We start from the raw sequence: 115,343 nt of genomic DNA on the forward strand, positions 1-115,343 counted from the left end.
GATTCTTTTTGTAAAACAGGTGATCGGAAGGCTGGGAAGGCCGGATCCGGCACAGAATAGGGACGGGAACCGGGACTCGATACAGGCTCCGCAGCGGAAACATGGATGAACATTGTATTGCTCGATCTGCTTAAGCTCGGGATCACTTTGGTAGCCCGCTCGGCTCAACGCTCAATCGAAGACGATGCGCATAGGCGCAGCCTATAAACGGGTGGATATTGATAAGACCGGAAAATTGTCCCATCGGAAAGATCACAGCGGAAAGACACCGCAATGCAGGATATAACAGGGGATAGGCGGATATCGGTAGGTCGGAAAAATGGCAGAACACAGGGCTCCGGAATACCTTCATTTGCAGTTATACTTTCCTGCCTGTTTACTTAGGGTTAGTTTAGGGTTTAGTTAGGTTTAGTTTAGGTATAGTATAGGTTATAGCTAAGCAAACCCTAACTTATTACTAAGCTAACGGTAAACAAAAGCTAAACTAAGAAATAAAGCATCCTTAACTCTCCCTTATCTAGGGAAAGGTGGTTCCGCTTGGGGACAACGCTCCGGCTGCTGACAAAGGTCTGCGGAAACCTCCGACTGCCCTCCCAGCCTCCTTCGTACCATGGTCGGGGCTGGTTTAGCCCCTGAACGTCCTGCGTCCGTGGTGAGGCCGTGTTGTCTCCGACTCTAAGCCCGCACTCACCCCGCTGCCAGCACGGACAAATGACGCTCCGAACGCCACCATGTCCCCCGGATGCCCCTAAAAAAGGACAATACCAGACTGAACCGTAGCCGAACAGCTCCGTAGCAACGCAGCAAACACGAAAACAACTCGGAAAAACATACTATCAAAGGCGCAAAAAGAATTTGGGAGCAGAGCAGCGTAGGGGAATGCCCCAATTTAACGATGGAGCGGAGCAACCCTTGCTATCTTATCTCCCTTGGTTTAAGGCAACACATAAGCTGTGTTTATTTATCAGTGATACACCGTGAATACGTGCTAAACCCGAGGTGAGTCTGCGTTGAGTCCGAGTCAGGCACGCAGTAAGCCCTGTCACGCTATGCTCCCCCCTTTAGCTGTCCTTAGAGTGGCTTTCGGGGCGGAATGAAAACTGGATAAACCCTGAATAATGACTAAAAAGCGCTATATGCTCGGAGTAACACAGCATAAAAAGGGCTAAAAAAGCATTTCACCCTACTAATTTCCCGCATCGGCCTCAACATAGGACTGAATCAGGATCCAGTTTAGAATCCAATTTCGAATTCTGGACGCCCTATTTTATCGTTTTTACCTATCGACGGTATTAATCTGAGACATGCTCAATGACCGCCTTAGTAAATGTTTGCTCGAGTACTTTACCTAGGTTTCCTTGATTAGCATTAGTCTGGGTACTCTTTTTTATTAAAAGCTAAATATTTCATCCGATTAGCGGTCTGTTTTAAGAACAATTCATCTACTTATATAACAGTCAATTTTACAACTACTGGAATAACGCTTTTTTCAGTAAATTTGATCTAGGTTAATAAATAACAAAAAAGAAGACCTTATTTTTAAGAAATTAAAGATATTAAATACTTTTATTGCAAATAAAACCATATTGGTCCATGATAGATTATGCTCAGCTTTTAAAACAGGTAGAAGAATATGCTGAAACTTATATTACAGAAAATATTTCAGTTTGCCATTGTTTTCACAATACGATACACACACGTTCTGTTGTACGTGCCGCGGAGGAGATTTCATCGTACTATAAACTAGGAGAGGAGGATCACTTTATTGTTATTAGTGCCGCCTACTTTCATGATCTCGGCTACGTAAAATCTGACAATGCTATTGGTCATGAAAAAAGAAGTGTCGAAATTGCTTTAAATTTCCTCCAGGACAAAGGCATACCGGAAGCCATACAGGAAAAAATCAAAGGTTGTATTTTAGCAACGAGAATGCCTCAGGATCCTACAAATCTGCTGGAGCAAATTCTCTGCGACGCAGACCTATTTCATTTTGGGAATGAGGATTTCGTCAACAGAAACAAACTGATGAAAGCCGAAGCTGAAGCAGTACTAGGGAAGGAGATCGATAAAGACGTATGGCGGGCCGGCACAATCAAACTACTAATGAGCCATCATTACCATACTGAATATGCGCAACAAAAGCTTAATGCCAAAAAGGAGATGAATCTAAAAGAACTGGAGAAAAAACAGGAGAAATCTATCTCAAAAAATAAAGAAAGTAAAAAGGAAGACAAAAAGGAAAAAGAGAAAGGCAGTAAGCCAGAACGTGGGATAGAAACAATGTTCCGGATTACGTCCTCAAACAATCAGCGACTAAGCGACATGGCAGACAATAAGGCCAACATCCTCTTAACGGTCAATTCTATTATCCTTTCTGTCGTGATTGCTGTCTTATTTCGGAAACTAGATGCCAACGAGCACCTGATTATCCCAACAATTATCTTAACTACAGCCGTGGTAGCAACCATGGTCATGGCCATACTGTCAACGATACCCAAAATTCCGTCGGGTAAATTCTCAAAGGAGGAAATCGAACAGAAATCAGTCAATCTTCTCTTTTTTGGAAATTTTTACAAAATGAAACTCGACGATTATAACGAGGGTATGCAGAAGGTAATGGTCGACTCGGAATTTCTATATGGCATGCTCACCAAGGATGTTTATTCGCAAGGTGTGGTATTAGGACGAAAATATAAGCTTCTACGATACGCCTATGGAATTTTTATGTTTGGACTTGTTATATCGGTTGTTTCTTTTGTCGCCGCAACCATATTTTAATGCAATACTATAAAAACAGTGAAATATTTCAGCATCATGTTTTCCAAACTTTCTTTTTTATTTAAAAAGATGCCGCCTTTAGATCAATCATTAGCTACCAATAGATAGCATCATTATTAATGTTGTTGTAAGCACGTTGCCATAACCATAAATTTATACGGATGAAGAAGAAAGATCTTTATATCAACAGAGACATCAGCTGGTTATCGTTCAATGACCGGGTACTTGACCAAGCCGCTCGTGAGGAGGTACCTTTACTGGAAAAACTACAGTTTCTCGCTATTTTCTCGTCCAATCTGGATGAATTTTATCGTGTTAGAATGCCTGTACTAATGGCTTGGAAAAAAATAATGAAGCAAAATCCGGGACAGCTCATTCCGAACATCGATATTGGCACATATAAAAAAGCGTCAAAAACCATCAACAAACAACAGGAAAAATTTGGCTTAATACTAGCTGATATTATCCAAGAATTAGCAAAAGAAAATATATCCTTTATCTACAACCAAGCTATTCCAGCAGAAATAAAAGACCTCGCAGCTCAATATTTCTTTAGTACAATTGCCTCCTACCTCCAAATTATACCAATTGATGATACTTCTTTTTTTCCGATCAACAATCAGCTCTACTTCGTCGTTACAGACGACAATACTGGAGTGGTATTCTTTCTAAATGTCCCTTCAAATCATATTGGCCGCTTTTTCACCTGTGAGATCAATGGGAATAAATATGTCGTACTCATCGATGATATTATCAAAGCATTTTTTCCTGAAGCCATAAGAAATACATCATTAAATTTCTATTCCTTTAAAATCACAAGGGATGCGGAATTAAATCTCCAAGATGAATTTGAGGGTGATATTGCCCAAAAAATTGAGACGGAAGTCAATAAACGTGATCTTGGCTATGCGACACGCTTTCTATTCCAGCCAAATCTGCCAAAACAGCTGATTGAAACATTGGCAACACTATTTGATCTGCGAAAAAGTAGCATTGTCGAAGGCGGAAACTATCACAATCTGAAAGATCTATTTTCATTTCCGATTAAAACAGCAGAACTTTCTTATCCAAAACAGCTGCAAATCAATAAGAATCAGAATTTCAGGGAATCTATCTTTGACCAAATAGACCGAGAGGATCTGTTGGTCTGCACGCCCTATGAATCGTTCGATCCCATACTACGTTTTTTTAATGAGGCCGCAATAGATCCAACCGTAGATGAGATTTACACGACCTTATACCGTATCGCCGGTGATTCGCATATTGCACAAGCGCTGGCTACCGCAGCAAAAAATGGGAAAAGAGTCAATGTATTTGTCGAATTGAAAGCGCGCTTTGATGAAGCGAATAATATACATTGGGCTCGATTAATGAAAGAACAGGGCGTCAAAATCACGTATAGCATCCCCAATTTAAAAGTACATGCCAAAATAGCGCTCGTCAAACGCAAAGAGGGTCGAGAAAGTGCTTTATTAGGCACAGGAAATCTAAATGAAAAAACGGCGAAGGTCTACACGGACTACTTCCTTATGACCTCAAATAAACTATTGACCAACGAATTAGACATGCTATTCGAGTTTTTACCAGCTCGGAGAAAACCCCATCATCCAAATGAGCTGTCTTTTAACCATCTATTAATTGCACAGTTCAATCTCAAACATACATTTTTATCCCTGATAGACAAGACCATCCAAGCAGCTAAAGACGGAGACAGCGCTACAATAAAAATTAAATTAAACAATCTGGAAGAAGAATCGTTAATCAATAAATTGTATGAGGCGAGCCGGGCAGGGGTAAAACTGCAATTATTGGTCAGAGGAATCTGTAGACTAAAACCACAAGTACCCGGATTGAGCGACAACATTGTCGTGAAACGGATTGTAGGACGATATTTAGAACATGGCAGAATATTTATTTTTCAATATCAAGCACAAACGAGCGCGTATCTGGGCTCTGCAGACTGGATGAACCGTAACATCTACCGACGTATAGAAACTTGCTTTCCATTGCTGAATCTAACATTAGCACATCAAATACAAGAGCTATTCGATATTCAGTTTGCAGACGACACCGAAGCAACTTTACTGGATGAACACGGACAAAATCAGGCAATAGAAACACAGCAGAAAAATGTTTCTCAGCAACAAATCCTTCATTATTTGAAAGGCAACATGAGACAATAGGGCTATTCAACAAGGCAGCTCATTACAACAAGAACAGCCTAAAAGCCCAACAATATAATCATTGAACGTAAGCTCATTCAGAAACCGGATGGCTTCCTCAATTTAAAATTTAATCATATAATGATGAAAAATCCCACGATATTGACAACTATGGCATTAGGTTTTGCTTCTGTTATTTTTCTCGCCTGCAATCCGAATAATACAACCAAGGAAAATAACAACAAGCTCGCTCATGTTCAAGCTGAAAAACAGCAACAAATACCCTATACATTATCTTCGGGCATAAAGATGAGTTTGCCCGACGAATTGTTAGAAATATCCGGAATAGCTTTTCTCGCGGGACAGGATGACGATATTTATGCCATTCAAGATGAGCAGGGCTTTCTTTATAAATTTAACAAACCGACACAAAAAGTTACGTTCAACCCTTTTGGAAAAGATGGCGACTATGAGGACATCTCGATAAGCAATACACATTTCTTTATTTTAAAGAGCAATGGTAGCATCTATTCCTTTCCCATTGCCGAAAAGGACGATATAAAAAACGTGGTCGAACAGAAAAATTTACTTCCAAAAGGAGAGTATGAAGGGCTTTTTGTTGACCGCGAAAGCAACCAGGCATACGTATTATGTAAAGAATGTAAGGTCGACAGAAAACAATCGCAAACCTCGGGTTATGTCTTTTCAATTGACGAGCGTGGTCAATTTCAGCCGAAGGGAGAATTTGCCATCCAGCTTGATGAACTTCATGCATTTGATGCTAAAATTAAGAAAACGTTCAAACCCTCGGCGTTAGCTAAAAAAGCAGACAGCAAGGAATGGTATATCTTATCTTCTGTAGACAAAGCTCTTGTTGTAACCGATGAGAATTTTCATGTGAAATCACTCTCTCCATTAGACCCGAAGATCTTCCCTCAACCTGAAGGCATTAACTTTGATTCAAAATTTAATCTTTACATCAGCAGCGAAGCCGGTAATCAGGATAAAGGGATCATTTATAAATTTGAACAAAAATAGGCATGCAAAAGGTAGTACCATTCTTTCTTATTTTTCTTGCTAGTCATGCTTATTCACAACAAAAGCATACACAGTCCCCTGCACATCAGGGCAAATCCTTTGCTCAAACCGTTATCAAGGACAGTTTAAGCATCGTTGCAAATGCAAAATATGGTAAAGCCAGTAAATTCAAGAAGTTCTTCCTTGGCGAAAATTACCGCAAAGAATGGGCCGCGGAAACCACCTTGCCTTTGCTTCAGCTTTCAACCTTGTTCGGGGGACTGCATCCTGTCAAACAGGGCGGCGGGATGCAATCGGTTTCCCTACGACTTACGGATTCAATCGGTCGGGAATGGGCACTACGTTCGGTCAATAAAAGGACTGAATCCCTCATACCTGAAGAGCTCCATGGGACCTTTGTACAGGATGTCTTAGACGATGCCACCAGCGCCCAGCATCCCTATTCCGCACTTATGATCCCTGCTTTGGCAAATGCCGTGAACGTCCCCCATGCCCATCCCATCATCGGCGTTGTTGCACAAGACAGCATATTGGGGGAATACGCACCGCTTTTTGAGCATACGGTGGCTTTACTAGAAGAACGCGAACCACTTGGTGATTCAGACAACAGCCCCAAAGCTGTCCGAAAACTACAGGAAGATAACGATGATAACTTTAAGGCTAAGGCATATCTGCGCGCAAGAATGCTGGATGTACTGGTAAGCGATTGGGATCGACACGAGGATCAATGGCGTTGGTATAATGAAAATCAGGATAGCACAGATCACGATAAAGACTACATTCCTATTCCCCGCGATCGGGATCAGGCGCTGCGTGTCACACAAGGTTTTCTGATGAAAGATATCTATCAGCAATTTGTCAACCCAGTCATGCAAGGTTTTACGACGGGTATTCCCAATATTCGCTATTCTTTATTTAAATCGCGTTTTTTAAATGCCCATCCGAGCAACCAGCTTTCTCACAAGGAATGGACCAAAGAGGTCAAGCAATTTGTAGCACGTCTCACAGATTCGGTATTATGGGAGTCGGTACGTAGCCTGCCACAGTCGTCCATTGCTATTCGTGGGGAACAAATTTTTAAAACACTTCAAAGCCGTCGTGATGCTCTACCCTCAGCGATGGAAGAGTATTATAATTTCATCAATAACATTGTCGATATTCACCTCAGCGACAAAAACGAAAAAGTAGAAATACAGAGCACGGAAAATAAAAACCTGAAAGTCAAAGTTTCGAAGATCAATAAAGATGGTAAGGTCACCAAAGCATTGATGTACAAAACCTATAAAAACCGCCTAACAAAAGAAATTCGTCTCTATTTAGGTGAGGGAAAAGACTCTGTTGTCATCGATAACGCAAATTCTCCGATTAAACTCCGAATTATTGGAGATAGCACGCCAAAGACTTATGTTATCAACGAAAGCAAATCGAAAATACAGCTTTACGAGAATACCAAAAACTCCACTTTACTGGGTGAGAAGAACAAAATAAAGCGTCATTATGCACAAGATAGTACCAACACGCAATTTGTTCCTGTAAACCTATATAACACCTGGCTTCCTCTGGTGACTGCGGGTTATAATGTTGATGACGGTTTTTCGCTCGGGCTGGGGGCTGCTTATACACATCAGCGTGGATTTAGAAAAAATCCTTTTACGTATAAGCAACAACTGACTGTAGCAACAGCCTTCCGGACCGGAGCTTATAAAATTCACTATAGAGGCGAATGGATAGCTGTTGTCGGAGATGCAGATCTTGTTGTCGATGCGCTAGCAAAAGCTCCTGACAACACTCAAAACTTCTTCGGTGTAGGTAATAACTCGCTCTTCTTAAAGGAACAGTATGGTGCAAAATATTACAGAAGCAGATTCAATATTTTCAATATCAATCCGCAGTTAAGATGGAAACCTTCATCTACATTAAGCTTTGCCGTAGGTCCGCATATCCAATTTTACCACTTAGATCCAATTGAGAATGAAGATCGATTTATTTTAAATCCCCAAGCTTTACATTCTTACGATAGTTTATCGATTACAAAAGACAAAGCTTTTGCAGGTATCAATGCCTTTTTAACGCAAGATTCCCGTAATCGAAAGATTAACCCAAGTAAAGGGCTATATATTGAAGCCGCTTTGAATTCTTATTTTGGACTCAATCCGTACTCAAAAAATTCAGCGCAGTTAAGTGCCGCAATAACCGGCTATTTCAGTGCATTCAATGAAGGCATTATATTCGCCAATAGAACGGGAGGGGGGATCGTTGTCGGGAACCCTACATTTTATCAATATCTATTTCTAGGCGGCCATGAAAATCTCAGAGGATTTCGCCAGTACCGATTTGCAGGGCAACAGATGCTTTACAATAACCTAGAGGCTCGTATCAAAGTAATTGATGTCAAAAGCTATGTTCTTCCAGGTGAATTCGGACTAATGGGTATGTATGATCTTGGAAAAGTGTGGGCAAAGGGCTATAACAGCGATAAGTTTCATCAAGGTGTGGGTGGTGGCATTTATTACATCGTCGCCAATGCGCTTCCTTTGCATTTTGTCATGACGAAATCCAATGAAGGCTGGTATCCCTATTTCAGCACAGGTTTCCGCTTTTAAAATTTTCGATCTATGGAGATAAAGAAAGTACAACTCACAACGGCGAAAACGGCCAATACGTATGATGGCAGGCTAGACTTTGAACCATTTTTCAAATACCTGGAGTCTTTTATTGAAAATGGCACTTCATCGGATGACATGATTCCTTTGTTTGCGCTGGAACGCATCAAAGAAATAGAGCATCTCAACGGTAAACTCTGCAAGCATAACCTCAATGCCTATAAAGATATTCTGCAATTGATTTATAGCCTCTCCGTATCGTTGCTTGACACTGCTCCAAAAAGATATTGGGCACTCACAACAGCCCTAGCAGAAGAAGCCTTCTATGGCACGGAAGCCTTTTTCGACCTAGCTAGTCATCAGCTTGTGGAGCAAGAAATTCAAGGGAAGATGCCTACCGGCAGCCTTCTTACTAATCAAGAAAAGCTCTTTTATACTCTCATCTTCGAACGGCTCTATGGCTTTTCTTCCAATGAGAACAGCAGTATTGTTTACCATCAACTCAATGATAAGGGGGAGATCGTCGATTATTACGATTTGGACATCGATTTCAAATTTGTGGAGATCAAGGCAAAAAAAACATTGCCTGCCCTTGATATAGGACGATTATCGGAAAATCCGAGTGATTCGCTTTTTGATTGGAACACCGTTATCAATACTGTTAAACTGGAAGATTTTGAATTATCGGGCTTTAGTATTGTAACCTTCAGAAAGACCAGTACGGAACATATTTTACGCCGTATTCAGTCCATTCTTTTGGACTTGCCGACATACAATTATCATCTCTTTTTAGCTGATTTAGAGAAAATCATTACACCGCTATTAAAAGGGGCTGATACCGTGTTTAGTTTATTTCCGTTATTCCAATTAAATGGGGTACCATTTTTCGATTATTCAATCAACAATAAGAGCGTCTTGATTGCCGAAGCGTATTCCGCAAATAAACCCTTCAAGATCAATCCTGAACTTGCGGGCTACCTAAAACATCCGCATGTGATCTTTTATACCAATAATGAAACGAATGGCCTCCGAAATACCACATCCATTTTTGACGAGCGGATTGGCCACTCGGGCGTAACGACCTATCTGTGTATTCCACTTATCCATAATCATTCCCTCTCAGGCATATTGGAAATATACAGCCGTGAACAAGATCAGCTCGACAATGAGACAATGCAAGCCTTAAGTTCTTTGGTCCCGCTTTTATCACAATTATCTCAGGATATTACGCTAGAATTTAAAAAACGTATCGACGATATCATCATCAACCGATTTACGACCATACAGCCTTCGGTTCAGTGGAAATTTAACCATATAGCGGCCCAGTATATCCAGGAACTGGAAAACGACAGCCCGGATGCACATATCAAAGCGGTTGTATTTGAAGAAGTCTATCCGCTCTATGGTGCTGTCGATGTCAAAGACTCTACGATCATAAGAAACGCCTCCATTCTGAAAGACTTTAGCTTCAAGGTCAAACAGCTCGCCATGCTTATTGATGAACTCTCTTTAGATGGAAAACACAAGTTGATCATGACTTTTTCAGCACGTGTTGATCAAATTACAGAATCTCTTGACCGTATTTCGTTTGATGAGTCTATGGTCAAGATTATTGAGTTTTTTAGAAAAGATGTACAGCCATTTTTAGAAGAAGCCAGAAAGCAATTTCCATCAAAAATAGCGGTGATTGAACATTACGCGAAGCATTTTTTCACCAATCGAGAAACCGGTGAATTTTATAGGAATGAATTTGAAACTTCTTTACGCCAGATCAATCAATTGATCGGTAAGGAACTAGACCATTTCAATAGCTTCATTCAGGGGAATTACCCATCGTATTTTCAAAAATTCAGGACAGACGGTATTGAATATGACATTTATATCGGCGAATCCATTACGCCACAACAGCCATTCAGCTACGAATTTATCAATGTATTTAGGCGTCAGCAAATTATTTCTATGGCAAGAATTGCGCTGAAAGCTTACCATGCGAAAAATATTCTGCCTTTGGCTTTAGAAACAACACAGTTGATTTTTATCAATCCACATAGCATTGATATCAGCTTCCGGGAAGATGAACGGAGGTTTGATGTCGAGGGATCACTCAATATCCGTTATGAAATAATCAAAAAAAGGATAGACAAAATTCGGATAAAGCGAACCAAAGAACGACTTACCCAGGTCAATAAAATTGCTATTGTCTATTTGTCGGATGAAATCCTGGAGGACCTCATGTTGAGTATAAAGGCAATCTACGACATGGGCATCATTGAGCATGCCATCGAACATTTAAAATTGGAGGATGTACAGGGAATCGCGGGTTTGAAAGCTATTCGCCTTTCGGTGAATCTAAACTATCAAGATTTCTCCTAAATTTGTCCAATAAAGGGAAGTTTATCCCCGTTGATATAGGCTAAATGGGACAATGTCAGATGGAGGATTTAACATATTGATTTAAAAAGGATTACCATGATTACTGATGCCAACTATTTTTATCTAAGCGATTTGCTTGGCACTTTATTTTTTGCAATATCGGGTACCCTGTCGGCAAAACGTAAAGATATTGATATTTTTGGGGCAGCCTTTTTAGGGTTTGTGACAGCCATTGGCGGTGGGTCGATGCGGGATGTATTTTTGAATCTACGCCCAGTATGGGTCAATGATAGCAATTATCTCATCGCTATTTTCCTCGGAATTTTAATTGCCATTATCTTCAATAAACAGTTGTATGGTTATTATCGTACGTTGACACTTTTTGATGCCATCGGAATTAGCTTTTTTACCATCCTTGGGGTACAAAAATCACTCAACTACGAAAGCAATACCTATGCTGCCATTATCTTTGGAATGTTCACCGCGGTATGTGGGGGGATGACACGCGATGTGCTACTCAACGAAACCCCACTAATCTTTAAAAAAGAAGTATATGCTACGGCCTGTTTAGGTGGAGGGCTCACATATATCTTGCTGGTGCACCTTGATCTCGACCTCTCCTGGGCGGCATTTATTGGGGCTGCTGTTGTCTTTTTAATACGAATGACAGCCGTTAAATATCGTTTGTATTTACCCCGCTTGGATTGAGGAAAGTCCCTCTTAGCACGTAAACTTTCTAGAACACGTCACACTGGATGACCGAATCCATATTAAAAATGGATTAAAAGACGGACTAGAAGGAAGCGACAAAGAAAAAGCGTTAGTATGAACTAACGCTTTTTCTTTTGCTGTGGGAATTTCATTTTATAACCAACACGAATATTTCCTTTCACGATAGCATCCAATCGACCTTTTAGCATCGTCTTCTTCAAGGCACTCAATTTGTCGGTAAATAGTTTACCTTCAATATGATCATATTCGTGCTGTACCACTCGGGCAGCCAAACCTGTTAAGTCTACTTCATGCTCTTCAAAGTTCTCATCTAAGTAATTGATGCGAATATTCCGGTGACGCAATACGTCCTCATTAATATCTGGGATACTTAGACAGCCTTCACCGAAAGCCCATTTTTCACCAGACTCCTCAACCATGATGGGATTGATGAAAACTTTTTTGAACGATTGGAGCATTTCTTTGTTTTCTTCATCATCTTCTGCGAAAGGAGTTGCATCGATAACGAACATACGTATAGGCAAACCTACCTGTGGAGCTGCCAAGCCAACACCATGCGCTGCATACATGGTATCGAACATATCATCAATCAATTTCTTTAAATCTGGATAGTCTTCATCTATTTCTTCAGCGACCTTTCTTAATACAGGATCGCCATACGCCACTATCGGAAGTTTCATATGTATTATAATTATTTATAAGTGCCGATACTCATTTCTACCTGAGCTCGTTACACGCTGTTTGCTTTTAAAGTCACTTGGCGCCTGTTGTAATTTTAGCACGTTTTTATTTTAGATCATGTCAGGCTAATTGCTCATCCTGAGTCATTGTACTTTTTTAACAAGGATACGCTGTCGCTCCATTATATTCTTGGGTACAAAGGTACGGATAATTATTAAAAGTGAATATTTCGTCAAAACTTCCATAAAAGTTACTTTTGTTTTATGGATCCTTCGTTTATAAATTTGTCGACACAGTTCAAGCTTAGGCTAGAGCAAGCTCTTGAAGTTTCATTAGCGCTTTGTCATGTTGATGGATTTATACAAATATCATCTCCGGAATTAACAATTAACATTTTACTATACCCTCACGAGAAATCCGTGAGACGTGATACTTCCGATCCTTGTATTCATATCGATGAAGACCAATTAATAACAAAGTTTGATTTGATCGTCAGGCGCATTGTTTCTAGAACAAAAAATGACAAACGCATTTACGCCCGTAATACTGTAGTTGCCCGGATCGACAAAGGAACGAGTTTACAGTTCCTCGTGGAACATCATTTACAAACCGCTCTTCCCGGCAAGTATCGTTATGGCCTTTATGAACAGGGAGAGCTTGTTGCGGTCGCGGTATTCTCTGGAGGGCGCCGAATGTTGGATAAAGATGAAGATTATCGCTCATTTGAACTATTACGCTTTTGTAATAAAACAGGTATTAATGTCATAGGGGGCCTTAGCAAATTAATTAAAGCCTTTTGTAGCGATTTCTCGCCAGGAGACATTATGACTTTCACCGACCGTGATTGGAGCCAACATTCTTCGCTCGAAAAAATTGGGTTTGTTGCGAAGGAAATAACTGCACCTATCAACTTTTGGATAGCAGAGACAAAAAGATATGTTTATCGCAATACAGAAGAGCTAAAGGTATTAATGGAACAATATCCGAATGGCTTTCCAAAGGAAAATATGGGCAGCATCAAGATGATTTTATATGTAAAATAAGCTAAATTGTGTATATTGTACACTGTAAGGGTTTGAAAAATAAATAATCAAAAATAATAACGTTATGAAGAGAAAACTTCGCATGGGTATGGTCGGAGGCGGAAACGATGCCTTTATTGGCGCTGTACACCGTATTGCTGCTTTTATGGATGGCAAGATTGAACTGGTTTGTGGTGCATTTAGTATTGATCCACAGATTTCAAAACAATCTGGAGAAGACTTATTTGTAGCTCCTGAGCGTGTCTATCTAAACTATGAAGAGATGATCGAAAAAGAATCTTTGCTTCCTGAAGGCGAGCGTATGGATTTTGTAACGATCGTAACCCCCAATTTTCTACACTTTGCTCCAGCTAAATTAGCGCTAGAAAAAGGTTTTGATGTTGTTGTTGAAAAACCAATGACAGTATCTGTTGAAGAAGCAAAAGAATTACAGGAAACAGTAGAGCGCACAGGCCGCACACTGTGTCTTACGCATACGTATTCCGGCTACCCGATGGTTAAACAAGCCAAAGCGATGGTCAAAGAAGGCCACTTCGGTAAGATCAGAAAGATTGTGGTTGAGTATCCACAGGGTTGGTTAAGCCGACTAACAGAACGCGAAGGTAATGCCGGGGCCGCTTGGCGTGCAGATCCGAAACGCTCAGGTAAATCGTTGGTTATGGGTGATATCGGTACCCATGCTGCGCATTTAGCGGAATATGTATCGGGGTTAAAAATCCAAGAACTATGTGCAGACCTCACAACATTTGTTGAAGGTCGTCTATTGGATGACGATGGCTCGGTGCTTTTGCGTTTCGAAAATGGTGCTAAAGGTGTATTAATGGCTTCGCAAATTTCAGCCGGAGAAGAAAATGCCGTTCGTATCCGTATCTACGGTGAAAAAGGTGGATTGGAATGGGCAAATGAGGATCCGAACAATTTAATCATCAAGATGCTTGATCAGCCTCGTCAGCTTTATCGCACAGGAAATGCTTACGCAGCGCCTTATACGTTGAGTTCTTTTGCAACACATAATACCCGCGTACCAGCAGGTCACCCAGAGGGCTTATTGGAATCATTTGCGAATATCTACCGTAATTTTGCGGCAACAGTTACGGCAAAACGTGAAGGACAAATTCCGACAGCTGAACAACAAGATTTTCCAACAGTTTACGATGGCGTAAGAGGCATGGCTTTTATCGATACTGTCGTAAAAAATAACGAAGGAACAGAAAAATGGACTAAATTTGTTCTGTGATAGACAGATTAAAATATACACTTTCTCTTTTGGAACAGCAAACCGTTCCGAAAGAGAAAGTTATCGTTATCTTAGGACCTACAGCTTCAGGAAAGACGAAACTAGCCGTTCAACTGGCGCAACGCATCGATGCTGAAATCATCAGTGGAGATTCCCGCCAAATCTATAAAAGAATGGACATCGGTACGGGAAAAGATCTATCGGAATATCAAGATATTCCCTATCATCTTATCGACACCCATGAACCGGGAGAACGCTATCATCTCGGAAACTTTATCGCTGACTTCCATCAAGCCCGACAATCCATTCTAGAAAGGGGAAAACATACTATCCTTTGTGGTGGTACAGGCTTATATATCCAAAGTGTAATCCAACAAAATCCATATGCGCTGATCCCATCTATCGAAGGCCTCAAGGAGTCATTACTTCCCCTCCCAGAGACAGAGTTGTTAAAACGCCTTCAGGAATATACACTACCCGCGAATTTCCAAATCGATCTTTCGACCAAAAAACGTATCATCCGCGCAATAGAAATATTAGCATTTTTAGATACTCACCCCGATCACATCGCTCAGCAACAAACGGTAGATAGCATCGTTATCGGATTAAATCCGTCAGTGGAAATCCGACGCGAACACATTAGCCAAAGATTAAAACAACGATTAAATGATGGCTTATTAGCAGAAGTGGCAAAACTCCTGACCGAAGGGATTACACACGATCAGCTTCAATACTATGGCCTGGAGTATAAATATGCGTCATTCCATCTCCTTGGACAGCTCGATTATCCGGCCTTTACCAAAAAATTGGAGACAGAAATACATCGCTATGCCAAAAGGCAAATGACTTACTTCCGAAAAATGGAAAAAGACGGTATAATTATCCATTGGGTTTAAAAAAAATAACAATTGTTCTCTATCATAAAAAAAATTTCATATTTTTAAAAGAACCTTATAACAATTGTGATGAGAACATTATCGCTTATTTTTGCACTGCTTGTCTGTGCCCTATTTTCATTGAAAGCACAAGAAAAAGTTATCGCCGAAGTTCATTATCAATTTAAACATAACAACGATACGACCAAAAATGCGGTACAGCTAACGGATGAAACAGTCACCTATCTCGGTAAAGAAAGTAGTCTCTATAGAACCTACTCAGATATTCTCGTCAAACAACAGTTAGATGCCAAAACTGCAGCTCAAGATTTTGACGGCAATTTAACGTTAAAAATGCCTGCCAGTCCCCCGGTTCTGGATGGATACATTATTTATCCTTCTTTAAAAAAGACCATTCATATAGCGGGAATATCGTCTCCGGCAGATGCTTATTCATGCGAAGCTCCCTACGAAAGCCAGGACTGGGAAATAACAGATAAAACTAAAACTATCGGTGGATACCTTTGTCAAAAGGCCACATGTCGATTTAAAGGAAGGGATTACACGGCTTGGTTTACGACAGAACTGCCATTTTCTTTTGGACCATGGAAGCTACATGGACTACCGGGGCTTATTCTTTCGGTACAAGATTCCAAAAACGACGTCAGCTGGGAATATGCCGGCTTTCAAAAACAACCTTCGGACCAATCACTTCGAATTGAGCCTTCAAAAAGTGTTATACCCGCAAAAAAAGAGGAAATTCAAAGACTAAAAACGGCATTTAAAGAGAATCCCAGCGCCTATTATGAAACACTTGGGGCAACTGGTCGCGCAAACCCTTTTCAGATCGATTATTCTAAAGTCCAAATCAGCTTCGATGTTCAAGGTCAAGCCCCTTCAACACAAACAAACAATCCTATCGAATTAGCGCCATAGTTTATGCCCAAAAATTTTGTGCTGTTTGTCTGTTTTTGGCTATGCGGCTATTTCTGTTATGGGCAACATCAGATCTCCGGGGTTTTATTAGATAACACGAGTAAGCAAGGTATTCGCGCAGCAAGCGTTAATCTAAAATCTAGTGATGGAAAAGTAATTTCCTTTAAAATAACGGATGCTCTTGGGCATTTTGAAATGATAACATCCAAGGATCTAACAAATGCCTACATAGAGATCAACCATATCGGGTACAAACGTTTCAGCCAAACACTTGGGAGCCAACTACGCAACCTTCAAATCATACTCGAACAAACCACTATTTTATTGGAGGAAGTCAAGATCAAAAGTGCGCCTAAAATAGCACGCAGCGGGGACACACTCACCTACAACGTGGCTGGATTTGCTGACTCCAATGATCGAACTATCGGCGATGTATTGAAGCGAATGCCTGGGCTGGAAGTCCTTGAAAATGGTGAAGTGAAATACCAGGGCAAATCCATTTCAAACTTTTATATCGATGGGGATGATTTGCTGGCTGAAAAATACGGTTTGGGGACAAAATCAATATCCCAAGATTTAGTTAAAGACATACAAGTCATATCTCATCATGAGCATATTAAATTGCTCAAAAATAAAAGGTATAGTGATGATGTTGCGCTAAACCTGGTAATAAAAGAAGAAGCTAAACTAAAGCCGTCCGGTAGCATAATGCTCGGATTGGGAACTCCCAAACATTTCGATGGAGATCTAAACACGATGATGTTTAACAAAAAAGTGAAATTTCTCAATGCCCTGAAAGCAAATAACATCGGTCAGGATCTTGCTATTTACATGGAAGAAACGAGATCACAGGCAAAAATTGACAATCTACTTTCTTTAGGAACAATCGGCAGCCCTCCTTTAGAGAAAAGAGATTACCTCCAGAATAAGACCGGCCTTTTCGATTTCAATTTTTCAAAACCGATTAAAAAAGACTGGTCGCTACGTACGAATATCCAGGGATTATATGACAGAAACAACATTCATTATGAAGGGAAAAACACCTATTATACTGAAAAGGGGGATATTTCATTCCATGAGATTCAGATTGCACAAATTAACACTAAGGCCGCGACCGGGCAAGTGACAGTTGAGCGCAATACCGATCATTTTTACTTTAAAAATTCCTTAACAATGGGGCTAAATAGTGAGGATTCCGAATCGAGTATCTCATCAGATACAATACCGATCGACAACAATATTCATCATAGGTCCAAAACGATCAACAATCAACTGATTTATATGCCGGAGCTTAAAAATGGAAATATTATCCAACTTCAATGGTCTAGTAAATATTATACAAAGCCCCAGAGACTACGCAGTTCTACCGAAGTATTCAATGACCTGTTTTATCCAGTCATATTTGATAAGATAATCCAACATGTAAATGTACCGACCTTCAATACTGTCGCTTCGCTGGGATATCGCCTCCCCAGCGGTAAAATAAACCAATACTACGGTATAAAGCTCGAATTAGAAAATCAACGCCTTGAATCTAACATCGAACTCCTACAGGGAGAAAAAATTTTCAATCCGTTGCTAGATTCAACAATAAATAGAATGAATTGGTTACGCACATCCAGTGAATTCAATGCACATTATGCTTGGAATAAAGAGCGTTTTAAATCAAATTTATCCTTGCCTGTCGCCTTTATCCATACCCGTTTTGAAGACAAAAATTATCAGCTCAATAATTGGAAAAATCTCATCCAATTTACACCCAGCTTTAGCGCTCGATACCATATTGGCTATGATGATGAACTTGCATTTTCCTATAAAAATAGCAACAACTTGGGAAATATAGATGCTGTTTATCGCGGTTTGATTATCCAAAATTACCGAACTAGATCTTATAATAGCTCAGCCAATCCAGTGAGCAGAAATAATGATTTTTTCTTGAACTATAAATTGGGACAATCGGTTAAATTACTGTTTTTTCATTTTGGACTAGGTTATGAAATTCACTCAACAAACAATATGATAGCCACTACAGTTACAGACTCATTGACGGCGACACAACTGATTGCAAAAGAAAATTCTATGCACAGCTATACAGCTACCATCGGTCTTGATAAATATATATTCAAGCTAGGGGCCCTATTCAAACTGAAATTCAATTGGAGACGATCAAACTACAATCAGTTATTTAACAAGGAAATATTACCCATTGCCATTACTTCTTATGAACTACAACCTGCTTTCAACAAGAAATTTTTCAGAAGGATAGCACTAGATTATAATAGCTCCATTAATCTATCATTTTCCTCCCAGGGCAATGCATCGTCAGATCGTCGTATTCTTTTTATTACGCAATCGATGAACTTCCCCATCAATATCACAAAATCAGTATTACTTAAATGGAATCTTCAGCACCTTTTTAACAAACAGCCTGATTATAAGAATACAAATTATTTATTCTGCAACGTCATAACAAGATATAGTCGATGGGGAATGGATTTTGAACTGGATATACGCAACCTAGCCAATATAAAAAGTTTTGAAACAAACTCCATAACAGCCAATGTACAGTCGCAGAATCGTTATGAACTGCGGGGACGAATGGCTCTCCTTAGGGGAATTTACCATATCAAATAGGTTTCTTATAGGAATTTAAATGCTATAAAAACAAAAAAGGGTTAGTATCACTACTAACCCTTTTCGTTAATCTCTTTCTATTATAACTTAATTTCTTCATCCTTCGCATTGAAGAAATGGAATTCAGTTAGATAATATGACGTCATTGGATTTACTTTAATCCATTTTCCGTACTTCATGAACCATTTCATTCTTTTAGAAATCAAACCAGACTTAATGTAGGCGTCTATATAAGGGTGAACACATAAGGTCACCTTCTTTTCGTTCTGTTCTTGAAGAATAAAGCTCAAATTATTTTCTATATCATCCATAAGGACAATACTTGATCGGATTTCACCTGTACCATCACAAGCCGGACATTTTTCGTTTGTGACAATATTCATTTCAGGTCTAACGCGCTGACGTGTAATTTGAACCAATCCAAATTTACTTGGAGGCAAAATCGTATGTCTCGCTCTATCCGCTACCATACATTCTTTTAAGAACGTATACAACTCTTTTCGATGATTGGGTTTATGCATATCGATAAAATCGATGACTACAATTCCGCCCATATCACGCAAACGCAGCTGTCGCGCAATTTCTTTTGCTGCTTCCATATTGACCAGCAATGCATTGTCTTCCTGATTCTCCTTATTCGCAGAACGGTTACCACTGTTGACATCAATGACATGCAGGGCTTCGGTATGCTCAATAACGAGATACGCACCACCAGGCAATGTTACCGTTTTGCCAAAAGCTGCCTTGATTTGCTTTTCAACTCCGAAATGATCAAAAATTGGCTCTTTATGTTTATAAAGTTTGACAATTTTCTCCAAATCTGGAGATATATCGTGTATATATGATTTTGTTTCTTCGAAGATCGAAGGATCATTAACATAAATATGTGAAAACTCGTCTGTCAAAATATCCCGTAGAATAGTGGATGCACGATCCATTTCGCCAAGAACCTTTTGAGGCGGTTCAGCATTACGAAGACGTTTGGTAAATAGTTCCCATTTTGAGATCAGGTCCAATAAGTCACGTTGTAGTTCTTCAACACCCTTACCTTCGGAAACTGTACGAATGATAACACCAAAATTAGCTGGCTTAATCCCTTCGACAATCTTTTTTAGGCGGTTGCGTTCATTACTACCTTTGATACGCTTGGAAATGGAAACAGTACTTGAGAAAGGTACCAAAACGACAAAACGACCTGCTATTGAAAGGTCTGAACTCAGACGCGGTCCTTTTGTTGAAATGGGTTCTTTGGCGATTTGTACTGGCACGAGCATATTTTTGCTCAAGACATCAGAGATCTTACCAGCTTTATCGATATCCTTTTCAAGTTTTAAACTATTGAGCAGTTTCTCTTGATAACTGCCATTCTTCACTATACGCGTAAGCTTTAGCAAAGATTGAACTTGAGGACCCAAATCTAAATAATGTAGAAAAGCATCCTTTTCGTAGCCTACATCTACGAAAGCTGCATTAAGCCCAGGCATAATTCGCTTGATACGTCCGAGATAGATATCTCCAACAGCGAAGTTATTATTTGCGGGCTCGCGGTTAAGTTCAACAAGCTGCTTATCTTGTAGTAAAGCAATAGTTACCCCTTTATCAGGAGTTGAATCGATAATTAATTCCTTTACCAAAAGCTACTCATTTTTGATACCTATGCAATATCCTATCGCAATCTTGGGTATCCGATTAAACATTTAAAGAACGTTGTTACGAAAAAAACAATCTACATCCCCTTCACAGACATGTAGATCGTTTCGTAAAGCTATCTCAGCAAAATGGGCCAAGATGTTTAAAAGCTTATCACAAGACTATTTTTTCTTGTGTCTATTTTTTCTTAAACGTTTTTTACGTTTGTGAGTAGCCATCTTGTGTCTTTTTCTTTTTTTTCCGCTTGGCATAGCTAAATTTTTTAATGATTATAAAATAATAAATTAATTACTTGCTCAATTCAGCAATCTTTCGATCGATGAATTGTGATAGGGAAGGATCGGCTGCAAGTTCCTTACTTTTTTGAAAAGCTGTAACGGCTTCCTTTTTCATCCCAATATTTTCATAGCCTGTGGCTAAGTAAAAGTATGACTCAGCATCGGGTTTTTGATCGATAACGGTCTTAAAACGCTCGATGGCTTTGTCAAACTGACGGGACTGTAATGAAAACAATCCCAAAGTTTTGTTTGCTTCTAAGTTTTTAGGATCGGCAGCAACGACTTCTCGCAATAAGGCAATACCCGCCATAGGATTGTTCGTTCCCGATACCATTGCGGCACCCAATCCTGTTTTTGCATCCAAACTACTTGTATTCGCTTTTAACGCAGCCTCATATGCATGAATAGCATTTTGATTCAACGCTTGAGCTAAAGTAGAATCCTGCAAATTTGTATAAGCGGCACGATAAGCATTACCTGCTTTCAACCAATACTCAAACTTCGGTGAAACCTTCGCCATTTCCTCATAGATGAAAGCCTGAGGGGCTGGTTTTGCGACATCATCCCACTTATTTGCCAACTGTTGCAACAGCTTTATCTTATCCTCTCCAGAAGCTTTTGCAACTTGGCCCTCAATATCGGAAATTTCTTTGACTAAACTAGCATCTAAACCTTGTTTTGTCATCGAAGATATATTTTCCAAATTTACTTCATTGGACGGCTTCGACTCAGATGCTGCAGCAGTTTGTTTTTCTTTGTTCACCAAACCTTTAATAGGCTGCGCTAAAAGCACAGCAACCAAGGCTACTACTGATCCTATGACTATTATCTGTTTGGTTTTTGCCATTTTAATCTATTTTAAAGATTATTTATTGCCATTCTTTACTTTCTCTACGAAAATTTTTGCTGGCTTGAAACTAGGAACAAAGTGTTCAGGGATAATGATTGCTGTATTTTTTGAAATGTTTCTTGCAGTCTTCTCAGCTCTTTTTTTGACTACGAAGCTACCAAAACCTCTTACATATACATTTTCTCCTCCGATCATTGCGTTTTTGACAACTTTAAAGAACGCCTCTACGGTTTCTTGAACATCTACCTTCTCTAAGCCAGTTTTGGTAGAGATTTCTGCAATAATTTCTGCTTTAGTCATATCTATTTTACTGTAATTATTTATTTTTCAACCCTTAAGCCAACTAATGTTTGGGGATGCAAAAGTATTGTTTTAAAATGAGTAATGGAAATTATTTAAATACTTTTTTGATAAATAAGCTTCCAAAAGCCAAACATTTACAATCAATTAACGAGACACTATGTTCGACCAACCCTTAAATAAACCTCAAAAATAAAAACAATTATCTAATTTACAAGATGTTGACTTATTAGTTGTCATATAAAAATCAATATATGCCAATTGCATGACTTAGTTGATTCAAATCCGCCTTGGTATGGTGTGCATTTACCACAATCCGATTTAATAGGGGATCTGTGGCAAGGGGATAAGGGAAACTTGACACAAGTACTCCGGCATTCATCAGCCTCGCATAAAGGCCCGTATCCGTTGATGAAAACACCGGAAAATTAGCAACAGCGTTTAATTCAGACCCCATATGTGCTTTGAAGGAATTAATATTATACTGCAACTTTTCGAATTGCCGTAAATAGATCTGCTCTCCATGGATAAATGCATATAAGCTCGCTGGCGAACTTGGAGAAGCCCCTGTATAAAAGTTTGATCGCTTGAAATACTTAATTCGTTCCTCATCGGCCAAAATCAATCCAGCATCTGTTGCCAGGCCTTTCGCCAAGGATGCGACGACAATCAGCTCAATATTAACCTGTTGAAAACTACTCTTATCTAATGAAATGCCATTCTTGCGCAAAACTCCTATTCCGTGAGAATCATCCAAGAGCAGTATAATTTTTTTGCCCGGATCAATACGATTGAAAACAGTGAAATCGTATAATTCCGGGCGCATATTGTCCAAGCTGTTACTAACGATGATAAATGATTTTTGGGCTGAATGATTGATATACTCGATCGTTGCATTGGCCCAGTCAACAAAATGTCCAGTTGCTGCAGGCTTTTTATCTAACCATAAAGAAGGGTGACATGCGGGTGCGTACAATACTTCGCCTTCAGCCGCCAAGGTTCTTACAAGAAATTGCGTCGCCAGATATCCACTTGAGAGCAACAGACTTGCTTCAAAACCAAAACGCATTGCAGCATATTCTTCCGCTTGATCAAATATGGCCTGTTGCACATTATTATTTCGTGAAGTGCCATTGTTAATACCATATCGCTGTATACCTTCTATGAAAATAGCAGCATATGCTTGATCTGTTGCCAGCCCTAGATAGGAAGTTCCACCGAAAAAAAGATATTCCTTACCGCCGACCACAATAACTCGACCTGTTGGTTGTTCTAAATGTGTAAAATTATTCATCTATATATAGCCGATTCATTTAATTAGCGGGTCAAGACTTCGGGGTTAGCGATATGCTGTGGATTACACTCGGAAAAGGCTACAATATTCTCAAAAGCAAGTCTAAATAATCGTTCATAACCATTCTTCTCCACATAGCCAATATGTGGCGTACAGAGCACATTTGGTAGCTGCAATAAAGGATAGTTAGGATCAAAGACTGGCTCGGACTCATAGACATCTACCGCAGCCATTCCCGGAACACCTGTTTCGAGCGCGGTCAATAGTGCACCCTCTTCAACCAACTCAGCACGGGAAGTATTGACAAAAAGTGCAGTCGGCTTCATAGACCGGAGATCTTCGAGCTTTACGATACCTCGCGTCGCAGGCACTAACCGAAGGTGTAAAGTAACAACATCTGAAAAATGAAAAAAATCGGATTTACTTGTTGCAGCTAAAAAACCGTCTTTTACAGCTTCTTCTCGGGAATTTTCGCTTCCCCAAACAATTACTTGGGCACCAAAAGCCTTTGCATATTGCGCTATTCGCTTCCCTATTTTTCCATAACTCCATATCCCTATTGTTTTTCCGGAGACACATTCTCCTATGTTCGTTTGCCATAGGCCTTTGTCCATATCTGAAAGAGCCTTAGGTAAACCTCGGAGTGCATTCATGATCAAAAGCCAGGTCAATTCAGCTGGAGCGACAGGAGAACCCATACTTTCAGCAACAGCCACATGAAAGCTGCTACAAACAGCCAAATCCAAATGATTTGAAATTTTGCCCGTTTGGCTGATCAACTTTAGTTTGGGAAGCTGGGACAACAGATCTTCTGTAATCTGGGTCCGTTCTCTGATGAGCACTAGCGCTTCCGTATCGCTTAATTTTTCCGCCAGTAAAGCCGGATCTGCATAGGACTGTTTCAATATTTGGACATCGTGACCATCAAGAATTTTGAAACAGTCCAACTGTCGGACAGCATCTTGATAGTCATCTAAAATGGTTATTCGCATTTTTTTGACTTAATTTTAAACTCTCATTTTCAATATCCAACGAAAGTAAAAGGCTTTTATATCCCTATAACTTCATCGCATATAAAAGCAATATAGTACGTTCCCATCTTTCCATTGCGGAACTTATTTAGGAAGGAAATTTTGCTTTTCGATATCAATTTACAGCATAAAGTTGGAATCCTGCAATTCGTCATGATATTTTGACATTCCATCCACTCTTTTTCGCAGAAGCACTTACAGCCGCTGATATTTGAATAAAAATAAAGAAAAATGAAGCTGTTATTAACCTTACTATTTTTAAGTATTACCATCGTATCGGCACAGTCTATCTTAAAAGGGAAAGTACTGGGCAAAAACGGCAAACCGATATATTTAGCCAATGTTTTTATTGAAGGCACCTATGATGGCGGCACGACTGATTCGCTTGGAAACTTTATGTTTGAAACTAGTGAACAAGGTACTAAAATGCTGAAAGCGTCTGTTGTGGGCCTCCCAACATATAGTAAGTCTATCCAGCTTCCTCAGAAAGAATTGCTTATTATTCAAATGCAAGAAAGTGAGAATCGCCTACAGGAAGTCACGATTCAGGCAGGGGTGCTACAAGCCAATAGCTCCGGAAAAAACACGGTAATGAGTCCATTGGATATTGTCACTACGGCAGGCAGCATGGGAAACATCATCAGCGCATTAGCAACATTGCCCGGTGCACAGGTTGGGGGAGAAAATGGACGTCTTATGGTTCACGGTGGAGATGCCTCCGAAACACAGACCTACATCAATGGAATCAGAGTAGCCCAACCTTACACCGCAACACCAAATGAAGTTCCTGTAAGGGGTCGATTTTCACCCATGCTCTTTAAAGGCGTAAATTTCTCTACAGGTGGTTATTCGGCAGAATTTGGTAATGCGCTATCCAGCATTCTAGCCCTAAACACCGAAAATACCATAGAACAACGCAAAACAGAGTTTTCACTATCTTCCGTTGGACTAGGTTTGGGACATACCTTACAATGGGGCAAAAACTCCCTCACCTTCAACAGCAGTTATACCAACTTAAAACCTTATTCCAAAATTATTACGCCAGATATCAAATGGACAAAACCCTATGAAAACGCCTCCGGAGAAATGATCTATCGCCATCAGTTTAAAGAAGGCTTTCTAAATATCTATGGGGCATACAATTTCGAAAATATGGGACTTTACCAAGCAGACATCAATTATGAGCAACCTGTCCCATTGAAAAAGAAATCCAACAATGCCTACGCCAACATTAGTTACAGTCAGAATCTGGGAAACCGATGGACTTTCCAGTCCGGCATTGGCCTAGGCTACCTGACCGATAAGCTGCACTACGATGACGTTTACCTACCTAATGAAGAAAAAAGTCTTCACTTAAAAGGAATGCTAAGTAAGGTCTGGAACAATAAGATTAAAAGTATTGGCGGAATAGAATATTTCGACACCAATTATCAAGAAGAATATCACCGACAAACCATTGGTTATCACTACGGGTATCATAGCAAGATGACCGCCGTATTTACGGAAACGACCTTCGGCATCCTCCCGAACTTAATCGGGAAAATCGGCTTACGAGAAACCTCCTCCAATTTGCAGTCGAAGAACACTTTAGAACCAAGAGCTTCGCTGGGCTACGCATTAGATAAATATACGCAGCTCTCACTTGCCTATGGGAACTTCCATCAGCAGGCACCAACACCTCTATTAAAATATGCCCCTCAGCTTGGCTGGATGGAAGCCAATCACTATATCGCAAATTATTTCTATGCCCGTGGAGGGCACTTACTTCGCTTAGAAGCTTATCATAAAGAATACAACAATTTGGTAAAATACAACAGTGCGACGCCAAATTACGACACCCAATATGACAATAACGGAAGCGGTAAGGTCAAAGGCTTTGACCTATTTTACAAAAACAACAGCAGCATCAAAAACCTCCAATACTGGATTTCATATTCTTATACGGACAGTAAGCGAAATGACGCGAATTATCCGACAACAGTTACTCCCCCTTATGTCTACAAACACAGTTTCTATATCGTTGGAAAATACTGGCTACCCAGTCTACGTTCACAGCTCAGTGTGACAAATTCGTTTGTATCCGGCAGAAATTACAATGATCCCAATCAAACAGTATTTATGAATAGCCATACAAAAGGTTACAACAATCTTTCTATGAGTTGGTCGTTCCTTTATAGCCAGCAAAAAATTATCCATTTCTCCGTCAGTAATGTTCTTGGCGCTAGCCCAATCTATGGCTATCAATATGCAGACCGACCAAATTCACAAGGAATCTATGACCGTAGACCGATTGTCCCTACCGCCAAGCGCTTTGTGTTTCTAGGCTATTTCTGGACAATCAGTAAAAATGAAAAAGACAATCAATTGGACAATCTATAATAAGCATCAACTCATCATCGAAATACGTCGGTCCATCCAAAATTATTTCTGTTTGCAGCGAAGGATTGCCAACTTCAATAACAATCAATAACATATACATCAAACACAACAGCAATAACTTAGAAAAATATTTAAACTAAAAACGAAAGATCATGAAATCATTTATTATCGTCCTCATCTGCCTTATAAGCGGCAGCGCGTTTGCACAAGGCAATTTTGAAAAAAGTATGGGACAAGCCATGAGTCTATGGCAATCGGGAGAGACACAAAAAGCGGCCGCTCTTTTAGAACGTATTGCACAGGCAGAAAAGGACAATTGGATTCCTGCCTATTATCAGGCCATGGTACTGACAACAGCATCCTTTAGGGAGAAAAATAAAGAGACACAGGCAAAATATATAAAGTCTGCAGAAGAAATACTAAACAATAGCGCCCAGGACAACAATTCAGAATGGCTTGTACTGAAAGCGATGAACCAAACAGCATTGATGATCACAGATCCCATGACAAAAGCCAAAGAGCTTTCGCCTAAGATTATAGCTCTATATAAAAAAGCCATCTCCCTTGCGCCAAACAACCCCCGGGCTGTATTGGGACTAGCGGAATTCCAAATAAACGCAAAAAAATATTTTAACCAGGATACCAACAAAGAATGTGAGGATGTAAAGAAAGCACTATCTTTATTCGGTGAAGAGAAGATTACTACGCCATTTGCACCTTCATGGGGCAAAGATCGGGCAGAACAACTCGTAAAGGAATGCAAATAACACGTTGTGAAAAAAGCACCATTTAAAGCGATTATACAAGCACTACTCGCAAGCCTGGTCGTGACCATCTATTTTGTGGTTGTGGCCAAGCTTGACCATAATGATGTCCCTTGGGTATCCATCATCTTTCACCCTAATATGGTCCGAGGTTTACTATATGGATTTTTTCTCTTTCTGGGTCACAGCTATCTATCGAAATGGGTCGGAAAAAAGTACCCGAACAGTAAAGATTTTGGGAAGAAGATGATTGTTTTTTATAGTATCAGTTTTTTCTTGACCGTACTGGTCGTTTTTATTGTCAATGCTTTTTTCTCCGGACTTTTTAACCCGGGTGTTCCCAAAAATTTCGCTCAGCGTTTCCACCAATTTATTCATCAACAACGTGTTGCATATTATTTTCAAACCGCGATGATATCTTGGTGCATTTCAATGATTTTTTTTGGTTTCTATTTCTATAAAAGATTCAAAGATTACCAAATCAAAGAATCTCATCAGGAAAAACAACAAATAGCAGCACAATTTGAGTCGCTCAAGAATCAACTCGACCCACATTTTTTGTTCAACAGCCTGAATGTATTGAATGGATTAATTGAGGAAAGCCCTAAAAAAGCCAGCATGTTTACGACAGACCTTTCTAAGATATATCGCTATGTATTGGAACAAAGGGACAAAAGCCTCGTTTCTTTACAGGAAGAGCTTACTTTTTCAAAGGCTTATTTAAACCTCTTGAGTCTGCGCTTCGAAACCGGTATACAGATCGATCTACAGATCAATGCGGAACAGCATACTGGTTTTATATTACCGCTTTCCCTTCAATTACTGATCGAAAATGCAATCAAACACAATATTATTTCGATCAGGAAGCCGCTTTTATTGAAGATTTATAGAAAAAATAATTACCTCTATGTTGAAAACAATCTTCAAAAAAAGAAAGTGCTCCATGATCATTCGGGAATCGGTTTGAAAAATATTCAGGAACGTTATGCTATACTGTCCAATCTACCTGTGTATATTCAAGAAAGTGATCTATTATTTTCTGTCGGACTGCCTATTATCCATGAAATAGTCTTTTAAAAGTAACCTGCTCTTAATAAACATGCGGGAGCTAAGCACAGCAAAAACAATAGCATGGGCACAACGATTCAACAAATTAAGCAATACAACGGTCTGATGATCGATAACCACGTAAAAAAGTAATGAAAATAGTAATTATAGAAGACGAACTTCCATCGGCGAGATTACTTCGAAGAAAACTTGAGGAACTCGGTTACACCGTATCTGCTGTACTGCAAACTGTGGAAGAATCCATTGAGTGGTTTATGTCAAACAGTGACCCAGACCTCCTTTTTTTGGATATTCAGCTCGCGGATGGGATTTCATTTGACATTCTGGAGCAGGTGAAACCCAGTTCGGCCATTATTTTTACCACCGCATACGATGAATATATGTTGCGTGCTTTTAAACAAAATAGCATCGATTACCTGCTGAAGCCAATTGAAGATGAAGAATTGGAAAATGCAATTGAAAAATTCCGCCAATTTAGACGCCCCAATCCCCAGTTTGATCTGGCATCGCTTCAAGCGTTGTTTAGAAACCCTGCCCCAACATTTAAGGAACGCTTTACAATCAAAATCGGCCAAAGTCTAAAAGTTGTGACAAGCCAGCAAGTTGAATGCATTTACAGCGAAAACAAAGGCACTTACCTTTATACCAACGAAAATGGAAACTATCTTTTGGATCAGACATTGGACGCACTAACACCGCAACTGTCACCCAAAGCATTTTTTAGGATCAATCGAAGCACGATTATTCAATTTGATGCCATCAAAAATATTGCTGTACATTCCAATGCCCGGCTAAAAATATACCTCAAGCATTATGAATCCGAAGAGCTCATTGTCTCCCGGGAGAAAGTCTCAGCCTTCAAAGACTGGCTGGACAACTAATTCAGGAAAAACCAAAAGACTTCTTCCGAGCAGGAGTTAACGCGGGCATACTGATACCGTAGCGACGACATAATCATGCGGTAAGCAAATATCCCAGAGAAAATATACAAGCTGATTGAAGAATCTGAGCTACATATTGATCCGATAATTTAGCGGAATACTAAATCGAAGAGACACCGCAAAACCCTTTATCGGATTATAATCTTTTTTTTCATTGATGGATAATCCATAACCAAAATCAAGATCCACCAATGTAGCCAAGCTCACTCCAACTTTGGGGGTAATGGTATATGGAGTAAGTTCTGTACGAACAAAAGGAGTCAAGACATATGTTTGGGGATAATACGTTATTCCGGCCTCAGGGATTACGGCAAACTTTTTTTGTGTCCATGTAAAGTTAGCTGTAGCATCTGCTCGCAGTATATGATCTCCACTAAAAGGAAATGCGAAATAAGCGCCGGTTTTTAATATACTGCCTTTTTGGAACTGATAACTCAGTGAAGGACCGATTAAATAATCTTGCGCTTTTAGGTTGCTAACCAGCGCTAACAACACAACAAGTGACCCCAGGAGTTTATAAATCGTCTTACTGCGCATTTTTCAATTAATAAATATGAAAATTGAGCGGAATATTTACCCCTACTGAAACGGTAATTCCGTCAATCGGCTTAAAATTTTTCTTCGTATTGTAATCAAATCCATAACCTATTCCCAGATCCACAATGGAGAATAGACTGGCCCCCACTTTTGGCGTTATAGTGTAAGGTGTTAACTCTGCTTTCACAAAAGGGAAAAGAACAAAATCATTTAGATAGTAAGTAAATCCCAGCTCTGGAATAACCGTCGTTTTACCTTCCATCCAGCTGAAATTAGCTCCGGCATCAATTTTCATATATTGAAAATCATTCGGGGCAAATAATCCCCAGCCCGAAACTTTCAGAAAATTACCACTTTGATACTGATACCCTACTGAAGGACCCCAGATCCATTTATTATGTTGTTTCCAGGGCTTATCTTGTGCTTTAGACAACGTAGTAAAGAGAAAAAGGATAGTAAATAACGATAACATTCTTAGTTTCATCCAGCTAAATTACAAACTATAATCTATTTTATGGAATACAACAGGTGCATGCCAGAATAGTTTTACTTAAAACAGAAAAATAGTAAATATATACGCCTACAGCAAATGAATAAAAGTACAGTTTATGCCGGTCTTTAATTATATAGATCTTTAATAAGGTAATATCCTTATTCGGATAAACTGTGATCGTTCGTTCAACGATCCTTCATCGCCCCAATAGCCATCAATATGGTTGGCAGCAGTATATATGCATCCATCTTTGCCCCAAAACATCAATTCCTCTTTCCAAGTTGGCATCCACTCTTTAAAACTAACAAAAAGCATCGGCGTCACCTTTCCTTGTTTCACGTGGAAGAGCTGCAAGTCACCCGTCGATTCATAGGGATCAGCGTGTAAAGTCATCAGATAATTTTTATCGGCAGAAAAGAAGGGATAATCTCCACATTCCACAATAAGATGACCGTCTTGTTTATCAAAAAGCCGCACATCAGCACTTTCCCAGTAATTCCCATCAACAGCAAAAGCATTTAGAAAATCATAATGTCCTTTATACGAATAACTGGCTTCCAATTCATTATCGATATCCTTATCTGTAAAAATTAACTTTTTTCCATTGGTCAAAGGCAATTCTAGGGTTTTTCCGTTTTTAGGATAAGACAGGGTATCCTTGATCAAGTAATTTTTAGCCGTATTCTGAGCGGCTAGGAACGTTTGCTTATCAATCAACTCTAACTGGAGATACTTATCTAAAGAATGCCCCTTTTCATAATACGTTTCTTTACCATTTATCGTAAGTGAGACGATTGAATTTAAATCCCTGGGGGAAATTGTAATCTGATCCTGTTTCCCCAGCTTGGACTTCGCTACATACACCTTTTCCCATCGTGTAATATCACCTGTTTCGCCATTTCTCCCTTTGTAATCGCGCTGTATACGGTCCATGACAGCAACCCATTCTCCTTCTTCACCGATCACATCGAGCTTGGTGCCATAGGGATATTTTCCTAATAGCGGAGCCGCTCCATCTGCACCTTGTCTAAGTTCGACTCCAGCACGATCAACAACATAGGTGTTTTTTAAAACCTTTGTCCTGTCATAGTCAATCGGCAAAGGAGGAAATTTAGCAGCATCCATCGTATCCTTCACGGCAATGGTTTTAAGTTCAGAAGAATCCTTTAAATCTGTATTATTAACCCTCGTATTGTGACCACAGCTCAAAATTCCCATGAATAATGTCGCTCCAAGGAATAAAGATAGGGGTGAAAATAGTTGTCTATTCATAAAGGTCAAGGTAGCGATTCCCATGCCAAAAAAAAAATACTGGTTTTCAGGGGTTCTCCGAGAGCAAATACGATTATCCAAAGGTTCACAGTTTTAGCGAAGTAAAATCTAAAGCTCATTCCAAATTTGGACTAGATCCTTTGAATAGGATATCTATAGCCACAAAGGCTCGTTAAAACCCCGCGGAATTTTTAATCTTTTAGCCATAAATTTTTCCCTTTAATTTGTAAACCGGCCTCTGACTTCCGTACATGAACAATTGTACTAATGATAGCGATAAAGATGGTCAAGAAGCGGAAAAAATTGCTCCATCCATTTCCTGCAGCATTGTCTGCAACATCAAAGATCATCCATGCCGAATTCATCAAAACATGAAGTGCTATCGGTATCCAAAGATTAAAACTCCATTCGGCATACAACCACGAAAATAGGATAGAGCCGAAGAAAGTCGTACAAAAAATCAGGGCCAATTCTCCCAAATCCTGACTCTGATAAAGATGCAGTATAGCAAAAAGGAATGAGGTGGCTAAAATGGATGGAATAAAACCTAGTCGGGTATAGCGATAAACTAAACCAAAAAAATAGGCCCGAAAAATCACTTCTTCAAAAAAACCCGATGACACACTATTTATTAATAGCGTGTTCGGATCTATTTTGCGGTTGAAGGTAAAAACAAGGGCATAGCCCAAGAACATGGGTAAGGTGGCTATTATTCCAAAAGATAGCCCCTGTAAAAAAGAGCCCTTTAAACCAAATTTTTCCAAGAACTCATTCGGCACTTTAGGTTTAAGCAGCGTTGCCCCCAAAAGCAGTGGTCCAAGGCTAATTGAATACGTCAGCACATGCCCCAAAAATCTACTGTGGACATAATTGCTCATCGTGGGTTGAAGCCTAGCAAAAAACAAATTATCAAGGATAAAGTATATTCCGAAGAACAGGAATAATACCAGCAGGTTTAAACTTTTTGTGCTCATCTTTTTTTTGAGCAAAATTATGCCCCTCATGATGAGTAAACAAAGTTATGTGGCGTATGGCAAGACTTAGGGCTGACTGACAACAGCGAGGCGATCTTCTGCCCTATAAATACGGTCTAACTGATTCCATAGCAGACCTTGAAATAACAGCACAATCTTCAGTATCTGCAAAACGTAACAAGAAACCTTGGGCATTCCCTTCCTTTGCAATTATTTTTTCAAAGTTAACAAGAAACGACCGATGACATCGGTGAATAGACATTGTATTCAAGAGTTCAGACAATCGGCTCAACGTAATTCGTACCATCTGCTTCTTTACCGTACCATCCTTCCTAAAATAGATCATGCAATAATTATCCATTGATTTTGCAAAAATAAAATCGCTTGGCAGTAACTTTAACGATTGATTACCATTGGGGATATCGACCAGCCCCAAATGACAGTCATTCATTTGGCTCAATATGATCGCTGGCTTTATCGATAAACGTTCAATCGACGAATTATTCTTTTCATAATACGAATGACGCTTATCAACTCGAAGCAAAAAATAAATCGTAGCAATTGGGCTGTAAAGTGAAAGTGTGTAAAATCCAATATAGGGGAGGTTATTCCACTGTAATGGGGCCTGATTGATGAACCAGCCATGATAGACGAAATTTAAAAAAACTGATAATAGGAGCACAAGAAAAATACGAAATAGTTCTATCGCAATTGTTCCTCTTTTTTTACGTAAGAGGACAGAAATTAAGGCATATGCAACGAATAATATGACCCCATATCCGGATAACAAGCTAAATTTATAGGCATGCTCAAAATTATACGTTCCAAATGGCTGAAAAACCAGTAGGAATACATAAGCGGATAAGCCGAGTAAAGAGGCATAGGTGAGCAGCTCTCTTATGGAGACAATTTTGGGAATTACGCTATTTAAATAATTTAGAACAGGCTTTTTATACATCATGATCGGATAAATTTAGCGTTTTTGGCCGGCAGAGTGAAAATTTATAGCGAAAAAATTGAAATATATTGAATTTATTATTTAACTTAGAAGATATTTTTTCAAGCCAACATTAGTCGCTCGAATTAAAATTGATTTGTCATATTATATATTAACGTAATTCTCCAAATTATGCGTTTAGGTCAACTACTTACTTTATTTCTTTGCTCGGCTTTTATCCATGTCATCCAAGCACAGGAAAAGCAAGTTTTAATAGAAAATGTTAAACTGCTCGATTATAAAACTCAAATGTTAACTCCGCCAAAACATGTTTTAATAAACGGTAACACGATTCAAACCATTAGTACATCTCCTATTGACGTGCAAAGTAAGAATATCGTTAAAATAGACGCTAAAGGCAAAACCCTAATGCCTGGATTGATTGATGTACATGTCCATTTGGTATTTGGAGCTTTGACAATGCCTCAAATGATGACAAATGACCTTTCCGAGGAATTCTTGATCAAAACGGTGGGGCTCTCGGCGCAACAGATGTTAATGCGGGGTTTTACAAGTGTACGAGATGTCGGTGGCCCTATATTTCCATTAAAGGCGGAGATCGACAAGGGTAAGCTTCTAGGGCCTAGAATATGGCCTTCTGGTGCTGTTGTTAGTCAAACAGCGGGGCATGGAGATTTTCGGACACAGGAGGAAAAATCGCGTCGTTTTTTTGGCATTGTCTCTCGTGCGGAGCGATATGGAGCAACATTCATCGCCGATGGTCGTGATGAGGTTCTGACTGCAGTACGAGAGAATCTGAGATTCGGAGCAAGTCAGATTAAACTCATGGCGGGTGGAGGAACTTCTTCAGCATACGATCCTGTGGATGTTACCCAATATACGCTAGACGAAATGAAAGCAGCAGTAGAAGCAGCCGAAGACTGGGGAACCTATGTCACCGTACATGCGTATACGCCAAGAGCAATTCGAAGAGCGATCGAAGCTGGTGTAAAATGTATAGAACATGGACAATTGCTCGACGAAGAAACTTTACAGCTGATCGCAAAAAAAAATATCTGGCTTAGTTTACAAAACCTGGTGGAAGATACACCCGATATGGATCCACAACGAAGAATCAAGCGTAAACCCGTCATTGAAGGTCAGGAAAAAGTATGGCCAATGGCTAAAAAATATGGAGTAAAGCTAGCTTGGGGTACAGATTTCCTTTTTGAGCCGGAACTGAATAAAATGCAGAATGCTTTTATTTTGCGACTTCAAAAGTGGTTTACAAATGCCGAGATCATTAAAATGATTACTCAAGACAACTGTGAGCTTCTGCAGCTTTCGGGATTAAGAAGTCCTTATCCTGGCAAGTTGGGAATAGTAGAAGAAGGAGCTTTGGCAGATCTGATCCTTGTAGACGGAGATCCGCTTAAGAATTTAAAACTATTGGCAGATCCAGAAAAAAACTTTTTGTTGATCATGAAAGACGGTCAGATTCATAAAAATAGCCTCCAGAGGCATTAATATTTACAAGGTGAAATTTATTGTATCTCGAAAATCCGCATCTTAAGATGATAAAATGTATTTTCGATGACATCAGTTAAAACGGGCTATTTTGGCTCGTCAAGGTGAAAAAGGAATCAAACAATTTTACCATCACATGGTGCAGGCGGTTGCATTACGGTATAATTTATTTGAAGAGTAAACACCTTTGCATTTAATTGATTAGTTTTGCGTTTAAACGATAAATCAAAGCATTCGGTGGCATTATTATTCAACGACGGGCGTCCAGTAGTAAGACTAAGAGCATTTCGGGCTATCGACGATCCCCAAACCTGTGAACGTTTCATAGAAGGACACGCGCATGTGTTAACTGCTATAGGCGTAAAGAAAGTAACTTCTTCCAAAAATGACTGGATGTACAATCCCGCATCATTCGTACTGATCGTAGAATCCCTTGATGGTGATAAAGTCTATGGTGGAGTACGTATACACGTATCTGGAGGGAGTGAACCACTTCCGATTGAACAGGCCACGGGAGCGATGGATGCCAAAATCTTAGACCTTGTTTATGATTATGCGCAACAGGGAACCGGTGAAGGTTGTGGGCTTTGGAATTCCCGGGAGATCGCTGGATATGGTATTGGCAGCATATTTTTGACGAGGGCTGGTGCCGCTATCAGCACACAGGTTGGCATTAAATCGCTCTTTGCTTTATGTGCTCCTTACACGGTGAAATTAGCAGAAAGTGTTGGCTACCGCATTGATACAAGTGTTGGAAATAATGGCACGTTCTATTATCCTAAGCTGGATCTGCTGGCTACGGTAATGATTATGCGTAATCTTGACACCTTGACCGAAGCCGATCAAGAAAACAAAGATGCAATTTTATCACTTCGGAATAATTCCAATATTGTCCGCATAGAAACTTTGCGGAATAAGGAAATTGAAATTCATTATCAAATCGATATTCCGAATCTCAATCAATGGGATTTAAATGAAATTATTAAAAACCTGAAACATACATCATTAGATCACAAACCAGATGATCGTAATTTAAATATCTTATAATGGACACTAAACATTATGGTGCCGGCTATTTAATGGATACCGGTGATTTTCTTAAACAATTAAAAATACATTCATATACTCCTTTTAATACGATTAAAGAGGGCGTTGTCGTCGATCTAGGTTGTGGCACTGGAATGGATGCCATCAATTTAGCTAATATGCTAGGCCATAACGTTCTTGTCGTTGGATTGGATCATGATAAGGCTTTAATCGAACATGCCAAAACAAGCAGTGTGGAGGTAAAGAACGTCGACTTTGTTCAGGGTGAAGTTAATCAACTTAGCTTTACAGATAATTCCATTGCTGGCATCAGAATGGAACGTGTTGTACAACATCTTCCGGAAGCACCGAAAATGTTTGCTGAGGTTCACCGTGTTTTGCGTGAAGGTCAACCCCTAGTCATCGTCGAGACGATCTGGAATAGCCTGACATTTTACAGCAAGCATGTGGGTATTGAGGCTAAGATATGCCATTATTTGACCGAAGAAAAAGTCAATAATGGCTGGGCTGGGAATAAATTAACTTCAGACCTATTGACTCAAGGCTTTAAACAAGTTCAATTGCAAACATTCTGTATGGTAGCCCGCTCGAAAGAAGAAGCCAACCGCTATCTTTTCTTAGATAAAATTCTTTTGGAGATGGTCGAAAAAGGGAAGTTGAGCACAGCTGAAATGGAGGAATTTCAAAACACATTGGACCAAGCTGATGAAGCGGGTTGTTTCCTTGTTTCTATGAATTTAGTTATTGCCGAAGCAAAAAAATAGCATATAGTGATGAAATGCTGGCTTAACTTGATCTTCTTATTTATTTTTACGTGCAGTTCAACTTGTTTTGGAGAGGTTATTATCGATCAACCGACGCAGCGTGTATTGATCGGATATGGTCTCGAGCGTTATATGGGGAAAGGAGAGCCTAACTTTGCGGATACTTCAGCTTCCTCCTTCCAGTCGTTAGAAAGCAAGGTACCCAATTTGGGCATATCACCCACTGACATCTGGTTCCGATTGCCTGTGACAAATAAGGGAAAAGAGAAACTTGAACTCTTGCTCGAAATTGCCTACCCTCTCTTGGATGAGGTCGAACTTTTTGTACCATCATCAAATGGGCATTATAAATCGATCAAACTGGGCGAGCATCAATCTTTTTCGGCTAGAAAATATAAGGTTCCTAATTACGCATTCGACATCCAATTACCCGGATATGAGAAAACGATCTTTTTTCTTCGTGTAAAAAGTACGGAACAGATTATTCTCCCGATCTATTTAAGTAACGAGCGCAGTTTCTTAAAAGAGATGAATGACGACAGTTTGATAAGCGGGATCTATATTGGTATTGTCGGGATTATGGCGATATACAATTTATTCCTGTTTTTTTCAGTTCGTGAAAGGGGCTATCTGTATTATGTCCTTTATGTTCTTTGTGCAGGAATAACACAAATGGGCATTAAAGGTTATAGTTTTCAGTATCTGTGGCCAAATTGGACATATTTTGCAACAAAAGGTCCTATTATCTTCGGATGTTTATCAGGCTTATGCGCCCTGCTTTTTGCAGATTCATTTCTTCAATTACCGAAAAACGCTCCTCGGTCAAGACGTGTGATTACTGCTTTTATCATCCTTTTTGTCGTTGGTAGCCTTCTTACACTGCTCAACCTTACACAACCAGCGTTCATGGTTATGCAGCTAACAACAGGAGCAGGCTCTTTATTTGTCCTTTACTTATCCTATCGGGTAATGATAAATGGCTATAAACCAGCTAAATATTTTGTTTACGGTTGGACAATTTTACTATTAGGTTCTGTCGTCTTTTTATTGAAAGATTATGGCATTTTAAAATATAACGATTTTACGAGTAACGCCGTACAAATTGCATCTGTTGTGGAGATGGCCTTATTGTCCTTCGGTCTAGCTTATAGTATCAATATCTTAAAAGAAGAAAAAGAAGCATCACAAGTCAGGGAATTAGCGATCTCATTAGAAAACGAAAAGTTGATACGCGAGCAAAATATCGTATTGGAACAAAAAGTAGATGAGCGGACACGTGAATTAACAGAATCTAATGAGTCTCTACAAACCACTCTTACCCACTTGAAGGAAACACAATCTCAACTTGTCGAAGCCGAAAAGATGGCCTCTCTTGGTCAACTGACTGCGGGGGTTGCGCACGAGATCAACAATCCAATCAACTTTGTTACATCCAATGTCGCTCCATTAAAGCGTGATATCAAGATGATCTGGGAAACGCTGGAGGAGGTAGAACGTATAGCTTTTAAAGAGGGGATATCCGAAACGGAAAAGCAATTGCAGATCAAAAAATTCAAGGAGGACCTGGATATTGATTATCTGAAAACAGAGGTAGATTTTCTATTAAAAGGGATGCATGATGGGGCCCATAGGACCGCCGAAATAGTAAAGAGTTTGCGGATCTTCTCGCGCGTAGACGAGGATACATTAAAATTTGCAGATCTAAACGAGGGGTTGGAGTCAACAATGGTTATCCTCAATAGTTTATTAAATAACACGATTGAAGTTGATAAGATCTATGGTGATATGCCAAAGGTCGAATGTCATGCCGGCAAACTCAATCAGGTCTTTTTGAATATTGTGACAAATGCTATTTACGCCGTGAATAAGAAGTTTAATCACGATGTTGGTGGTAAAATATGGATTGAGACCGGAGTTCACGCGGATAATACCTCCGTCTTTATCAAAATCGCAGACAATGGTATAGGTATTCCAAAAGAAATTCATGAACGGATATTCGAACCATTTTTTACAACAAAAGACGTTGGCGAAGGTACTGGTTTGGGAATGTCCATAGCCTATAATACCATTGCGAAACATCATGGTAAAATTATCGTAGATTCAGAAGTGGGACAGGGCACAAGCTTTACACTCCTCATTCCAATTCAACAAAACAATTAATACCACTATAAACTTAAAATAGTTCAATTAACTATTATTTTTTCATATCTTTTGTAAGGGATAAAACCATATAATAAAATTATGCAGAGGGAGCTTGAAATATTATATATCGATGACGAAGTAAACAATTTGGTTAGCTTTAAAGCGAACTTTAGATACGATTACGCTATCCATACAGCATCCAATACGAGTGAGGCCGAAACGATCCTTCATGCTCATCCTGATATCCGTATTATCTTCTGTGACCAACGTATGCCGGATGAGATGGGCATCGATTTTTTGCACCGCATTAAAAAAGATTTTCCAAAACCAATCCGTATTCTTTTAACGGCTTATGCCAATATGGAAACTGTAATTGATGCAGTTAATAAGGGCCATATTTTTAGGTTTGTCCGAAAACCCTGGATGAATGAAGAAATCGTTTCCGCAATAGAAGAAGCTAATAAGTTTTATGTTGCAAACTCCATGCTAGAGGTTAAGAATCAAGAGCTACAAAAAGCTTATGATGAATTAGATAAGTTCGCTTATAGCGTTAGCCATGATCTTCGTGATCCATTGACCGGGGTTCTTTCTGCGGTGAAACTTGGATTAGAGTTTGACAGCATAGATCGTATCCATGAGTTGTTATCACTAATGGATAGTTCCTTGGTCAGCTTAGATGCTTATATTGACAGTCTGCGCGACTATTATCTTTTACGAAGAGGAGAACTCATGTTGTCAACGATAAATTTCGAAGAGCTCTTTGGCAACATACGCCAGTTTTACAGCATGTATACGCAAAATAAGGATGTGGCTTTTGAAATTTCAGTGGATCAAAAAGAAATCTTTAGCGGAGACAAAGCACTTGTAGAACTGATTTTGCATAATCTTCTTTCTAATGCTTTTAAATATCAACGTAAAGGGCAGGAAAACCAGTACGTCAAACTCTCAGTATCCGTATCAGAACGTAAAGCTAAAATTATGGTGAGTGACAACGGAATAGGCATATCTCCAGAGTATGTTGAAGATATCTTTAAATTATTCTTTAGAGCCAGTGATCAAGCGAAAGGCATGGGATTTGGGCTCTATAATGTTCAGAATGCACTCTTAAAACTACAAGGGAAAATCGAAGTACAATCACAACCCAATCAGGGTACAACCTTTACCGTCGTCATACCGAGCAAATAATCCTTTCACTTTCGGCAATCCGATGCGATGGCAGCGAAGAGCATCACAAAGCAAACAGACATTTTAAATAAAAGTTGACTTTCCTAAAATTATAATCCTTTAGGAAAGTAGCTTTTGCCGAAGCAAAAACTCCAACTGATCATTTGAAGTCTCAAGTTGAGAATTAGTCTCCACAATTTTTTGGCGCTCAGCATAGACATCATAAGCGCGTTGAATCGTTTGATCGAGCTCCTCTTCACTCCAAGGCTTATTGAGGTAATGAAAGATTTTTCCTTTATTGACCGCATCAACGACAGCTGCCATGTCCGTATATCCTGTCAAAAGGATACGCATTGGGGCTGCATTGATCTTAATAATCTCTTCCAAAAACTCTACACCGGTCATTTCCGGCATACGTTGATCAGTAATGATAATATGTATCTGGTTGTTTTTGACAATATCGATTGCATCGGCACCACTAATTGCCGTAAACACTTTATACTTTAGTCGAAATGTCGCTTTAAAAGAAAACAGATTGTTTTCTTCGTCGTCAACGTACAATATCGAAATCTTCTTGTCTTCCATAAGCTTATCGTCTGAAATACAAATTTACGTAATAAATTCGCTGAATTAATAACAGATTAAAGAGTTTTATGTTTTCCTAGCAGAAATAATACGGGATAGCTGATAAAAATAATGGATTCGTTATCCGATGATTATAACATTGAACATTAGAAAAAAGATTTAAAGTTAATAGCTGCCTAGGGAAAATAATCCAACTTGTATTGAAAAAAGCCATCCTACATTTGTAAAACGGCTTTTTTGAAAGTGACCCCGCTGAGGCTCGAACTCAGGACCCACAGATTAAGAGTCTGTTGCTCTACCAACTGAGCTACGAAGTCATTCGATAATCCAAATGTAAGGTTCACCGTAGAAAAAGTCAAGTGGAAAAGAATATTTTTTTGACTTTTATGACATTCAAGCGAGATTTTTGGCAGCTGTCCCATAAGAAAAACAGACTCAAATATGTCATTTAAACAAATTATTCTTTCGCTCCATAACGTCTTATTTCCTTGCCACAGCAATCTTTCCCATAATCATTGGCTTAACTTCCATTTTTATTGGTTTATCCAGTTGTATTTTACTCCCCTTTTTGATTGAAATCACAACCGTTTTATAGCCTAACATCTGTGCACGGAGCTCCTGATCTACCCGAAACAGAGATTGCGGTACCCAAAGTTGAAAATCTCCATTTTCATCCACTTGCGTACGGTAATTTCCCAAGGACACCTCTGTTCCCATCATACTTACATCGCTTCCAGCACAAACTACTTTACCTTTTATGCTTACTTTTGTGCTATCGGGGCTTCCTTTTAATGTTGAATTATCATTTGTTGATGAGCTAACCTGCCCCTGCTGCTTTATCTGATCATTTTCTGTTTTTGTTTGGACAACGACAACTTCTCCAGTCAATTTGTTTTGTGCTTGAGCAGCATGAAAGCTCAAGGATCCAACCAACAAGAGGCCCGCAGCGATCCCCGGCCATCTTCCTTGCCAAATAGGGTTTTTAGAAAAAGAAAAAGGGACATCCAATTCACGCATCAACTGATCTTCATAAAATCGACCACATAGCCCTTTACCGGCTTTTTTTATTTGATCTACAATTTCCTGATCATCCATCTGTGAAAAATCTACAACCATCTTCTCACATTGACCACAAAAACGCCCTTGTTCTTGTGGCGTCATCTTATCCCACTCTGCAGAGCAAGAGTCCTTCACTTGTAATATAATCTTTTCCATGTTGTCTCCTTTTTTTATATTTTGAGAAGGGATGCAGGAAAATCGACTATTGCATAATGAAACAGCACAAAAATCACTAAACACTGATAAACAGGTAATTAATAACACACCTTAAAATTATATGTTGACTTTTTAGGGAAAGGGTGGCCCGAATGAAGTACATCATACGCTGAAGAGCGATATAGCAGAAATCGGAAGATCAGGTTCATAAAAATGCCCCCAGAAAGTGTCTAACTTTTTGGGGGCACTGCAACTTTTGACAGTTTATTTAAAGTAAGTAATGTTAGCGCTAACTTCTTTATTTTATACTGTCAAGAATTTCTTTTATAGCTCTTTCCAACTGCGGATCTTTATTTTCCATCCGATCTTGTACGGTATTTTTTACAAGAATATCTGGGGCAACTCCAGTTTGTTCGAGATCCTGACCATCAAGCGTATAACATCCCCAAGACGGAAGTCGATAGTTTGATCCGTCGACTAAGCCTTTAGCAGAAGTAAAAATAATCCAGCGATAGGTCTCATTACCGATGATTTTGCCCAACTTAAGTGCTTTAAAGCCCGCTGCAGTCATTTCAGCATCACTCAGCGATTGCTCATTAATCAATAAAACAATAGGCTTGGCAGATGGTGCAAAATTACTTTGTGGCGCACGTTTACCACCTCGGTATTGCCACTGTAAGTAAGGGCGTTGTGACAGGAATCTTAAAACCTCATCGTGTACATTTCCGCCTGTATTATAACGCAAATCTAAAATAATCCCTTGTTTGTTATTCTCCTGTTCGGCCATGTCGATCAAGAACCGCTGTAACTCAGTATCCGACATATTTTTCATATGTGAATAGGCTATCTTATTGCTACTCAACTGATCAACTCGACTTCGGTTATCTCTAATCCATTGGTCGTAGAGGAGATCTCTAAACACGGCGCTTGATACCGGACGAATGTTTGTCTGAATTTCCTTGCCATTACGATTCAAGGTCAATTGAATTTCTTCTTCCAGTGAAGGCCAAGTAAAATAACTATCGCGGTCTGCCTGCGTATTCAATTTTGTTCCGTTAATCGCGATGAGGATATCACCCGCATGAATATCAGCTTCTTTCTTTGCCGCGGGGCCATTCGGAACAATATAGCTGATCTCGTAAGGATTGCTGGAATCATAGGTCACACCGATTTCATTCGTTACAAAACCAAACGGCTTACGTTCTTCCTGTCCCATTGAACTGAAACCCAGATGCGACGAATTGAGCTCGCCCAACATATCATTTAAGAGGATGCGCAAATCTGTCCTATCGTTGATACCTGGAAGATACTTTTCATATTTCTTTTTTATCGCAACCCAATCCACTCCATGGAAGTTGCTATCGTAGTAATTTTCCTCCAGATTGGCCCATGTTTCATAAAACATTTGATTGAACTCTTTCTCGAGATCTCGATTGAATTTAAAACTCATTGTAACCGCATCAAGCTTATTCAAGTCAAGATTGTATTTCTGAATCGTTCCTCGGGTCAATACGAAGTATTTTCCCGCCGACTCTACAAAATTCTCCATGCCGCCGTCAGCGACTTTTTCGGTTTTGGTCGGTGCAAACAACTCATATACGGTACGATAAGTACTATATTTCCCTTCATGATTGGATGAATAGAAAAGATAGGATTTATCCCCTTTTTGTATCACCAAAGGATTAGATTGTGTTCCAAATGCAGGACTCACTTGCTCAATTCGATCACGCAGTCCTTCTAAATCCAATTGAACCAAACCAGCTTTCTTGGGTTCGGCTATTGGTATCGCGGTTGGCTTGCCCTTATCGACATCATTTTTCTTTTTATCCTTAGCGCCAGCTTCCTTCTTAGCTGTACCAGTTTTATTTACTGTTGTATCTTTCTTTTCGGGTGTTACAAATAATTCATCAAACTTTGCACTACGGTAAGGTTGGTCAAAGTTGGTCAATGCCATTCGGAAAATGCTGGAGTTTTGCATACCGGTAGGATAAGAAGGCTTAGTCCTATTACTCGCAAAATAAATATATTTACCATCAGGAGACCAATATGGTGCTGCTTCTGTGACTCCTGTATTTGTCAAATTAGTCGTTTGCTCATTTTTCAGATTATACACAAAGATATCCTGTTCAAAATTGCGCATAGCTGTGAATAAAAGATAGTTTCCATCAGGGGAGAATGAGGGCGAAGAATTTTGAAATGCCCAGATTTCATCTTTAACTACTGTTTGGCTCTTCAAACTTGTCAAATCCAATATACGTACTTCATCACGACCACTGAGGTACACAGCTTTTGTCCTATCTGCATTGCATGTAATATCACGGTTGTTACGCAGATCTAGTGTCAATTGCTTTACCTCACCTTTACCGTCTGCCGTGCGTGAAAACCAGTTCTGGTAGCCTTGATACGTTTGGCTATAGAGTAATGTTTTACTGTCTTTAAGCCATTTAACCTCCATGACACGTTCTCCCTGACCGGGCATCTGACGAACAAACTTTCCTTCAATATCCGAAACGAACAATTCGCCACGTGATACAAATGCCATTTTCTTTCCGTCCGGAGAAACGTCGAAATTACTGATGTTACCTGAAATGTTAAACTCTTTCAGCTTTCCTAGCACTTGATTGCGGTTAAGTGCGATGTTGGGCTGTACGGTTTTCTTTCCATTGACATCATAAATATAAAGCTGATAGCCCTTTTCAAATGCCACTTTAGTACCGTCTGCCGCGACAAACGGACGTTTGATTGATTCTTGGAAAGAAGTCAATTGAGTTTTCGACTTTCCCGTTAGTTGATAAAGGTTGTACTCACCATTGCTTTCATCGGACACATAGAATATGTTTCCTTTTTGGTCCACAGTGGGCCAAAAATCCTTACCGATATAATCTGTATACTGTTGAAATGCCTTTGTTTTGGGATTATAAGACTTGATATCTGGATTGAAAGCACCTTTATATCGCTTGCGGTTCGCCGAGCTATAGCCTTCCCAGCTGTCATTGAATAACAATTCTCCCGAAGGAGTTGGCACCACGTTACTGATATAATTAAAGACATGTGGAAATAACCTTGTCGCCGTACCTCCATCCAAAGCAACTTGATAAGCGCTCATTCTATTGTAACGCGATGATGTGAAATAAAGCGATTTGCTATCCCAGCTCCAGCTGTCCACTTCGTCCGAAGCATCATGCGATGTCAGCTGCCTTATATCTCCACCCGCCAAGGGCATTACATAGACATCCATATTACCGTTTTGATTGGCGGAAAAAGCCAACCATTTTCCATCTGGGGAAATTCTTGGATTGATCTCATTTCCTTCCATTCCTGTTAACCGTACCGCAACACCACCTTGACTTCCAACTTTCCAAAGGTCACCTTCGTAGCTGAAAACCATTTCCTTTCCATCGGGACTTAAAGTCGGATGGGATAAAAACGTGGGTTGTTGGGCAATAACACAGGTTGTTCCAGCATAGGCTAGAACTGTACTTAAAATTAGTTTCTTTATCATGTTATCTAGGAGGCTAATAGTTGTTTGCCAATACAAAGGTAGAATAGGTATTGAACAAACCACCATGAAATAGCGAAGAATTTTATATTTTTATTCCTTCACTACATCAACATTTAATTGTTGACTTTCTCCCGTTATTTCACTGCTATTATTTTCTAATGATATGGAAGCCCAAACCTCTTCTATTTTGACTACCACATCGAATATCTTCTTAAATTAAAGTATGCATACAAATAAACTGAAACAAATGTGTCTATTTTCGGTTCCTATACAAGGAATGATTACGTACAATATATGATATTGAATAAATATGTTTAGCCGAATTCAAAAAGCACATCGTATTATTTTCTTACCGGAAGATTGAGGCAGATGATAATTATCGAAACTAGCGCATATAATTATCATCACGCCGATATGCTATTTAAATATAGGCATATTTCGTATCCCTATTGTAACCTAAACATGCAAATATTTTTTGAATCATTATATTTTTTAATGGGATACTTATCCTTAACTTTGCACCCTCAAATCAGAAACTATGGACGCAACGTTAACTCACTCAGAAGAAGATCTTTATAAGAAACGAAATCGCATAAGAATTGCGGTATCGCTTTTCTTTTTTTGCCAAGGTATCGCGTTTGCATCTTGGGCAAGCCGCATCCCCGTTATCAAAGCTCATCTCAACTTAAGTGAGGGTCAATTGGGGACAATTTTATTAATGCTTCCAGTCGGACAACTTGCAACGATGGCTCTTTCAGGAAAATTGGTTACAAAATATGGAAGTGCTAGCGTTTTGCGTATCGTACCCATCGCTTACACCTTGGTCTTGTGCTCCATCCCCTTTGCGCAGAATGCCTGGCAGTTAGGAGGCATACTATTTCTATTTGGTGTAACCGGAAATATGTGTAATATATCTGTTAATACACAGGGTGTCGCAACGGAGCAGGTTTTCAAAAAATCAATAATGACTTCCTTTCATGGAGCCTGGAGTATCGCTGGTTTCACAGGAGCACTAGTAGGCTTGTTAACGATGAATTTTGGACTGAACACCTTTTACCATTTTTTAATCATATTAGTCATTGTCACAGCGAATACACTAATCAACCAAAAGTATTTGGTTCCTGGCAAATCTCCTCAAAAGGAAAAGCGCAGTTTTTTCTCTAAACCAGAAGGTGGCTTACTTCAGCTCGGCATCATCGGCTTTTTCAGCATGGCAACTGAGGGGGCAATGTTCGACTGGAGTGGGGTGTATTTCAAGGAGATAGTTCAGGCGCCAGAGAAATTTGTTGTCGTTGGCTACGCTTCATTTATGATCATGATGGCTACTGGGCGCTTTGTTGGTGATGCTGTCATTCGGAAATTGGGCCGAAAAAGGACCCTGCAGTACAGTGGCCTACTGATGTTCATCGGGATGATGACATCGGTTATTTTTCCCGAATTTATCATCTGTACCCTAGCTTTTATGTTGGTCGGTATCGGTGTAGCTTGCAATGTCCCCTCCATCTACAGTATTGCCGGACAGAACAAAAATGTGCCCTCTGGAGTGGCTTTGGCCATGGTTTCAAGCATTAGCTACTTGGGCTTTTTAATGGGACCACCTTTAATTGGGTATATTGCTGAAGTCTTTAGCCTACGCTATTCCTATGGTATTTTTGCCTGTTTCGGACTGTTGATGTTTATAATGGTTGGACGATTATCTTTATTCAAAGACACAAGCCAAACCTAATCGAACGATGGAAGTATCTTCTTACTGAATTTAAAGTTTGACCTGAAGAAATCTCGTGCTAAATGACATGCGTTTATTTTTCAAGACATAAGGCATGGCAAGTAAATAAAAACAAGCCGTACCGCTTCCTAAAATTGATCCAAACCAAACATCTTCTACGAAATGCTGTCCCCAAATACACCCGAGAGTAGGCTGTTAATGCAGCGAGAATAAATACAGTTATACCAAAAGCTTTATTTTTTGAGAGAATACCTAACGTAGCCGCCAGCGCAAAGGCCGAAGTTGTATGTCCGGAAGGGAAGGAGTTAAAGTGCGCTACACGCAACCAAGAAACAACATGGAATGTAGGATTTCCATGAAATACGGTTGCCGGTCTATCGGCATCGAAAAGGTTTTTCAGTATACAGCAGATCAGCCCCGAGAAAATATATGTCCCCAGGATAGCTCGGGCAAAATTCCATTGCTGCGTACAGCAGTAGGCAATAAAAACACCTATAACAAAAAGACCGTCTCCAAAATAAGTCTGTATTGTAAAAAGAATATCAGCCCAAAATGAATGACGAGTATTCACAAAATGGAATGCATCTTCCTTCGGAATAAATATAACAACAGCTGTCATTAAGACTATCCAAATGCTAAAGCAAGCAAAAAAAGCAGGGTTAGCTGCATATACCTTTCTAAATTGGTATAATAAAAATTTTCCCATTCAATTTATATTATCGGATTACAGGCCAAAAGTAAAATTGCTGTAAATAATTATCCGAAAATAATCATTCCAATAAAAATTTACAATTCTATTACCTATTTATTTTGATAAGAAAAGGAAAAGTTTTATTGAATAAACAAAAAAAGCGATGGAAATCCATCGCTTTTCTCAGTAGCCCCGAGCAGAATCGAACTGCTATCAAATGTTTAGGAAACATCTATTCTATCCGTTGAACTACGGGGCCTTTCAGAAGCCAAACTTAGGCTTATTTTATATATAAGTCAATAGCTAGTCTAAAATCCTGTTATATTTTTTTAAAAAAGAGAGGTAGCCACTATATAGACTCATTATACCAAAGCGATTAACATTGACCATAGCCAAAATATATATCAAAATCGTTTCACGTACGATGGAATAGTCACGATCAACCGCAAATTTAGAACCTGTAAAATAGACTGGATTTAGAAAAGAAAAAATGGTGGAGGGAGAAGGATTCGAACCTTCGAAGCCGAAGCAACGGATTTACAGTCCGTCCCATTTGACCGCTCTGGAACCCCTCCAGCATTGTGCTGTTCTAGAATTGAACGTCGCAAAAGTAGCTTTTGATTTGCAAAACTGCAATAATTTTTGGGTATAAATCTGTAACTAGCGCAGTATGAATTCATTTATTTTCATGCAACATATAAATGGTCTGTTAATCATCAGATCAACCTATCATTATTATAATAAAAACTTATTGTTATAATCTAGTCATAATAGATTTTGACGATAGTGTATTGGTAAAATCAATTCGCTTTTTGGATCGAGTTGCTGTATCTTTGTGTCAACAAAAAAAAGAAAGATATATTATGAGTTTCACAGGTAAAAGTTTTCCAAGCATTACAGTAGATGCAATTGATTATTTAGGCGACAATTTACAGATCAACATTTTTGAAAAAGCAGTTAAAGAAGGTAAAAAAGTGCTTTTATTTTGGTATCCAAAAGATTTCACTTTCGTATGTCCTACTGAATTACACGCTTTTCAAGAAGCAGCTGCTGAGTTTGAAAAACGCAATACAGTCTTAATCGGCGCTTCTTGCGATACAAATGAAGTACACTTTGCTTGGTTAAACACAGCAAAAGATAACGGTGGAATTGAAGGTGTTGAATATCCTCTATTGGCAGACACCAACCGCAACTTATCAAGTATATTAGGAATCTTAGATGTTCAAGAAGTTGAACACCCTGAATACGGAACATTGGCACAAGGTTCTGCGGTTACTTATAGAGCAACATATTTGATCGACGAAACTGGCCGTGTATTCCATGAATCAGTAAACGACATGCCTTTGGGTCGTAACGTTAAAGAATACTTACGTTTGATCGATGCTTACGCTCACGTACAGAAATTTGGCGAAGTGTGTCCTGCAAACTGGGAAGAAGGTAAAGATGCAATGAACGCAGATAGAAAAGGTGTAGCTGATTATTTAGCTAAACACTAACAATACAAGACCACAGTGTCTTTTCGACAGGAGCTTTTCCCGGCTCCTGTTGATTTCTCCAACAATCACCTTAAAAATAAAATCATGTTACAAGAATTAGAAAACGATAATTTACAAGAAATTGTAAACAATAACGATATTGTAATGGTTCAGTACTCCGCAACTTGGTGTGGTAACTGTAAAATCATGAAACCGAAATTCAAAAAATTGGCTGGCGAAAATGATAGCGTACCTTTTGTTATTGCTGATGCAGAAAAATTCCCTGAATCCCGCAAACTAGCAAATGTCAATAACCTACCCACTTTCGCTGCTTTTAAAAACGGTAAATTAGTCAATCAGGTACAAACAAATAAGTTAGACGCATTAGTAGAATTATTCAATGAAACTACCAGTAATTAAGCATTTGACAGAGTTCATCGAGCAGAATGATGTAGATTATGTCTTGGAAACAATCGAGACACTGGAAGCTTTAACCGAAGCTCCTTTGAAAGATGAAGAACTTGACGTTCTTGGTGAATTGATTTCAAACCTATACGGAGCTGTAGAGGTAGATAAATTAATTAAAGAAGGTAACTCCAAAAAAGACGCGTTAAATATGTTTATGAAGCGTGTTCTAGGTGCCATTGATAAATAGTGTTTGGTCCCAAAAACATTCGCGTGAAACTTTCTTTAAAGGTTGCTCCTGTCGTTTTTGAGCATTTGAAACATAGAGACTAAAATCGATTGAAATTTGTCAAACAAATATACAATTGGCTTTAGACCAATACAGATTTTTTTGAAGGTAGCGGAAAACCTATCTTACCTTAAATATCGCTGTATTGCAGCATCTTAAACGCATGACGCCGCTATATTATATGTTTTCCAAAAGCTAAAATGTTGACAAAATTTAGCAATGTGGAAAACTAATTAAGGTAATCTGACAGAACTAAATATTTTCTACATATATTTACTTATGTTAAAGGTTGCCACTTGGAGCGAAGCGACAAAATAACTATTCTCTAAAAATTCGTTTCAGGAAAAAATATTTTAATTGTTAAACGGAAATTCCAGCTTGATTGGGATTTCCGTTTTTTATTTATGCCTATATTTTACCATTTAGTGATCTATCCCTCTACCTCGTCACTCAAACTAGCTTCCTTTTATGGCCCTAAGTTTAATTCGCCTAATATCCATAAGTCAAAGCAATATACCAACGTCACAAGTGGGCTAATTAAAGACTGTCAATTAAAAAGACACGCAATAAAATTACAATCTCCAACAATCCGTTGTTCATCAAAATTTTTATCTTTAAACATGCGAAGACCTTTTCTCTCTGTTATCATTATTTTGGCTGGCATCTTGTCAACTTCAATCGTTAAAGCACAGAATCCACAGTGGAACGCTGCTGAAATTAAACTTCATCTAGAAAAACTGAACGTGCTGGGGTCGGTACTCTATTTTGCAGCACATCCCGATGATGAAAATACCCGGCTAATAGCTTGGCTAGCGCAGGAAAAAAAATATAAAACAGGCTATTTATCCCTAACTCGAGGTGATGGGGGACAAAACCTTATCGGAACAGAACAAGGTATTGAACTTGGATTGATTCGAACGCAGGAATTACTGGCAGCTCGAAAAATCGATAAAGGTGAGCAATTTTTTTCATCAGCATACGATTTTGGATTCTCGAAGACTCCAGAGGAAACTTTCGAATTCTGGGATAAACAGCGTGTTCTCCGCGAAGCCGTATGGATTATCCGCAAATTTAGGCCCGATGTCATCATCACGCGTTTTCCTCCCGATTCAAGGGGTGGCCATGGTCATCATCAAGCCTCGGCCATTCTAGCACATGAAGCCTTTAAAGCTGCTGCTGATCCGAATATATTCCCAGAGCAACTTCAATTTGTACGCCCCTGGAAAGCTAAACGCTTGCTTTGGAATACAGCTAACTTCGGAGGTCAAAACAATACACGTGAAGATCAGTTAAAAATAGATATCGGGGATTACAATTCTCTTCTAGGAGCCTCTTATGGAGAAATTGCCGCACACAGCCGTTCATCACACAAAAGCCAAGGCTTTGGTTCGGCAAGCCAACGTGGCTCTTCAATCGAATACTTTGAGTATGTAGACGGTGCACCTGCAAAAAATACACTCTTGGATGGAGTTGACACCTCATGGAAAAGAATTCAAAACGGCAGTAAAGTTGAGTCCTTAATTGACCACATCAATCAAACATATCAAATTGATAAACCCGAATTGATCATTGCTGAATTGATCCAACTGTACAAAGCACTGGATCAAATTGATGATGAATACTGGAAAACTGAAAAGAAAAAAGAGGTTGAAAAACTAATTCTTGCCTGTGGTGGAATTTGGTTCGAAAGTATCGCTAAAAATCCATCCTATGCCTTGGAAGATCAGATCAAAGTAGAACATTCCATTATTGTTCGGCGTCCAAATGTAACCGTTGAGCTGACCCAAATAAATGGAAATAGCATTCATGAAACACTAAAAATAAACAAGCTACAAAGAGACTCGGTTCTTATACATGCCGACAGGACGACACAACCATACTGGTTGATTGATCCACATGGAAAAGGCAAATTTAATGTCAGTGATTTTAACCTGACAGGCTATCCAGAAAACCCCTATGCTCCAGAGGTATCCTTTCAACTCCGGATCAATGGTGAAAATATCACACTCAATCAACCCATAAAATATAAATATACCGATCCTGTTCGTGGCGAAATCTATGACCCCATTGTGATCGTCCCACAGTTGACGGCAAAAAGTTCCAGCCCTTTGGCACTTACACAAAATGCCCACACTGTCAAAGTGAATCTGACTTTTCAGAAAAACGGACAAGCAAACACAACCACATTTAACGTCAGACCGCATGTACCTAAAGGCTGGGAAGTTTCACCGGCATCTTTTGACCTATCTTTTGACAAAGGCGAGCGTACAATTTCCAGAGAGATCAGCATAAAACCATCAGATGCTTCTAAATCTTCCATTGATACCCTTGGGTTCCTCTTGGCAGACAAAGAACGTTTAAAGGAGATAAAATCCATCGACTACAATCATATACCTAATATTGTTTATTTTCCAGATGTCGCTATAAAAATGAGCAATATCAACCTGGTCAACGACGTAAAGAGCGTGGCATACATCCATGGGGCAGGGGATCTAATTCCTGAATCATTGACGGCCATTGGTATAAAAGTCGATGTGTTAAGTAACGAACAAGCTTTAAAAACAGATCTTTCTAGCTATGACGCGGTAATTCTTGGTGTCCGAATATTCAACGTTAACAAACAAATTGTTCCGCTCCAAAACAAACTACTCGCGTATGTCAACATGGGCGGAACAGTTTTAGCGCAATACAATGTAAACAATGGACTGATCTCAAAAAACTTTGGTCCTTTTCCTTTTAGCGTCGGAAGAAGCCGGGTAACAGATGAACTTGCGACAGTACACTTCGATAAAAATGATCCGATTTTCAATTACCCGAACAAGATCAGCGAAGCTGACTTCGAACACTGGGTACAGGAGCGGGGGTTATATTTTGCAGAAGATATTGATAAAAAGTACCGCACTCCGATCAGCATGCAAGATCCCGGTGAACCCTTGCACAACGGCTCACTACTCATTGCTCAATATGGAAAAGGTAAATTTGTTTATACATCTTTATCTTTTTTCAGACAATTGCCTGCAGGAATTCCCGGAGCTTATAGATTATTCGTAAATTTGTTATCAAAATCAAAATAATATAATAATGGAAAATCAGATTGACAACAGCTGCACAACAATTGATGCTGGCAAAGCAAAAGGAATCATTCTTTTAGTTGCTGTAGTATTTGGTGCATTAATTGGATTCACTGCAAACGAGACATTTCTAAGCATCTTCGGTGGTGCTATTGTCGGATTGATTATCGCTGCTATTTTTAATAGTGTTATCTATCCACAGAAGCCTTCAGATAGATAAAAAATATGAATAGCTGGAAGCGTTTCTACTGGTTAGTCGTTATCTGGCTATTTTTATTCATCCTTTTTCTGTACATTTTCACGAACCACTATTCATGAGTACAGCAGATTGGATTGTTTTATTTCTGACACTCTTATTTATTGTCATATATGGCATTTATAAGAGTAGGGGTATAAAAAATATTGATGGATATCTTCTAGGTAATCGTTCTTTACCCTGGTATCATGTCGGATTATCAGTAATGGCGACGCAAGCGAGCGCCATTACTTTCTTATCTGCCCCCGGACTAGCCTATTCTTCTGGAATGAGTTTTGTCCAATTCTACTTTGGTCTTCCGTTGGCCATGATTGTGCTCTGCATTACATTTGTCCCTATTTTTCATAAGCTAAAAGTATTTACAGCCTACGAATTTCTAGAAAAACGTTTTGACGTCAAAACCAGAGGACTCACTGCTATTCTTTTTTTGATACAGCGGGGGATATCAACAGGTATTACCATCTTTGCACCCGCTTTAATTATATCGACCATTCTTCATATTGATCTTACCTGGACCACATTGGCCATAGGGATTTTTGTTGTTATCTATACGACCTATGGAGGAACCAAAGCCGTATCTCATACGCAGTTGCTTCAAATGAGCATTATCTTTGGATCATTACTCGTAGCAGGCATATTAGTTATCCATCTCCTGCCAGAGTCAATTGGATTATCAAAAGCACTTCATATTGCAGGAAAATCAGGAAAAACCAACGCGTTGGATTTTACTTTTGACCTCAATAATAACTATACGCTTTGGACAGGACTAATCGGAGGTTTTTTCCTACAGCTTTCCTACTTCGGGACCGACCAAAGTCAAGTAGGCCGTTATTTGACAGGGGCTTCGATCAAGGAAAGTCGCATAGGGTTGATTATGAATGGTCTACTGAAAATCCCCATGCAATTTGCGATCCTGTTGATTGGAGTTCTGGTATTTACCTATTATCAATTCCATCAGCCACCCATTTTTTTCAATCAAGTCGAGATCAAGAAGCTTAAAGAAAGCAAATATGCTCCTGATTACCAGATTCTCGAACAAAAGCATAGCGAGCTGTTTAAAACACGTGAATCTGTTGTTCAGCAGCTTAATACAGCATTGGATCACGACGATGAAAAAAGAATTGCTGATCATCGATCCTCACTCGGTCAACTTAATGCAAAAATGCAAGCGGTAAAAGAAGGGACTTTGGACTTAATCAAAAAAAACAACCCAACAGCGGAAACGAATGACAATAATTATGTCTTTCTTTCTTTTGTGACGAGCGTCTTCCCAAAGGGCCTAATTGGGCTACTCATAGCGGTCATTTTTCTCGCATCCATGGGGTCTACAGCAAGTGCTATCAACTCATTGGCTTCAACAACGACCATTGATATCTACAAAAGATTTATTAATCCTACCTCATCTGAAAAACAAGAACTTTTGTGGTCGCGTTTATTTACGTTGATCTGGGGTACATTTACTGTTATTGTTGCTTTGTATGCGAACAGATTGGGTAATCTCCTCGAAGCGGTCAATATCCTGGGCTCACTATTCTATGGTACTATCCTAGGGATCTTTATCGTCGCCTTCTACATGAAGAAAATTCAAGGCAAAGCTGTTTTTCTTGCAGCCATTCTTTCCGAAATTATCGTGATAGCGGTATGGACGATAAATAAGATTCCTTTTCTTTGGCTAAATCTTATTGGCTGCCTAGCTGTCATGTTAATCGCCTATATCGTACAACTGGGGGTGAAAGCACCTCGTCCTATAGAGGACAAAAGGGATCTTGAATAAAAAAAAGCCTGATTGCTCAGGCTCAGTATTTTTTATAGATATTGTACAATACACTCTTATCGTATATGGTCAATTCGGGGGTTGTATCTCGAACGACAAACTTTCGTTTAAAGGCAACGATAGCGGCTTTTAGATTGGATGTATCATAACCAATAATTTTAAGCGCATCTATCGCATTAAAGCTATCAGGAGGGGCCACAAGCTGTCCTTCATCATACCATATTCCAAAACCCCGTTCTGCAAGCTTTTTCCACGGGAAAAAAACGCTTGGATCATTCTTGCGTGATGGAGCGATATCAGCATGGCCAATAAAATTATTTGCTGGAATTAAATAACGCGATTTCAAGGTATCAAGCACAGTCATCAATGAATTAATTTGTGCCTCAGGAAAAGGCTCCCTACCATTATTATCCAATTCTATACCTATAGAACAGGAGTTCATGTCGACAATAGAACCCCATTTTGCCACCCCCGCATGCCAAGACCGAACATAATCGTTCAACATTTGTATAATCTCCCCATTCCGGCCAATGACATAATGTGAACTCACTTTAGTTCTTGGAATCTGAAAGGTTTTGATCGTCTGCCCAATACTATCTTGTGCTGTATGATGAATAATGACATAGTTAGGTTTACGAACATCATAATGTATGGCTTCCTCTTGGCGCCAATAAGGATGGTTTCCAGATTTCTGTAAAAAAACAACCTTTCTTTCCTCAGGTGTCAATAAATTGGTATCTGGCTTAGCTTCGACTTTCTCTTCCACAACCAATGCAGAAGCAAATGACGCAACTAGCGGTTTTGCAACCACCGGCTGTATCTTCGACTTGCAGCTTGCCAAAGACAGCAATGAACAAAGCAATATCCCTATTGACACAGACCTAAACATTATTTTGGTAAACTATAGACTATACCCATTGCCAGCGACTGGCTCAACTGTACTCTTGAAATAACATCTGGATCATAGATCATAATACCATTTAAGTTCACATTGATGACTCTCGTGACTTTTGCCGTTACAGTTACATCCAGACGGTGTGTAGGATTGGAAAGTTTCTCGTAATCAGCAAAAAGGTTATAACGAGCCTTTACATTCAGTTTATCTGTGAAGTTTTTGTCTAGGTTACCCGTTAGCTGGAATGCCAGTGCATTGGCAAAAGTGCGGTCTTCCTTTACACCAAATCGTTCACCAGTACCCGCACTTGGATTGTTAGGATCTCTATAATAGCCATATTTCTCAAAGAAACCTTCTCCAGAACGAGGCTTAACACGCTCATCCAAGATAAAAGTCTGGCGTGCAGTACCTGTACCGAAACGTAGGGAAAATTCGTTACTAGGCTTATACTCAAGACCGAAAGATTCTGTCAGATAAGCTGGTGCCATAAACGCATTCTCAATATAGTCTATTGTATCTCTGCCGTTAACCGTTTTATACTTATAACCCGCATCAAATTGCGACTCAAATGTCACCGACGTAAACAATGCCCAATTGGCAGACAATTTATAAGAAAGCTTATTATCCCAAAATATACGGTCATTATTCTTCTTCGCAATATTATTGGTATTCTTTATCTTTCCATAACGTAAATCAACTTCGGTCACAAAATTGAAATTGTCCTTCGTATAATCCGATTTATGATTCGCATTCAATCCTACAGCAATAGAACCAACACCGCCACCTTTCCAATTATCATTAAATGACGCCTGATTTAAATTGATCCCAAATTTTGTCCAATGTTTCCAATAGTCTACCTCTAAGTTTAGTTTTGGAACTATAGGACGAATCGTTTTAATATTTAATGGTTGCTCTTTCTGTACAGAAATTACGGTATCTGGCTTAGCGCGAAGATCTTTCAGATCCTGTGCTTTTAAGCTGGTAATAGAAAGGCAAAGCAGAGCCATGCCGACAAAATTGAATAACTTCATTCTGAAAACGTCTATTTTTTGTTTACGGTACTAATTTATAATTAATTGTTGGAAAAGGCTCAATAAAATATTGCGAAGGGTTCAATTGATACTGTGAATAACAATCCTTGATATAATTCGCCAGTTCATAATCACTCGCTGAGAGAACAAAGAAATAGGAGGGTCTAAATATCCTTCTAAATCGTTCTGCTTCATCGCTATTTAGTCCAGTAATCTTGCTGATAAGCTCTTTCGAAAATTTATAATCGATCACATTTTCCTTATAGTCATTTTCAATGGTTTTAGTTAGTCGACGTGCTCTTTTGGCCTCCTTGCTAAATAAACTATAGATTGAATTGATGCTTAATCCAGCACCATTTTGACCAACAGAAAATACGTCACCATAACCCGCAAGACGATACGCTTTCTCGTAATCCTCCTTTGCTTTTTTCAGAATTTCTTCTGGCGTCTTGCGTGCAAAAACCTGAACTTCATCAATATAAAACGATTCACGTACCAAATGAAATAGCAACAATCCACGCTTATCCACCTGAAGAGTATCTGAAAAATAGCCTTTACATAGCGCAACAATATGATCTCCTAGCTGTGCATTAAAGACAAATTCTCCTTTAATAGTATTATAATTGACCTCCCCGGTACGCAAGTTCGCCAGCTTCACATTTCCAATACGTTGTTTGGTATTTTTATCAAAAACAATACCCTCGACTTTTTTATCTTGGCAAAAAAGTGAAGAAGTAAAGCCAACAAGGGCAATAAGTAGAAAAATATATCGCTGTAGTAACACTTTCGTAAAACTACTATATCGCTGTACAAAAGCGAAATATTTAACATCTTTTAAAGCGTAACTATTTAGATATAACCAATAGCTGACCTAAAGATAGGGCATCATCGGTAAGACCGTTTAGGGATTTGATCTGATCAACGGATACATTGTACAGCTTACTGAGCGAATATAACGTATCCTGCGCTTTAACCTCATGAATACGCATAGCTACCGGGCTCTTGATTTCTTCTGTCTTTACGACGGTAGGAGGGGTTTCTTGTACATTCTGTACGATCTCGACCTGAACAGTCTCTTCACGTACAACCTTTTCACGTGGCGATTCACCGCGATCGTATTGATCAAGATGATATCTTTCGATCATTTCGATCAGCAATTCAGGATAACGCGGATTGGTGGCGTATCCAGCCGCTTTCAAGCCTTTGGCCCAGCCTTTATAGTCGTTCTTATCCAACTTAAAGAGTGCCGCATATCGCGGTCGTAACAGAAACTCTGAGTGATCCCGAAAAGATTGTTCGGGATTTTCATAAACCCGAAAACAGTCATTGATATTATCATCGGGACGAGTCACGGATTTTCCTTTCCAAACTCCGCCACATTTAATACCGAAATGATTATTAGCCTCACGCGCAAGATAACTGTTACCATTACCGGATTCCAGTAAAGCCTGAGCAAGTTTAATGCTCGCAGGAATACCATATTTATTCATTTCTGCAACGGCCACATCTTTGTAATGAGCAATATAGTCGTTGCCAGCCATGGTAGGTCGCCCCACAGAAGAGGATGAAGAAGTTTTTGAATTGGAGCCAGATTTAGTGGAGGAAATTGTGCCTCTCCGGCTTGAACATGATGTAATCAACATCATGAATACAAACATGCCATAAAAAAACTTCTTCATGCAATACTATCGCGCTTATTTTTTTGTTGACGAGAATCTATTTTGCTTAGCATCATTATCAAACATATCCAAATGATATTGTCTAATAGTAGCGAGTACTTTTGCTGTCCAACCTTTACTCGTAGAGTAGCCCGAACGAGCAATCGCTTTTACCCAAGCTTCGTATTTTTCACCGGGATGTTTTTCAAAAAGACTCTGAGTAGTCTTTTTTCTTTTTACTATTCCTACAAAATCATCATACGAGTCCATTACAGACCGATAACCTTTGTAAGCTGACCGAATAACGGTACTGTTGTTTTTTCCTTTGACACCAAAATGGTTATTCAAATTTTTTGCTACCCTGCTACCACCATTTCCGCTTTCATGCATAGCGATGGCTAAGATAACCGATGCTGGAACACCATGTTCCTCCATCATTTCTTTTGCTATTGGACTGTACTTATCGACATATGCCGCATTACTTTGAGCTGAAACTTTTGTTAATCCAAAAGTTCCCAAAGCTAGTAACAGTACAAAGCTTTTTAATTGTTTTAAATTCATGAAGAATGTTTTAGTTCACAAATTACTTCTTGCGCAAGGCAAAAAGTCCGTCTCGAATCGGTAATATTACCTTTTCTACGCGCTTGTCCTGAGCTAAACGTGCATTCAAATCAATGATCTGCTTTGTTTGGTTGTCTGGTTTTGAATCTAACACCTTACCTTTCCATAAGACATTGTCAATCAAAATAAGTCCCCCAGACGGAACTTGATTTATTATCGTTTCGAAATAATATAAATTTCTCTTTTTGTCCGCGTCGATAAATACCAAATCAAATGTTTCATCTAATGTAGGTAGTATTACCGCTGCATCTCCAATATGATATTTGATTTTATCAGCAAATGCCGATTCATCAAAATAACCTTGGACGCGTTCTTGTTGCTCTGCATTGATATCGATAGTATGCAATATCCCATCTTCCTGCAGCCCTTCTGCGAGACACAACGTTGCGTATCCCGTAAACGTTCCTATTTCCAAAATACGTTTCGGAGCAACCACTTTACTCAATAAAGAAAGAACTCTTCCCTGGTAGTGTCCAGATAACATATGGGGCATTGTTTCCTTCAAATATGTCTCCCGATTTACCCTTTTCAGTAACGAATTTTCCTCGTCTGTAGTATGTTCCAAATAGGACTCTAAATCGTCGGCAACAATTTCCATAACCACAAAGGTACCAAAAAACATTTTTATGATAAAAACTTTTTTTTACAAAAAACTGAATATCAATTAAATACAATTATCCTTTTGTAAAGAGCATTTTTCGGAAATCGCCTCAGAAGCATAAAAAAGCCATATTGCCATTTTTTGATTTTCTATTTTGTTTCCAAATTTCATCAAAAAAATAACCCACTAAAAGGTGATATTTTAGCGGGCTATTTTTTATTATTAAACAACAAATATATTAAGCAAGATCAGCAGTGATCAAGCGTAAAAATTCGGATCTTGTGACATCATTTTGAAATGCTCCAGTAAATGCAGAGGTGGTGGTTACAGAATTCTGTTTCTGAACACCACGCATGGCCATACACATGTGCTTACATTCCATGACCACAGCTACGCCACGAGCGCCCAAAGTTTCTTGAATACAATCTCTGATCTCATTGGTAAGACGTTCCTGAACCTGCAGACGACGCGCAAAAATATCAACGACACGTGGTATTTTACTTAAACCTACAATATGACCATTGGGAATATATGCGATATGCGCTTTACCAAAGAAAGGCAACATATGATGCTCGCAAAGAGAATATACTTCAATATCCTTGACGACGACCATTTGACTGTAGTCCTCCTCAAACATTGCTCCCCGTAACACTTCCGCAGCATCGATATCATAGCCATGTGTCAAAAATTGGAATGCCTTTGCGACACGTTCTGGTGTTTTCACCAAACCTTCACGTTTTGGATCTTCCCCCAGACATTCCAATATATCTGTATAATGAGCAGCGATGCGATCTACCTTTTCAGTATTGTATTTGTCGATCTTAATATATCCATCCAACTCTTCGTTGTCAAATGAGTGTTGACTCATAGTTTCTACTATTTAAATGTATTAAAGATTAATCGCCAAAATATTCGACGTAATTATTTTCTGTTTCATGCAAACGGACACTATGCAAGATCACACCCTGTTCATCAAACAGCGGTTTTAAGATCTTAAATATTTCGATTGCGATATTCTCCGTAGAAGCCATGACTCCCTTCATAAAATCAACATCTAAATTGAAATTACGGTGATCGACTTTGTCAATGATACTACGATTGATTATTTCTTTCATGATCTTTAAATCGATCAAAAAACCAGTCTCCGGATTGACTTTTCCTTTAACTGTTACATAAAGATCATAATTATGTCCATGCCAATTTGGATTGGAGCAAAGACCAAATACCTGTTCATTCTGCTCTTTACTCCAGTCTTCACGATAGAGCTTGTGCGCAGCACAGAAACGTTCGCGACGAGTTATAAATACCATAATGATACAAAGATAAGGCATTAAGAGCAATTAAAACATCTCAATTTAAGGAATGAAGTCAGAATATAGTAATATAATGGAGTGCCTTCCGCCTTTTGTCATCACACAGGGATAAAAAGCTCCTTATTCTTAGCTGTAACATGATTTCGGGAATTAATTTGCTAAGACTTCGCAGTGAGTTTTTGTATGCACCCTGTTGACAAAAGTGTTGCCGGATAATGCGGATACTTTAACATGATATTCTTTATGTTTTAATTAGGTTTTACTTAGGTTTTAGTTAGGTTTTGTTTAGGTTTAGTATAGGTTGGACCTAAATTAAACCTAACTAAATTCTAAACTAAAGGTATATAAAAGCTAAACTAATATATAAGAAGGTCATAGCTGTTTCTGATTTCAATAGGCTAAAAATGGCACCGTTCGGACTCGATGATCAAAAATGATTTCGTAGCAACTAATCAGTTAACCTTATTATTATAATCAAGCTCAAATTTGTAAGCAGGACGAATTCCTAGCTCGCTATTTTTATGCTAAAAAAAGGTATGCCTGCAATATAATTTGTAATTTTCCATCAAAAACGAATTTATCATGCAAATATTAGTGATTGCGGCTACTTCATTTGAATTGCAGCCTTTTCTGGAAGTGGTGCCAAATTACAGTCAATGCGATACCCTAATCACTGGTGTGGGCATGGTGGCCACAGCCTTTGAGCTAGGAAGAGTGCTACATGAAAAAAAATATGATCTCCTCATTAATATCGGGATAGGGGGATGTTTGGACCGACATATTAAAATAGGCTCAGTTGTTCAAGTCGTTTCGGAATCATTTGTTGAACTGGGCGCGGAAGACGGTCATAATTTTATTCCAATAGATCAATTGGGCTATGGAAAGTCTAAATTTACTTCGTGTTTCCTGAATGACAAGGAACTTAGGCTTCCTTTTTTAAAGCAGGGGGAAGGAATTACCGTAAACAAAGTCCATGGTAGTACAGAAAGTATTGAAAAAGTTCAAAAACTGCATCCTGATAGCCTTATTGAAAGTATGGAGGGAGCCGCTGTTTTCTATGCTGCCGACAAAATGACTGTTCCCGTAATCGAGATTCGTGGAATTTCGAATTACGTGGAGAAAAGGAACCGTGCCACGTGGAACATTCCATTGGCGATAATGAATAGTAATAAGGCACTTATAAAGACATTGGACTATCTGAACAACTTCTATTCAAAAATTTAATACAAAAGTCATTTACTTATTAAAAAATGACATAAAACTATAGAATTAGCAGGTTCAAATCTTCAAAATATCAATTTTAAATAGTAGATTTGTAATCTAAAAATTGACACTATTTTACAACTGATGAGAGAAATACAATTCAGAGAAGCACTTCGTGAAGCAATGAACGAAGAAATGCGTAAAGACGACAAAATATTTTTATTAGGAGAAGAAGTTGCTGAGTATAACGGAGCTTACAAAGTAAGTCAGGGTATGCTTGATGAATTCGGTGCAAAGCGTATCATTGATACACCTATTGCTGAACTTGGTTTTGCTGGTATTGCTGTTGGTGCGGCAATGAATGGTTTGAAGCCAATTGTTGAATTCATGACATTCAACTTCTCACTTGTTGCAATTGACCAAGTAATCAATGCGGCAGCTAAAATTCACTCGATGAGTGGTGGACAGTTCTCTATTCCGATGGTCTTCCGTGGTCCTACAGGAAATGCGGGTCAGCTTGCAGCACAACACTCTCAAAACTTTGAGAACTGGTTTGCAAATACACCAGGTTTAAAAGTTGTGGTTCCTTCGAACCCATATGAAGCTAAAGGTTTATTGAAATCAGCTATTATCGATCCAGATCCTGTTATCTTCATGGAATCTGAGGTCATGTATGGTGATAAAGGACAAGTTCCTGAAGAAGAATATTACTTAGAAATCGGAAAAGCTAATATTATCCAAGAAGGTACAGATGTAACTGTTGTGTCTTTTGGTAAAATGCTTCCTCGCGTTGTCATTCCTGCAGTTGAAGAATTGAAAAAAGAAGGTATCAGCGTTGAATTGATTGACTTGCGTTCGGTACGTCCTATCGATTACCCTACAATCATCGCGTCTGTTAAGAAAACAAACCGTTTGGTAATCGTGGAAGAAGCATGGCCACTAGCGTCTATTTCTACCGACTTAGCATTCAATGTACAACGTAATGCATTTGATTACTTAGATGCCCCAGTTATCCGCGTAAATTGTGCAGATGTACCTCTTCCTTATGCTCCAACATTGATCGAAGCTGCTTTACCTAGCGTTGAGAAAGTTGTTAAAGCTGTGAAAGAAGTATCTTATATCAAGAAGTAATACGAATTACATCCTTAAAAAAATTAAAATCCCTTTTACTGTGTGAAAGGGATTTTTTTTTATATTTAAACTGGCCAATTGTTGCTTACTAAAAAAATTAAAATTCCATATATGAAAAAATTAAGAATTGCCTCTTTAATGGCTGTATTTGCATTTCTCGTGATATCTGCTTCCGCACAAAAGAAATACACATTACGCGTAAATCCCGATTCAGGGAAAAAAATATCACAAAATCTTGTGATGACCATGGATATTGACGCTGCTGGCCAAAAAATGGTGACAGACCTTAATATGGGCTTTGATATCACCAATACGACGAAAAAAGACAACATATTTGCGTTCGATCTTAAATATACCGGAATCAACATGAAAATGAATATGGCAGGAATGGATATGACTTACGACTCTAAAAACCCCGAGGCCAATGAATTTTCTAAACAGATGCATGCGACCTTAGGCAAGTTGCTCGAAAATAGCATTAGCTTTAATGTTGATCAACTTGGCAAATCTTCCGATATCAAGTTGCCTGAGGGCATTAACATGCCATTTGATAAAAGTATGTTCGAAAATATAACTACAGTATTGCCTGAACAGCCGATTAAAATAGGTGATTCTTGGACATCCAAAACTGAATCAGATGATTCAGGCATTTCAGTAGAAAACAAAATGACTTTAATAGAAGCAAATGAGCTAGGCTATAAAGTAAATGTTGAAGGAAAAATGTTCGGTCCGGATGCAAATCAGGTAGGCAACGTACAGGGCTTCTATGTCTTGGATAAAAAGACCTGTCTTACCACGAGTACAGAAATGACAAGTGCCGTGGATATGCCTGAAGCAAAAATAAAGACCACCTTAAAAACCCAATAAACGACGAAAAATAAAATAGGGGCCAAAAGGCCCCTATTTTATTTTTTTATATATCAAATTTATGCGTTGATCTCTTCTTTGTACAGATCAGCAGATAACAAAGCGTCAACATCAGCAGCGTTGTTCAATTTAATACGAACAATCCAGCCTTCACCATAAGGATCAGAATTGACCAATTCAGGAGATGCATCAATAGCTTCATTCACCGATAAAATCGTAGCTGCTACAGGTAAAAACAAATCAGAAACTGTTTTTACGGCTTCAATTGTACCGAAAACTTCATTAGCGGCTACTTCTTCACCTACAGTGTTTATGTCAACAAAAACGATGTCACCCAATTCACGTTGAGCGAAATCGGTAATCCCTACAACTGCTTCATCACCTTCAACACGAATCCATTCGTGATCTTTGGTGTATTTCAATTCTGCTGGAAAATTCATTGTATTTAATTTTTTGATTTTTAATGCCGTGAAGTTACAAAATATCTTCAATTGTCAAAAATGATATTCATCATAACATTTTTGTGTTTATTTTTAAGCTATGAATCCTCAAATCGAAAGACTTTACCAAATTTCACAAAAGAAAGAACGTCGTATTATTGGCCTGATGTCCGGAACATCCCTGGATGGTCTTGATATCGCCGTGTGCCGCATAGAAAATGCAGGTAAAACAACGAAAATACAGCTCGAGAATTTTACTACAATGGTTTATGAGGATGATTTTAGAGAGCGGGTGCGTGAAGTTTTTGCAAAACGAAATATCGACCAGCAATTATTTTCGGGACTCCATGCTTATATTGGAGTCACGCATGCCAAATTAATCAACACAGCATTGCAACAATGGAATCTATCAAGCAGTGAGATTGATTGTATAGCCAGCCATGGGCAAACCGTATACCATGCTCCTCAATCGTTGACCAAAGACCGCAACTGGCCCAACAGCACTTTACAGATTGGAGATGGAGATCATATCGCGGTAGATACAGGTATCATAACCCTATCTGACTTTAGGCAAAAACATATTGCTGCAGGAGGAGAAGGGGCACCTTTGGCAGCCTATGGCGACTACCTTCTTTTCTCGCATGCAACAGAAAATCGATTCTTATTGAATATTGGCGGTATTTCTAATTTCACATTTATCCCAAGCCATCAAACAAAGTCGAAAGCTTATGCGACAGATCTCGGTCCAGGCAATACAATGATGAACCAATACATGAAGGTAAATTTTGATCAGGAAATGGATAAAGATGCCTATATGGCTAAAAAGGGCCAAGTAAATGATGCGCTATTGAATCAATTATTAACGGAGGAGTTTCTAACGCTGCCCTTTCCAAAAACCACTGGGCCGGAACTATTTAATCTCGCTTATCTCGCAAGGGCACAGGATTGTTCGAAAACAAGCCATATTCCACATGAGGATGTTATGGCGACCCTCAATCGCTTTGCTGCTCATGCGATGGTCAATGGCATTCGCAAGCAGTCAAAAGGGCTATCCGATGTAGCGGTGTACATTAGTGGTGGTGGACTACACAATCCATTGCTGTTCGATTACATCAAAAGGAGCCTACCTACTTGTAACGTTGAAAGTTTTGCAACATTGGGTATCAACCCAGATGCAAAAGAGGCCGTTCTCTTTGCGCTATTAGCAAATGAGACTTTGGTAGGCAACAAATCCAATGTAGCGCAAATTAAAGACTCTCCCGCTGTCTGTATGGGCAAAATCAGCTTGCCTGAATAATTATTCTGTATCGATGGCTTCTTGTAAAAACTCTTTAAAAGGAAGCATACTTTTATAGGAAGCCACGATATTATCCAGCGCATTTTTTGCAGATAACTCCTTTGTAGTTAAAGATCTATCCAACACAAAACTTTTCAATTTGATAAAGTCAATAAACGGATTATCTTCACTATAGCCGGCCGGTGCACGTTTCAGTAAATCTTCTTTGAAAAGCGTAATATTACTGCCAGTCAATACTGTTTTTAAAATTTCATCCAATTTATCACCACTGTAATCAATTTCTTGTCTTATTGCCTCTAAATGTTGCTTTTCAGGACGCCAATACCCACAGGCGATAAATGAATTTTCCGCTCCAATATGAATATAGTACTCTGGTCCCTGCAACTTTCTTCCATCAACAGAAATTCCTGCCCCAAACCAACTTTTATAAGGAGTTTTATCATTTGAAAAGCGTGTATCCCGGTAAATGCGAAACAAACATTTACTTGCTTGAATGGAAGTATTAATTTTAGGGTCAAACTCGCTCAATGCAGGAATTAAATCTGTCAAAAAATTTCTCACATCAGCCAATGCAGCTTCATATTTAGCTCTGTTATCGGCAAACCACTCCCGAGAATTATTGGCTTTCAATTCCGTTAAAAAATCAAATGTAGATTTTTGAATGTGACTCATAATACAATCAATTGATTAAAATTAAGAAAACATAGATCATAGGTGCCGCTAATAACAACCCATCAAATCTATCTAAAAAACCACCATGTCCAGGCAATATATTTCCGGAATCTTTTACGTGCAAACTACGCTTTAACATAGACTCTACTAAATCCCCCAATGTTCCAACAATACTGATAATTGCCGCAATACTTACCCATTGCCAAAGTGGAAGATAACCAAAATATTTTTCCAGATTTACAGCAGCAACAATAGCCAAAATCAAGCCCCCAAAGAAACCTTCCCATGTTTTCTTTGGTGAGATCCGTTCGAATAATTTACGTTTTCCAAAGCTTCGTCCAGCGAGATATGCCCCGGTATCGTTTGTCCACAATAAGATCAAAAAACCTAAGGGCAGTACATAGTTAAAAGTACCTTGCAGAAACCCTAATTTGGAAAATAGGAAGAAAGGCAATGTAACATAAGCTATACCCAAAAAAGTATAGGCAATATCATTGAAAGGAAAAGTTCTCTTCTGAAAAAGTGAAATAATATAAGTCGCACTTATAAATGGGATAATCAGTGCTAAAAATTTTACCGCAAGCAGGTCCATCGAAACTAATGAGCCCAAAACAAATAAGAGTAAGGCCAGTGTTATGCCTATCCACTTATTTGGGGCGCGTTCTTCGGATGAAACTATTCCATAGAATTCATAAAGACACCATGTACTGAGCAGTGTAAAAAAAATGGAATAGACATAAGCGCCCAAAAGAGTGGCAGCTATCATGACAGCCACAAAGATTACTCCCGTTATTGCTCTTGTTTTCATCTCTTAAAGCCCTCTTTCTGCTTCCTCAATTAATGTTTCGGCCAGATCAATAGATCCTTCACTGACATAGAGTTCAATTTTCCCAAATAAATAAGAAGAATCTTGTTTATTCATTGCGACAGTAGGAATACCATTTTCTTCCAGCATTTGCTTGACTATCTCGGCCTGAATCGCATTTGTATATGTTTTAATTTTTTTCCAATCGTTCTCCATTATTTTCTTTTTGCGTTGATCTATAAAATAAGAATACAAAAATAAGAGTAAAAATGAAGCCTACAAGATATATCCACCAAGATTGCAATTCAAATGCATTGAATTCATCATAACTCTTACCCTCTCTTACGTAATAAAATGCCCCGATTGTGGCTCCGGCATTGTTGACAAAGTGTCCAAAAATGGGCAGTACGATGTTCTTGCTCCATACATAAAGATAGCCAAAAAAAGCGCCCAATAACATGCGGGGAACAAAACCAAAAAATTGCAGGTGTATCGCACTGAAAATAATGGCAACAAGCCATATAACCACATGCTGATTGCTCAACCATCTTCCCATTATTTTTTGCAAAACACCGCGGAACAACAATTCTTCACCTATGGCCGGAATCAAAGCCAGTATAACAATATTATACAAAAAGCCGGATACACTCGACTCCATAATAATAACCTTGATTAAATCGGCCGATTCCTTTTCACTACGCTCCAACCAACGCTGCAAAGATTGCATATTATCGGGCAATTGTAAGGATTCATTCCAATGACCGATCAGACTCATCAAAGGCATAAAAGAAAGCATTGCTAAAAATATATAGCCAAATTGCATTCCGCTAGGCCAATTTTTCAATTTAAAATAGGCTTTACCATATCCTTCGCGTGTATTCATCAGATAAGCTGGCACAACAAAAGATCCCAAGCTACTCATTAACAACATAAATCGCATATCATTGGCAGATCCATTCAATATAGACTCCAAGGAGAAGACCTGCCCTGTAAATGAATAATAACTTGCAATAATCAGAATGGCAATAATCTGCGAAAGAATGGAAAAACCAATAACCATTAAGATCAAACGTAATAAAGATTGAAACGGATGGGGTGTTTTTTCAGGAAACATATCTAGTAAATATCAGTTAAAGATAACAATAAAAGCAAGATTTATTAAAATTGTCATGTCCAATCAAATTTTAGCATCTGATTTGTATTGGCCTAATGAAAACGAATGATATGATCTAATTACGATAAAAACTACACGAGATATATTCAATCATCTCGGATATGGATGCAGTTACATACAAACTATATGATCAAAAAAGGGCTTTGAATCTCTTCAAAGCCCTTAGATTTATACTCTTTTAATTCACCCGAATAGGATCGGCTGGTTTTTGTAAATTTTTGTAAGGATACGTTTTCATTTCTTCCAACAATATCTTCACCGTTCTTTCAAGTTGAGGATCACGACCCTCCAAAAGATCTTTAGGCAATTGTTCGATAAATACATCAGGAGCCACACCTTCATTTTCAATAATCCAATTTCCTTTGAGGTCATATACACCGAAGTTTGGCGAAGTAATACGGCCGCCATCCAATAAAGGAGGATAGCCACTTATGCCAACCAAAATCCCCATTGTCGTACGACCAACCAATTTACCCAGCCCTTTAAAACGGAACATATAAGGCATCATATCGCCACCTGAACCTGCATTTTCATTAATGATCATGGCTTTAGGTCCATAAATACCATTTCCTGGTGTAGTAAATCCTTTTCCATCACGAATTCCCCAACCAGCAATCAGTTCACGGGACAAAAGATCAATGACATAATCGGCCACCCAGCCACCACCATTGTTTCTTTCATCCATCAGAAGAGCCTTTTTATCCATCTGAGCGAAATAATAACGATTGAAATAGGTATAACCTTCAGCACCGGTATTTGGCATGTAAACATAAGCTATTTGCCCATTACTCAATTCATTTACTTTCTTACGGTTCCTTTCAACCCATTCCATGCTCCGCAAATTCATCTCGTCGCTAAACGAGATCGGTTTAACGATTACTTCACGAGCGCCGACCAATGAAGGTTTTGAATTGACCTTCAACGTAACTTGTTTACCAACAGTATTGTCAAATAAACTATAGATATCCTCATCTTCAGTCAATTCAGCACCATTAACAGCAACAATATAGTCTCCTTCTTTGATGTTTAATCCCGGTTCAGCCAATGGGGCTTTGAACGATGGATTCCATTCAAGACGCGTAAACAATTTAGCAATCTGATAGTAACCATTCTTTAACGTATAATCTGCTCCCAACACACCAACTGAAACCGACGGCGTGGAAGGTTGATCTCCAGGATAGATATAATTGTGTCCCACGACCATTTCTCCCATCATTTCATTCAATAAATAACCAAGATCAGAACGATGGTTTACAAAAGGCAGGAATTTTTCATATTTGGTTTTCATCGCTTTCCAGTCAGCACCATGCATGTTTTCAACATAAAAATAGTCTTTTTGCATTGACCAAACTTCATTGAATACCTGTTTCCATTCGGCAGCGGGATCCACCAATTGCTGAATTCCGCCTAGCTTAACTTCGCCGGCAGTAGGAGAGGCTACTTTTTGCCCAGCTGTTACAATATTGAATCCATTTCCCGTTTGATATAACATCTTCTTACCATCGGCGCTAATAACAAAACTACGGGCATTTTCCACTAAGGTTTTGTTTTCGAGATCCTTAAAATCATATGCTCCGATTGTTCCCCCGCGTTGGTAAGTCAATTGATTTGGCACTAAACCATTCAAATTCCAATAAGGTCCAGCAGGTAAAGGGAGGGCAACTATTCTGTTTTCTATACGATCGAAGTCAACTTGAATAGATTTATCAATGGGCTTACTTGCCACTGCCTCTTCCTTTTTATCCTTTTTAGGTGATTTTTTATCGTTTTCTTTTACACGATCTTTTTTATCACCATCTCCTTCTTCCTTTCTATCCACCTTATCCTCACGGATTTGTTCCTCATCACTATCATTCTTAAAGAATGATGGCGTTTTGCTGGATAAAATAAAGCCATATACGGCATAATCAACATTACGCTGCACCGCGGACATATGTAAGCCAGAATTTGTCAACCCTGTATTTGTACTCGCTGTAAAAAATAGATATTTACCATCCTGAGAAAAAGCTGTACTACGTGCAGAGCTCATACCATCCGTAATTTGCTGAGTTTTCTTTGTATCCAAGTTATACATAAACACAGCGGGTACCCCATTTTCCAATGTACGTATAAAGGATATCCATTTTGAATCAGGAGACCAGCTTGGTTGGAAATGATTGGATACACGGCCAGTTTGACCGCTCAATTTATCGTCTGCAACTTTAACAATGGCCTTTGAAGCGATATCAATATAGAACAGATTAAGATGTGCATCATTGTAAAACAACTTCTTGGAATCCGGTGACCATGTTGGCTCGAAATAGAAGTTCGTTTCTCCTAAGTTAAAGTACAGAGGTTTATCTTTTCCAAATTGATCCATCAGCACCAACTGATAAGATCCATTTTTGTCTGAAATATAAGAAATCCATTTTCCATTTGGAGACCAATCCGGAAAACGCTCATGAGAACCCGGAGAATTAGATAAATTTCGGGCTTCACCTTTCTCCTTAGGTACCGTAAATATCTCTCCCCGCGCCTCTAATAATGCCCGTTGGCCTGTTGGCGATAGGGTAGCATAACGTATATCGTCCTTAATGTCTTTATAATACGGTCTTTTGTACATTACATCTGTATTCACCGTAATATGCAAAGGAATGACTTTATTATCGCTCAGATTTAGCGTATTTAATACGCCAGCATATTCAAAGATCAACTCAGTCCCATTTCCATTCAGCGAACGCACATCGTAATCTTTAAAATCCGTTAGCTTTTCTACCTTTTTGGATTTGGTATCATAACTATAGATGTTAACAATTTTATCACGATCGGAAAGGAAGTAGATCTTATTTCCCAACCATAATGGTTTAACATCATTACTTTTAACCTGCGGAATAGCTTCTATTTGTTTGGTTTTCGTATCGAAGATCCAAATTGTCGGCATACCACCACCCCGGTAGCGTTTAAAGGCAACTCGATCTCTTTCAGTAGGGTCAGTGTTTTTGATATAAGCCCAGTAACGACCATCAGCAGAAGGGCTTCCCTGAGTCGCTTCAGGCATAATAAGCGCCTTGTCCATTCCTGACATTTGAATATTGGAACTGTATAATCGTGGACTTAAAGCATAGGTGAAATCACGAGATGTCGTATAATATACTTCATCATTATTGAGCCATCCCCGCAATACATCCGAAGAAGGGTGATAAGTGATCCGTTTGGGCTCACCACCCGTTACAGGGATTACATATACGTCTGTATTTCCGTCATAATTTCCTGTGAATGCAACTTTCTTGCCATCTGGAGAAAACATTGGATTCTGTTCCACTCCAGGATTTGTTGTAAGGCGTCTCGGATTAGCTCCGTTTTTTTCGGCAATCCAAATATCTCCACCATAGACAAAAGCAATATTGTTGGCGCTAATACTTGGATTTCGAAGCAATAGGGTTTCTTGCGCTTTTGTTTGCAGAAAGGATGTACCGAGCAAAAAGGCAGCAAATAACTTGAAATGAGTTTTATTCATAAACGTTTAAAGGTTAAATTTACCACACACAAAACTACACTTTTGTAAGCGGACCTAGTTAGTATATCAACAAAGTTGCATAAAAAATATGACAAAAAAAAAGTCCTGCTTTACAGCAGGACCTTCCTTTATTTATTGAGGATTAGAAACCGTACTCTTGTTCGATTTCTAACACAATTCCTTCATCAACCAAAACGCGACCACAGTGTTCACAAATGATGATTTTCTTACGTTGACGTATTTCTGATTGCATTTGAGCAGGAATCTTATTATGACATCCTGAACAGCTATCACGATCGATCGAAACAACAGCAAGTCCGTTTTTAAACGAGTTACGCAAACGGTAGTATACCTTTACCAAACGTTCTTCGATATTCGCTTCAGCCTCAGCAGCTTTTGCTAACAATGCATCTTCTTCTTTTTGAGTTTCAGAAGTAATTGTTTCCAATTCTTTCTTTTTTCCCTCAAGTTCGCTTTTGCTATACTCAAGATTTCCTACAGTAGTATCGTAGTTTTCTGTTTTGTTACGAATCTCAAATTCTGCTTCTTTGATTCGTTTCTCGCAAACCTGAATCTCAAGACCTTGGATTTCTATTTCTTTCGAAATAGCGTCGTACTCACGATTATTCTTTACCTCATTCAGCTGCGACTCATATTTTTTGATAGCAGCTTGGGCATCCTTAATCATGTTTTTACGCTTAACGATCGAATCTTCTAAATCGTCTAAGTCTATTCTGATCTTCTCAATACGAGTCTCTAAGCCCGCAATCTCATCTTCAAGATCTGCAACTTCCATAGGCAATTCACCACGAACTTGGCGAATTTTGTCTATTTTAGTATGTACGGCTTGTAACAGCCATAATGCTTTCAATTTTTGTTCTACGGTTTGTTCCATCAACTGTAGTATTTTATAGGATTTGTATCTATTTCTGTTGTTAAGGTTGCAAAGTTAGGAAATTTTTTCGTAATAATGTCGTACAATAATTCTTGCGTAAATTGTTCGCTCTCAAAATGTCCCGTATCTGCAATCACGATTTCACCTTCAGCATCAAAAAATTCATGATATTTATAGTCTGCTGTAACAAAAAAATCAGCACCAGAACGTTTGGCTGCACCGAGTAAAAATCCCCCCGAGCCACCACAGACCGCTACACGACTAACTTTTTTATCTAATAAGGCTGTATGACGAATGACATTCAACCTCAGTTTGTCCTTAAGATAAGCTAAAAATTCCAATTCAGCCATTGGTTCAGCCAAATTTCCAATCATTCCTGCACCGATTTCAGCAGCCGTATTTTGAATATCAAACAAATCATAAGCTACTTCCTCATAAGGATGAGCTTCATAGAGTGCCAAAAGTAACTTTCTTTCAATAGATTTCAGGTAGATAACCTCAATTCGTGTTTCCTCAACACGCTCTTGAACACCAATCTCCCCAAGGGTAGGATCGGCCCCTTCTAAAGGTCTAAAACTACCATAACCCGCCGCATTAAAACTACATTGATCATAGTGTTTTCCGATTTTACCTGCGCCCGCATCAAACAATGCCTGTCGGACATCTTCAACATGACTCCTAGGTACAAAAACGACCATTTTTCGCAATACATTTGTTTTAGATTCCAGTATAGCCTGATTTTCTAATCCCAATTTATCGGCAATTTTCGTATTCACTCCACCGGTAACATTATCTAGATTCGTATGAATGGCATATAATGCAACTTTATGTTCAATTGCTTTAATAACCGTACGCTCCACATAATTTTTCCCATTAAATTTTTTTAGCCCCCTAAATACAATGGGATGGTGCGAAATAATTAAATTACACCCTTTATCAATGGCTTCTTTTACAACATCTTCTGTGCAGTCTAACGAAATGAGCACCTTTGTAATCTCTCTATTGGCGTCGCCCACAATAAGGCCAGCATTATCATAAGACTCTTGCAAATCTAAAGGAGCCAATTGCTCCAAATAGTCAATGACTTCTTTAATTTTCATGGTCTACAATTACCTCTTTTTCTCTAAATTTATTATGTTCCTCTAAAATTCTTCTATTCGCGTTAATTTCAAACCAGTAATTAGCCAATGTCACAAAATGCATAATGATCAGTACACCGGAAATAGAAAGTGGGAGCGGAATATTTGTCGCCAGGTAAATCCATGCATATAGCGATCCTTTCCTAAACGTAGGGTTTTCCTCCACAGCTATTTTTCGATCATAAAATTCATTGATCAAAGAATCCCTTAGACGCGAAGCAACCTGAAAATTCCAATAAATATTAACCAGCGGAATTGCAGCTAACCACGATTGGTTGGGCTTCATTAATCTATTTTCTTTGGCGACCAATTTTAATGTCTTTCGAATTGTATTTGCAAATAGAAGCCATACGATAATACGTATGGCAACAATACCCATAGCGGTATAAATTACTTCAGGCTTACTTAACTCTCTTATTAATTCCTCTTGCGTCATTGAACTATTTATTGCTTATTTATTATTCCTGTTCCAACAAATCTACTAATTCTTTCAACTTTTTTATTTGTGGATTATGATCTCCAACAAATTCGACTGTTTTAAAACCTATATTTTTTGCCTTCCTATAAAACGGGTAAAAATCATCATCCTCAATTGTTTTGCCATCCTCATAAGTCAAAATGTAAGTACTTGGAATTTTAAGTCGTTTCGGATTTTTTAAACTGATCTTGTCTGTCATTGTTCTTAACGGGTGGGGGACATCCCTAGGAAGCTTCTTAATGTCCTTCACCCAGAAAGGAAAAATATAACCATCCTTTTCTAATTTTAACAGTCCATTTGCTGCACTGGATTTACCCATTAAGTTCATTACAGATTGTTGATCCTCCGGTAGTATAGCATCCAAGTAAACCAATTTACGGATTCTATCCGGAAGACTATCTGCCACAGCCGTGATAATCATCCCACCATAACTATGTCCGACCAATATAATATCATGGAGATCCTCAAACAGGATCGTATTCACAACATCATCGACATGCGTTTGTAATCGGATAGAAGTATCTGCTAAATGATAACGCTCACCCAGGCCTGTTAGTGTGGGTCGGTACACCTCATTTCCCTTTTTAGCTAACTCAACCGCCGTATTTTTAAACTGCCAAGCACCACCCCAAGCTCCATGGACAATAACATATGTAGAAGACTGTGCAGCAAGATATTTACTGAATCCAACTAATGAAAACAAAAACATAATAGACAATAATCTACAGTAATTCATCTTGTTATATATTAAATCATTCTAGACGGTTAACAAACTCTATTCAGCATTTATTCTGATACCCTGGTTTACATATTTATTAAAAAAACAAAATGTAAGCACTCACTTACTTTATTAAAACATACTTCACTCATGTAAAAACAGCTTTTAATTTCATTATTAAACTTCATCAATGAAAATAGGGTAGGGGGGAGCTCTAAAAACATCATGCATAAAGTAAAAAAATAGTCGGCTTTTTATGATAATCATACGATCGTTTTCGCCACTCACCAACTGTCAAACTTTGTATATTTTCGTCGGCAGCTGTTACATTTGACGCAACACAGAGTAAGGTGGAAGGTTTACATATTTTTAGTAGATCGGCTAAAAGCTGATTATTTCTAAATGGAGTTTCAATAAAAATTTGCGTCTGCTTTTCACGTGCTGATTGCTGTTCGAGATTTTTAATCTCCTTAGCTCGATCAATTTTATCGATAGGCAAATAACCATGAAAGGCAAATTTCTGACCGCTAAATCCGGAAGCCATAAGTGCCAGTAGAATAGAGCTTGGTCCAACAAGAGGAACTACCTTAATACCCAATTGATGTGCCCGCGCTACAATAGAAGCACCAGGATCAGCAACACCAGGACATCCCGCCTCAGACATTAATCCAACACTTTTGCCTTGTTTCAAGCCTTCAAAAAAATCATTTATATTTCCCTTGTCCCGCACATGTTTTCCATAATCATGGATCGTTAATTCGCTCTGCGGAATCTTTAAACCTGCAAGTTTTAAAAACTTGCGCGCCGTTTTTTCGTTCTCTACAATATACTCGTCCAATGAATTGATTGTTTCCACTAAATACGGAGTAAATGACTGGAAAGCTGCGTCATCACTCAATGGAACAGGAATTAAATATAAGATACCATTTGCCATAATACAAACCTACTAATTAAGGTCCATTTGGTTATACTAATTTTAAACATAGCATTATTTAACCTTTTAAAATGATTATAATTTAGATTTTTAAACTCATTATTAGTATTTTAGCGTAAATATTCATTGCAACAATAAACATCATTCAAATGATCACACAAATTACAGAAGGCGTAAAAATCTCGGTTGAAACCATCTATCAATCGGAGTATTCGAATCCGGACCGTGAACATTTCATGTTTGCTTATCATATCAGCATAGAAAATCTCAGCGATTACACGGTTCAATTGATAAGTCGCTATTGGAAAATTTTTGATGCAAAAGGAGACTATAGGGAGGTATCTGGAGAAGGAGTAGTAGGCGAACAACCTATTATAGAACCTGGTCAGACTCATCAATACACCTCAGGTTGCAATCTCAATAGCGAATTCGGATTCATGGAAGGATATTATAATATGATCCGAACACTGGACAACGGCAGCTTTCAAGTTGAAATACCACGTTTCAATCTGATAGCGGATTACGCATTGAATTAATTTTATCAGGGCAGTATCATTATTGCCAATTAATCAAATAACGAAGCTTTTTTCGCATCGAATAAGAAACTATTTCTTTATTTTTGCGAGCATTCCAAATGAACAAGCGAACCTTTGGGACTTCGAATTATCATTTTACCTAATGGCAAAGGCTAACATTTGATCGTATGCCACCCAATAGATTACATTAGTCAGCAATCAAAACGATTATTGATTCAATATATAAATAACTGACAATCAATAGAAATATAACTAAAATATTGATTATCAACACGATATAAACTACCAAGAGAAGAAACCTACTGGTAGTGTTTTGGCGTGTAAATTGACTGAATATAATTTAGGGTGATATAACGTGAGTATTTTAGCTACAGAACAAGTAAGCCATTCCTTCCATGATCGATGGCTTTTTAAAGATTTACATTTCGGTCTCCAAAAGGGAGAACGTGTGGCCTTGGTCGGAATCAATGGCACAGGTAAATCAACCTTACTCGCCATTTTAGCAGAGCGAATCTTACCAACCTCAGGAAAAGTTGTAAAAGAAAAAGGTATAAAAATTGGTTTCTTAGAACAGGATCCTGATTTCACAGGATTAAAATCAATCAACGATTTTATTTATAGTACAGACAACGATCAACAACGTCTTATCCGTGAGTACGAGGAGCTGTTATTGGAAACTGATATCGATCAGAAAAAATTAGAAGATCTTACAGAAAAAATAAGTTCATTGAATGCCTGGGAGTATGAGCATAATATTAAGACGATTCTTAATCGTTTAAACATTATGGATTTCCATCAAGATATCAAAAGTTTATCAGGGGGCCAACGAAAACGCCTTGCGCTAGCCAAGCTTTTGATAGACGAGCCGGATATTTATATATTAGATGAACCCACCAACCATTTGGATATAGAGACTATTGAATGGCTTGAAAAACTACTAACAACAGGTAGCAAAACCGTTCTTTTAGTAACGCACGATCGCTACTTCTTGGATAATATCTGTACGGAGATTCGAGAGCTGGATAGGGGCAATCTCTTTACCTATAAAGGTAACTATTCTTATTTTCTAGAAAAGAAGTCGGAACGTGAAACTATTGATGCGGTTATGATTGAGAAAAGCAGAAATCTACTTCGCCGTGAATTGGAGTGGATGCGTCGTCAACCACAGGCACGTGGTACCAAATCCAAATCACGTATTGAAGCATACTATGACTTGGAAGAAAAATCTAAAGCAATTAAAGGAAACGACTCGGTACAACTCAGTGTGAAAGTAAGCAGGCAGGGCTCAAAAATACTCGAACTAGAACATGTTGCCAAACGTTATGGAGCAAAAGAAATCATACATGATTTTTCATACACCTTTAAAAAAGGTGATCGTATTGGTCTAGCGGGAAAAAATGGTACTGGAAAATCAACCTTTCTTAATTTAATCACGGGAGAAGAAAAACCTGATACAGGGTCTATAGCGGTAGGGGAAACCACAGTATATGGCTACTATAAACAGGGCGGATTGGAAGTAAATGAAAACGATCGAGTATTAGATGTTGTAAAAAATATAGCAGACTATATTGAAATGGCAAATGGGGAAGTAATCACGGCTTCACAGCTGCTAACCCACTTTTTATTTCCTCCTGAAAAACAATTTGGTTTCGTTAACAAATTAAGTGGGGGGGAGAAAAAAAGACTTCAATTAATGCGTGTTTTAATGAAGAATCCAAATTTTTTAATTCTGGATGAACCATCCAATGATTTGGACATTGATACATTAAACGTGCTGGAAGATTTTCTTGACAACTACAAAGGAGTACTCATATTAGTATCACACGACAGGTATCTATTAGATAAATTGACGGATCAACTTTTCATTTTTGAAGGAAAGGGGATCGTGCAGATATACAACGGAAATTATGCCGACTTTAAACTTGAACAGGAAGAAATCCAAAAATTAGAAAAGGAAAAACAAAAAAGGATAACCCAAGAACAGGTAAAGCCAATTGTAAAAGAGGAAAAGAAAAAACTCTCGTACAAGGAACAATTGGAATATAACAAACTAGAAGAAGAAATCGAAAAACTGGAAACACAAGTAGCGTTAAAAACGGAGGAACTAAACCAGGTAACAGATCATCTAAAACTTTCTTCCTTAGCGGAAGAAATTCAATCTATCCAAAAACAGATAGACGATAAATCCGAAAGATGGTTATATCTTGCTGATTTTATGTAAAATTTCACCACAGGTTTCACGTGGAACACAAAGAAAACGTAAATTTACAAAGAAATAAAAACACCACGTTTCACGTGGAACAAGAATAGAAAAATGTTTAAAAAATATAATGTAATTGTCGTTGGTGCGGGGCATGCCGGATGTGAGGCAGCGGCGGCAGCAGCTAACTTAGGTTCGTCCACTTTACTCATCACAATGAATATGGGAGTAATAGCGCAAATGAGTTGTAACCCCGCTATCGGTGGAGTAGCCAAAGGACAGATAGTAAGAGAAATTGATGCTATGGGCGGATATACTGGTATCATAGCAGATAAATCAACCATTCAATTCCGAATGTTAAATCTTTCGAAAGGTCCTGCCATGTGGAGTCCGCGGACCCAAAATGACCGAATGCGGTTTGCAGAAGAATGGAGATTACAACTCGAGTCTCTTCCTAATTTAGATATGTGGCAAGATACCGTAAAAGAAGTTATCGTAAAAAACGGAAAAGCTTGCGGTGTCATCACTTCGATGGGAATAGAAATAGAATCGGACGCCGTGGTACTGACCAATGGAACTTTTCTAAATGGTGTAATTCACATTGGGGACAAGAAATTTGGAGGCGGTAGAACAGGAGAGAAGGCAGCCACAGGTTTAACCGAACAACTTGTTTCCCTTGGTTTCGAATCAGGAAGAATGAAGACAGGTACTCCACCACGTATAGATGGAAGAAGCCTCAACTATGCATTAATGGAAGAACAGTGGGGCGATGAAAAAAGAGGGCGGTTCTCCTATACAGATGTAGAAATACCAACTGAACAACGCTGTTGTTGGATTACCTATACAAACGATAAGGTCCACGAAATGCTACGCACTGGGTTTGAAAAATCACCCATGTTTACGGGACGTATCAAAGGATTGGGACCACGCTATTGCCCTTCAATAGAAGATAAAATAAATCGTTTTGCCGAGCGTGAAAGACATCAGATATTCGTGGAGCCCGAAGGCTTCAAAACAGTGGAAATTTATGTCAACGGATTCTCCACCTCATTGCCAGAAGACGTACAATTGAAAGCTTTGCAATTGATCCCAGGCTTTGAAAATGCGAAAATGTACCGCCCAGGTTATGCCATAGAATACGACTACTTTCCACCAATGCAATTGGATCTAACCTTGGAAACCCAATTGGTGAAACATCTATTTTTCGCAGGACAGATCAATGGGACAACTGGCTATGAAGAAGCCGCTGCTCAAGGTTTCCTAGCCGGGATAAATGCGCATCAACGCATCAATGATGATAAGGAACTTATTCTAAAACGATCCGAATCCTATATAGGTGTATTGGTCGACGACCTCGTAACAAAAGGAACTGAAGAGCCGTACCGCATGTTTACATCAAGAGCAGAACATCGTCTACTTCTACGCCAGGACAATGCTGATATTCGCCTAACCCCATTAGCTTACAAATTGGGATTGGTAGGAGAAGAAAGACTCAAAAAAGTGCAAAACAAAATTGATAACTCCAATAAAATAATCGAGTATCTCAAACAAAATTCGACCAATGTCGAAAAGATGAATACCGTATTAGCCGAAGTTGGCTCAAGCGCACTTCCACAAAAAACAAGGTTGAGTAATGTTCTTGCAAGACCACAAGTTGGTATCCAAGATATTCTGAAAGGAGACGAAGGCTTTGCACACTATGTATCCCAATTCGATAATGATACCATTGAACAAGCAGAGATCAATCTCAAATATGAAAGCTATTTCGATAAAGAGATGGAAATTGTCAATCGCATGAAGAAGATGGAAGATAGAGAAATTAATCCTGATTTTGACTACAGCCTATTAACATCGCTATCAATTGAGGCAAGACAAAAGTTATCTAAAGTTAAACCACGTACACTGGGGCAAGCTTCAAGAATCTCAGGCGTTTCGCCCTCTGATATCACTGTATTGATGGTCCATATGAGTTAAACAACTGAAAGCTAAATACTTATACACTAAACATCACAAAGCTTAAAATAAGCGATTTAAGACAATATTCTATTTTTTATGACAACTTCTTTAAGAGAAAATAAAAGTGGTTCAGAAAGGCTAAAAAGTAGCTTAAAAACAAGATTACTTATTTTAAGCATGTTTATTATGCTTATTGGCTTGTCCATACAATGTGCGAGCATACAACAGCCCACGGGGGGGCCAAAAGATTCTATTCCTCCGAAGATACTATTGGAAAGCCCTACGAATTTTTCGAAGAATTTTACAGCTAAAAAAATAGTGATCACGTTTGACGAGTATATCAAGCTGGCAAATCAACAAAAGGAATTCAGTATTACGCCAGACATGGGAAGCAATCCAGAAATCAAGGTGAAGAAAAAAAATCTAGAAATTACCTTACCTGATTCCCTAGAAAAGAATACAACCTACAGCATATACTTCGGTAAAGGACTAGTTGATTATAACGCTGGAAATGCATTGGTCAATTATGCTTACGTATTCGCGACAGGAGATAAAATAGATTCACTCAGTATATCCGGTAATGTAAAAAGTGCTATAACGAAAGAGGTCCAAAAGGATGTTAAAGTCTTGTTGATCCCCATTAGCCAAGACTCGATTTTTGGTAAAAAGAAGGCGAATATATTCACGACAACGGATACTGCAGGTAACTATAAACTAAACAATCTAAGAGAGGGAACTTATCGCATTTACGCACTTCAAGAAAAAAATAACGATAGAATCTATAATGGTGCTGATGAAGAAATAGGTTTCCTAAAAGACTCTATCGTGCTAGAGCGAGACTTGAGCAATATCAACTTGGAGATCTTCAAAGGAATCCCAAAAAAGTTTAGAACCCAAGAGAAGAAATTTGAAAAAAATGGAAGTATACTTCTTGTTTTTAATAGAAGAGTCGACAAGCCCAAACTTGATATCCTAAATGACGAAGTAAACAACAAGGATAAAAAAGTACGTTTTTCAAAGACATCAGACTCGGCTACTTTGTTTATTCCAAATTTAAAAATAGACTCCCTAAAGCTTGTTCTGACAGAAAATGAAAGACCATTGGATACCATTCTCATTAGAAAAGGGAATGTAAAAATAGAGCAGACAATTGAGCCTATTTTTACGCCAAATAATGGACGGGTCGATCGAATTACACACCTTCAGGTATCTGCTTTCACACCGATCAAAAATATCGATAAAACCAAGTTAAAATTCAAAGAAGACTCATTGGTCCGGACCAATTACCAACTAGCCGTAGATACAGCAAATACCAATATCTACCATATTCGCTATAATTGGAGAAAAGAGAAAAAGTACCAAATCGAGTTTACAGAAGGCGCTATAACAGGCTATTTTGGCGAACAAAACAAAGAGAAAAAGCTCGATTTGACCTATGACGATAGTGAAAACTATGGGGATCTGACATTTGATTTTACAGATCTAGATAGCAATACAACCTATTTGGTTGAGTTAATCAATGAGAAAAAAGATAAGGTCTATCGCGTCGACAAAATAAACATGAACACCCCGGCTGTTGTATACAAACAGTATCCTGGAGGAAAGTATAGTATACGTGTGATACGCGACGACAATAATAATGGAATCTGGGACACTGGAGATGTCGAAAAGAAAACTTTTCCTGAACCTGTTGTATATCTAAATAAAGTATTTACGATACGTGCTAATTGGGAACAGAAAGATAGTTTTTCATTGAGTGGCCTCAAAAAAAATTAATTGAGGCCATTCTAAAATAACTTATTTAATATTGCTAATTCGATTAAGCTAAAACCAGGAACTGTACAGAACATAATTATGTGGTAGTTTCTGCAATAGATCTTTCTGCTCTTCAGTAAGTGCTTTTATCTTTTTGGCAGGTACTCCAGCATATAGAAATCCCGATTCACAACGAGTATTTTCCAAAACTACTGCACCAGCTGCTACAATAACATTCGATTCAACAATCGCATTATCCATAACGATAGCTCCCATACCAATGAGTACATGATCTTCCAAAATACATCCATGTACCATAGCCTGATGCCCTATACTTACATAATTTCCGATCGAAGTACCGCATTTCTTATAGGTACAATGTATAACCGCTCCATCTTGAATATTAGTATAATTACCGATACGAATATAATTGACATCTCCGCGTATGACAGCATTAAACCATACCGAACAGTGATGTCCAATCTCCACATCGCCTACAATCGTTGAATTGGGTGCTAAGAAGCATTCTTCGGCTATCACCGGAGATTTATCCAAAACAGATAAAATAAGTGCCATATTCCTTAAAAAATTGTATCCTGTAATACTTCCGAATGTTTCGGATAGTCCGTTGTATAATGCAATCCCCTACTTTCTTTCCGTAACATAGCTGATTTTGTCACGATATAAGCTACTTGAATAACATTACGTAATTCACACAGTTTAACAGAAAGCCTTGTATTTCGATAAAATTCTTCGGTCTCCTCATACAAGAGATGTAGCCGTTTAAGAGCTCTTTCAAGCCTAAAATCGGAACGGACAATGCCAACATAGTCACTCATAATCTTTTGGCACTCGCGTAAATTATGACTTACCAAAATATCCTCATTTGAAAGAGAGGTTTTAGAGTCATCCCATTCGGGGACATCAACAATATGGTTAATCAATCCTATCGACTTTGTGGCATCCAGGAAAATACGATGTGCATAAACAAGCGCTTCAAGAAGTGAATTAGAAGCTAATCGGTTTGCCCCATGTAGGCCAGTAGAAGAACACTCTCCGCAAGCATATAAGTTAACGAGGCTACTGCGTCCAAAATCATCTACATAAATGCCTCCACAGAGGTAATGCGCAGCCGGTGTAACTGGTATAAAATCCTTCGCCATATCCAGTCCGATCGAAAGACACTTTTCATAAATATTTGGAAAATGCTTGATAATATCTTCCTTATTCCGATGCGTGATATCAAGGTACACATAATCTATACCAGATTTCTTCATCTCGGCATCAATAGCTCTAGCAACGATGTCTCTTGGTGCCAAAGAAGCACGTTCATCGTACTCCTCCATGAAAGATTCACCATTGATCCTTCTTAAAATACCTCCAAATCCACGTACGGCTTCAGATACCAAAAATGCAGGAGAGTCCTTTGGATTGTATAAAGAAGTAGGGTGAAATTGCATAAACTCCATATTACGTACCTTACCTTTTGCCCGATACACCATAGCAATACCATCTCCAGTCGCAATAGTTGGATTTGTTGTACTTGAATAAACATGCCCTGCTCCTCCAGAAGCCATCACAGTAACCTTACTCAAAATCTTATCTACTAAATGTGATGAGGTATTAAAAGCATAAATTCCATAACAGGTAACGTCTTCCCTGTTCTTATCCACGTATTCCCCCAAATGATGCTGTGTAATCAAATCAATGGCAAAGTAATGCGTTACGATTTCAATGTTGGGATCACTATGTGCTTGCGCCAATAATGCACGCTCAATTTCATAGCCAGTTATATCTTTATAATGCAAAATACGATGAGCGGAATGTCCCCCCTCTTTTGCCAGATCATATAACCCCGACTCCTCCTTGTCAAATGATGTTCCGTATGAAATAAGTTCTGCAATCCGTTCCGGTGCTTCTCTCACTACGTTTTCCACAATTTCAACATCGCATAAACCATCCCCAGCAATCTGAGTATCAATGATATGCTTTTCAAAGCTATCTGACTTATCCACAACGGCAGCCACTCCCCCTTGCGCATATTTTGTATTAGACTCATCCTCATTGGACTTAGTGACTATCAATACTTTACCGAATTTCGATGCTTTTAAAGCAAAGCTTAATCCAGCAATACCTGATCCAATGACCAAAAAATCTACCTTTCTATCTGCCATATAAATTAAAATTCACAAACTATCCCCAAAAGTGACGATTCAAATTAACGAAAAATGTGGAAAACGTGTAAATAAAAGGTTAAATAAAAATGAAAAGTATTTAACAATTCACAAATCTCCTATTTTCAAGCCTTATTTCTAAAATTTTTCCGCACAAAAATCTAGAGATTTCCACATTTTCTAAACAAAAACTATTCAACAAAAATATATGGAAAATAAAAAATAAGATAATTTAGAATTTTAAAAATCAGGTCTTTAATGAATAAATTCTGTTGAAAAATTGTTGAAAACTCTATAAAAACCTAAAATCAAAATCGAAATAACCTAATTTATACCACTTTTCCACACCATAATAAACAATAAGAGATTTTCTATTTTAAATAATTAGTATTTATTGAAAAAAAAGATTGTGGAATACGTTCGAAAATCTTTGTTTAGTTTTGTCAAGTTCGATTAGAAGCGGTTAGATTTCGATATTCGGGAATTATAAAGTCCCCTATTGAAATATTTAATTCTAATTGAGTTTATTTTATTTTTTAAATTTCCTATTGACTTTTAAAGCGCTTTAGGATTGACTATTTATTTTATTTTTTTTGTGTATGGATTTAATCTAGTTTCAGCGCGTTATTTATAATTTTTTTAAAAAAAATATAGGTTTAAGTCGTTTTATACTTGGATATTTTCCCGTGTGGGATCTTATTTCAATTTTATCGCTTTGTAACCGATAGAAATCGGCTCAGAAAAGTTTTAATTCTAATTTGGATGCTATGAGATTTTAATATTTCTGTCTTTAGAGCAGATAAATTCTTTTATTGAATTCTAATAGTTGCTAATCTTTGCTTTTAAAATTGATATGAAAAAGGCAATTTAATTGATTTTGATATTTGGATTTTAAACTGTTTGAGGTTTGCTTATTTGCGTATTTTTTTCAAAAATATGTGAATTTTGCTTTCTCAACGAGGTAAAATTGGCGTCAAAAATTTCTGTACTTTATCAGCAAAGTTTTCAAAAATGGAAATTGAGAGGTATTTGGTTATTGGAATTTTTTATTCCTGGATCTGCCTGTTTATATTCAGATTTGGCTACGATATTTGTTTGGTTTTCGGGGGATTGAATTTTAAACAGAATCTCAAGGGGATTGTTTAAAAATATACCTGTTTAGAATTGGATATTTTTTAAAAATTTGTTTTCAGGGCTTTTTAAGACATTCTATAGCCTTAAATAGTAAATTTTTTAAGATCTAACTGAAATTCGAAGATTGACTTGTTAATAATTTTGGAATGCAGATAATTTCTTCAAATAATTTATTGCAGAACAAACAATCTTACTATATTTGCAGCCCAACATCGGTTAAATGGAGGAAATATCCAAATTTAGATCAGTGACATTAGAATATTTTGGATTATTGCTATCTGGCAATTTTTTAGATCATTCTCAGGGTTTATTTTTCTAAAATTAAGCTCTTATAGATTGAATATATTTTGTTGATTCGTTATTTGTATGGAATATTTAATTCTAAGCGAGTTTGTCGTTTTTAAAGCGCTTTATCAGTTGCATATTTAGTATTTTTTTTAATATTATCTATATATTTGAATCTCGAGTACTATAAATCCGCAAATTTTAATGCAAATTTTAGAAATGGCTAAATTTTGAATAATTTATTTTTTATTTTATATGAATTAATATCTTTTAAGTTATACATTTTGAGTTTATTGTAATTTATGCGATAGTTATTGCCAGATGATTATTCTAGCGGGATATACGCTCCGATTGTGTTATATTGAGTTTAGAATAGAGCTATTTAAAGGATTTTTATCTAGATACAAGGTATTATTAACTTTATTTTGTGTTATTTCGACTGAATTTGTGATTGCTGTAAAATTTCCTGTAATTAGATAGCAAAAAAAGTTTTATTAAGCTTCTTAGAATTAAATAAAAGCACTACTCTAGATCACAGCGGTCAATTTTTAATTCTCATCCAGTTTATTTTGGATACTATACACATTATTTTAGTCGGATTTCAATTTGCGGGAATTAGTGCCTTTTAAAGTCGCTTCTACTCGACTCATTTGATCTTTTTATAAATATCTAATTCTTATCGTGTTTATTCTGAATTATTTTATTCAACCCTATTAGGCCTGATCCGATAAATTTATCCCTGTTATATTCCTATATTCATTTTTACAGGCTAATAATTCTTATATATGCTATTCTCGACGGGTTTATTTTGGAAATAATGCCTCCTATTGGTTATTTGCGGCGTATTATGATTTAGGAAAATTGATTTTGGTCCTACGCTGGTCATCGTTGCTGTATGAGTTGGCAAATGAGAATATATAAACTTCAGCTACTCGCGATTAGAATGCCATATATTGGTTAGGCAGTGATAAAATATGCTATAGACGATTCTAAGAGCCTTTATTTCATTTTCGGTGCTATTTTTATGCTTTCCGTGCTGCACGTATAGACAATTCTCTCAAAATTTGCGAAAATAAACTCGCTGAGAATTTGATATAAAATTATACATCAATCCAAGATTTATTAATCTATCCTATACGGCCTCAAAACCGTTTTCTTATCTGAAATGTTAATAAATAAAGCTTCCTTTTGTGCCATATTTTTCATTGTTTTGTAATATGCCTAAAAACGTTTCTTAGGCTACGAAAGTAAGTTATGGATGAAACTGATTTTCGAAGATCGAAATAATGTGAAATAAGCCCTTTCAGTTTTTGTTATAAACGAAGAGCTTGAATAGTTTTCCAAATATCCAAGTCTAAAAGAGTTTATATGGGCATAACACTGTATAATTAAACTGTATATAAATTAATTTAACTATTAAGGTTTGTTAATGTTTGTTTTGCATGATCAAGTACATATATTGCTGTCAGTTCTACAAAATCATGTAATTGGACAAAAGTCGCCATTGTTCGATCAAATTTACAAACTTACATTATCCAATGAGCTCGACTTAAAAAACACGTTGTAATCTGTTACTAATTAATAATAGGTTTTATATCAGTGTTTTATTCACTATAATCTACTAATGGATCAAATGGAAGCGAGAGCTATATTACCACGACTTGATTAATTTGCTTTTAATTGACTTTTATATATATAACAATGCTTATTTTTGTTGCTCATAAAAGTTGAAACTACTCGCATGGAAATTGTAAATTATGAGCTTCAAGCAAAAGGTTATATCGATGCTCCGATTGATCCCTCACTGGATTTGATTAAAGAGATCCAACGCTTAAAGAAAGAAAAGAAGGCTGTCATCTTGGCTCACTATTATCAAGAGTCTGAAATACAAGATATAGCAGATTATATAGGAGATAGTCTTGGCTTATCGCAGGAAGCTGCGAAAACCGATGCAGATGTAATTGTTTTTGCTGGAGTACATTTCATGGCTGAGACGGCTAAAATACTTTCACCGACGAAGAAGGTTCTTTTGCCAGATGCTAAAGCCGGTTGTTCATTGTCAGATTCATGCCCACCACATCTTTTTGCTAAATTTAAAGAGCAATATCCTGATCATTTGGTGATTACCTATGTAAATTGTACGGCTGAATTGAAAGCTCTTTCAGATATTGTATGCACATCAAGCAACGCTGTTCAGATTGTTGAGAGTCTTCCGGAGGATCAGAAAATCATTTTCGGTCCAGATCGCAACCTAGGTGCATATGTTAAGAAGAAAACAGGACGTGACCTGGTACTTTGGAATGGAGCTTGTATGGTGCATGAAATTTTTTCTCAAGATAAAATTGACCGTTTGAAAAGCGAGCACCCCGAGGCTAAGTTTATTGCCCATCCAGAGTGTGAAGATCATATACTCGCGATAGCTGATTATGTGGGATCGACTGCTGGAATGCTTAAATTTACCCAAACAGATAAAGCCCAGGCTTATATTGTTGCTACAGAATCAGGCATTCTTTACCAAATGCAAAAAGCGAGTCCACATAAGACTTTTATTCCTGCTCCTCCTAATAATGCCTGTGCATGTAATGATTGTCCGCATATGAAGCTTAATACGCTTGAAAAGCTATACAACTGTCTAAAGTATGAGTCCCCTGAAATTCTTCTTACTGAGGATGTGATTCTTCGTGCACAACGTCCTATTGAACGTATGTTGGAAATATCAGCGCGCTTAGGACTATAGATTTGTTGTATTTTGCTACGATTAGCTATCGTAGATTATTGATTTTTAACGTAATACAAACAATTTTTATGAATGTTTGTCCTAGCTTGTAATTAAGACGCTTAGCTGGATAAGCATATAAATTCATTGGACTTATAGCTATACTTGTTTTGTAATGCCATCTTAATGCATCAGTCAAAGATGATTATCCGGCATTACCTATATTAAACTTTTAAACTTTTTAGCATGTTTGATTTTGATAATACCGAGCGGACCAATCTAGAGGAAATGGGCGAGTTTGGACTGATTGATTATATAAGTAAGGCTGTTGAATTGACAGAGAAATCCACTGTGAAGGGGATTGGGGATGATGCGGCTGTTTTAGATTTCGAAGGTAAGAAGACTTTGGTATCGACTGATCTATTGTTGGAAGGGATTCATTTTGATCTTAGGTATGTACCATTAAAACATTTAGGTTATAAAGCTGTTCAAGTCAATTTGAGCGATATTTATGCGATGAATGGAATAGCTTCTCAAATTACCTTTTCAATCGGTATGTCCTCTAAATTTCCATTAGAAGCCGTAGAGGAAATTTATCAAGGAGCTTTGATTGCCTGTAAGAAGTATAATGTCGATTTAATCGGGGGTGACACTTCGGCTTCAGCACAGGGGCTGGTTATTTCTGTGACAAGTATAGGCTATGCTGATGCAGATCAGATCGTTTATCGTAGTGGAGCACAGGAAGGAGATCTATTGTGTGTGTCCGGTGACCTCGGTGCAGCTTATATGGGCTTACAACTCTTGGAACGTGAGAAAGAGATTTATTTAGAAAATCCGAATGTACAACCTGATTTGGAAGGAAAGGATTATATCGTTGAACGCCAATTGAAACCTGAAGCCCGGAAAGACATTGTTGAATTATTTGCCAAGCTAGGGATCAAGCCCACAGCGATGATGGATATTTCGGACGGGCTTGCATCTGAAATTCTTCATATTTGCCGACAATCAGATAAAGGATGCCGATTATATGAGGAAAAAATTCCATTGGATCAGATGACTTATGATACGGGGCGGGAATTTGGCATTGATCCAACCGTAGCTGCACTTAATGGTGGTGAGGACTATGAGTTATTGTTTACAATAGCGCAATCGGATCACGATAAAATTAAGAATTTACCTGATATTAGTATTATTGGTTATATGACGCCAAGATCGGAAGGTTGTGAGATGATTTCCAAATCTGGGAATCTTTATCCGATAACGGCACAAGGCTGGAATGCATTTAAGAAAAAAGATTAATACGAAAAAGACCTGTTCAAAACAGGTCTTTTTTTATGCTTCTTCCTCCTCAAACAGGAGTTCCTCCGTCTCATTTGGATCTCTTTCACCTACATTGAAATTGTTATAGCCTAAGCCCACTTCGATCTGTAATAATCGCTGCTGGAGCATTTCGAGAATCGCTAAAAAGTTATAGACGAACTGTATTTTATTTTCTGAGTTTTTAAGAATTTCTTGAAAATCTAATTTTTTATTGATTTCAATCAGTTCGGCAATTGCTTTCTTCTGTTGTTCAATGGTGTATGGGTATTTGACAACTGTATGGGTTACTTCAGGGGGACGATTACGGAATTGATACATCATTTGCTCGTAAATCATCATTAGACCATAGAGGTCGAAGCTATCCAAATTTTCTCCGGTAGAATCTAATTTTAGTCTTTGTTGGATATCATAGCGTATGTTGCCTCGATTGTATAGTTTGAGACGATTTTCTTCCAAGACCCTCAATTCTTCACAGGTCTCTTTAAATTGCTTATAGAGAATAAGTTTTTGAACAAGATCTTCTCTAAGATCGATTTCATTTTCATTGTCGTCCAGATCCAGACGAGGCAAGAGCATTTTAGCTTTAATACGCATCAGTGTCGAAGCAACAAAGATAAACTCGCTTGCCATTTCCATATTGAGCGCTTGCATTTGGCTCACATACGATAAAAAATCATCTGTAATCTTTGAGATCGGTATATCGTGGATATTTAGTTCATCCCGTTCGATAAAAAATAATAATAAATCAAAAGGTCCCTCAAATTGAGGAAGCTTGATTTCGTAGCCTTCTTCTACTTGCATATCTTATACAAATTTACATATAAAATCTTTTGGAATAACTTCGATACAAACTATTCATTATTTTATTTGTTGTTCATCAATATGTAAATGCGATTTATTTTAAAGATTAAATAAAATTGTCGTTACTTTGTACGAACATATCATGTAAATAGCAGTACTATGCAGTTTGAGGCTGGAGAACTATTAAGTAAAATAAACGATCCCTCTGATCTTAAAAAGCTAAAGGAAGACCAATTAGAACAGTTAAGTCAGGAATTACGTCAATTTATTATTGATCAGGTTTCGGTTAATGGTGGTCACTTTGCAGCAAGTTTGGGAGTCGTCGAGTTAACGGTGGCGTTACATTACGTAATGAATACCCCATACGATCAATTGATTTGGGATGTAGGTCATCAGGCTTATGGGCATAAAATCCTAACGGGGCGTCGCGATATATTTCATACAAATCGAATTGAGAACGGAATTTCGGGTTTTCCTAACCGTTTTGAATCTCAATACGATGCATTTGGTGTTGGACACTCGTCAACATCTATTTCTGCAGCATTAGGCATGGCAGTCGCTTCCCAAATAAAGGGTGAAAAGGATCGTCAGCATATCGCGGTTATCGGTGATGGTGCCTTGACTGGTGGAATGGCATTTGAAGCACTGAATCATGCCGGTATTTCGAAATCAAACCTTTTGGTTATTCTGAATGACAACTGCATGTCCATTGACCCTAATGTAGGCGCATTGAAGGAGTATTTGACAAGTATAACAACCTCCAAGCGCTATAATCGTTTTAGAGACGATATCGCAGCTGTATTGACCAAGATTTCGGAAGTTGGTCCAAATGCACTTGGTATTGCCAAAAAATTGGAAAAAAGCATAAAGGGAACTTTATTAAAAAATGCCAATCTCTTTGAATCTTTAAATTTTAGATATTTTGGACCGGTTGATGGGCATGATGTCAAGAAATTGGCTAAGACCCTTGAAGACCTTAAGCATATACCGGGGCCTAAATTATTGCATGCCGTCACCATCAAAGGAAAAGGTTTTGCGCTAGCTGAAAAAGATCAGACGAAATGGCATGCTCCAGGTCTATTCGATAAAATTACGGGTGAGATCAAGAAGTCTTTGAATGATAAACCGGTAGCACCTAAATTTCAAGATGTTTTTGGACATACTTTAGTTGAGCTTGCGGAAGAAAATGATAAGATTGTGGGGATCACGCCTGCAATGCCTTCTGGTTCTTCCTTGAACATTATGATGAAAGCTATGCCTGACCGTGCATTTGACGTTGGTATTGCTGAGCAGCATGCAGTTACATTCAGTGCGGGACTCGCAACACAGGGATTATTACCATTCTGTAATATCTATTCGTCGTTTATGCAACGCGCTTATGATCAAGTCATCCATGATGTTGCATTACAAAATCTGAATGTTGTTTTCTGTTTGGATCGTGCGGGAGTGGTCGGTGCGGATGGTGCGACACATCATGGCGCTTATGATATCGCTTTTATGCGCTGTGTTCCAAATATGACGGTTTCTGCGCCGATGAATGAGGAAGAGTTACGAAATTTAATGTATACAGCGCAGTTACCCAATAAAGGTCCGTTTGTTATTAGATATCCTAGAGGAAATGGTGTTATGCCAGACTGGCGTCGCCCATTTACAGAAATAGAAATAGGAAAGGGGCGTCTTATATCAGCAGGTGAGGAGCTTGCTATCTTAAGTTTTGGAGCGATAGGAAATGAAGCTGTTAAAGCGGTACAGCAGTTAAATGAACTGGGAATACATCCAGCGCATTATGATCTTCGATTTGCTAAACCATTGGATGAAGCTTTGCTTCATCAGGTCTTTCAGAAATTTGATAAAATTATCACGGTTGAAGATGGAAGTTTACAGGGGGGCATAGGTTCGGCTGTATTGGAGTTTATGGCCGATCACGGATATCATAGCCAGGTTGTTCGTTTGGGTATTCCGGATAAGATCATTGAGCATGCTGAACAAAATGCACAGTGGAAGCATGCACACTACGATGCTGATGCTATCGTATCAGAAGCCAAAAAACTTTGCAATGGAAAATTGACCAGCTCAATGGTCGGATAAGAGCTATACATTTGAAAAATGAAAAAGGAGATCAATTTTGATCTCCTTTTTCATTTTTCAAGGGTAGGGATGTTTGAATTTAGAACTCATCTCATCTGTTACAATTTGTTTTTTTCTGTCCTATAATCCGCATTGATTTTTGTTTTAAGGTTGTGCGTAAATAACTTTAATAGTCCTCTGACAATGATGTTAAGTTGGCTTTAAATTCTTATAAATTTAATATTAAAAATATATGAACTAAAGATTGTAATTAGCTATTATTTTGGTTAATTTAGATTTAGACCTTAAGGACTGATAGGTAGTAAGTTTGCTACTTTTTTTGTTCTTTTTTTTGAAATAAATTTGGAATGTTAATAATTATTTTTAGAGATCAATTTTAGCGCTAGTTTTCCACAATTTTACACGGTAAAATACTGATATATAATGTATTATCAATTATTTTATATTTTAGTTTTTTAGCTGATTTTTTTTTGTCATCTTCGTTCTCAGAGAAAGTTATCAACATATTTTTTGTCGCGTATTGTAAATCAACTTATTAACAATTTTAGAATGGAAAAAACGTATTCAAGTGTCTGGAATAATTGTCTTTCGATTATCAAAGATAATATACCAGCACAAAGTTTCAAGACCTGGTTTGAACCTGTGAAAGCAGTCCGTTTGGAGGGTGACGTTTTGACTATTCAAGTGCCTAGCTTATTTTTTTATGAGTGGTTGGAAGAACACTATGTAGGAATTCTTCGCAAGACCGTAAAGAAATTCCTAGGAGAACAAGGTAGATTGGAATACAATATTGTAGTGGAGAAGTCTTCAGCTTCTCATCCTTATACGACTAATCTTCCATCGAATGGCAATGGAGCAGAAGGGAAAAGGCAATCTATCCCTGTGCCGGTATCTTTAAATAGGGATATCAAAAATCCGTTTGTTATTCCTGGATTGAAAAAATTGCAGGTTGATCCGCAATTGAATCAAAACTATACATTCGAAAATTTTATCGAAGGTGAGTGTAACCGTCTTGCTCGTTCTGCAGGATATGCTGTGGCGAATAAACCGGGTGGTACTTCATTCAACCCTTTGATGATTTATGGTGATGTTGGTTTAGGAAAGACACACCTTGCCCAAGCAATCGGAAATGAAATCAAGAGAAATCTTCCCGATAAACTGGTCATTTATGTGTCTTGTGAAAAATTCTGTCAACAGTTTGTGGATTCATTGAAAAATAACACAATCAATGACTTCGTTAACTTTTATCAAGCAATGGATGTCATCATTATGGATGATGTGCATAATTTTGCTGGTAAAGAAAAAACACAGGATATTTTCTTCCATATTTTTAATCATTTGCATCAATCTGGAAAGCAGATTATTTTAACTTCAGACAAGGCGCCTAAGGATTTAGCTGGTTTGGAGGAACGTTTGCTTAGTCGTTTTAAATGGGGATTATCTGCAGATATTCAGATTCCTGATCTTGAGACGAGAATGGCAATTTTGAAGAAGAAGATGTATTCTGACGGTATTGATTTACCTGAAAATGTAGTGGAATATGTCGCAACACAAATCGATAACAGTGTTCGTGAATTGGAAGGAGCTATGGTTTCATTATTGGCTCAATCTACATTGAACAAGAAAGAGATCGATTTGGGTTTAGCAAAATCGATGTTGAAGAACTTTGTGAAGAATACCCATAAGGAAATTTCAATGGACTTTATTCAGAAATTGGTTTGTGAATATTTTGAAGTTCCTGTAGATATGGTAAAGTCGAAAGTTAGGAAGCGTGAAATCGTGCAGGCCAGGCAAATTTCGATGTATTTAGCAAAAGCTCATACCAAATCTTCACTAAAATCGATCGGAGCTTTCTTCGGAGGAAGAGACCACTCGACAGTCATTTATGCATGTCAAACCGTAGAGGATTTAATTGAAACTGACAAGAAATTTAAGACTTATGTAAGTGACATTATGAAAAAATTGAAATCTTAATGTCAATTACCGTAAGCAGTAAACAAAAGGGGCTATCCAAGATGATTGGATAGCCCTTTTTTAATGCATTTAAGCTCTTGTAAGGTATTAAAAAACCTCTGGACATAATCTAGTCCAGAGGTTTTTCATTCTTAATAGAACGATTGTTGTTATTGATTGCTCTGTCCGTTGCCGGATTCGTTTTGTTCAGTTTTTTCTTGAGTCGCAGGAATACTTACTGGGGGTCTCTCTGTGACATATTTCTGATAAGCTGTCTTTTGTTCATCGGTGAGCAGTTGTGCTATCTTAGTATCGGATTCACCTTGAATTTTGGTTATGCTTTCCTTTTTGGCATCAGCTGTAGCTGTCGCGTCCTGGATAACGGCTGCAATAGCCTTTTCTTGGTTTAATACGATGGTTGACACAGCTGTTTTTTGCTCTTCGTTTAATGTTAGCTTTGTCACTAATTCGGTCACCACTTTGGTTGCATTCTCTTCTGGGGTTGTTTGTTGTGCAAATGTTAGGCTCATTGCTAGAAAGAAACCTATACCTGTTAAAAATAGCTTTTTCATGATGTTTAATTTTAGATGAAATTATTCAATGTTTATTCTCTATTTTTTTCACTATTAACGCGTGGGGTCAGTTGTTACTGGTTGTTTTGTCCCAGGGGCTGATTTCGCCGGTCTCTCAGCAATTATTTTTTGGTAAAGTGCTTTTTGATCCTCGGTTAGCAGCTGGCTGACTTTGGTGTCTACCTCGCTTTGAAGCTTATTTAGTGCTTCATTTTTTACTTCAGCAGAGGAGCTACTGTCTTTTGTTATCGTTTGCTCGGTTTTTGCCTGATCCAATAATATAGTTGATACTGCAGTCTTTTGCTCATCATTCAGATTCAGTTTCTGAACAAGTTCAGTTGTTGCTTTTGCCGCAGTTTCCTCCGGAGTACCCTGTTGGGCAAATGTTAGGCTGAGGGCCAAAAAGAATCCGATTCCTGTTAAAATTAGCTTTTTCATATCTATTGTATTTAAAAAGTTACAATTAAACTGTTTTACTATAAAACTTTGAATTGGTATTTATATTGTATTAAAGTTGTTACTTTAACAAATTTTTAACACAGGATAATGTGTTAATGGATTGTAAAACAATACGTTGGTTTTGTTTTAGGATAAACAAAACAAGGTAACGATGATTTATCCGATGCCGGATATCTTGTTCGGCGCGATCACCTCGTGATGATTAAAATATACTGCATTGACTAAGACTTGTATGGGTAAATAATGGTATACACAAAATAGATACAAGCAATAAAAAAGGCCCCTGTACATAAAACAAGAGCCTTTCTTTAAAAGAATTTTAATCATTAATTATCGGAACGTTTAGACATTCTTTCCTTCATTTTTTCTTGTTGTTCGTCAAATAACTTACCTTGTTCGGGACTAAGCCAAGATTTGATCTTAGCTGTTTGTATTTCCTGAAGCTGTTTGAATTTTTCCATATTTGCCTTGCGATCTCCGCCATCGTTTCGAAGAGCAGCCCGTTGTTGCGCTTGGGTCAATGTAATGTTATAGATCGAATCCTTTTGTGTTTGATTGAGGCTAAGTAATTTGTCAAGATGCTCTACACGCATTTTAGCTTGTTCCTCAGGACTGCGTTGTTGACGTTGTTGCGCAAAAACTCCTGTAGCGCTTAATAATAAACAGGCTACTGCCATTAAAATTTTCTTTTTCATCTTTGTATAGTTTATATCATGAATGCCAATCATTGTAATTGTGCACTCTATTTGTTTATTGTCCATCCCTATGGACAGAAAAGACTTTTAAGTAGTTTCGTTTACCTATTGAATATAAATTTGAGGAAAAAGTCTAGTATAGCAATTTATCTTAACAAAATTTAAGGTTGATTAACACTTTGAGCTACTGCATTATGGATTGTTTTAAGGAATAGTTCTTTATGGATAGGATCATGAAATTGTAGGCCTATTGGAAGATAGGCCAAATCAATAGCCGCCAATTGTTGTTGAAATGGTTTTAACCGCTGAAAGTCTTTTTCGGTAGTCAACAGCATTTTGTTACTACTAGCTAGGCTTCGGTAGGATTTTGTAATTTGTTCAATATCTGATTCACTAAAAGTATGATGATCCCCAAAAGATAGGTGTTTGACCAAATTTGCCTTCTTTTTGATATAATCCACGAGCGGTTGCGGTTTGGCAATGCCTGTAACCAAAATAACATCGCTGTCGTTGAAATCGATCGTATTTCCGACGCTGTCAATGGCTTGAAAGTAATTTATATGGCTAAAAGTAATTAATGCGTTCTTATTATAGCGTCTGATTTTATGTTCTATACGCTTTTTATCAGGGTTCGAGAGATCTATTGGACATTTGGTAATTGTTATAATCTGCGCCCGTTTGGCTTCAATCAGTAAGTCCCTAAAGTTTCCTGTAGGAAAAACAAACATGGGACTACCAAATGATAAAAAATCAAACAATAGAATATTAAAAAGCGGCGATAATTTTCGATGCTGATAGGCATCATCCAGAATAATCAGTTGATGATCTGATTGAAGTTTTTCTATTCCCGTACAGCGGTCTTCACAAACCGCAACGGTAACCGATGGAAATTTATTTTTGAATTGTAAGGGTTCATCGCCAACATTGTTTGCTAGCGAATCGGTCTTTACCAAATGAAATCCGCTAGTCACCCGCCCATAGCCTCGACTAAGTATTGCTGTTTTATACTGATCTTTGAGGCTCGAAACAACAAATTCAGTCATTGGGCTTTTTCCTGTACCTCCGACAGAAAGGTTACCGATTACAATCGTGGGAATTTCAAATGACTTTGAGCTGAGCAGCTTGAAATCGTATAGTCTATTTCTTAGCCATACGATTAAGCCGTATAGGATCGAAAAGGGGAATAATAGATAACGTAAAAAAGCAATCATTTTGGAATAACCGTTAGTCCGACGTCGGTGATTTCTTTCAACGGATTTTCTTTCATATTCTGCATGATGGAAATAGTATACATACCTGTATCCGGAAATAGGTAATCTTTATGGATTATGGATTGGTTATTATATAAGCTCCCTGAGGATTTTCCGAGCCATTTTCCATCGGATCGAGCCATTTTTATTTCTTTGCGGAAAATAGATTGCTTCTTATCTGGACCACGTTGGTAGATCAGGATAAAAAGGTTCGAAAAGGCATATTCCGGTGTATGACGGACATCCATTAATACATCATATCGTTTGGTTTTATCACTAATATGAAATTGAAAGCTAGGCGGTGATGTATTCAACCAAGCTTTATTATCAATGGGTTTGTTATCATTTATAATGGAAGTCTGTTCACAAGAACCCCCTATGCAAATACATAATATACCAATAAGAAATGGTGTGCGTTTGAGTCTCATGTTTATTTATAAAAAGAATATGCCTAATGGGTTAAAATTAGGCATATTTTTTTTTATTCTGCTTTTGGAGCAGCATTGTTGTTATTACCTTTGTTTTTATTCCGATGGCGGTTAAAACGTTTCTTTGGTCTATTCCCACCTTCTTTATTGTCTTTATTCACCGTAGGTGCTGTAGAATCGTTCGCTACCTGAGGTTTTCCCCCTTGTTTGGGTGGATTTGGGTCCGACTTTTCAGTCTTTTGTCCAGCCTTATTTTCCGGTTTGACTGTGTTGCTTTTTGATTTTCTTTTTTTCTTTCTTTTATTCCGATCATCAAGTCGCGTTAAGCTATCTTGGCCGACCACATTTTCATAATCGTAGTTGATATTTTTCTCTTCTCTGACTTCATCGTTATCTACTGCACTCGAAATAGCTTCCGGTTTGATTCCCTGCTTATTCATTTCGACAAGCTCTTTGACTTGTTGAACGGGGATGGCAATCCAATTTTCAGCTCCAGGAAAAGAGAACCACATCATTTTCTTGAAGATATCGGTCTTTTGAAGATAAGCAACTCCTTTTTGTGTTTCGATGCGGTCGATATTATTTGGGATGTCTTTTAAAGCATCCATGTAGCTATCCAATTCATAATTGAGACAGCATTTTAATTTTCCGCATTGGCCCGCTAATTTTAACGTATTCAACGAAAGATTTTGATAACGTGCTGCCGATGTAGAAACCGTTTTGAAATCCGTTAACCAGGTTGAACAGCAAAGTTCGCGACCACAGGAGCCGATGCCACCGAGGCGGCTAGCTTCTTGTCGCATACCTATCTGGCGCATTTCTATGCGTATCCTGAAAGATTCGGCCATTTTTTTGATAAGCTCACGGAAATCCACGCGGCCCTCAGCTGTGTAGTAGAAGGTAGCCTTGGTTTTATCACCCTGGTAGTCAACATCAGAAATCTTCATGGACAAACCCAGGTCCAAAGCCAGTTTACGGGCTTTGTGCATCGTTTCCCATTCGAGATCTTTTGCTGCGTTATACTTCTCTACATCCATTTCATTGGGCTTCCGATAGATTTTTTTAGTTACCATTTCTGGGGTAACATTGTTCTTTTTTAATTGTAGTCTGACCAATTCACCTGTTAAGGAGACATGTCCGACATCATAGCCACCGGTAGAAGGTTCTACGACCACCATTTCCCCCATTTCTAGGTAGGTATTGTCTACATTAATAAAGAAATCTTTTCGTGATCCCTTGAATCGTACTTCGACGATATTAAATGGTTTATAGTTTGAAGGCATATCCATATCGGAAAGCCAGTCATATACATCTAATTTATTACATCCGCTAGTCATGCAAGAGCCATTGTTCTGACATCCTGCTGGTGTACCATTTGTCGTGGTAGTACCGCAACCTCCGCCGGATGAGCAACTGCCACATCCCATAGTTTTCTATTTATATATATTGAGTTCCTTTCGGAAACGTTTTGTACTTGTATATTAATGTTAACTGCAAAGATAAATCTAAAAATAATATTTTGGGATTTGCATTTCTTTCTACAAAATAATGTGTTTCCTCAAATAGATTTATTGTTGCTTCAATTTGTTCAACGGTATAGTGTACTGCAAATTTCTGAACAAAATCCAATTCTTTGGCCGGTAAGAACACTAAACTGGAAAGCCCTTCTTTGATTAATATAATTTGACGCATCATATTAATTGCATAAAAAAGAAAGCTTTTTTGGTTTTCTCGCCCCATTTTTGAGAGTTCTTCTTCCACTAACGAGATCATATTGGTTCCAGCATCTGAAACAATGAAACGCAACCAATTGACTAAAATGCCAAAATGATTATTTGTTTGCGATTGAATTTGATTCATGGCTTCTTGCAGGTTTCCATCCGCTATAAACGCAATTTCAGCTGATTCCTGATCCGAAAGATGATATACGCTCTTGAGATGTTGTGCGACCTCCATGTGATCCAACTTCTTTATTTTGACCAATTGCGTACGTGATATGATCGTATTTAATATTTTGTCCTGATTTTCTGCAACTAGAATAAAGAGCGTTTTTTCGGGTGGTTCTTCGATTAACTTTAACAGCGCATTGCCTTGTGTGTCCAAGTATTCGGGCAACCACATAATTAAAACTTTATATTCCGCTTCAAAGGACTTTAGGCTTAATTTTTTGATGATACCATGCGCCTCTGCAATATTGATATTCACCTGTTTATTGTCCGCATCCAACTGATTGCGCCAATATTCCAGTCCCATGTAGGGATTGGATAGAAAAGATTTTCGCCAGCTGTCCGCATAATCTGTTGCTGTATCTTCCTTATGCTTGGCTATAAAAGGATACGACATGTGAAGATCAGGGTGGATCAGTTTGCTATATTTTCGACACGATGGACATTCGCCACAACTGTCTGTCAATTGCCGGTTTTCGCAATTCAAAAACTGCGCATAAGCATAAGCAAGAGCAAGGCTGCCTGAACCCTCAGGACCAAGAAATAATTGCGCGTGACTCACACGGTTTTCTTGAACTGTGCGAACTAAATGTTCCTTGATGTCTTTGTGCCCAATGATCTCTTTAAACTGCATACAATACTGCTATTATACAAATGTAATAAATATTGTGATTTATTGGGCCCAATTTGCTTTCTATACTTTTGGCGCTGTGCTTATTAATTGAAATACAATTGCTTATTTGAACGATTGAAATCGCCTGATGTGGAAAGAAAGGCGCCCATAAAACTGAAAAATATTGATTAATTTGTGTATTATTGCACATAATAATTAGTATTCAGGAAATGAGATTCATTGTATCAACATCAATTTTATTAAAGCAGTTACAAGCTATCAATGGTGCATCCAGTACAAGTACTGTTTTGCCAATCTTGGAAAACTTTCTTTTTGAAATAAAAGACAATAACTTGACTATTTCTGCTACGGATCTGCAAACAAGTATGGTTACTTCTTTACAGATCGAAGCAAAGGAAGAGGGAAGAGTAGCCATGCCGTCGAAGATTTTGATCGAGACATTAAAAACTTTGCCAGATCAACCAGTAGCATTTTCAGTAGACATGAATACCTTGGCTATTGAGATCAGTGCCGGTGATGGGAAATATAAATTGAGTGGAGAGAATGCTGACGATTTTCCTAAAATTCCTTCAATAGATAATGGTTCAGTCATTCAGATGCCAGCGCCTATTCTGTCTGAAGCAATCAGTAAGACGATCTTTGCCGTCAGTAATGATGAGTTGAGGCCTGCTATGTCTGGTGTTTTGGTCCAATTAGCTGAAAAGAATGTGACTTTTGTCTCTACTGATGCGCACAAGTTAGTGCGTTATTCAAGAACGGATATCGGAGCGGAGAAACCCGCATCCCTTATTTTACCGAAAAAAGCACTTTCTTTACTTAAATCTTCATTGCCATCCGATGATATTACAGTATCTATTGAATATAATCAAACCAATGCATTCTTTAGCTTTGGTAATATCAATTTGATCTGTCGGTTGATTGATGAGCGTTACCCAGATTATGCTGCTGTAATTCCTCAAGTCAATCCAAATAAGTTGACTGTCGATAGACTATTGTTTTTAAATACATTGAGACGGGTGGTGATTTTCGCTAATAAAACCACACATCAGGTTCGCCTAAAGATCTCGGGTAGTGAATTGCATATCTCTGCAGAAGATCTTGATTTCTCGAATGAAGCGCATGAACGTTTATCCTGTCAATTTGAAGGCGATGATATGGAAATTGGTTTCAACGCTAAATTCTTGGTCGAGATGTTAAATAACTTGGAAAGTGAAGAAGTTGTTTTGGAGATGAGTACACCAAATCGTGCTGGTTTATTGATTCCGGCTGTATCTGAAGATCATGAAGATATTTTGATGTTGGTGATGCCGGTTATGTTAAACAACGCTTAATCGTCTTTTCGCTTTGGAAATAGTTACGCATCTTATTGACTTTATTCTCCATATCGATAAACATTTGGTTGAAATAGTCAATGATTATCAGACTTGGACATACCTTATTCTGTTTCTCATCATTTTTGTAGAAACTGGAGTGGTTGTAATGCCTTTTTTACCAGGAGATTCGTTGTTGTTTGCTGCAGGTATGCTTGCCGCACAACCGAATGATCTTAACGTATGGTTGATGATTCTCATTTTATTGATCGCCGCAGTTTCTGGAGATTCCTTAAATTATGCTATCGGTAAACATTTTGGTATGCGCCTTACAAGATTTAAGCTCTTTGGTAAACAGGTTGTCAAAGACGAGCAAATTGCCAAAACACATTCTTTTTATGAGAAATATGGCAGTAAAACAATTGTTATCGCTCGCTTTGTACCAATCGTACGGACCTTGGCGCCTTTTGTTGGTGGTATTGGAAGGATGAATTATGGTACTTTCATTACCTATAATGTCGTAGGTGCCGTCTTGTGGGTGGGAGGTATAACCCTAGCAGGATACTTTTTAGGAAATATCCCTATTATAAGAGATAACTTCTCGAAGGTCGTATTGATTATTATTTTTATATCCATATTGCCAATAATCTTCGAGCTTGTAAAAGAAAAGATAAAAACTAAAAAGGGAATCCAATAAGATTCCCTTTTTTTATAGATCAAAAAAATGGAATTCATTTCACAGCTTATTGATTTTATCCTGCATATCGATCAGCATCTATTGCAACTGATCAATAGTTATGAAAATTGGACTTATCTGATTTTGTTTTTAATCATTTTTGCGGAGACAGGATTTGTTGTTACCCCATTCCTCCCTGGTGACTCCGTTTTATTTGCCTTGGGAGCAATCATTGCCCGTCCGGATTGTCAGCTTTCCTTACCATTATTTATAGTCATTCTTATTTTTGCCGCTATCTTCGGTGATTTTGTGAATTATGAAATTGGCAAATATTTTGGAGTTCGGGTTTTTAAGCCTGGATCAAGGTTATTTAAACCGGCTTATCTGCAAAAAACGCAAGATTTCTATGCTAAGCATGGAACAAGGACTATTGTATATGCCCGATTCGTACCGATTATAAGGACTTTTGCACCATTTGTGGCAGGCATTGGCCGTATGCCCTATACAACCTTCGGGAAATATAATATACTTGGGGGCATATTATGGGTTTCATTATTTATTTTGGCTGGCTATTATTTTGGACAAATACCATTTTTTAAGCATAATTTTTCCCTTGTTATTTTGGCGGTTATCTTTATTAGCTTAATACCCATGCTTATACAGTTTTTTTCGCAGACAAAAACAAAAAAAGATTAAACGTTACATACTAAATGCAGTCTTTTAAGGTTAAAGGATTGGTACGAAATATCCCTATCAAAAAGTACAAACATTGCCTATAAACAAGAGGTTAGACTCTATAAAAGCGAAGGGGAGACGATAGTTTGGATATCTCGTCAGCTCACTCAAGAAGATATTATTTACGTATGAACTATTTGGTTTTAGCATTTACCCTGCTTTTTACACAGTCTATTTTTGCCCAACGTATCGTTGTCGATCATCATCAGGCGACCGAGGCCTATGAATTACTGAACAAAATCCGTACGAATCCAGAACGGTATAAGAAAGAGCTGAAGCTCTTCAACTTGCAGAAGATTAAACGGACCAAACTCAATTGGAATAAGGAGTTGGCGGAGGTTGCAGTTTATCGGGCAAAAGATATGGCCAAGCGCTCCTATTTTGACCATGTTTCACCTGAGGGGTATGGACCAAATTATTTCATTGACGAAGCCGGATATCAACTTAACCCAACATGGCTGTCCAAACGAAATGCAAACAATTTTGAGTCTATTGCGGCCAACCGATCTAGTGCTACCGCTGGCATTAAGGCTCTAATTATTGGAAAGGAAGCTCCGGGTTATCATCATCGCACACATTTACTGGGCATGGATCAGTGGAATGCTTCGCTATACGATGTCGGAATTGGTTACGTCGAGTGTAAAGGTGCCAAACCTTATGAAAGTTATTTAGTTGTTATCATAGCCAAGCACGACTGGTAGATAAATGAAAGGTAATTTGGGGAGTATCAGCAATTAATCGACGCAGGGTATTCAATTTTTACTGAAAAGTCATACCTTTGCATATGATAAAATCCATGACAGGATATGGCACGGCTTCCGCTGATAACGGTAAAGTTAAATATAGTGTCGAAATAAAGTCCTTAAATTCAAAATTCCTTGAATTAAATCTTCGCTTGCCCAAAGTTGTTTCGGACAAAGAATTGACCCTGCGCACTGAGAGCAGTAAACTTATTGAGCGTGGTAAAGTGAACATGAATGTAACTGTTGAATACACGGATCAAACGGCGAAGGCATCTTCTATTAATGCTGATTTACTCAAAAAATATTACAGTCAATTGCAGCAGATCGCTTTGGAACTTAACGATACCAATGTCAATCTGTTTGAACTGGCGTTAAATATGCCTGAGGTAATTACCAATAATGATGATTCCGTTGATGACGAAGAATCCAAAGTATTGATGGATGCTTTCTATGATGCGGTCAAACGTTTTACTACATTTCGTGAAGACGAGGGTAATGTGCTTGCTGGAGATTTAAAGAAGCGCGCGGAGCTTATTTTAACTTACCTTGGAGAAGTAGAGGCCTTAGAAGTAGAACGTATTCCTTTGATCAGACAGCGTATTGAACAATTTTTAAATGATACGGTGGGTAAAGATAATGTGGATCAGAACCGATTTGAACAGGAGTTGGTTTACTACATTGACAAATTGGATGTGACCGAAGAAAAAGTCCGATTGCGCGCCCATTGCAATTACTTTTTAAAGGCATTTGATTCTGCGGATTCAAACGGGAAAAAATTGGGATTTATTTCACAAGAAATGGGGCGGGAGATCAATACCTTAGGTTCCAAAGCTAACCATGCCGGCATTCAACAGATCGTGGTCAGAATGAAAGAAGAATTGGAAAAAATAAAAGAGCAATTGCTCAACGTATTATAAGAATGAGCGGTAAATTAATTATATTCTCGGCACCATCGGGAGCTGGAAAAACGACAATAGTAAGAGATCTTTTAAGTAAACACGGTGATAAGATTGAATTTTCCATTTCAGCAAGTACACGTGATCCAAGAGGGCAGGAGGTAAATGGAAAGGACTACTATTTTATGTCGAAAGAAGAATTTTTGCATAAGGTAGCAAAACAGGAGTTTATCGAATTTGAGGAAGTATATTCAGGGACTTTCTATGGTACTTTGCGTTCAGAAATTGAGCGTATTTGGAAAGAAGGTAAACATGTTATTTTTGATATCGACGTTGTCGGTGGATTACGTTTGAAATCAAAATTCCCAGAACAGGCAATTTCTATTTTCGTACAACCGCCATCATTGGAGGTGCTTAAGGAGCGTTTGACAGGACGTGGAACGGATTCGGAAGAAAAGCTGAAAGAGCGTTTTGCGAAAGCAGAATTGGAACTTACCTATGCCAATAAATTTGATGTCATATTGAACAATTTTGATTTAGCTACAGCATGTGCCGATGCGGAAGAAATTGTCATGGGATTTATCAATAAATAAGTTCATGCGAAAGATTGGTTTGTTTTTTGGTTCTTTTAATCCGGTGCATATAGGGCATTTGATTATAGCTAACTATATGGCCAATTTTACTGGACTTGACGAAGTTTGGTTTGTGGTCTCTCCACAGAATCCATTTAAAAAGAAGTCCACCTTAGCAGACCCTTATGACCGTTTGGAAATGCTAAATCTGGCTTTGGAAGACTGTGATCATTTGAAAGTAAGTGACATTGAATTCCATTTGCCAATACCATCGTATACCATCGATACCTTAACGCATCTTAGCGAGAAATATCCAAACCGGGAATTTGTGCTACTTATGGGACAAGACAATTTGGAATCGCTGGAAAAGTGGAAGAATGCGGATATTATCTTGCGTGATTACCAGATTTATGTTTATCCTAGACCAGGGTTCGATAATGAAAAATTTAAAGATCATCCCGCTATCACGATGACCGACACCCCACTAATGGAATTATCCTCTACCTTTTTGCGAAATGCAATCAAGGAAAACAAGAATATTCAATTCTTTACACCTAAAAAGGTGATTGAATTTATTGATAAGAAAGGTTTATATTCTTGATATAAATGGAAGTAAATGAAGCATGATATCCCCGGGTTTTATTAAATCCGGGGATTTTTGTTTGTAGCTATCTCAAGAAAATATTAAGGAATAATTTTTGCAGGAATAATATTTCACTTTTAAGCTCAGATAAGACGATCTTTAATGAATAATTAAAATAGCCTGGAAATAAAAGCAATCATTCGTGAGAACCTGTTTTTTTACCTATCAGGCTTGTTTAGTTAGCGGTATGAGTCTCAAGTTTAATTCTGGGCTTTTTGGGGAGGTTTATGATAGAGAAAAATATATTAATTCGTATGCTATGAGAAAAATCGTTTTATTGTTTATGTGTTTCGTGTATTGGGGGACCGGTTTGGCACAGACGGATAGTGCGGATGACAATAGTCTTTTTATAGATCCTGCTGCTATTGAGCTGCGGAGCAAAATGACCATACCGCCTTACGGTTTGGACAAAGTAAAAGCATTAATTTCAACAATAATCCCCGAAGAAGATAAGGAAACAACAGATGCGGGAATAAATGCGATTTCAGCCGTTGATTTTAAAAAGCTAACGCTGCGTGAAAAGTTCACCTATACCATGATTCATGCCGAGCTATATGCGCAAAATTGTGCTATACCCGAGTACCAGACACAGATCGACAAAAAAATATTTGCTACATTATTGGACGGCTTTAATGAATCCTCTTGGTCGCAAAGACAGACTGATTTTTTGCAGGAAAATAGGGATTCGGTGATGAAGCTTATTCAGGAATCTGTTGTCCGGAGCAAACGGATGGGGGTAAATTATAAGCATGCCATAGTGGAGATTAATGGCTGGCAGATGATCCCTTTTATTGTTGATTATGCCAAGAAAACACCAAAGGATAAAGATGCATTGACGTTGCTGTTATTACTGATGAAACGTGGTGAATACAGTGAATTTATAAAATCCAGTTCATTTAAAAAGTTGTATGGAGAGGACAGTAATTATTATTCGTATCTAAATTACAACAAAGAAAATGAGGCGCTGATCTTTAGTCGGGCGCTTAAATATTACGATGAGAAAAAAAGCAAGTAGTGCAGTTGGATTTTTAGTATTCGAAACGTCAAATTTGTATTATAACAAACGGCAAGGAGAATGAGGAAATTATTCTATTTGATAGGATTGATTGTTTTACATCTCCAATGTGAAGCCCAAGCTGGAAACTATATCCAAATTCCAGCTGGAGACTATCATTTGGGCGATACAGCAAGCTTAGATAATCCCAAAAGAACAGTGCATATCGAATCGTTCTGGATCTCGAAATTTGAGCTGACGAATGCCGAATTTGAAAAATTCGTTCAGGCAACGGGTTACAAGACATTAGCAGAACGCTACCATAATGCCATGGTCTTTGAGCCTGGCCTGGCGGAGTTTCGCTGGTTGCAGGATAGTACGGCCTATTGGCGCTTTCCGAATGGTGTAATTCGTGGCGGAATTGCGGCCAAGATGGATCACCCAGTTACCTGTATCTCTTATAAAGATGTGCTGGCCTATTGTACATGGGCAAATTGTAGATTGCCATCTTTTGATGAGTGGGAGGTGGCAGCTAGAGCCGGAAGCGAAGACTATTATTTTGAAGGTTTCAGTAAAGAGAATATGGGCGATTATGCAAATGTATGGCATGGTAGAGATCATTTGAAAGCTGATTATTCCGATGGTTATCTCTATACTTCTCCGGTCGGAAAATTCAAACCCAATCCATGGGGACTTTATGATATCTTTGGTAATGTATTTGAATTTTGCACCGGAAAGCTCGAAAGAGATGGCGACCGCTCTATTGCACATGCCCGTGGAGGGTCCTGGTGGTGTAGTAAAAATAGCTGTGCCGCTTTTAATACCGTATATATAGGTTCAGTTAGTCCCAATGCATCTTTTAGTAATCTGGGATTTAGAATTGTAAAAAAAGCCTTTACTCCTGAGAATAAAGACTTTTAAAACAAACTCATCGTAAAGATTGACTTTTATCTTCCCATCCAGCCACCATCGACTGTTAGGATGGTTCCATGAACATAATCGGAAGCTTTTGAAGCGAGGAATACAGCTGGCCCCTTAAAATCTTCTGGAGTTCCCCAACGTCCTGCAGGTATACGGTCCAAAATGGACTTTGAGCGTTCGGGATCGTCTCTCAGAGCCTCGGTATTATCCGTGGCGATATACCCCGGAGCAAACCCGTTTACGTTGACACCTTTGGAAGCCCACTCATTTGCAAAAGCCTTTACCATGGATCCTACGGCACCTTTTGAAGCGGCATATCCTGGAACATTGATGCCACCTTGGAAAGTTAATAAAGAGGCTGTAAATACGATTTTTCCAGTTCCACGTGAAATCATGTCCTTTCCAATCTCGCGCGTCAATATAAACTGTGCATTTTGATTGATTTCGATGATTTCATCCCAGTATTCATCAGGATGCTCAGCGGCAGGTTTTCGAAGTATATTTCCGGCATTATTAAAAAGGATATCAATCGCAGGATGCGCTGATTTTACCTTTTCAATAAACGCGTAAAGCGCTGTCCGTTTGGCGAAATCACACTGGTAGGCATAGAAATTTCTGCCTAATGCTTTTACGGATTTTTCTACTGCGGAGCCTTCAATTTCCAATGACGCCGAAACGCCTATAATATCTGCCCCAGCTTCAGCCAATGCTTCGGCAATTGCCTTGCCAATTCCCCTTTTGCAGCCTGTTACCAAGGCTACTTTCCCACTTAAGTCAAAAGATTGCAGTATGGACATTATTTTGAATATTTTATTGTTAATGGTTGATCTAAATTGTTTTTGAATGTTTTTACATAAGACTGCCATTGCTCAAAATTCCCTATTTTGCCAGCTTTATTGAACGCAGCACCCGCAAAATAAACTAAGGGTTTATCATTTTTGACGGTGGTTGCCAGTAAAAATTGTTTTGGGCTATCTTTGAACACATACTTTACTTTTGGTAAAATAACGGCTGTTCCTGTAATTTTATCTCCTTCTGCAGGCTCCCAATAGGCTAAAATGCCATTCTTTACATCATTTAGAATTTGAGGTTTTTCCTCTTTTCTTTTAGCGATCCCCACAACAATTGGCGTAGCGGCAGCGGTTGTGTTTTTGATGGAATAGCTTATCTTGTTCAATTGACTCCCAGCGTCTAAAGAAACTGTTTTTTCGACTTGTAGCTGTTGACCCTTTACATTTTCCGGTTCATAAATAAGTTTGAATGTGGATCGTAGCGGACCATTGTCCAAGACCTCGTATTGACGATAATGCTTATGGTAAACGACCTGTTCGTCAATGAATGGCGTTGCATCGCCGACACCTAAGGTTTGTCCGACGGAATAATAATCTAATCCTTTGCCATGATCGGCATGATAGTCCCCAGTTTTATACCATTCGTCAACAATAAGATCATTGCTACGTTTTGCCCAGAAATCAAAACCTTGTGCATCCTCAGAGCTGCCTTCTAAAGCTTTTCCATAGGCTCTAAACGCTGCAATATCGTTTTCCCATGCAAAGTCATCTTTTCGTTCAGGGACGTATCTCGCATAAGTCTTTGGAGTGACAGTTGCGGGTTTATTTCCATTAACCCCAAAGGTTGTTGAGCTTCTAGGAGCAACGGTTATTTGAATCAAAATATTTTGTGCCGTCGGTTTTCCTAGTTTTTCAAGCTGATAGGCCAGTTCCTTTTTATCCTTGTCCACAATAGTAAATACACTGTTTTTTAATGCGAAGTGTTTTTCAAATGTGGTATAAGGGATACTGATCAACTCTGTTCTTGCGCTAGCGGAAGAGTTGTTTACAGTAATGGTTTTGTTGTTCTGCGCAAAAGCAACCGTTGAAAGCCCTAGCGCTAAACTCAATACGAGTGCTTTTTTCATATTACTTCAATTCTGTGATGGCACATTTGTCCATATCATCATAATCTAAATTTTCACCTGCCATTCCCCATATAAATGTATAATTGGACGTTCCAGCTCCTGAGTGAATTGACCATGGCGGTGAAATTACAGCCTGATCGTTGTGTATCCAAATATGGCGGGTTTCATCGATAGGTCCCATAAAATGTGATACAGCCTGACCTTCAGGTAATTCAAAGTAGAAATAGACTTCCATACGACGATCGTGGGTGTGGGATGGCATTGTATTCCATACAGATCCGGGTTTTAACTCAGTCATGCCCATCTGTAATTGGCAGGTTTGTACCACTTTGTTCAATAACATCTGGTTGATCGTACGGTGGTTGGCAGTTTCCAATGAACCCAATTCTAGTTTATTCGCATCTTCTTTCGTTACCTTTTTAGTTGGATAGCTGCAATGTGCAGGTGTAGAGTTTAAATAGAATTTTGCTGGTTTTGCAGCATCCTGGCTTGAAAAATAAACTTCCTGAGCACCTTGACCGATATAAAGGGCTTCTTTGGTATTGAGATCATAAATAATGCCGTCAACTTCGACTTGACCGTTCCCACCGACATTGATAATACCCAACTCTCTTCTAGAAAGGAAGTAAGGTTCTTTTAATAATGCGGGAATGGTGTCTAATTTGATTTTTGAGCTTACAGGCATTGCTCCACCGGCCATATAGCGATCGTAGTGGTTATAGACAAAATTAATTTTGTCTGCTTCAAAAACTGTTTCAATTAGAAAATTCTCCCTTAATCCTTGTGTATCTAAAGTTTTGTATTCCTTTGGCCCTATTGCATAGCGGGATTCAAAATTAATGCTCATAACTGAATTATTATTTTTGTTTGAATGCTAAATTTAGGGCTAATATTTGTCAATTGCGATACAATCTTACGCAAACGATGTCGTAGTGATCGGTTGGTTTTCCGAAAGCGGTAGCAACTTTAAGATAATCGACATGGCTATTATGACTGCAATATACTTCGACCAAATTCTACTTAATAACAGTTTTTAACCAATTTTTAAACAGTAATCAGTCAGTATTCCTTCAGTGTTCACTGAATGATCACTGAACAAGCACTGAACGAGCACTGAACAAGCACTGTCAAAACATCGAATTTGGTCACCATCTGATCCTCATTTGATGCGCCCAAATCTCATCGCTCTTTTCCGACTTCCATGTGTTCGTTTGAACCGCTGTTTTCCACAGTTGCTTTTACTGTTTGGCGTCCTAATGTGCGGCCTTTGCAGATAATAATTAACTGTTGTGTCAATATTATTTACATCTCGGTTTCAGATTTACTAACTTCGTGTATGGTAAAGAAGAAATTCCCATATTCTAAACGCATAAACACGGACCGAGAGGACTGGGGGTCCCTTATGACCATCTAAAAAGCAAATTATTTACATATGAAACCCAATATTTTAGTTGTTAACGATGACGGTATTACAGCGCCAGGTATTAAGGTGCTGTTGGAAGAGATGCAGAAAATCGGAAATGTAGTTGTCGTTGCTCCTGATTCGGCACAATCTGGAATGGGGCATGCCATTACACTTGGTAGGCCACTACGTTTGGATAAAATCAATTTATATGAAGGGGTTGAAATGTACCAGTGTTCAGGAACGCCAGTAGATTGTGTAAAACTTGCTGTAAATAAAGTTTTTAAAGGGCAAAAGCCTGATATATGTGTATCGGGGATCAATCATGGGCTCAACAATTCAATCAATGTTTTATATTCCGGTACGATGTCTGCTGCGGTAGAGGGGGCCATTGAAGGGATTCCTTCTGTGGGGTTTTCGCTTGATAATTTTTCTCACGATGCGGATTTTAGCTATTGCAGACCCTACGTGATTTCTATTGCCGAGCAGGTGCTGGCTAACGGTCTCCCTAAAAATACATTGCTGAATGTTAATTTTCCCCAAACAGCAGGTTTTAAAGGTATTAAAATTTGCCGACAGGCAGGAGGACATTGGGTAGAAGAATTTGATGAACGTATTGATCCACACAATCGTGATTATTATTGGACAACGGGTAAATTTGTCTTGCAGGACAGAGGAGAAGATACCGATAGTTTTGCATTGGCCAATGGTTATGTATCTGTCGTTCCGACACAGTTCGATATGACGGCACATCACGCCATTCCAGAATTGAATTCATGGAGCTTTGATCATTTGGGAAATACAAGGGGAGGCGATAAACGTGAAAAATAATAGCTGGATCGGATTGGGTATCGGTATTGTATCTCCAGTATTGGCTTATATTTTAGTACGTTTTACGGATCTTGAACTTCATTTTTTACCCGAGAAGCCTATGGCCATCTACACTATAGCTGTATTGGTTAATTTAGTGCTTTTACGTTTTGCGTATCGATCGGGGAAAGATCACCTGGGAAAAGGAATTATTGCAAGTACTTTTTTGGCTATGATACTATACCTGATCACGCATAGAATTACAGTTTGATTAAAATTCATAAACCCCATCTGACCGACGGGAAAAATTTTGTACAACATGAAATTAACATTAGGATTTTCTCCATGTCCAAACGATACATTTATTTTTGATGCATTGATTCATCATAAGATAGATACCAAAGGACTGGATTTTGAGGTGGAATATCAAGATGTGGAGACCTTGAACCTGAAAGCTTTTCAAGGCGATCTTGACATTACCAAGCTGAGCTATCATGCCTTTGCCTACGCTGTTGAAGATTATGAGTTGCTCGATGCAGGGAGTGCTTTAGGATTTGGTGTAGGGCCTATGCTGATTACGAAGGATCCGAAATTAGCAAAATTGCTGCAGCAAAAATTAGATCGGGCCGAAAGTTTAGATGGGTTTGATCAATTGAAAGTAGGGTATCCAGGGAAATATACCACGGCTAATTTTTTGTTAAGCCTGGCATTCCCCGAATTAAAAAATAAAGTAGAACTTGTTTTTTCGGATATTGAAGGAGCTTTACTGGATGGATCCATCGACTTAGGGTTGATTATTCATGAAAATAGGTTCACCTATGCCGAAAAAGGACTGCATAAGGTGGTGGATCTGGGTGAGTATTGGGAGAAGACGACAAAATTTCCGATTCCTCTTGGAGGAATTGTCGTAAAACGTAGTCTGCCACAAGAAGTGAAGGAGACGTTGAATACGATTTTGAAAGAAAGTGTAGAATTTGCATTTGCCAATCCGAAATCTGGGCTTGAATTCATTCGTGCACATGCACAGGAAATGAGTGAAGAGGTGATGTACAAGCATATTGAACTTTATGTCAATAAATATTCAGTAGCATTGGGGCTTGAAGGACGTGATGCAATTACGAAGATGTTTGAAAAGGCACAGGAACTGGGATTCATTCCGCATTCAGACCGTAAGTTGTTTTTATCATAAATTGACTGTCGGTTTAAAGCTCATATTGCTCAGAAAAACTTCACGTCAAGATGGCGTAAAAGGGGATAAATAGGTAGAGGATTCTTGCAGGCTGTAAGGAACTGACATTTTCAATAAAAATAACGTAAAAAAAATGGATGTAAGCTGTTAGATATCATATCTAATAACTAAATTTGCCCGATTAGTGTCAAATTGTCTGCAATTTTACTTTGGAGTCATTATTGTACAAAATCTTAAGTTGAGATAGAAAAAAAATTATGTTAAAGTTTTTAAGTAAATTATTTGGAAGTAAATCCGAGAGAGATATCAAGGGAATTCAGCCTGTGGTAGACCAAATCAAAGCTGAATATGAGAAGCTTTCAAATCTAACCAATGACGAGTTACGTGCCAAGACCGTTGATTTCAAAGAAAGAATTAAAAATTACCTAGCCGATATTGACCAAGAAATTGACACGCTTAAAAAAGAAGCGGATCAAGACGAGGACGATATGGCAAAGAAAACTTCTATTTACGAGCAAGTGGACAAATTGTCCAAAGACCGTGACAAGAAGTTGGAAGAGGTATTGAAGGATATTTTGCCGGAGGCATTTGCCGTGGTAAAAGAAACTTCAAGACGTTTGACAGAAAACGAAGAATTAGAAGTTACTGCCAACGATTTTGACAGAGAATTGGCTGTTTACAAATCAAACGTTATCATCAATGGTGATAAGGCGATTTGGAAAAACAAATGGATGGCTGCAGGTACTGAGGTCACTTGGAACATGGTACACT

99 protein-coding genes and 3 tRNA genes (1 of these 102 running past the window's edge) are annotated in these 115,343 nt (G+C 38.3%); 52 read left to right on the plus strand and 50 right to left on the minus strand.

Translation table 11 applies throughout. From position 1 onward, the window contains the following. Positions 1–1,593: 1,593 nt before the first annotated feature. From B3297_RS21915 to B3297_RS21940, 6 genes are all read left to right on the plus strand, one after another. Entirely contained in the window at positions 1,594–2,778 is a 1,185-nt protein-coding gene (locus tag B3297_RS21915; RefSeq protein WP_231585238.1) for a Pycsar system effector family protein, read from the plus strand. 161 nt (positions 2,779–2,939) lie between these two features. Next, entirely contained in the window at positions 2,940–4,961 is a 2,022-nt protein-coding gene (ppk1, locus tag B3297_RS21920; protein WP_286779512.1) for a polyphosphate kinase 1, read from the plus strand. Positions 4,962–5,081: 120 nt separating this feature from the next. Then, positions 5,082–5,978: a hypothetical protein gene (locus B3297_RS21925; protein ID WP_236560327.1), complete on the plus strand. Its 897-nt coding sequence runs from the start codon at positions 5,082–5,084 to the stop codon at positions 5,976–5,978. 2 nt (positions 5,979–5,980) lie between these two features. Continuing rightward, the gene (locus B3297_RS21930; RefSeq protein ID WP_286779513.1) at positions 5,981–8,581 is read left to right on the plus strand and encodes a hypothetical protein; all 2,601 of its coding nucleotides are present in this window, start codon (positions 5,981–5,983) and stop codon (positions 8,579–8,581) included. A gap of 12 nt (positions 8,582–8,593) precedes the next feature. After that, positions 8,594–10,954 carry a GAF domain-containing protein gene (locus B3297_RS21935; protein ID WP_286779514.1) on the plus strand — a complete coding sequence of 787 codons (2,361 nt, stop codon included), beginning with the start codon at positions 8,594–8,596 and terminating at the stop codon, positions 10,952–10,954. A 96-nt stretch (positions 10,955–11,050) separates the two neighbouring features. Beyond that, positions 11,051–11,662 (plus strand): trimeric intracellular cation channel family protein, encoded by a 612-nt coding sequence (locus B3297_RS21940; protein ID WP_070562817.1) that lies wholly within the window; start codon positions 11,051–11,053, stop codon positions 11,660–11,662. Between the two features lie 122 nt (positions 11,663–11,784). On the opposite strand, the gene def is transcribed toward B3297_RS21940, so the two are convergent. Further along, complete coding sequence (gene def, locus B3297_RS21945; protein ID WP_070562814.1) at positions 11,785–12,366, minus strand: peptide deformylase; 582 nt, start codon at positions 12,364–12,366, stop codon at positions 11,785–11,787. Positions 12,367–12,630: 264 nt separating this feature from the next. On the opposite strand from def, the gene B3297_RS21950 reads away from it, so the two are divergent. The 5 genes from B3297_RS21950 (at position 12,631) to B3297_RS21970 (ending at position 19,092) form a co-directional block, all read left to right on the plus strand. Next, entirely contained in the window at positions 12,631–13,410 is a 780-nt protein-coding gene (locus B3297_RS21950) for a hypothetical protein (RefSeq protein WP_115046279.1), read from the plus strand. A gap of 64 nt (positions 13,411–13,474) precedes the next feature. Continuing rightward, positions 13,475–14,647 carry a Gfo/Idh/MocA family protein gene (locus B3297_RS21955; RefSeq protein WP_070562808.1) on the plus strand — a complete coding sequence of 391 codons (1,173 nt, stop codon included), beginning with the start codon at positions 13,475–13,477 and terminating at the stop codon, positions 14,645–14,647. Continuing rightward, a complete protein-coding gene (miaA, locus tag B3297_RS21960) occupies positions 14,644–15,543 on the plus strand; it encodes a tRNA (adenosine(37)-N6)-dimethylallyltransferase MiaA (RefSeq protein ID WP_115046277.1) in 900 nt (299 codons plus the stop codon). Before B3297_RS21955 ends, miaA begins: the two co-directional genes overlap by 4 nt. Before the next feature lie 69 nt (positions 15,544–15,612). Continuing rightward, complete coding sequence (locus B3297_RS21965) at positions 15,613–16,458, plus strand: GLPGLI family protein (RefSeq protein WP_070562802.1); 846 nt, start codon at positions 15,613–15,615, stop codon at positions 16,456–16,458. Positions 16,459–16,461: 3 nt separating this feature from the next. Continuing rightward, positions 16,462–19,092 carry a hypothetical protein gene (locus tag B3297_RS21970; protein WP_286779515.1) on the plus strand — a complete coding sequence of 877 codons (2,631 nt, stop codon included), beginning with the start codon at positions 16,462–16,464 and terminating at the stop codon, positions 19,090–19,092. A gap of 80 nt (positions 19,093–19,172) precedes the next feature. Here the strand turns inward: B3297_RS21970 and B3297_RS21975 are convergent, their stop codons facing one another. The 5 genes from B3297_RS21975 to B3297_RS21995 form a co-directional block, all read right to left on the minus strand. Further along, positions 19,173–20,726, minus strand: coding sequence for an Rne/Rng family ribonuclease (locus B3297_RS21975; RefSeq protein WP_046673301.1), 1,554 nt, complete (start codon positions 20,724–20,726; stop codon positions 19,173–19,175). A 304-nt stretch (positions 20,727–21,030) separates the two neighbouring features. After that, positions 21,031–21,867 carry a tetratricopeptide repeat protein gene (locus tag B3297_RS21980; RefSeq protein WP_070562796.1) on the minus strand — a complete coding sequence of 279 codons (837 nt, stop codon included), beginning with the start codon at positions 21,865–21,867 and terminating at the stop codon, positions 21,031–21,033. A gap of 18 nt (positions 21,868–21,885) precedes the next feature. Beyond that, entirely contained in the window at positions 21,886–22,170 is a 285-nt protein-coding gene (locus B3297_RS21985; protein WP_046673299.1) for an HU family DNA-binding protein, read from the minus strand. A gap of 247 nt (positions 22,171–22,417) precedes the next feature. After that, positions 22,418–23,464 (minus strand): 8-amino-7-oxononanoate synthase, encoded by a 1,047-nt coding sequence (locus B3297_RS21990; protein ID WP_070562793.1) that lies wholly within the window; start codon positions 23,462–23,464, stop codon positions 22,418–22,420. A gap of 23 nt (positions 23,465–23,487) precedes the next feature. Next, positions 23,488–24,456 carry a D-2-hydroxyacid dehydrogenase family protein gene (locus B3297_RS21995; RefSeq protein WP_070562790.1) on the minus strand — a complete coding sequence of 323 codons (969 nt, stop codon included), beginning with the start codon at positions 24,454–24,456 and terminating at the stop codon, positions 23,488–23,490. 270 nt (positions 24,457–24,726) lie between these two features. Here B3297_RS21995 and B3297_RS22000 point away from each other — a divergent pair, with 270 nt between their 5' ends. The 4 genes from B3297_RS22000 (at position 24,727) to B3297_RS22015 (ending at position 29,587) form a co-directional block, all read left to right on the plus strand. After that, entirely contained in the window at positions 24,727–26,874 is a 2,148-nt protein-coding gene (locus B3297_RS22000; protein ID WP_070562787.1) for a TonB-dependent receptor, read from the plus strand. Between the two features lie 152 nt (positions 26,875–27,026). After that, complete coding sequence (locus tag B3297_RS22005) at positions 27,027–27,641, plus strand: tetratricopeptide repeat protein (RefSeq protein WP_070562784.1); 615 nt, start codon at positions 27,027–27,029, stop codon at positions 27,639–27,641. Between the two features lie 6 nt (positions 27,642–27,647). Beyond that, positions 27,648–28,715: a sensor histidine kinase gene (locus B3297_RS22010; protein ID WP_070562780.1), complete on the plus strand. Its 1,068-nt coding sequence runs from the start codon at positions 27,648–27,650 to the stop codon at positions 28,713–28,715. Positions 28,716–28,837: 122 nt separating this feature from the next. Then, positions 28,838–29,587: a LytR/AlgR family response regulator transcription factor gene (locus tag B3297_RS22015; protein WP_159333480.1), complete on the plus strand. Its 750-nt coding sequence runs from the start codon at positions 28,838–28,840 to the stop codon at positions 29,585–29,587. A gap of 129 nt (positions 29,588–29,716) precedes the next feature. Here B3297_RS22015 and B3297_RS22020 read toward each other — a convergent pair whose 3' ends face one another. From B3297_RS22020 to B3297_RS22040, 5 genes are all read right to left on the minus strand, one after another. Then, positions 29,717–30,184 carry a hypothetical protein gene (locus B3297_RS22020; protein ID WP_070562774.1) on the minus strand — a complete coding sequence of 156 codons (468 nt, stop codon included), beginning with the start codon at positions 30,182–30,184 and terminating at the stop codon, positions 29,717–29,719. A 7-nt stretch (positions 30,185–30,191) separates the two neighbouring features. Further along, entirely contained in the window at positions 30,192–30,668 is a 477-nt protein-coding gene (locus B3297_RS22025) for a hypothetical protein (protein ID WP_070562771.1), read from the minus strand. Between the two features lie 150 nt (positions 30,669–30,818). Further along, on the minus strand, positions 30,819–31,949 hold the full coding sequence (locus B3297_RS22030) for an SH3 domain-containing protein (RefSeq protein ID WP_159333481.1): 1,131 nt from the start codon (positions 31,947–31,949) through the stop codon (positions 30,819–30,821). Between the two features lie 191 nt (positions 31,950–32,140). Continuing rightward, positions 32,141–32,923: a CPBP family intramembrane glutamic endopeptidase gene (locus B3297_RS22035; RefSeq protein WP_070562851.1), complete on the minus strand. Its 783-nt coding sequence runs from the start codon at positions 32,921–32,923 to the stop codon at positions 32,141–32,143. Between the two features lie 103 nt (positions 32,924–33,026). Further along, the gene (locus tag B3297_RS22040) at positions 33,027–33,884 is read right to left on the minus strand and encodes a LytTR family DNA-binding domain-containing protein (RefSeq protein ID WP_070562764.1); all 858 of its coding nucleotides are present in this window, start codon (positions 33,882–33,884) and stop codon (positions 33,027–33,029) included. A gap of 168 nt (positions 33,885–34,052) precedes the next feature. On the opposite strand from B3297_RS22040, the gene B3297_RS22045 reads away from it, so the two are divergent. The 5 genes from B3297_RS22045 (at position 34,053) to B3297_RS22065 (ending at position 40,525) form a co-directional block, all read left to right on the plus strand. Then, positions 34,053–35,387: an amidohydrolase family protein gene (locus B3297_RS22045; protein WP_115046269.1), complete on the plus strand. Its 1,335-nt coding sequence runs from the start codon at positions 34,053–34,055 to the stop codon at positions 35,385–35,387. Between the two features lie 237 nt (positions 35,388–35,624). Further along, positions 35,625–36,434: a hypothetical protein gene (locus B3297_RS22050; RefSeq protein WP_070562848.1), complete on the plus strand. Its 810-nt coding sequence runs from the start codon at positions 35,625–35,627 to the stop codon at positions 36,432–36,434. Then, a complete protein-coding gene (locus tag B3297_RS22055; protein WP_070562758.1) occupies positions 36,434–37,198 on the plus strand; it encodes a methyltransferase domain-containing protein in 765 nt (254 codons plus the stop codon). The genes B3297_RS22050 and B3297_RS22055 overlap by 1 nt, the downstream gene beginning before the upstream one ends. Before the next feature lie 9 nt (positions 37,199–37,207). Next, a complete protein-coding gene (locus B3297_RS22060; RefSeq protein ID WP_070562755.1) occupies positions 37,208–39,358 on the plus strand; it encodes a sensor histidine kinase in 2,151 nt (716 codons plus the stop codon). A gap of 81 nt (positions 39,359–39,439) precedes the next feature. Continuing rightward, a complete protein-coding gene (locus B3297_RS22065) occupies positions 39,440–40,525 on the plus strand; it encodes a sensor histidine kinase (RefSeq protein WP_070562752.1) in 1,086 nt (361 codons plus the stop codon). A 99-nt stretch (positions 40,526–40,624) separates the two neighbouring features. Here B3297_RS22065 and B3297_RS22070 read toward each other — a convergent pair whose 3' ends face one another. From B3297_RS22070 to B3297_RS22085, 4 genes are all read right to left on the minus strand, one after another. Beyond that, entirely contained in the window at positions 40,625–41,089 is a 465-nt protein-coding gene (locus tag B3297_RS22070) for a response regulator (RefSeq protein ID WP_046673283.1), read from the minus strand. A gap of 244 nt (positions 41,090–41,333) precedes the next feature. Next, positions 41,334–41,406 (minus strand) — tRNA-Lys (locus B3297_RS22075). A gap of 163 nt (positions 41,407–41,569) precedes the next feature. Continuing rightward, entirely contained in the window at positions 41,570–42,304 is a 735-nt protein-coding gene (locus B3297_RS22080) for a carboxypeptidase-like regulatory domain-containing protein (RefSeq protein WP_139144916.1), read from the minus strand. 298 nt (positions 42,305–42,602) lie between these two features. Continuing rightward, the gene (locus tag B3297_RS22085; protein WP_070562746.1) at positions 42,603–45,806 is read right to left on the minus strand and encodes a S41 family peptidase; all 3,204 of its coding nucleotides are present in this window, start codon (positions 45,804–45,806) and stop codon (positions 42,603–42,605) included. A 538-nt stretch (positions 45,807–46,344) separates the two neighbouring features. Here B3297_RS22085 and B3297_RS22090 point away from each other — a divergent pair. Next, positions 46,345–47,532, plus strand: a complete 1,188-nt coding sequence (locus B3297_RS22090) for an MFS transporter (protein WP_070562743.1) — start codon at positions 46,345–46,347, stop codon at positions 47,530–47,532. 73 nt (positions 47,533–47,605) lie between these two features. On the opposite strand, the gene B3297_RS22095 is transcribed toward B3297_RS22090, so the two are convergent. The 3 genes from B3297_RS22095 to B3297_RS22105 all read right to left on the minus strand — a co-directional run bounded on the left by B3297_RS22095 (position 47,606) and on the right by B3297_RS22105 (position 48,798). Then, the gene (locus B3297_RS22095; protein WP_286779516.1) at positions 47,606–48,238 is read right to left on the minus strand and encodes a phosphatase PAP2 family protein; all 633 of its coding nucleotides are present in this window, start codon (positions 48,236–48,238) and stop codon (positions 47,606–47,608) included. A gap of 172 nt (positions 48,239–48,410) precedes the next feature. Then, positions 48,411–48,482, minus strand: a tRNA-Arg gene (locus tag B3297_RS22100). A gap of 232 nt (positions 48,483–48,714) precedes the next feature. Beyond that, positions 48,715–48,798 (minus strand) — tRNA-Tyr (locus B3297_RS22105). 288 nt (positions 48,799–49,086) lie between these two features. On the opposite strand from B3297_RS22105, the gene B3297_RS22110 reads away from it, so the two are divergent. From B3297_RS22110 to B3297_RS22135, 6 genes are all read left to right on the plus strand, one after another. Then, the gene (locus B3297_RS22110; RefSeq protein ID WP_070562738.1) at positions 49,087–49,719 is read left to right on the plus strand and encodes a peroxiredoxin; all 633 of its coding nucleotides are present in this window, start codon (positions 49,087–49,089) and stop codon (positions 49,717–49,719) included. Between the two features lie 84 nt (positions 49,720–49,803). Further along, on the plus strand, positions 49,804–50,118 hold the full coding sequence (locus tag B3297_RS22115) for a thioredoxin family protein (protein ID WP_046673204.1): 315 nt from the start codon (positions 49,804–49,806) through the stop codon (positions 50,116–50,118). Further along, positions 50,099–50,353 carry a DUF6952 family protein gene (locus B3297_RS22120; RefSeq protein ID WP_046673203.1) on the plus strand — a complete coding sequence of 85 codons (255 nt, stop codon included), beginning with the start codon at positions 50,099–50,101 and terminating at the stop codon, positions 50,351–50,353. The genes B3297_RS22115 and B3297_RS22120 overlap by 20 nt, the downstream gene beginning before the upstream one ends. A gap of 659 nt (positions 50,354–51,012) precedes the next feature. Further along, the gene (locus tag B3297_RS22125) at positions 51,013–53,466 is read left to right on the plus strand and encodes a PIG-L family deacetylase (RefSeq protein WP_070562735.1); all 2,454 of its coding nucleotides are present in this window, start codon (positions 51,013–51,015) and stop codon (positions 53,464–53,466) included. Positions 53,467–53,473: 7 nt separating this feature from the next. Further along, a complete protein-coding gene (locus B3297_RS22130; protein WP_070562731.1) occupies positions 53,474–53,683 on the plus strand; it encodes a hypothetical protein in 210 nt (69 codons plus the stop codon). Positions 53,684–53,777: 94 nt separating this feature from the next. Beyond that, complete coding sequence (locus B3297_RS22135) at positions 53,778–55,493, plus strand: sodium:solute symporter (RefSeq protein WP_115046104.1); 1,716 nt, start codon at positions 53,778–53,780, stop codon at positions 55,491–55,493. A 22-nt stretch (positions 55,494–55,515) separates the two neighbouring features. Here the strand turns inward: B3297_RS22135 and B3297_RS22140 are convergent, their stop codons facing one another. From B3297_RS22140 to B3297_RS22175, 8 genes are all read right to left on the minus strand, one after another. Continuing rightward, the gene (locus B3297_RS22140; protein WP_112375151.1) at positions 55,516–56,382 is read right to left on the minus strand and encodes an N-acetylmuramoyl-L-alanine amidase; all 867 of its coding nucleotides are present in this window, start codon (positions 56,380–56,382) and stop codon (positions 55,516–55,518) included. Beyond that, positions 56,382–57,419: a DUF3078 domain-containing protein gene (locus B3297_RS22145; protein ID WP_112375152.1), complete on the minus strand. Its 1,038-nt coding sequence runs from the start codon at positions 57,417–57,419 to the stop codon at positions 56,382–56,384. The genes B3297_RS22140 and B3297_RS22145 overlap by 1 nt, the downstream gene beginning before the upstream one ends. Before the next feature lie 22 nt (positions 57,420–57,441). Beyond that, a complete protein-coding gene (locus B3297_RS22150) occupies positions 57,442–58,203 on the minus strand; it encodes a hypothetical protein (RefSeq protein WP_115046102.1) in 762 nt (253 codons plus the stop codon). A 61-nt stretch (positions 58,204–58,264) separates the two neighbouring features. Next, positions 58,265–59,098 (minus strand): glucosaminidase domain-containing protein, encoded by an 834-nt coding sequence (locus tag B3297_RS22155; protein ID WP_070562717.1) that lies wholly within the window; start codon positions 59,096–59,098, stop codon positions 58,265–58,267. A 15-nt stretch (positions 59,099–59,113) separates the two neighbouring features. Next, positions 59,114–59,638 (minus strand): glucosaminidase domain-containing protein, encoded by a 525-nt coding sequence (locus B3297_RS22160; RefSeq protein WP_046673195.1) that lies wholly within the window; start codon positions 59,636–59,638, stop codon positions 59,114–59,116. Between the two features lie 22 nt (positions 59,639–59,660). Next, positions 59,661–60,296: an O-methyltransferase gene (locus B3297_RS22165; RefSeq protein ID WP_070562845.1), complete on the minus strand. Its 636-nt coding sequence runs from the start codon at positions 60,294–60,296 to the stop codon at positions 59,661–59,663. Positions 60,297–60,537: 241 nt separating this feature from the next. Further along, entirely contained in the window at positions 60,538–61,167 is a 630-nt protein-coding gene (gene folE / locus B3297_RS22170) for a GTP cyclohydrolase I FolE (RefSeq protein ID WP_112375154.1), read from the minus strand. 28 nt (positions 61,168–61,195) lie between these two features. Continuing rightward, on the minus strand, positions 61,196–61,609 hold the full coding sequence (locus tag B3297_RS22175; protein ID WP_070562714.1) for a 6-pyruvoyl trahydropterin synthase family protein: 414 nt from the start codon (positions 61,607–61,609) through the stop codon (positions 61,196–61,198). A gap of 585 nt (positions 61,610–62,194) precedes the next feature. Here B3297_RS22175 and mqnB point away from each other — a divergent pair. From mqnB to B3297_RS22190, 3 genes are all read left to right on the plus strand, one after another. Then, complete coding sequence (gene mqnB / locus B3297_RS22180) at positions 62,195–62,836, plus strand: futalosine hydrolase (RefSeq protein ID WP_070562711.1); 642 nt, start codon at positions 62,195–62,197, stop codon at positions 62,834–62,836. A gap of 123 nt (positions 62,837–62,959) precedes the next feature. Further along, positions 62,960–63,946, plus strand: coding sequence for a pyruvate dehydrogenase complex E1 component subunit beta (locus tag B3297_RS22185; RefSeq protein ID WP_046673190.1), 987 nt, complete (start codon positions 62,960–62,962; stop codon positions 63,944–63,946). A gap of 111 nt (positions 63,947–64,057) precedes the next feature. Beyond that, positions 64,058–64,813, plus strand: a complete 756-nt coding sequence (locus tag B3297_RS22190) for a DUF6263 family protein (RefSeq protein ID WP_070562709.1) — start codon at positions 64,058–64,060, stop codon at positions 64,811–64,813. Positions 64,814–64,872: 59 nt separating this feature from the next. Here the strand turns inward: B3297_RS22190 and gcvH are convergent, their stop codons facing one another. After that, entirely contained in the window at positions 64,873–65,253 is a 381-nt protein-coding gene (gcvH, locus tag B3297_RS22195; RefSeq protein ID WP_070562707.1) for a glycine cleavage system protein GcvH, read from the minus strand. A gap of 100 nt (positions 65,254–65,353) precedes the next feature. Between gcvH and B3297_RS22200 the strand changes: the two genes are divergently transcribed. Beyond that, a complete protein-coding gene (locus tag B3297_RS22200) occupies positions 65,354–66,550 on the plus strand; it encodes an anhydro-N-acetylmuramic acid kinase (RefSeq protein ID WP_070562705.1) in 1,197 nt (398 codons plus the stop codon). On the opposite strand, the gene B3297_RS22205 is transcribed toward B3297_RS22200, so the two are convergent. The 10 genes from B3297_RS22205 to B3297_RS22250 all read right to left on the minus strand — a co-directional run bounded on the left by B3297_RS22205 (position 66,551) and on the right by B3297_RS22250 (position 76,861). Then, complete coding sequence (locus B3297_RS22205; protein ID WP_070562703.1) at positions 66,551–67,222, minus strand: DUF2461 domain-containing protein; 672 nt, start codon at positions 67,220–67,222, stop codon at positions 66,551–66,553. A gap of 7 nt (positions 67,223–67,229) precedes the next feature. Beyond that, the gene (locus tag B3297_RS22210; RefSeq protein ID WP_286779517.1) at positions 67,230–68,030 is read right to left on the minus strand and encodes a phosphatidate cytidylyltransferase; all 801 of its coding nucleotides are present in this window, start codon (positions 68,028–68,030) and stop codon (positions 67,230–67,232) included. A 3-nt stretch (positions 68,031–68,033) separates the two neighbouring features. After that, positions 68,034–68,243, minus strand: coding sequence for a DUF2007 domain-containing protein (locus tag B3297_RS22215; RefSeq protein WP_070562697.1), 210 nt, complete (start codon positions 68,241–68,243; stop codon positions 68,034–68,036). Beyond that, positions 68,218–69,141, minus strand: coding sequence for a CPBP family intramembrane glutamic endopeptidase (locus B3297_RS22220; RefSeq protein WP_286779518.1), 924 nt, complete (start codon positions 69,139–69,141; stop codon positions 68,218–68,220). Before B3297_RS22220 ends, B3297_RS22215 begins: the two co-directional genes overlap by 26 nt. Before the next feature lie 238 nt (positions 69,142–69,379). Then, a complete protein-coding gene (locus B3297_RS22225) occupies positions 69,380–72,697 on the minus strand; it encodes a S41 family peptidase (protein ID WP_070562691.1) in 3,318 nt (1,105 codons plus the stop codon). Between the two features lie 142 nt (positions 72,698–72,839). Beyond that, positions 72,840–73,592, minus strand: a complete 753-nt coding sequence (locus tag B3297_RS22230) for a zinc ribbon domain-containing protein (protein ID WP_070562689.1) — start codon at positions 73,590–73,592, stop codon at positions 72,840–72,842. Then, the gene (locus tag B3297_RS22235) at positions 73,592–74,692 is read right to left on the minus strand and encodes a Nif3-like dinuclear metal center hexameric protein (protein WP_070562686.1); all 1,101 of its coding nucleotides are present in this window, start codon (positions 74,690–74,692) and stop codon (positions 73,592–73,594) included. Before B3297_RS22235 ends, B3297_RS22230 begins: the two co-directional genes overlap by 1 nt. Beyond that, complete coding sequence (locus B3297_RS22240) at positions 74,682–75,167, minus strand: hypothetical protein (protein WP_070562683.1); 486 nt, start codon at positions 75,165–75,167, stop codon at positions 74,682–74,684. The genes B3297_RS22235 and B3297_RS22240 overlap by 11 nt, the downstream gene beginning before the upstream one ends. A 22-nt stretch (positions 75,168–75,189) precedes the next feature. Beyond that, a complete protein-coding gene (locus tag B3297_RS22245) occupies positions 75,190–75,945 on the minus strand; it encodes an alpha/beta hydrolase (RefSeq protein ID WP_070562680.1) in 756 nt (251 codons plus the stop codon). Between the two features lie 205 nt (positions 75,946–76,150). After that, positions 76,151–76,861 (minus strand): SAM-dependent methyltransferase, encoded by a 711-nt coding sequence (locus B3297_RS22250; protein ID WP_070562678.1) that lies wholly within the window; start codon positions 76,859–76,861, stop codon positions 76,151–76,153. Positions 76,862–77,010: 149 nt separating this feature from the next. Here B3297_RS22250 and apaG point away from each other — a divergent pair, with 149 nt between their 5' ends. The 4 genes from apaG (at position 77,011) to B3297_RS22270 (ending at position 83,329) form a co-directional block, all read left to right on the plus strand. Next, a complete protein-coding gene (apaG, locus tag B3297_RS22255; protein WP_046673176.1) occupies positions 77,011–77,397 on the plus strand; it encodes a Co2+/Mg2+ efflux protein ApaG in 387 nt (128 codons plus the stop codon). Between the two features lie 355 nt (positions 77,398–77,752). Continuing rightward, positions 77,753–79,618: an ABC-F family ATP-binding cassette domain-containing protein gene (locus tag B3297_RS22260; protein WP_070562675.1), complete on the plus strand. Its 1,866-nt coding sequence runs from the start codon at positions 77,753–77,755 to the stop codon at positions 79,616–79,618. 93 nt (positions 79,619–79,711) lie between these two features. Continuing rightward, a complete protein-coding gene (gene mnmG / locus B3297_RS22265) occupies positions 79,712–81,571 on the plus strand; it encodes a tRNA uridine-5-carboxymethylaminomethyl(34) synthesis enzyme MnmG (protein WP_070562672.1) in 1,860 nt (619 codons plus the stop codon). Positions 81,572–81,649: 78 nt separating this feature from the next. Beyond that, a complete protein-coding gene (locus B3297_RS22270; RefSeq protein ID WP_286779519.1) occupies positions 81,650–83,329 on the plus strand; it encodes an Ig-like domain-containing protein in 1,680 nt (559 codons plus the stop codon). A 48-nt stretch (positions 83,330–83,377) separates the two neighbouring features. Here the strand turns inward: B3297_RS22270 and B3297_RS22275 are convergent, their stop codons facing one another. Then, a complete protein-coding gene (locus B3297_RS22275) occupies positions 83,378–83,884 on the minus strand; it encodes a gamma carbonic anhydrase family protein (RefSeq protein ID WP_159333482.1) in 507 nt (168 codons plus the stop codon). 5 nt (positions 83,885–83,889) lie between these two features. After that, positions 83,890–85,482, minus strand: coding sequence for an L-aspartate oxidase (nadB, locus tag B3297_RS22280; protein ID WP_159333483.1), 1,593 nt, complete (start codon positions 85,480–85,482; stop codon positions 83,890–83,892). Positions 85,483–88,642: 3,160 nt separating this feature from the next. Here nadB and nadA point away from each other — a divergent pair. Both nadA and thiL read left to right on the plus strand, forming a co-directional pair. After that, positions 88,643–89,638, plus strand: a complete 996-nt coding sequence (gene nadA, locus B3297_RS22285; protein WP_070562663.1) for a quinolinate synthase NadA — start codon at positions 88,643–88,645, stop codon at positions 89,636–89,638. A gap of 225 nt (positions 89,639–89,863) precedes the next feature. Next, on the plus strand, positions 89,864–90,916 hold the full coding sequence (gene thiL, locus B3297_RS22290) for a thiamine-phosphate kinase (protein WP_070562660.1): 1,053 nt from the start codon (positions 89,864–89,866) through the stop codon (positions 90,914–90,916). A gap of 33 nt (positions 90,917–90,949) precedes the next feature. On the opposite strand, the gene B3297_RS22295 is transcribed toward thiL, so the two are convergent. After that, the gene (locus B3297_RS22295; protein ID WP_070562657.1) at positions 90,950–91,738 is read right to left on the minus strand and encodes a segregation and condensation protein A; all 789 of its coding nucleotides are present in this window, start codon (positions 91,736–91,738) and stop codon (positions 90,950–90,952) included. Between the two features lie 159 nt (positions 91,739–91,897). Here B3297_RS22295 and dxs point away from each other — a divergent pair, with 159 nt between their 5' ends. Both dxs and dnaA read left to right on the plus strand, forming a co-directional pair. Further along, entirely contained in the window at positions 91,898–93,826 is a 1,929-nt protein-coding gene (gene dxs, locus B3297_RS22300) for a 1-deoxy-D-xylulose-5-phosphate synthase (protein WP_070562653.1), read from the plus strand. A 549-nt stretch (positions 93,827–94,375) separates the two neighbouring features. Then, positions 94,376–95,800, plus strand: coding sequence for a chromosomal replication initiator protein DnaA (gene dnaA, locus B3297_RS22305; RefSeq protein ID WP_046672557.1), 1,425 nt, complete (start codon positions 94,376–94,378; stop codon positions 95,798–95,800). Between the two features lie 149 nt (positions 95,801–95,949). Here dnaA and B3297_RS22310 read toward each other — a convergent pair whose 3' ends face one another. The 7 genes from B3297_RS22310 to B3297_RS22340 form a co-directional block, all read right to left on the minus strand. After that, positions 95,950–96,351, minus strand: a complete 402-nt coding sequence (locus B3297_RS22310; RefSeq protein ID WP_070562646.1) for a hypothetical protein — start codon at positions 96,349–96,351, stop codon at positions 95,950–95,952. A 54-nt stretch (positions 96,352–96,405) separates the two neighbouring features. Next, positions 96,406–96,789 carry a hypothetical protein gene (locus B3297_RS22315; RefSeq protein WP_112375167.1) on the minus strand — a complete coding sequence of 128 codons (384 nt, stop codon included), beginning with the start codon at positions 96,787–96,789 and terminating at the stop codon, positions 96,406–96,408. 347 nt (positions 96,790–97,136) lie between these two features. Then, positions 97,137–97,505, minus strand: a complete 369-nt coding sequence (locus tag B3297_RS22320) for a hypothetical protein (protein ID WP_286779520.1) — start codon at positions 97,503–97,505, stop codon at positions 97,137–97,139. 161 nt (positions 97,506–97,666) lie between these two features. Beyond that, entirely contained in the window at positions 97,667–98,716 is a 1,050-nt protein-coding gene (gene lpxK, locus B3297_RS22325) for a tetraacyldisaccharide 4'-kinase (RefSeq protein WP_070562637.1), read from the minus strand. Next, a complete protein-coding gene (locus B3297_RS22330) occupies positions 98,713–99,183 on the minus strand; it encodes a gliding motility lipoprotein GldH (RefSeq protein ID WP_286709788.1) in 471 nt (156 codons plus the stop codon). Before B3297_RS22330 ends, lpxK begins: the two co-directional genes overlap by 4 nt. Positions 99,184–99,236: 53 nt before the next feature. Next, positions 99,237–100,610 carry a PSP1 domain-containing protein gene (locus B3297_RS22335; RefSeq protein WP_172462425.1) on the minus strand — a complete coding sequence of 458 codons (1,374 nt, stop codon included), beginning with the start codon at positions 100,608–100,610 and terminating at the stop codon, positions 99,237–99,239. A 10-nt stretch (positions 100,611–100,620) separates the two neighbouring features. Next, positions 100,621–101,763: an ATP-binding protein gene (locus B3297_RS22340; RefSeq protein WP_070562628.1), complete on the minus strand. Its 1,143-nt coding sequence runs from the start codon at positions 101,761–101,763 to the stop codon at positions 100,621–100,623. A gap of 209 nt (positions 101,764–101,972) precedes the next feature. Here B3297_RS22340 and dnaN point away from each other — a divergent pair, with 209 nt between their 5' ends. The 9 genes from dnaN to B3297_RS22385 all read left to right on the plus strand — a co-directional run bounded on the left by dnaN (position 101,973) and on the right by B3297_RS22385 (position 109,253). Continuing rightward, positions 101,973–103,094, plus strand: coding sequence for a DNA polymerase III subunit beta (dnaN, locus tag B3297_RS22345; RefSeq protein WP_046672565.1), 1,122 nt, complete (start codon positions 101,973–101,975; stop codon positions 103,092–103,094). 13 nt (positions 103,095–103,107) lie between these two features. Beyond that, a complete protein-coding gene (locus B3297_RS22350; RefSeq protein ID WP_083295820.1) occupies positions 103,108–103,770 on the plus strand; it encodes a DedA family protein in 663 nt (220 codons plus the stop codon). A 27-nt stretch (positions 103,771–103,797) separates the two neighbouring features. Beyond that, the gene (locus B3297_RS22355) at positions 103,798–104,445 is read left to right on the plus strand and encodes a DedA family protein (protein ID WP_070562625.1); all 648 of its coding nucleotides are present in this window, start codon (positions 103,798–103,800) and stop codon (positions 104,443–104,445) included. Between the two features lie 167 nt (positions 104,446–104,612). Next, on the plus strand, positions 104,613–105,185 hold the full coding sequence (locus B3297_RS22360) for a CAP domain-containing protein (RefSeq protein ID WP_070562622.1): 573 nt from the start codon (positions 104,613–104,615) through the stop codon (positions 105,183–105,185). An 83-nt stretch (positions 105,186–105,268) separates the two neighbouring features. Beyond that, positions 105,269–106,144 carry a YicC/YloC family endoribonuclease gene (locus B3297_RS22365; protein WP_112375171.1) on the plus strand — a complete coding sequence of 292 codons (876 nt, stop codon included), beginning with the start codon at positions 105,269–105,271 and terminating at the stop codon, positions 106,142–106,144. Positions 106,145–106,146: 2 nt separating this feature from the next. Next, complete coding sequence (gene gmk, locus B3297_RS22370; RefSeq protein ID WP_070562620.1) at positions 106,147–106,716, plus strand: guanylate kinase; 570 nt, start codon at positions 106,147–106,149, stop codon at positions 106,714–106,716. 4 nt (positions 106,717–106,720) lie between these two features. Next, positions 106,721–107,296 carry a nicotinate (nicotinamide) nucleotide adenylyltransferase gene (gene nadD / locus B3297_RS22375; protein WP_070562618.1) on the plus strand — a complete coding sequence of 192 codons (576 nt, stop codon included), beginning with the start codon at positions 106,721–106,723 and terminating at the stop codon, positions 107,294–107,296. 301 nt (positions 107,297–107,597) lie between these two features. Beyond that, positions 107,598–108,353, plus strand: a complete 756-nt coding sequence (locus B3297_RS22380; RefSeq protein ID WP_139144915.1) for a hypothetical protein — start codon at positions 107,598–107,600, stop codon at positions 108,351–108,353. A 60-nt stretch (positions 108,354–108,413) separates the two neighbouring features. After that, positions 108,414–109,253 carry an SUMF1/EgtB/PvdO family nonheme iron enzyme gene (locus B3297_RS22385; RefSeq protein ID WP_083295818.1) on the plus strand — a complete coding sequence of 280 codons (840 nt, stop codon included), beginning with the start codon at positions 108,414–108,416 and terminating at the stop codon, positions 109,251–109,253. Positions 109,254–109,279: 26 nt separating this feature from the next. Here the strand turns inward: B3297_RS22385 and B3297_RS22390 are convergent, their stop codons facing one another. The 3 genes from B3297_RS22390 to kduI are packed head-to-tail and all read right to left on the minus strand — an operon-like array spanning position 109,280 to position 112,018. Next, positions 109,280–110,044 carry an SDR family oxidoreductase gene (locus B3297_RS22390; protein WP_172462444.1) on the minus strand — a complete coding sequence of 255 codons (765 nt, stop codon included), beginning with the start codon at positions 110,042–110,044 and terminating at the stop codon, positions 109,280–109,282. 5 nt (positions 110,045–110,049) lie between these two features. After that, the gene (locus B3297_RS22395) at positions 110,050–111,171 is read right to left on the minus strand and encodes a DUF4861 family protein (protein WP_070562610.1); all 1,122 of its coding nucleotides are present in this window, start codon (positions 111,169–111,171) and stop codon (positions 110,050–110,052) included. Position 111,172: 1 nt separating this feature from the next. After that, positions 111,173–112,018, minus strand: coding sequence for a 5-dehydro-4-deoxy-D-glucuronate isomerase (gene kduI, locus B3297_RS22400; protein WP_286779521.1), 846 nt, complete (start codon positions 112,016–112,018; stop codon positions 111,173–111,175). Between the two features lie 585 nt (positions 112,019–112,603). Here kduI and surE point away from each other — a divergent pair. The 4 genes from surE to secA all read left to right on the plus strand — a co-directional run. Beyond that, complete coding sequence (gene surE, locus B3297_RS22405) at positions 112,604–113,404, plus strand: 5'/3'-nucleotidase SurE (RefSeq protein ID WP_046672576.1); 801 nt, start codon at positions 112,604–112,606, stop codon at positions 113,402–113,404. Further along, positions 113,394–113,654, plus strand: a complete 261-nt coding sequence (locus B3297_RS22410; RefSeq protein ID WP_070562604.1) for a hypothetical protein — start codon at positions 113,394–113,396, stop codon at positions 113,652–113,654. Before surE ends, B3297_RS22410 begins: the two co-directional genes overlap by 11 nt. Positions 113,655–113,702: 48 nt before the next feature. After that, positions 113,703–114,572 carry a menaquinone biosynthesis family protein gene (locus tag B3297_RS22415; protein ID WP_070562601.1) on the plus strand — a complete coding sequence of 290 codons (870 nt, stop codon included), beginning with the start codon at positions 113,703–113,705 and terminating at the stop codon, positions 114,570–114,572. Between the two features lie 257 nt (positions 114,573–114,829). Then, positions 114,830–115,343: the 5' end (the start) of a preprotein translocase subunit SecA gene (gene secA, locus B3297_RS22420; RefSeq protein WP_286779522.1), read on the plus strand. The gene runs 2,774 nt beyond the window's last position; only the first 514 of its 3,288 coding nucleotides appear in the window; the start codon lies at positions 114,830–114,832; the stop codon falls past the right edge of the window.

The organism is Sphingobacterium sp. UBA3519 (genome assembly GCF_002377215.1).
Taxonomy (GTDB): Bacteria; Bacteroidota; Bacteroidia; order Sphingobacteriales; family Sphingobacteriaceae; genus Sphingobacterium; species Sphingobacterium multivorum.

Excerpts from the sequence above, each read along its gene's own strand:
- B3297_RS22360 (WP_070562622.1), top strand. The coding sequence starts at position 104,613 with ATGAACTATTTGGTTTTAGCATTTACCCTGCTTTTTACACAGTCTATT.
- B3297_RS22070 (WP_046673283.1), bottom strand. The coding sequence starts at position 41,089 with ATGGAAGACAAGAAGATTTCGATATTGTACGTTGACGACGAAGAAAAC.
- B3297_RS21980 (WP_070562796.1), bottom strand. The coding sequence starts at position 21,867 with ATGGCAAAAACCAAACAGATAATAGTCATAGGATCAGTAGTAGCCTTG.
- B3297_RS22185 (WP_046673190.1), top strand. The coding sequence starts at position 62,960 with ATGAGAGAAATACAATTCAGAGAAGCACTTCGTGAAGCAATGAACGAA.
- B3297_RS22235 (WP_070562686.1), bottom strand. The coding sequence starts at position 74,692 with ATGAAAATTAAAGAAGTCATTGACTATTTGGAGCAATTGGCTCCTTTA.
- B3297_RS21985 (WP_046673299.1), bottom strand. The coding sequence starts at position 22,170 with ATGACTAAAGCAGAAATTATTGCAGAAATCTCTACCAAAACTGGCTTA.
- folE (WP_112375154.1), bottom strand. The coding sequence starts at position 61,167 with ATGAGTCAACACTCATTTGACAACGAAGAGTTGGATGGATATATTAAG.
- dxs (WP_070562653.1), top strand. The coding sequence starts at position 91,898 with ATGCAGTTTGAGGCTGGAGAACTATTAAGTAAAATAAACGATCCCTCT.
- B3297_RS22120 (WP_046673203.1), top strand. The coding sequence starts at position 50,099 with ATGAAACTACCAGTAATTAAGCATTTGACAGAGTTCATCGAGCAGAAT.
- B3297_RS22335 (WP_172462425.1), bottom strand. The coding sequence starts at position 100,610 with ATGGGATGTGGCAGTTGCTCATCCGGCGGAGGTTGCGGTACTACCACG.
- B3297_RS22250 (WP_070562678.1), bottom strand. The coding sequence starts at position 76,861 with ATGGCAAATGGTATCTTATATTTAATTCCTGTTCCATTGAGTGATGAC.
- mnmG (WP_070562672.1), top strand. The coding sequence starts at position 79,712 with ATGTTTAAAAAATATAATGTAATTGTCGTTGGTGCGGGGCATGCCGGA.
- nadB (WP_159333483.1), bottom strand. The coding sequence starts at position 85,482 with ATGGCAGATAGAAAGGTAGATTTTTTGGTCATTGGATCAGGTATTGCT.
- B3297_RS22295 (WP_070562657.1), bottom strand. The coding sequence starts at position 91,738 with ATGCAAGTAGAAGAAGGCTACGAAATCAAGCTTCCTCAATTTGAGGGA.
- B3297_RS22190 (WP_070562709.1), top strand. The coding sequence starts at position 64,058 with ATGAAAAAATTAAGAATTGCCTCTTTAATGGCTGTATTTGCATTTCTC.
- kduI (WP_286779521.1), bottom strand. The coding sequence starts at position 112,018 with ATGAGCATTAATTTTGAATCCCGCTATGCAATAGGGCCAAAGGAATAC.
- B3297_RS22030 (WP_159333481.1), bottom strand. The coding sequence starts at position 31,949 with ATGAATAGACAACTATTTTCACCCCTATCTTTATTCCTTGGAGCGACA.
- lpxK (WP_070562637.1), bottom strand. The coding sequence starts at position 98,716 with ATGATTGCTTTTTTACGTTATCTATTATTCCCCTTTTCGATCCTATAC.
- B3297_RS22040 (WP_070562764.1), bottom strand. The coding sequence starts at position 33,884 with ATGATGTATAAAAAGCCTGTTCTAAATTATTTAAATAGCGTAATTCCC.
- B3297_RS22415 (WP_070562601.1), top strand. The coding sequence starts at position 113,703 with ATGAAATTAACATTAGGATTTTCTCCATGTCCAAACGATACATTTATT.
- B3297_RS22340 (WP_070562628.1), bottom strand. The coding sequence starts at position 101,763 with ATGCAGTTTAAAGAGATCATTGGGCACAAAGACATCAAGGAACATTTA.
- B3297_RS22320 (WP_286779520.1), bottom strand. The coding sequence starts at position 97,505 with ATGAAAAAGAAAATTTTAATGGCAGTAGCCTGTTTATTATTAAGCGCT.
- B3297_RS22005 (WP_070562784.1), top strand. The coding sequence starts at position 27,027 with ATGAAATCATTTATTATCGTCCTCATCTGCCTTATAAGCGGCAGCGCG.
- dnaN (WP_046672565.1), top strand. The coding sequence starts at position 101,973 with ATGAGATTCATTGTATCAACATCAATTTTATTAAAGCAGTTACAAGCT.
- B3297_RS22155 (WP_070562717.1), bottom strand. The coding sequence starts at position 59,098 with ATGAAGAAGTTTTTTTATGGCATGTTTGTATTCATGATGTTGATTACA.
- B3297_RS22365 (WP_112375171.1), top strand. The coding sequence starts at position 105,269 with ATGATAAAATCCATGACAGGATATGGCACGGCTTCCGCTGATAACGGT.
- gmk (WP_070562620.1), top strand. The coding sequence starts at position 106,147 with ATGAGCGGTAAATTAATTATATTCTCGGCACCATCGGGAGCTGGAAAA.
- thiL (WP_070562660.1), top strand. The coding sequence starts at position 89,864 with ATGTTTGATTTTGATAATACCGAGCGGACCAATCTAGAGGAAATGGGC.
- B3297_RS22020 (WP_070562774.1), bottom strand. The coding sequence starts at position 30,184 with ATGCGCAGTAAGACGATTTATAAACTCCTGGGGTCACTTGTTGTGTTG.
- B3297_RS22135 (WP_115046104.1), top strand. The coding sequence starts at position 53,778 with ATGAGTACAGCAGATTGGATTGTTTTATTTCTGACACTCTTATTTATT.
- B3297_RS22015 (WP_159333480.1), top strand. The coding sequence starts at position 28,838 with ATGAAAATAGTAATTATAGAAGACGAACTTCCATCGGCGAGATTACTT.
- B3297_RS22275 (WP_159333482.1), bottom strand. The coding sequence starts at position 83,884 with ATGGCACTTATTTTATCTGTTTTGGATAAATCTCCGGTGATAGCCGAA.
- B3297_RS22245 (WP_070562680.1), bottom strand. The coding sequence starts at position 75,945 with ATGAATTACTGTAGATTATTGTCTATTATGTTTTTGTTTTCATTAGTT.
- surE (WP_046672576.1), top strand. The coding sequence starts at position 112,604 with ATGAAACCCAATATTTTAGTTGTTAACGATGACGGTATTACAGCGCCA.
- B3297_RS21915 (WP_231585238.1), top strand. The coding sequence starts at position 1,594 with ATGATAGATTATGCTCAGCTTTTAAAACAGGTAGAAGAATATGCTGAA.
- B3297_RS22140 (WP_112375151.1), bottom strand. The coding sequence starts at position 56,382 with ATGTTTAGGTCTGTGTCAATAGGGATATTGCTTTGTTCATTGCTGTCT.
- B3297_RS21970 (WP_286779515.1), top strand. The coding sequence starts at position 16,462 with ATGCCCAAAAATTTTGTGCTGTTTGTCTGTTTTTGGCTATGCGGCTAT.
- B3297_RS22130 (WP_070562731.1), top strand. The coding sequence starts at position 53,474 with ATGGAAAATCAGATTGACAACAGCTGCACAACAATTGATGCTGGCAAA.
- B3297_RS22055 (WP_070562758.1), top strand. The coding sequence starts at position 36,434 with ATGGACACTAAACATTATGGTGCCGGCTATTTAATGGATACCGGTGAT.
- B3297_RS22035 (WP_070562851.1), bottom strand. The coding sequence starts at position 32,923 with ATGAGCACAAAAAGTTTAAACCTGCTGGTATTATTCCTGTTCTTCGGA.
- B3297_RS22200 (WP_070562705.1), top strand. The coding sequence starts at position 65,354 with ATGAATCCTCAAATCGAAAGACTTTACCAAATTTCACAAAAGAAAGAA.
- B3297_RS21930 (WP_286779513.1), top strand. The coding sequence starts at position 5,981 with ATGCAAAAGGTAGTACCATTCTTTCTTATTTTTCTTGCTAGTCATGCT.
- B3297_RS22380 (WP_139144915.1), top strand. The coding sequence starts at position 107,598 with ATGAGAAAAATCGTTTTATTGTTTATGTGTTTCGTGTATTGGGGGACC.
- B3297_RS22315 (WP_112375167.1), bottom strand. The coding sequence starts at position 96,789 with ATGAAAAAGCTAATTTTAACAGGAATCGGATTCTTTTTGGCCCTCAGC.
- B3297_RS22085 (WP_070562746.1), bottom strand. The coding sequence starts at position 45,806 with ATGATAAAGAAACTAATTTTAAGTACAGTTCTAGCCTATGCTGGAACA.
- B3297_RS22355 (WP_070562625.1), top strand. The coding sequence starts at position 103,798 with ATGGAATTCATTTCACAGCTTATTGATTTTATCCTGCATATCGATCAG.
- B3297_RS22110 (WP_070562738.1), top strand. The coding sequence starts at position 49,087 with ATGAGTTTCACAGGTAAAAGTTTTCCAAGCATTACAGTAGATGCAATT.
- nadA (WP_070562663.1), top strand. The coding sequence starts at position 88,643 with ATGGAAATTGTAAATTATGAGCTTCAAGCAAAAGGTTATATCGATGCT.
- B3297_RS21995 (WP_070562790.1), bottom strand. The coding sequence starts at position 24,456 with ATGCGAATAACCATTTTAGATGACTATCAAGATGCTGTCCGACAGTTG.
- B3297_RS22165 (WP_070562845.1), bottom strand. The coding sequence starts at position 60,296 with ATGGAAATTGTTGCCGACGATTTAGAGTCCTATTTGGAACATACTACA.
- gcvH (WP_070562707.1), bottom strand. The coding sequence starts at position 65,253 with ATGAATTTTCCAGCAGAATTGAAATACACCAAAGATCACGAATGGATT.
- B3297_RS22395 (WP_070562610.1), bottom strand. The coding sequence starts at position 111,171 with ATGAAAAAAGCACTCGTATTGAGTTTAGCGCTAGGGCTTTCAACGGTT.
- B3297_RS21955 (WP_070562808.1), top strand. The coding sequence starts at position 13,475 with ATGAAGAGAAAACTTCGCATGGGTATGGTCGGAGGCGGAAACGATGCC.
- ppk1 (WP_286779512.1), top strand. The coding sequence starts at position 2,940 with ATGAAGAAGAAAGATCTTTATATCAACAGAGACATCAGCTGGTTATCG.
- B3297_RS22385 (WP_083295818.1), top strand. The coding sequence starts at position 108,414 with ATGAGGAAATTATTCTATTTGATAGGATTGATTGTTTTACATCTCCAA.
- B3297_RS22060 (WP_070562755.1), top strand. The coding sequence starts at position 37,208 with ATGAAATGCTGGCTTAACTTGATCTTCTTATTTATTTTTACGTGCAGT.
- B3297_RS22125 (WP_070562735.1), top strand. The coding sequence starts at position 51,013 with ATGCGAAGACCTTTTCTCTCTGTTATCATTATTTTGGCTGGCATCTTG.
- B3297_RS22045 (WP_115046269.1), top strand. The coding sequence starts at position 34,053 with ATGCGTTTAGGTCAACTACTTACTTTATTTCTTTGCTCGGCTTTTATC.
- B3297_RS22310 (WP_070562646.1), bottom strand. The coding sequence starts at position 96,351 with ATGAAAAAGCTATTTTTAACAGGTATAGGTTTCTTTCTAGCAATGAGC.
- B3297_RS21990 (WP_070562793.1), bottom strand. The coding sequence starts at position 23,464 with ATGAATAATTTTACACATTTAGAACAACCAACAGGTCGAGTTATTGTG.
- B3297_RS21935 (WP_286779514.1), top strand. The coding sequence starts at position 8,594 with ATGGAGATAAAGAAAGTACAACTCACAACGGCGAAAACGGCCAATACG.
- B3297_RS22145 (WP_112375152.1), bottom strand. The coding sequence starts at position 57,419 with ATGAAGTTATTCAATTTTGTCGGCATGGCTCTGCTTTGCCTTTCTATT.
- B3297_RS22225 (WP_070562691.1), bottom strand. The coding sequence starts at position 72,697 with ATGAATAAAACTCATTTCAAGTTATTTGCTGCCTTTTTGCTCGGTACA.
- B3297_RS22080 (WP_139144916.1), bottom strand. The coding sequence starts at position 42,304 with ATGGAAAAGATTATATTACAAGTGAAGGACTCTTGCTCTGCAGAGTGG.
- B3297_RS22230 (WP_070562689.1), bottom strand. The coding sequence starts at position 73,592 with ATGGAACAAACCGTAGAACAAAAATTGAAAGCATTATGGCTGTTACAA.
- B3297_RS21940 (WP_070562817.1), top strand. The coding sequence starts at position 11,051 with ATGATTACTGATGCCAACTATTTTTATCTAAGCGATTTGCTTGGCACT.
- B3297_RS22115 (WP_046673204.1), top strand. The coding sequence starts at position 49,804 with ATGTTACAAGAATTAGAAAACGATAATTTACAAGAAATTGTAAACAAT.
- nadD (WP_070562618.1), top strand. The coding sequence starts at position 106,721 with ATGCGAAAGATTGGTTTGTTTTTTGGTTCTTTTAATCCGGTGCATATA.
- B3297_RS22205 (WP_070562703.1), bottom strand. The coding sequence starts at position 67,222 with ATGAGTCACATTCAAAAATCTACATTTGATTTTTTAACGGAATTGAAA.
- B3297_RS21950 (WP_115046279.1), top strand. The coding sequence starts at position 12,631 with ATGGATCCTTCGTTTATAAATTTGTCGACACAGTTCAAGCTTAGGCTA.
- B3297_RS22210 (WP_286779517.1), bottom strand. The coding sequence starts at position 68,030 with ATGAAAACAAGAGCAATAACGGGAGTAATCTTTGTGGCTGTCATGATA.
- mqnB (WP_070562711.1), top strand. The coding sequence starts at position 62,195 with ATGCAAATATTAGTGATTGCGGCTACTTCATTTGAATTGCAGCCTTTT.
- B3297_RS21965 (WP_070562802.1), top strand. The coding sequence starts at position 15,613 with ATGAGAACATTATCGCTTATTTTTGCACTGCTTGTCTGTGCCCTATTT.
- def (WP_070562814.1), bottom strand. The coding sequence starts at position 12,366 with ATGAAACTTCCGATAGTGGCGTATGGCGATCCTGTATTAAGAAAGGTC.
- apaG (WP_046673176.1), top strand. The coding sequence starts at position 77,011 with ATGATCACACAAATTACAGAAGGCGTAAAAATCTCGGTTGAAACCATC.
- B3297_RS22270 (WP_286779519.1), top strand. The coding sequence starts at position 81,650 with ATGACAACTTCTTTAAGAGAAAATAAAAGTGGTTCAGAAAGGCTAAAA.
- B3297_RS22330 (WP_286709788.1), bottom strand. The coding sequence starts at position 99,183 with ATGAGACTCAAACGCACACCATTTCTTATTGGTATATTATGTATTTGC.
- dnaA (WP_046672557.1), top strand. The coding sequence starts at position 94,376 with ATGGAAAAAACGTATTCAAGTGTCTGGAATAATTGTCTTTCGATTATC.
- B3297_RS22000 (WP_070562787.1), top strand. The coding sequence starts at position 24,727 with ATGAAGCTGTTATTAACCTTACTATTTTTAAGTATTACCATCGTATCG.
- B3297_RS22220 (WP_286779518.1), bottom strand. The coding sequence starts at position 69,141 with ATGTTTCCTGAAAAAACACCCCATCCGTTTCAATCTTTATTACGTTTG.
- B3297_RS22095 (WP_286779516.1), bottom strand. The coding sequence starts at position 48,238 with ATGGGAAAATTTTTATTATACCAATTTAGAAAGGTATATGCAGCTAAC.
- B3297_RS22215 (WP_070562697.1), bottom strand. The coding sequence starts at position 68,243 with ATGGAGAACGATTGGAAAAAAATTAAAACATATACAAATGCGATTCAG.
- B3297_RS22090 (WP_070562743.1), top strand. The coding sequence starts at position 46,345 with ATGGACGCAACGTTAACTCACTCAGAAGAAGATCTTTATAAGAAACGA.
- B3297_RS21925 (WP_236560327.1), top strand. The coding sequence starts at position 5,082 with ATGATGAAAAATCCCACGATATTGACAACTATGGCATTAGGTTTTGCT.
- B3297_RS22240 (WP_070562683.1), bottom strand. The coding sequence starts at position 75,167 with ATGACGCAAGAGGAATTAATAAGAGAGTTAAGTAAGCCTGAAGTAATT.
- B3297_RS22160 (WP_046673195.1), bottom strand. The coding sequence starts at position 59,638 with ATGAATTTAAAACAATTAAAAAGCTTTGTACTGTTACTAGCTTTGGGA.
- B3297_RS22175 (WP_070562714.1), bottom strand. The coding sequence starts at position 61,609 with ATGGTATTTATAACTCGTCGCGAACGTTTCTGTGCTGCGCACAAGCTC.
- B3297_RS22025 (WP_070562771.1), bottom strand. The coding sequence starts at position 30,668 with ATGAAACTAAGAATGTTATCGTTATTTACTATCCTTTTTCTCTTTACT.
- B3297_RS22065 (WP_070562752.1), top strand. The coding sequence starts at position 39,440 with ATGCAGAGGGAGCTTGAAATATTATATATCGATGACGAAGTAAACAAT.